Raw genomic sequence first — 112,041 nt, 5'->3', positions numbered from 1 at the left:
CCGCCCGGGCACGGCCATTCGTCGTAGGCGGGTTTGCCGGCGGCGTATCCGTAGGCCGCGGTCTGTCCGGCTTGCCGTCCGCTTTCGCCTCCCCCGCCTCCTGCCAGGTCCGCAGGAAGTTCCTCCACCAGGATGTCTTGTTGACGCGTCGCTTCGTGCGTCCCATTCGCAGCGCCTCCACGCCGTACGGCCTGCGGCAAGCCCGACTCAGGCCTACCTGCCCTTCTTCACCATACAGCGGTCGCCTGCCGGCAACTATCTGTGAAGGTGCCGAAAGGCAAACTTCGCCCCGGGGGCATTTCGTTCATTTCGCCGCAGCTCCACCACCGCCGAGGAATTCCACGGTCTTCTCAAGGATCTCGTCGGAGAGTTCCTTGTTGTCGACCGCCCGCGCCATGACCAGCGCGCCGACGAGACTCGACAGCTCGGCGATCGCTCTCGCCCGATCAGGCTTTTCCCCCTGCCGCTCCTGCAGGGCCTCCATCCGCGCGATACGCTCTTGCACATAGTCGGAAATCGTTCCGCGTTGTCCTTCGGGAAGCCGTGCGATCTCCGCGCCGAGCGCCGCCACGGCGCAGCCGTCCGCGGCATCGTCGCGTCCCTTCTTGGAGAGATAGGCCGCCGCAAAGTCCTTCACCGAACCATATTGCGGCTCCGCTTGAAGGGCTTCGTGCATGGCGTGGCTCACCGCCTCGGCGGTCAGGTCCGCCTTCGACTTGAAGTGACCGTAGAACCCTCCGTGGGTCAGCCCGGCACCCTTCATCACCGCATCGACGCCAACCGCGTGGATGCCCTGCTCGCGAAAGAGCCGCGAAGCCGCATGCAGGATGCGCTGCCGGTTTTCCCTTGCCTGGTCGCGTGTTGGGCGCATGAGAACTTCCTAATCAAAATAGCACTTGACAAAATATATGACGATCGTCATTTAATTGCAACAGATGACGATCGTCATTTAAATTTCTCATGGGCAACAAAGGACTATGAATCATGGGCATGCGTTACAGGATCTTCGGCCGCACCGGCCTTCGTGTTTCCACGCTGGCACTCGGTGCCGGCAATTTCGGCACGGGTTGGGGCTACGGCGCCGAGCGTGAGCAGGCGAAGACGATCTTCGATCTCTATCGCAATGCCGGCGGCAACTTCATCGACACGGCCGACCAGTATCAGTTCGGCCAGTCCGAGACGATGGTTGGCGAGTTCGTCGCCAGCGACCGCGACGACATCGTGTTGGCCACGAAGTTTTCCCTCGGCGACAGCTACTCGGCCGGCCTGCAGCGTACCGGCAACAGCCGCAAGGCGATGATCCAGTCGGTCGAGGCAAGCCTGAAACGCCTTGCAACAGACCGGATCGATCTTCTCTGGGTTCACATGCCCGATGCCGTCACCCCGGTCGACGAAATCGTCCGCGGGCTCGATGATCTCGTCCGGTCGGGCAAGATCCTCTATGCCGGGTTCTCGGACTTCCCGGCCTGGCGCGTCGCGACTGCCGCAACCCTGGCCGACATTCGCGGCTGGTCACCCGTCTCTGCGCTGCAGATCGAATATAGTCTCGTCGAGCGCACGCCCGAGCGCGATCTCCTGCCGATGGCGGACGCATTCGGCCTTGGAACGGTCTCCTGGTCCCCACTCGGCGGTGGGCTCCTCACCGGAAAGTATCGCAAGGGCGAGACCGGGCGCGCCCAGGGCCTCGGCGCCGTCATCCACGCAGAGAGCGACGAGCGCAAGACGCGAACTCTCGACACGCTCCTCGAAATCGCGGCGGAAACGGACATCCCTGCCGGCCGGATCGCGATCGCCTGGGTGCTGCACAAGGGCACACTCCCCATCATCGGGCCGCGCACGCGCGAACAGCTCGTGGACAACCTCGCCGCACTCGAGTTCAAACTGACCGACGAGCAGGTCGCCCGCCTCGACGAGGCCAGTGCGATCCCCCTCGGCTTCCCATACGACGTCGTTTCCGGCAGCCGCAATACGCTTGCCGGTGCCAGGGCCGATCTCGTCGACTGGCCGGCGCAAGCTGTCCGCTGAGGCAGAACCACGAAAAGGATGCCCGCAGGAGGCGACCGGTGGGCCCGGTTGCCTCAATGCGGCCGTACTGCGCGCATAGGCGACAGGTGATTTCGCATTCAGGCGGAAATCCCGCAAACATGCGAAAATGCGCTGATAAGAAAGTACTCAGGTAATCGATATCGACGAAAAATCGCGTGTTCCGGCCCCATATCGGCGTTTCAGCAGCGCTTCGATAGGAGCTTCGGTGGATCTGCAAATAATAGTAAACTTGACCTTGCCCTGAGTCGGCACATACAAGGCCACCCGACTTTAAGCTGAAAACGAACGCCGTGGGTGAAATTGCAACTAGACGCACCGATAAGCAGAGAATGGACCTTTCGTCCTCGCATTGGCAGCGAGACGCTTAGCGCCTTAGTCGCTCTTTATCTCGTCCTGATCCTCAACGCCACTTTCTGGTCCAAGGTCCATAACTACCTCGGCGCCTATCCGGTCATGGTGTTTGCGCTGTACGCGGCGATTTTCACGCTGTTCGTCGCGCTGATGCTGCTCTTTTCCGCGAAGTATCTCACCAAGCCTGCATTCATCTTCTTCATTCTGTCAGCGGCGGTCGCGTCCTGGTTCACCGATACGTTCGGGGTGTATATCGACCGCGACATGATCCGCAACGCCGTCGAGACGACCCCGGCCGAGGCAGGACACCTGATCACCAGGGGCTTTGTGCTGCATATGCTGTTGTACGGGCTCGTTCCGGTGCTGCTGATCCTGTGGGTCAGGATCGTACACAAACCGATTTTGCAGAAGCTTCTGTACAATACCGTCCTCTTTGTGTGCTGCCTTGGGGTATTTGGAGCAACGGGATATACCTATTCCAGGATTGTTGTCGCGACCATCCGTCAGCACAGGGACGTGGTCAGGACCCTCAATCCCGTTACGCCTATCATCGAAACGACCAAATATTTCCTGCAGGCGAGCGCCGAGGCCAACATCGTCGTGCAGCCGCTCGGCGAGGACGCGAAGGTAGCGTCGCCGGTCGGCGGGACGCACAAGCCGCGTGTCGCAATCATCGTCGCCGGCGAAACGGCCCGTGCGGCGAATTTTTCTCTTGGCGGCTACAAGCGGGTCACGAACCCCGAGCTTGCCAGCCAGGATATCGTCTATTTTCCGAATGCCACGAGCTGCGGCACCGCCACCGGCACCTCGCTCCCATGCATGTTCTCCAACCTTACCCGCCGCGGCTACACACATAGCAAGGCGCGCGAAAACGAAACGCTGCTTGACGTGCTGGCTCACGCCGGCATCGATGTGGAATGGTGGGACAACAATACAGGGAGCAAGGGCATAGCCGATCGTGTGCGGTACGTGGACATGGCGAACTCGACCGATCCGCGTTTCTGCGCCGAGGGCGAGTGCCAGGACGGGCTGTTCTTGGACAAGCTCGACAAGTGGCTCGATGGGATCAACAAGGACAGCGTCCTTGTTCTGCATCAGCTTGGCAGCCACGGCCCTTCCTACTACAGACGCTACCCCGACGAGTTCAGGCGCTTCACGCCGGATTGCCGAACGTCTGAGCTCGGCAATTGCCATGACGAAGAGATCGTCAATGCCTACGACAATTCGATCCTCTACACCGACCATGTCCTGGCGACGATCATCACCAAGCTCAAGGCACGTTCGGATCATCTTGCGACAGGAATGATCTACGTGTCGGATCACGGTGAATCGCTTGGCGAAAATGGTCTCTATCTGCACGGCACGCCTTATGTGCTTGCGCCCACCGTGCAGACACATGTGCCGCTGCTGGTCTGGACCGATCCCGGCTTCGCCGCTTCGATGTGGCTGGACAAGGCCTGCCTTGCCTCCACGGCTGCCGAACCTCGCTCGCACGACAACCTGTTCCACAGCGTGCTCAGCATGATGAACGTGACCACGTCAGTCTACGATCACAACCTCGATCTCTTCGCCGAGTGCAAATCCGGAAAGACATCGTTCGTGGCGGACGGTAAGTAACGGCAAGCCCGGCCTTCGCGACTTTCTGCCGGTGCCGGAATGGCCCGAGGCATTTGCCTCCCAAACTCCCTTGAGCGAAAGCGCGGCCTCTCGACACTGCATCCGCAAATCCCGCGTTGCGCCAGGGACACACCCGCCAGAGAACCGCGTCCCGCGCCGATCGCGCAAGATTGACAACATTCTAATATTCAAACCAGCTTGATCATGCCTGTGAGCTTTGTGCGGGATGATCTCATGGTAGACGCGTTGCCAGTTGACCGTGCTTTGTGCGTTCTCAATGCTTGCCGTCGTGGGGATGCCGTCGGCGCGATTGGAATCCGCGGATCTTCCGCATCCCTGAGGCATCCTCCGGCCAACCCTGCCATCGTCGGTCGCGTTCGACGAATCGGCCCGGCAGCACGCTGCCTGCTCCTTCAGTCTGTCGCGTCTTTGGCACTCCTTTCCTTGAGCGATGCCCGAGCGCTTGCTGACTGCCTGCCGTCCGGACCGGGCACCGTCAGTTGCACAGGCGGCTCGCCTGGTTTTATCAGCGTCGGCTCATCCGTGACAGTCAACGTGCTTCCCGGCGCCAACGTGTATGCACCCATCGACATCACTGGACCGGGCAGCAGTGCCGTCAACAACAGCGGCGCAATCAATTCGAACGTGGTCGGAACTGCCAATGGCTCGTTCGGCGTCGTCAATGACTCCGTGATCACGTCAAACGTCCGGGCCGTGGACAACGGCACATTCAATCTCACCAACAACGGCACCATCTCGGGCAGCATTTTTCTCGACGGCGGCGGGGTCAACACTATCGTCAACAATAGCGGCGCCAATATTCAGAACGGCGTCGTTGCCTCCCGGTCATCAACCGATTTCCTGACGAATTTCGGGCTCATTGCGGTTTCGGTTTCCTTGGGAGCCGGCGACGACCGCTTCGATCTTCTGGGCGGCATCGTAAGCACCGGCGTTGACCTTGGCCCCGGCAACGACACCTTCAACTGGACTGCCGGGAATGTCACGCCCAGCATTACGCTTGGAGCGGGAAATGACCGGGCACTGCTGAAAAACCTCACATCCACCAATCTGACGCAGGGACTGCCGGTTGACGGCGGATTGGGCAGCGACGAACTCGTTTGGGACAATACCTCCAACGTCGATGCGTCCGCTCTGGGCGACGATGTCTCCAGATTTACAAACTGGGAGGCGATTTCCCTGACCAACGGCTCGCAGCTCACATTTACGTTCGTGAACAACACGCTAAGGCTGGGTGACTCGGGAACCGGTTCGGGAACGCTGTCTGTGGACGCAACCAGTACGGTGTTTGCCGGAAACAGGGATTATGCCATTGCGCCCTTCACCGCCGGGCAGCTGGTGACCGTCAGCAATGCGGGCCTGATCGACTTGACCAACAGCATGGTGACGACGAACGACAGGTTCGTTGTCAATGGCAACTATATCGGTCTCGGTGGGCGGCTCAACCTGCAGACCGTCCTCGCAAGCGATGGAGCGCCATCCGACCAACTGGTCATCAGTGGCGCTGGCGCGAGCGGTTCGGGAACCACGTCAATCTTCGTCGACAATATCAATGGTCCAGGAGACTTGACGGCCGCTGATGGCATCATGGTCATCGACGCTGCGAACGGAGCGACGACGAGCGCAAACGCATTCACGCTCGGTCGTCCCGTTGGGGCGGGCGTCTTCGAATATTCGCTCTATCAGGGCGGCGTATCGTCGGGATCCGAGAACGACTGGTTCCTCCGTTCCAACGCGCCGCCGACCGAACCACCGCCAACCGAAACCCCGCCCACGGAACCGCCGATCACCGAACCGCCGCCATCCCCAACGTCGCCCTCATCGCCGCCGCCCGCCGGACCAGCGAGCATCCGTCCCGAGATCCCCGCCTATACGATCGCCCCCGCCGTTGCGCGCCAGATGGGCCTGGCCACGCTCGGGACCTTCCATGAGCGGCAGGGCGATCAGTTTCTGCTGACGAACAAAGGCGAATTTTCTGCGGCCTGGGGGCGGGTCTTCGGAAAGTCTTATGACGAGCACTGGAATGCGACGGTTTCAGGCTTGAGCAACGAACTCGATCCGCAGTTCGATGGGTCGATCTGGGGCTTACAACTCGGTCTCGACGTCCTCGGGACGGAGCACGATGACGGCAGCCAGGACCGTGCCGGATTGTTCTATGCCCACACCGAGGCAAGTGGCGACGTCATCGGAAATACCCTTGGAAGGCTCGACCAGAATTCGGGCAATCTCGATCTGTCCGGCGACAGCATCGGTGGCTATTGGACCCATACCGGCGCCCAAGGCTGGTACATTGATGCGGTGGCCATGTACACGTGGCTCGGCGGGGATGCTATCTCCGACAGGGGCATTGGCGCCGATATGGACGGATCGGCCGCTTTGGCATCGCTGGAGGGCGGCTACCCTATTGTCCTGAGCGACAATTGGACGCTCGAGCCGCAAATCCAGGGCGTCTGGCAGAGGGTCGATCTTGACGATACGAACGATCCCTTCACGTCAATCGACTATGACGGGGAGAATGCATTCGCCGGGCGCATAGGCGCGCGGCTTGAGGGAAAATGGAAGGCCGGCACCGCCGTCCTGCAGCCGTTCGTGGATGCCAATCTCTGGCAGTTGTCCTCCGCCACCGACACGACGACTTTCAATCTCAGGTCGGTGAGCGTCAGCGGCGGTAGCACAGTCCTCGCCTTCGGTGCCGGGTTGAGCGCACAACTATCCACAAACGTCAGTCTTTATGGCGCTGCCATCTTCTCCACGAATGTCGGTGACGAAAAGGCGCAGACGTTTGGCGGCAATATCGGATTGCGTGTCCAGTGGTAGAATGCGCATCTGATCGGCATTCGCGGCGGCTTGGCGGTCACCATGCTTTGCAATATCCTGTTGCCCAACCCAATTCAGGTCCGAGGTTTCAATCTCCAAGCCAACCTTTCAGGACATCGCGCGATTGGCGGGCGTCGGCACCGCGACGGTCGAGCGTGTTCTCAATGGTCGCGGCGGCGTCCGGCCAGCACTTGCCGAGAAGGTCATCGCTGCGGCGCGGTCACTCGACTATCCCCGCCGCCTGCCGGAAGTCCATCGCGGCATCCTGCGCATCGACGTGATCCTGGTCAGGCCGGAAACGACCTTCTTCGCTCGCCTGTCCCGTGCCTTCGGGCGCATCGCCGCCACCCTCGACGCATCCGTCGCCGTGCACCGAACCTTCATGGACGAGCACGACCCGGCAGCGATCGCCGCGCTGATCGCAAACCCGCAGGCGAGACGGGCGGCCCTGATCCTCGCCGTTCCGGATCATCCCCTCATTCGGTCGGCTCTCGTCAAGGTGAAAGAGGAAGGTCTCCCCTTCCTGCAGATCGTTACGCGTGCCGAGGGCATGGAAGCGGATTACGTCGGCATCGACAACTATGCGGCAGGCCGGATGGCCGGGCTCCTTCTTGCGCGAATGCAGCCACGCAATGGTACGATCGCCGCACTCTGTCACAGCCAGATCTATCAGGTGCACCGCGACCGGATCCGCGGCTTTTCCGACTATCTTTTCGAAAAGCCCCGCGAGGGCCAGGCTTTCACCGTAGTGCTGTTTGGCTATGACGATACCGGCCAGAGCGCCGACCGGCTGTTCGAGGCCTTGCGCCTCTGGCCCGATCTCGTGGGCCTCTACAATGCCGGCGGCGCGAACGACTCCCTGACGGCTGTCCTGCGCAAGCATCCGCGCGGCCGGGACATCTTCTTCGTCGGTCACGAACTCACCGACGGCAGCGCCGCTGCCTTGCGGGATGGCATCATGTCGGTCGTGCTCGACCAGGCGCCTGAGGCGCAGGCGCGTCGCGCCATCGACCTCCTGCTCTCCCGGCTTGGCCTCGTCGTCGAACCTGTTTCGAACGATCCCATCCGCTTCGTCACCATCACGTCGGAAAATCTCTGAGGATCGCCGCGCTTGATCTGATTTGATCAGGAAACAAGCGGAACGTCTTTCCGCGCTCGCCTATGCTGTTTCTGCAAGTTGGGGGAGAGCGCCATGACGCGACGCGTGACGGTTTATGACCTGCAAAGTTCGAAGGGCCGGCGGAAATGGCTTCAGCTGCATGTCGACAATGCAGAGGAAGCGGCAGCGGCCGCCGCGTGCGACATCGCGATCCTCTCCTGCGAGCCTGACCACCATCTCGAGGGCATTCGCGCCGCAGCCCCATCCGCCTTTCTGTCCGTCGGCATGCCGCATGGCGCCGTTGCCTCGCCCGAGGAAGCGATCCGCCTGGGCTTCCAGATGCTGCGGCGCGGCGCGGACTCGATCTACTGTTCCCATTCGCCGCGCTTCATCGAAGCGATGGCGCGTGAAGGCATTCCGGTCACCGGCCATGTCGGGCTGGTGCCCAATCGCGCGGCATGGACGAGCTTTCGCGCCATCGGCAAGACGCCCGAGGAAGCGCTCGGCGTCCTTCGCGCCGTGAAGGACCTCGAGAATGCCGGCGCAGCCGCAGTCGAAGTGGAAGTGGTTCCGGTCAAGCTCGCCGAGTACATCACGCGCAACACGTCGATGATCACCATGGGAATGGGCTGCGGGTCCGTCTGTGACACGCAATATCTCTTCTCCTCCGATGTGCTCGGCACGCATGACGGCCATTATCCACGCCACGCGAAACGCTATGCGGATTTCGTTACGCTTATGGCCGAGCTCCAGACGAAACGCATCGAGGCCTTCCGGGCCTTCGCCGCCGACGTCGTCGGCGGCGGCTATCCCGAACCGAAGCATCAGGTGGATATGGACGACGCCTCCTTCGAGCGCTTCACGACCCTAACGCGATCGATCTGACAGAACTGCCAAAGGACGAGACGGCCTTTGGAAAACGCAACAAACGCGCCGATGCGGCGAGCCCCACGGAATAAGGAGGATGGACGTGACAAACTGGATCTCTGCCTGCCGCCTCGACGACATCGAGCAGGAAGGCGCGCGGCGCTTCGACCATTCGGGCAAGACTTATGCGCTGTATCGCTCCCCCGAGGACGAGGTGTTCTGCACCGACGGTCTCTGCACCCATGAGTCGATCCATCTCGCCGAGGGCCTGGTCATGGACTACGAGATCGAATGTCCCAAGCATTCCGGCGTATTCGATTATCGCACCGGCGAGGCCAAGCGCCTGCCTGCCTGCAAGAACCTGAACGTCTACGCCGCCCGAGTGGAAGACGGCGCGGTCATGGTCCAACTGCCCGGCTGAAATCGAAAGTGATCCGTTGCTGGCTGGATTGCAGGTTGTATGCGGTTGGTGCGGGGAGTATATTAGAGTCTATTAATATTTAGCGGAAATAGCGTGGCGCATAACCCCAGCTAAGCGTCATGCTATGCTGTGGCTCACACCGAACTCGGCCACAGCCGCAACAGAGAGCCTCCGCTCTGCCAAGGGTCGGAGGCTTTTCCACGCGCCTGGACAGGACGCGATCCCGGGCCAGCGATCACCTTTCCCGGACATGGCAATAAGATAATGTCGCATATCGCATGCGGTCGTGCATCTCACAGACAACCACAACTCAAGATTGTCATCGATAAACAATCTTGAGCTTGGCGTCACAAACAGCGCGGCATCAGGTAACGAGAAGGCAGCAGGAGCAACCCCTTCAACTCGGGCCACAAAAATCCTCCAGAAACCTTTCAAGCATCTTCAAACCATCGAGAGATTGGCTTCCCCTTCCCGACGCCGCCAAGTTGCAGCTCGACCGCTGACGCTTCGAGCCTTCGGGGGACTCAAATTGGATTCCTGTACACGAATGGCAATCCTCAAGACTTTCCAGAAACACAGGAAACGCCTCTGCCTGGACACGAGCCGAACGAAAAGGAGCCTCCCACAACGAGGCCCCGAAACATTGCTTGGCTCGCGAAAACATCGTTCCGGCATCACTCAACTTATCTGCGATTGCAAGTGCAAATCATTCGCAGTAGCATATGTTTATTGGGGGACCTGAAGCGAGGAACTCGGCAAGCGCAACGAGACGATTGGGCTTGCCGAGAGAGCCAAGCGGATACTCAAGACCTGATGGAGCTACAGGGGCGGACCATGGGAGCCAGCGAAGGTTTTTCGGAGATAGATTGGGATGCACTGGCGATTGCCAATGTGCGCTTCTCGGTGATCGTCGTCTCCCCGAATGCTCGAGATTGCTACGAGCTATTGTCCGGCTTTCCTCAACAGTGCGCAACGCTAATGGATAAAGCGGCCGGAGTCCCCCCAGCCGTCGCGCTCTCGAAGATGCTATGCGCCGTCATATCGGACGGCGGTTCCCACGAGTCTGATTTCGGAGGCAGCCTGATAAGAATAGCCTGCGTGGAATAGGTTTCCCGATGTTGTTTGACACTGGAAACCGGGAAACGTGGGAACCCGCTCGTCTGGTGATCAAACGCCGCCAAGAGGCGCAAAAAAGCAGTTCATATGGTATCGTCCGCTTCGCCCTATCCCATCCGTCTGATTGGGTTCGTCCGTTGGGTGAAGGCAGATGTGAAAATCACCGTCTCCGGATGGCAACTCATCTCCATATGGGATCAGGAACGACTGGTTTCTCGTCACCAGGCGATGGTCTCCGGGATGAAGGATAACGGAGAACCCGAGGGGCCCTTCCTCACCTGGGATCGAGGTATGGCCTCACAGTCTCCACCGAAATCTTTGTCGTTGCAGCACGATGGCGGGTAGCTTCAGAGGCGAGGAGCCAGAAGGACTTCTGCGCGGCGGTTGGCCAGCGAACGATGCTGATTTCCATGCTCGTCTGAAAGGTCTGGTCGAAGCTGCGGCCGGCGCAGTTCGAAGCATTCCGGTTGCTCTGCGCGTTGTGCTCGGCGATCTCTTCGGAGCAGTGGGTGCGGAAACCGACGAGATCGACGGCGCGGGAACCGCAGTTCTCGGGCTTCACGGTCGGCTTGTTGCCGGTATAGCCAAGCACTCCGAGAAAGAAATCGGGGGCAGGCGTCGAGCGAGGGGTGATTCAAGCTCTTCGCCGGGCGCCACTCGTCTGCTCACAAAATCTCTACTTACTTGGCAACACAACGATTTAGTCAGCGAGGATCGATTCGCCACATACGTGTATTTGCTGTAAACTAATGGAGGGGGATCAATACAATGACTGACCATTCCATTCTGTTCGTCGCATTGTTGGCGGCTTATTTGGTTTTAATCCTGCTGCTTTTCTTACTTGGAATTAGGATTTTTCTTCTTCCACTTCGACTGCTGAGCCGGCTCGTCACACGTAGCATGCGAGGATTGCCAACAGGGGTCCAAGTGCTGATCATGCTTTGGACAATCGTCTTATCCCCAGGACCGTTTGTTTACTTTTGGGACTGGATGGTTGGCCTCGCAAAAAGCGTTTGGCGAATTGTGGCAGGCCTTCCAGGACTAAATGATGTTTTAGCATGCGGGCGCGAATCTGCCGCTGCCTGCGTTAACAAATTGGGTACGATTGCAGGCGCATCGCTAGACACCATTTATAGTTCCGCCCTCGACACTTTCGCACTGCCCGAGGGCTTGGGGACAGCCGGGGTAATTTTTGCAACAAGCGCGACAGTTTGCCTACTGTTCGCAAACAGCGAGTCGATCTGGAGGAGCTACGTTCCGACTCGGGTGAATGCCGGAGCTGTTGCCACACTTGCAGCCCTGACAATATCCTTTGCCGCAGCGCTGTACTTGGCGATCCTAGCAATCATTGCGGTTCCGGTCTTCAGTCAGAAGCAGGCTGATGTGACTTCCCTAGCGAAACAGCTGAATACAGAACTGGAACCCATTCGGGTTAAATTTTCGCTCTATGGGCCAACGGCCAGGGAACTGGGAAGGGATGAATTCAAGAGCGAGGCCGAGAATGCCAAGAAGTTTGATACGCTGTGGACATATCAGCTAAGCGAGTGGGACAGAAACATGGCCTCGCTCGAGAATGCGCTAAAGTCCGCGCAGTATGAAGCTACCAGCTATCAGACAAACGCAGTCATTTTTTTCCAGCTCTCCAATGAGGGGCGAGTTGGAGAGACTGTCAGCCAGGTCCACGTCAAGCGCATAGCGAACTCCTTCAACGAGTGGGAAAACACCTATCGCAGCAACGTCCAGTCCTGCATTGGCGCGTTGAAGATAGACATTGACATGATTAAGAACCTGAAGGCTGCATTGACATCCTTTAGTATCGAAAACTTTGGTTCCGCAACGCAGCCGGTGCGCATCGAAAGACTCACAAGCACGACTTCATGCTCAACGACTGCCCCGAAGGCCAGCGAATTCCTCCCTCCAAGGGCAGGACTTGCGGATTCATTAGGCCCATTTGGGGCGGCAGCGGCCTGGCTGCTAAAGACCGAGAACTCCGAACTTGCGCTTATTACCGGACTTTTGGGCTTTGGGTTCTTTGGCGCACTCGCCACAAGCTTTATTAAGGAATTTGCGGGAACGCCCGGTCCCGAATTTCCAAAACTCGGCTTTATCGTTCCGGCCTTCATTCGTGGAATAAGCGCAGCAGTACTTGTCTTTTTGCTCGCCAAAGGCGGCACTGCGGTCCTCACCACAGACGATGTGACCCTCAATGCCTACGCGATTTTCTTTGCTTGTTTCGTCGCCGCCGTGTTCAGCGAAGACGTTTGGGACTGGGCACGCAAGAAACAGGCCGAAAGATTGGGGAATGGCAACGAACCCGCCGACAATACGTCGACGCCTCAAACGCCACCCGTGTGACAAATTCTGAAAAACCGCATACCCGGCTAGCGCCGCATCCAGAAAACCTAACGTTTGATTGATGGTAGCGGAGGAGGGATTTGAACCCCCGACACAAGGATTATGATTCCTCTGCTCTGACCTACTGAGCTACTCCGCCACTGGTCAAACGAAGCCGTTCGCGAAGCGGGCGGCCCGTGGGATGAGCGGCTTATAAAGGGCGGCTTGGCTTTGTGTCAAGCGCGCGAACGAGAAAAAGGCCGTGTTGCACAATGCCTTTCTCCAGCGTCGTTTCAGGCGGCGACGGGGCTTGAAAGCAGCGCCTTCAGCGAGGCTTCCGCCTCGGCGCCGCGCTCGGAGCGTTCGATGAAGCCACCGCCCCAGACGCGGGCGTCGTCGCCCGGTGCCGAGTAGAGCGCGCAGGCCTGTCCCGGCGCTACACCCGCCTCGCCGATCGTCAGGTCCACATAGATGCCTGTCTCGTCCGCATGGAGGACGGCGGGTGCAGGGGCACGGGTCGAGCGCACCTTGACGTAGCACGCGAAGCCTTCACCGGAAGCAGCCTCCGCAAGCGGCGCGTCGCCGAGCCAGTTGACGTCGCGCAGATAGACGCGGTGGGTCTCCAGCGCCTCCTTCGGCCCGACGATGACGCGGCGCGAACGCGCGTCGAGATAGACGACGTAGAGCGGCTCGCCGGTCGCGATGCCGATGCCGCGGCGCTGGCCGATGGTGTAATGCAGGATGCCCTCGTGGCTTCCGAGCACGCGGCCATCCAGATGGACGATATCGCCTGCCAGCGACGAGTTCGGCTTCAGCTTGTTGATGATGTCGGAATACTTGCCCTGCGGCACGAAGCAGATGTCCTGGCTATCGGCCTTCTTGGCGACGACGAGGCCCATTTCCTCGGCAAGCCGCCGGGTTTCCGCCTTCGGCAGGCCTCCAAGGGGAAAGCGCAGATAGTCGATCTGCTCCTGCGTCGTCGCGAAGAGGAAATAGCTCTGGTCGCGGTCGGCATCGGCCGGCCGATAGAGCGCGCGGCGGTACGGGTCCTGCGGTGACGGATTGCGCCGCGAGCGGATGTAGTGGCCGGTTGCCAGCGCATCGGCGCCGAGTTCCTTGGCGGTCGCCAGCAGATCGGCAAACTTGACGGTCTGATTGCAGGAAACGCACGGGATCGGCGTCTCGCCGGCGACATAGCTCTCCATGAAGGGATTGATCACGGTGTCGCGGAAGCGCTTCTCGTAGTCGAGGACGTAATGCGGAATGCCAAGCGTCTCGCAGACGCGGCGCGCATCGTCGATATCCTGGCCCGCACAGCAGGAGCCGGCGCGGTGGACGGCGGCGCCATGGTCGTAAAGCTGCAGCGTGATGCCGAGGACATCATAGCCCTCGCGCTTCAGGATGCCGGCGACGACGGAACTGTCGACGCCACCTGACATGGCGACGACGACGCGCGTATCTTCCGGCCTCTTGTCAAAATCCAGCGTGTTCACGGTTTCCTGCCGCCAGTCTTTCTGCGTACGGTGGTATTTTCAGATCCGCCAGTGCCATTCGAATGCGGCGGATTTCCATGCACGGCAGCGCCCTTGCCACCCGCGGCAGGCCGAGCCCAATTCCTGAGGGATATAGAAAGGAATACCCGGCCGCGCAAGGGCCGCGAATCAATGGGCGCGCCGCATCCTTCACGCGGCCTTTCGGCCCGTGGCTTGAAAAGGTTTCGGCCGGAGCACGTCGAGTGCCTGGCAAGTGAATAAAACAGTGACACCCTGACGTGCCCCGCTTCGGCTGTTTGTGACCGCGACTTCGGTCCTTCTGCGGCGGCAGGCCGTCCGGCTGTTTTGCCGTCGGCACCCCGAGATCCGGTCGGACATGCGATCCGACGCAGCCTTGGAGCCTGCCACCTTGCGTCGCCACACAGGCGCGCCTGGCACGCTGTTACGGGCAGCCGCAGGCAGGGGTCGGTCCGACGCCCTTTTCGCCTGCGCCCCGTGTCGCCAGGCGAAGACCATGTTCCGCGAACCCCGCCGGCCGGCTCTTGCGTCCGTCCCCGACCTGCGGCACCGGCCCCACCTCGCCGGAACGCCTTCCGGTGCATCCGATGACGGGACGAGCCAAGTGTAGCCACGGTCCTGCCGGGCGGGGACGAAGGGGGACGGGAATTCGCCCAAGCGATTGAGATTGTTGGGGGTGGCTCGCGGGATTGTCCCCGCAGAGCAAGGGTCGAGAAGCTAGAGGCAAAGCCGGGTGTGCCGCGGAGGCCTCGCCCCGCGACGCTATGGCCTGGCTTGAGCCGGGCATCCGGGGCTCTTCTTCGGACCTACGGTTTAAGCACGGCGACGATAGCGGGCGACGCCGACGTAGAAGGGAGGCGACGACCGCAACGGAACACTGGCCTACAACTGGCGACCAACCTGCCGGAATGCTATGAAATTCTCCTGTCGGGGGACATTGCGATGATTTCGATTTCACGCGCTGAGGATCAGGAGGACTTCGAGGTCGCCGAACGCTTTTGCCGCGCGCTGGCAGAGTGGGATGCGATCGAGGTCCAGGCCTATGGCGTTGCACCGGAGGTCGTGCTCGGCATCTTCCACGGGGAGACTACCGAAGGCCTGCGGCAGAAATTCACCGCGGACGATGCCTGCATGCTGATCGCCAGATGGGACGGCCATCCTGCGGGCTGCATCGCATTCAGCCCGTTCGACGAGACGGCTGTCGAGATCCACAAGTTCTATGTCGATCCCGAATTTCGCGGCAGAAAGATCGGTCAGGCGTTGATGCGCGCCCTGCTCGCGGAAATCGAAAAGGGCAAAAGTGGCAAGATCGTACTTCAGACCACCATCTACATGAGCCACGCGATCTCCCTCTACGAAGCATTCGACTTCAGGCGCTGCGAGCAGTTTCGGCCCATTCCCGACGAGATCAGGCATACCGAGGTCTTCATGTCACGCCTGCTCTGAGCGAGAGCCCTTCCCGAAAAGAAAGACCCGGTACGGCTTTCGCCGCACCGGGTCCGGTTACTCCTTGGGAGGAGAGATCAATCGACGTTGAAGACGAGCGGTTTCGCCTGGCGGATGGCCTGGTGGGCGGTGAGCTTGCCGAGTACGTCGTCGCCAACCGGTCCATCGACATAGAGAAGAGCGATCGCATCACCGCCCTGCTTGTCGCGGCCGAGCTGGAAGTTGGCGATGTTGACGCCAGCTTCGCCAAGTGTGGTGCCGATGAAGCCGATCATGCCGGGCACGTCCGTGTTGGTCAGGTAGACCATGTGGTTGCCGACATCGGCATCGAGATTGATGCCCTTGATCTGGATGAAGCGCGGCTTGCCGTCCGAGAACACGGTGCCGGCGACCGAACGCGTCTGGTTGGCCGTCGTCACGGTCAGCTTGATGTAGCCGTCGAACACGCCGGACTTGTCGCGCTTGACCTCGGAGAGGATGACGCCCTTTTCCTTGATCATGACCGGTGCGGAGACCATGTTGACGTCCGCTACCTGCGGCCGGATGAGGCCGGCGAGCACGGCGCTCGTCAACGCCTTGGTGTTCATGTTCGCGGTCGAGCCGTCATAGAGGATCTCGATCTCCTTGATCGCGCTTTCGGTGACCTGGCCGACAAAGGCGCCGAGCACGTCGGCGAGCCTGATGAAGGGCTTCAGGATCGGCGCCTCCTCCGCCGTGATCGACGGCATGTTGATGGCGTTCGAAACCGCGCCCTTGACCAGATAGTCCGACATCTGCTCGGCCACCTGCAGGGCGACATTCTCCTGCGCTTCCGTGGTCGAGGCACCGAGATGCGGCGTGCAGACGACATTCGGCAGGCCGAAGAGCGGGCTTTCCTTGGCGGGCTCCACCTCGAAGACGTCGAAGGCAGCGCCGGCGACATGGCCGGACTTGATGGCATCGGCCAGTGCCGCTTCATCGACGAGGCCGCCACGGGCGCAGTTGATGATGCGCACGCCGGGCTTGGTCTTGGCGAGCGCCTCGCGGTTCAGGATGCCGCGCGTCCTGTCCGTCATCGGCACGTGCAGGGTGATGAAATCAGCCCGGGCGAGGAGTTCGTCGATCTCGACCTTGGTGACGCCCATCTCCTCGGCACGCTCCTTGGAAAGGAACGGGTCATAGGCGATGACGTGCATCTTCAGGCCGATGGCACGGGCGCAGACAATGGAGCCGATATTGCCGGCGCCGATGACGCCGAGCGTCTTGCCGGTGATTTCGACACCCATGAACTTCGACTTTTCCCACTTGCCGGCCTGGGTGGAGATATCTGCGGCTGGAAGCTGGCGAGCGACGGCAAACATCAGCGCAATTGCGTGCTCGGCGGTCGTGATCGAATTGCCGAAGGGCGTGTTCATGACGATGATACCGCGGCGCGAGGCGGCGGGGATATCGACATTGTCGACGCCGATGCCGGCGCGGCCGACGACCTTGAGGTTCTTTGCAGCCTCGATGATCTTTTCCGTGACCTTGGTGGCAGACCGGATGGCAAGACCATCATAATTGCCGATGATTTCGAGGAGCTTGTCCTTGTCCTTGCCGACCTGCGGCTGGAAATCGACTTCGACGCCGCGATCGCGGAAGATCTGGACGGCGGTTTCCGACAGTTCGTCGGATACGAGAACGCGAGGTGCCATTGTGGCCTCCTTCAAAGAGTTCAACGATAATATGGAATTCGGAATGCTGGGCTCCGCCCTGTGGCGGAGCCGGATGCGATCACATCAGGCAGCAGCCTGGGAAAGCGCTGCCTTCTGCGTTTCGAAGGCCCAGGAAAGCCAGGGCATCAGCTTCTGCATGTCGGCAGTTTCGATCGTGGCACCGGCCCAGATGCGCAGGCCCGACGGCGCGTCGCGATAGTGGCCGACGTCGTAGGCCACGCCTTCCTTCTCCAGAAGGGCGACGACGCCCTTGGCGAAATTCGCCTGGCCGTCAGCATCGAGAGCGGCGACATCCTTGTCGACGATCTTCAGGCAGACGGAGGTGTTGGATTCGATCTCCGGCCTGACCGCGAGATTGGCGATCCAGTCGTTCTTTACGACGAAATCGGCGATGACCTTGGCATTGGCATCGGCCCGGGCGATCAGCGCCTTCAGGCCACCGAGCTGCTCTGCCCAGAGGAGCGCATCGATATAGTCCTCGACGCAAAGCATGGACGGCGTGTTGATCGTCTCGCCCTGGAAGATGCCCTCGATGAGCTTGCCGCCCGAGGTGAGGCGGAAGATCTTCGGCAGCGGCCAGGCCGGCTGATAGGAGACGAGGCGCTCGACGGCGCGCGGCGAAAGAATGAGGATGCCATGTGCGCCCTCCCCGCCCAGCACCTTCTGCCAGGAGAAGGTGACGACATCGAGCTTGGCGAAATCGAGCGCCTGCGCAAAGGCGGCGGAGGTCGCGTCACAGATCGTCAGCCCCTTGCGGTCAGCCGGGATGAAATCGGCGTTGGGGACGCGTACGCCTGACGTCGTGCCGTTCCAGGTGAAGACCACGTCGCGGTCGAAATCGGCGGCGGAAAGGTCGGGAAGCTCGCCGTAAGGCGCCTCGATCTTGCGGACGTCTTTCAGCTTCAGCTGCTTGACGACATCGGTGACCCAGCCTGCGCCGAAGCTTTCCCAGGCGACCATGTCGACGCCGCGCTCGCCGAGGAGCGACCAGAGCGCCATTTCGACGGCGCCGGTATCGGAGGCCGGAACGATGCCGATGCGGTAATCCGCCGGCACTTCAAGAATATCACGGGTGAGATCGATGGCCTGCTTGAGCTTGGCCTTGCCGACCTTCGCGCGGTGCGAACGGCCGAGGGCCGCGTCGGAAAGGGCTTCGAGCGTCCAACCGGGGCGCTTCGAGCAGGGGCCAGAAGAAAAATGGGTATTTGCCGGACGCACGTCCGGCTTGGCGAGCTTCGTCATAGTGCTATCCTTCCAGATAGAAAGCCCTTCGTTGGGGAAGGGTGTCCCGCCGTCGTGAGTATAGAGTCGCCCCGGCATAGTCAAGGAGGGAGTGTCGCAGCCGGAAGATTTTTTGGCGCAGCCGGGACTGATGTCGCGCGGCGTGATTGCACTCAGCGCAACGAAAAAGCCGCCCGCGATGCGGACGGCCTGATGATTGGATATCGCGGCTTTCTGGGGCGCGTTACTTGTAGAGCGGAGGCGCCGGCGGGGGCTCGTAGGCGACCGGCTGCGGGCAACCGCCGAAGAGATAGCGGGCGCCGAGGCGGGCTTCGTGGATGTTGAAGCCGTCATCCGTGCCTGGACCGCCATTTTCGGCAAAGCCGAACATGTCGCCGCCGTCGACGTGGCGATAGCGGTAGCCGATATCAGCCTTCACGTTGCACGAGACGTCGATCGAGGCGCCTGCCATGAGGGCGTAGGTGAAGCGCCAGCTATCGCGACCGCCGTGGGAGACGGTATCGTCACAGCTGCTGCCGTCGTCGGCGCAGGAGGTGTTGTTGAGGTCGTTCCACTTGACGTGGGTGCCACCGATACCGGCGCCGACATAAGGCGTCACATAGCCATAGGTGCCGAGATCGACATAGGCGTTGGCGAGCAGGCTGTAGGCCGTGAGCGAAGAGATGTCGCGCGAGGTGCAGGGACCGACGCAAGCGCCGAAGGCCGCGCCGCCGCCCGAGGTAGAGCCGCGGAAATCGGAATCGAACAGATAGTCGAAGGTCAGGTCCGTGCGCAGGTAGCTGTTGATCTGGTAGCCGACACCGCCGCCGAGCGTCCAGGAATCATCCAGGTCCGTCGAGTCGAAATAGCCGACATCCGCGTTCGAGCCCTGGAAGAAGTGGGCGCCGCGCATGTCGTTGAAGGCGTAGCCGACGTCTCCGCGCAGGTACCAGCCGCTCGTCTCCGCAATGGCGACTTCCGGCGGCTGCTCGGGCACCGGCTGAGGCTGGTAGAGATCGGCCGAGAATGCGGACGAGGCAAAGAGAATACCGGCGACTGCACCGGCCAGGCTACGTTTCATGGTTCCAGCTCCAAGATCACTTGCATTGGCACGACAGAACATCGGCCGAGGTGAGATTCCTGTTATGGATAATGCACGGGAAAGCTTAAAACCTGATTAACTACGAATATTTACCCTCTTTGGTAGCAAAAGGCCTCCCCGTTGCCGGGAGGCGCAATTTGAAGAGGACAGGGGAGAGAGCGCATCCTGCGCCTTGAATTGATGCTGCACCGCACCAAAAGAAAGTATCTCGGCGATTTTGATAAATTTCGCATTAATGGGCGAATGTAGATCAGCCCGGGATAGAGTTTCTCCCGACCGCAGGCGGAGGTATTACCGAGACCTGTCCATGAATTGGCAAGACCATCAGGGTGATTGAATGGTGAGTGATCGCGGGAGCCCGGCCGACAACATTCCCGATCTTTATGAAAGGCATGCGCGCATCTGGGACGAGAGCCGCGGAAGGACACTCTTCGAACGAGCGTGGATGGACCGTTTCATGGCGCTCGTTCCGCCGGGCGGCGCGATCCTCGATATCGGATGCGGTTCCGGCGAGCCCCTCGCCCGGCACCTCATCGCAAGCGGCTATGCTCTGATCGGGGTCGATTCCTCGCCGACACTGATCGGCATGTGCCGGGCGCGCTTTCCCGATCACGACTGGCTGGTCGCGGATATGCGCGGCCTTTCTCTCGGACGCAGATTTGCGGGGCTCCTCGCCTGGGACAGCTTCTTTCACCTGACACCCGAGGACCAGCGCGGCATGTTCGAGCTGTTTGCAAACCATGCCGCGGAGGGTGCGGCCCTGATGTTCACCAGCGGGCCCGCCCATGGCGAGGCGATCGGCACCTTCGCCGGCGAGCCGCTCTATCACGGCAGCCTCGCGCCCGAGGAATATCGCCGGCTTCTCGGACGGCATGGCTTCGAGATCGTCGCCCATGTTGCGGAAGACGCATCGTGCGGCGGCCACACCATCTGGCTCGCGCGGCACGGCTGAGAGGCACCAGACAAGACAAAGCCGGCGCGAAGGCGCGCCGGCTCAGCCCAGAAGGATCGGATGATCAGGCGGCGGCGGTTCTGACGTTCGAGATCACACCGATGAGATCGTTGACGATACGCTCGATCTGGCCGCGGTCGTCACCTTCCGCCATGACGCGGATCAAGGGCTCGGTTCCGGACGGGCGGATGACGAGGCGCCCGTTGCGCGCAAGCTCTGCTTCGGCATCGGCAATCGCCTGCTTGACCTGAATGTCCTCGAGCGGCCGGCCGCCGGTGGTGCGCACGTTGCGCAGAAGCTGGGGCACCGGCTCGAAGCGCCGGCAAACCTCGCTGACCGTCTTGCCCGTCCGCTTGACGGCGGCGAGGATCTGCAGCGCCGCAACGAGACCATCACCCGTCGTGCCGTAGTCCGAAAGCACGATATGGCCCGACTGTTCGCCGCCGACATTGAAATTGTGCTGGCGCATGTGCTCGACGACATAACGGTCGCCGACGCGGGTGCGCTCCAGCACCATGCCCTTTTCGCCGAGGAAGCGTTCGAGGCCCAGGTTCGACATCACGGTGGCAACGATTCCGTTGCCCTTGAGCGTCTGGTTTTCCGCCCAGCTTTCCGCGATGACGGCCATCAGCTGGTCGCCGTCCACGATCGAACCAGTCTCGTCGATGATGATGACGCGGTCTGCATCGCCGTCGAGCGCAATGCCGATGTCGGCGCGCACCTCGTCCACTTTCTTCTGGAGGGCGACGGGGCTGGTCGAGCCGCAATTGAGGTTGATGTTGGTGCCGTTCGGTTCGTTGCCGATGGTGACAACCTCGGCGCCAAGTTCCCACAGCACGGCAGGAGCGACCTTGTAGGCGGCGCCGTTGGCGCAGTCGATGGCGATGCGCAAGCCCTGAAGGGTGACGTCGCGCGGCAGCGTGCGCTTGGCATGCTCGATATAGCGGTCATGCACGCCATCGATGCGCTTGGCGCGGCCGATATCGTCCGACTGAGCGAGCTGCGAATAGAGGTCCTTTTCAAGCAGCTCCTCGATCTGCGTCTCGATGTCATCAGACAGCTTGTAGCCATCAGGGCCGAAGAGCTTGATGCCGTTGTCTTCGTAAGGGTTGTGAGAGGCGGAGATCATGACGCCGATATCGGCGCGCAGCGACCGCGTCAGCATGGCGACGGCGGGTGTCGGAATTGGGCCGAGAACGAAGGCGTCGAGGCCGGCGGCCGTAAAGCCCGCCACCATGGCGTTTTCCAGCATGTAGCCGGAAAGACGCGTGTCCTTGCCGATGACCACCCGGTGGCGATGATTGCCACGCCTGAAGATCATGCCGGCGGCAATGCCGACGCGCATGGCAAGATCCGGTGTCATGGGGAAAACGTTCGACTGACCTCTGATGCCGTCAGTACCGAAATAGCGTCGCTTCATATGCACTCCCACGATTCCCGCGCGCCAAAAAGGGCTGCGCAATTCCATCAGATGGACGCCCTACCCGAGGCGTCCACAAAGAGACTTCATGTCCCGGCATGCTAGCGGCATGCCATAGATTGCGGCAATCTTCACGTAAATTACCAACAAAATTGCTTATATCCCGTTACCAAAACTATAAGGCCAGCTTTCGAGGCTCGAAAGCTGGCCTTTTTGATAATGGATCCGTTTAAAGGGTCAGCGAGGCTGAGGCTCGAAACCACCTTCCGGTTCCTCACCCTTTGCACTGACCGAGCCGTCCTTCTTGGCGCCCGTCTTCGGCACCGCGGAACCGCGGCTCGGCGGCGTATCGTCGCCAAGATCACGGGCGGGCTTCTCGCCGCGGATCAGAGCCTTGATCTCATCGCCGGTCAGCGTCTCGTATTCCAGAAGCCCTTCGGCAAGCGCGACGAACTCGTCATGCTTGTCCGTCAGGATGTCGCGCGCCTGCGTATAGGCCTGGTCGATGAGGCGGCGCACTTCGTTGTCGATCTTCTGGGCGGTCGCTTCGGAGACGTTCTTCGTCTGCGACACTGAATGCCCGAGGAAGACTTCCTGCTGGTTCTCGCCGTAGGACACCTGGCCGAGCTCATCGGAGAAGCCCCACTGCGTGACCATGGCACGGGCAAGCTTGGTCGCCTGCTCGATGTCCGAGGATGCGCCGGAGGTAATGTTCTCCTTGCCGAAGGTGAGCTCCTCGGCGACACGTCCACCCATCATGATGCAGAGGCGCGAAACCATCCACTTGTAGCTCATCGAGTAGCGGTCGCCCTCGGGAAGCTGCATGACCATGCCGAGGGCACGGCCGCGCGGAATTATCGTCGCCTTGTGCAGCGGATCGGCCACGGCGACATTGAGTGCCGTGATCGCGTGACCGGCTTCGTGATAGGCGGTGAGCTTCTTTTCCGCCTCGGTCATAGCCGAGGAGCGGCGCTCCGCACCCATCATGATCTTGTCCTTGGCGTCCTCGAATTCCTGCATGGTGACGAGGCGCTTGTTGCGGCGCGCGGCCATCAGGGCAGCTTCGTTGACGAGGTTCATCAGGTCCGCGCCAGAGAAGCCGGGCGTACCGCGAGCCAGAACCTTGAGGTCGACGTTCGGTGCCAGCGGAACGTTGCGGGCATGAACCTTCAGGATACGCTCGCGACCGACGATGTCGGGGTTCGGGACGACGACCTGGCGGTCGAAACGGCCCGGACGCAGAAGTGCCGGGTCGAGAACGTCGGGACGGTTGGTGGCGGCGATCAGGATGATGCCTTCATTGGCTTCGAAGCCATCCATCTCGACCAGCAGCTGGTTGAGCGTCTGTTCGCGTTCGTCGTTACCACCGCCGAGGCCAGCGCCACGATGGCGGCCGACGGCGTCGATTTCGTCGATGAAGATGATGCAAGGCGCATTCTTCTTGGCCTGCTCGAACATGTCGCGGACGCGCGAAGCACCGACACCAACGAACATTTCAACGAAGTCGGAGCCCGAGATCGTGAAGAAGGGCACATTTGCCTCGCCTGCGATGGCGCGGGCAAGCAGTGTCTTACCGGTACCGGGAGGGCCTACGAGCAGGACGCCGCGCGGAATGCGGCCGCCGAGGCGCTGGAACTTCTGCGGGTCGCGCAGGAATTCGACGATTTCCTCGAGGTCCTGCTTGGCTTCGTCGACGCCGGCGACATCGTCAAAGGTGACGCGGCCATGCGCTTCCGTCAGGAGCTTTGCCTTGGACTTGCCGAAGCCCATCGCACCACGAGAGCCACCCTGCATCTGCCGCATGAAGAACAGCCAGACACCGAGGATGAGCAACATCGGAAGCAGCGTCCCGAGATAGCTCAGGAAACCGGAAGAACCGTCTGTTTCGGGGCGGCCTACGATCGTCACGTTCTTGGTCTGCAGGCGATCCAGCAGGCTCTGATCGACAAGCGGGGCATAGGTCTGGAAGGTCGTGCCGTTTTCAACATAGTTTCCGACCAGGCGGTTGCCGGTAACAGTTACGTCACGTACCCGGCCCGAATCCACTTCACGCAGAAACTGCGAATAGGGAATTTCCCGGGAACCAGTCTGTGCCGGAGCGGTCTGGAACATGCTGAACAGGGCAATCAACAGCAAAGCGATGATGGCCCAAAGCGCGAAATTGCGTAAATTAGGGTTCATTGAACTCCCCGGTAGTGGGACGACGACCTTCTGGCCGCCGCTATACTTGGCCCTTAACATAGGGTTGCGTGGCGTCCTTGCCAAGGCAAACCAAGCGGCAGGATGCGTTTTCCGTCAACAACACCTAAAACGGAAGCCCTGGATAAGTCTTTCTTCCAAAAGCTGCGGCAAGACTATCAGCGAAGGTGAGATCGAATCTTGTCAAAAAACGGTCAAAAGGTGCGAGAACCGCTGCAATGGCGACCAGTCGAGCCTGCTCCCCTGCAAGCAATTCGCCGCTTTCGTCCATGATACGGGGACGTACTGCAGCGGCGCGACGAACGGCTGCCTTCGGAAGGAACGGCGGCCACGCGCCAATATCCCCACCGCCTTCGACGCGGATCGCCCCGCTGCCGGCATTGGCGATCTCGAAGCGCCCATCCCATATGCCGCGTTCTCCCGGCCCGAGCGAGAGCGGCAATATCCCCCTGCCCTCCCGCACCAGGTACAGTCCGTCGCGCCTGAGATCGAAGACTACCCTGCCTACCGTCCGCCGGCCCGGTTCGCCCGATGCAAGAAAGTCGATCACACGCTGCAGGGCCTCCCGACCCGGAGGGAATGCCTGGCCGCCCAGGGTGGCGGCGAGATAGCCGAGCCCATAGGAGAGCACTGCAGGATCGGCCGCGAGCGCAGCCCGGTCGAGCCGGCCCAGCACGCCGCCTTCCAGCGAGAAATGCGTCGTCAGCCAATCCGCAGCGGCCGCTGAAAGGCCAAGGCGGCGTGCGGCGGCTTCCTTCGCCGGGCTGCCGGCTTGATCGCCCGCCCCACCCAGCCGCTTGCGGGTGCGCACACGCTCATAGTGCTCGTCCTCGTTACTCGGATCATCGATCCAGGAGAGACCCCGCGCGGTGAGAAAAGAACGGATATCGGCGCGGCGGCAGGCGAGGATCGGCCGCACGACCCATAGCCGATGGTCAAAGAGGACGGCATCGGCAATACCGGACAGCCCGGCCGCATCCGCCTGGCCACCGCGGGAATTGCGCATGGCGAGCGTTTCGTGTTGATCATCCAGCGTGTGAGCCGTCACGATCACATTGGCGTGAAGTTCAGCCGTCGCATCGGCGAGCAGGTCGTAGCGCGCCTCGCGGGCTGCCGCCATCACCCCGGCTGCGGGCCGCGGGCCGCGCCAGAGGCGCGTGACATGCGGGATGCCGAGACTGCCGCAGAGTGCTGCGACCTGCAGTGCCTCCGCCGCAGATTCGGCGCGCAGGCCATGGTCGACGGTTGCCGCAACGAGTGAGATTTCTGAAAGGGGATTGGCCTTCAACCAGTCGGAAAGGGCGATCAGGAGGCCGGTAGAATCGCTGCCGCCGGAAATGGCGACGAGAATGCGGGCAGGCTTGCGAAGCGAGTTGAGGAAAAGGTCGGCTGCCTCGATAGGAGAAACTGTGTCGGCTTCGGCGGACAATCGCGACGGCTCAGCAGGCCAGGCGCTTCTGTTCGCTGGCGACCTTCGTCACGACCGCACGGGAGGCCTTGGGGTAGCGCTTCGGCACTTCGCGCAGCGTGGCGCAGGCCGTGTCCTTGTTGTCGAGCGCGGCAAGCGACATGCCGAGCTTCAGCAGCATTTCGGGCGCCTTTTCCGAGGAGGCGTATTTCTGGTGGGCATTGAGGAAGGTCTTGGCCGCCTCGTTGTACTTGCCCTGCGAATAGAGCGCTTCGCCGAGCCAGAAATTGGCGTCCGCCGCCCGCGCGCTGTTTGGATAACGCGAGATGAACTGGCCGAATTCCTCCTCGGCGAGGCCGTAGTCGCCGGAGAGAACATGGCCGTAGGCGGCCTTGTAGATGTCTCCCTCGCTGCCGAGGGAAGCCGTCTGCTGCGGTGCGCCGGCGTCGCCGCGCGGAAGTGGCGCGCTGGCGTTCGACTGGCTGTTGCGCGTCGTGCCGATCGGCTGGCCGTTCTGGTCGAGCTCAAGCGATCCGAGCTGCGAAGGCGGCTGGCCGAGGCCGGTGTTGTCCGGCACGGAGGTGGAGGGAGCGGTTTCCGCCCCCTGTGGTGCCTCGATGATCTTCGCGACGTCGTCGCTCTGTCCGCCAACAGGCTTTTCGAGAGATCCGCTCTTCTTGGTGCCGCCCTTTTCGAGCTGCTGGAAGCGGAATTCGTTGTCTTCCTGTGCCTTGCGGATCTGCTCCTGCATCTGCAGGAGCTGGAAGCTCATTTCCTCGATGCGGCCGTTCAACTGACGCATCTGTTCCTCGAGCTGCTGCAGCCGGACTTCCGAATCGCTGCTCTGCACCCTGACCACCGGCTGGTCGGGTGTGCGGCTCTCGGCGGCCTTGTCGCCGAGATGAAGGCCGAAGATCGACATGGAGTATGCCGCCCGTTCCGTGCCCGCCACAGCTGCCAGGCAGAGCAAGCCTGCCACGACAAATTTCTTCATAGGTATCGTCCTGTCCCAGTGATTCTTCGCGCCCCGCGGCACGAACAGGAGATTTTGCCAATTGCTTTCAAAAAGCAACGGAGTTCGGCCAAAGTGTGGTCGAAAAAGAAAGGCGGCCTTTTGGCCGCCTTTTCGCTTTCCCGACGTATGGGATTCTATCAGGAACCGGCGCCGCCGAGAACCGTGACTGCGCGGCGGTTCTGCGACCAGCAGGAGATGTCGTCGCAGACAGCAACCGGGCGTTCCTTGCCGTAGGAGATGGTCTTCATGCGGCTGGCCGGGACGCCACGCGAAGCGAGGTAGTCCTTGGCGGCGGCAGCACGGCGTGCGCCGAGCGCGAGGTTGTATTCGCGCGTGCCGCGCTCGTCGGCATGGCCTTCGACGGTGATGGCGTAGTTCGGATAGCGGGCGAGCCACTGGGCCTGACGATCGAGCGTCTGGCCGGCATCGGCGCGGATCGACGAGGAGTCGGTGTCGAAGAAGATGCGGTCGCCGACATTGACCGTGAAGTCCTGCGCCGAGCCGGGCGTAGCAGCGCCGGCGCCGAGGCCGAGATCGCCCGCGCTGTTCGGCAGGTTCTTCTTGTTGGCGCAGCCGGCGAGCGCCAGACCGACCACCATAGCGATCATGACGGGATTGCGGGCAAGATTCTGCATGCGGCCCATGGCCGGAGTCTGGATGTGGCTCAAGGCCGGTCTCCTTGCAAACTTAATGAGGGTTGCTGGACAGTAACCGTGTTCGGTTAATCCGCTTACAATGGTTATGGTTAAGGAATTCTTATTGCGTCCCTTGATCGGTCAATCTTCGGCACTTTGCGGCTACTGAGTAGCATGGCGCCGCCCTACTGGAGGAGCGGCGACCAGGCAGGGTCGGATGCATAGGTCGGTGTCTTGACGGCCTGCTCGTTGTAGCCCGACAGATCGATGGAATAGAGCTGCGGTCCGCCAGAGCCTGCCGCCTGTCGGAAGAACATGAGCACGCGGCCGTTCGGCGCCCAGGTCGGGCCCTCGTTGTGGAAGCCCGTCGTCAGAATGCGCTCGCCCGAACCGTCCGGCTTCATGACGCCGATCGAGAACTTGCCGCCCGACTGCTTGGTGAAAGCGATGAGATCGCCACGCGGCGACCAGACCGGCGTCGAATAGGAACCGTCGCCGAAGGAGATGCGTGTCTGGCCGGAGCCATCGGAATTCATCACGTAGAGCTGCTGCTTTCCGCCACGGTCGCTTTCGAAGACGATCCGGTTGCCCTCAGGCGAATAGGAGGGCGAAGTGTCGATTGCCGCCGTCGACGTCAGACGCGTCGTGGTGCGCGAGCGCAGGTCCATCGTGTAGATGTTGGAATTGCCTTCCTGCTGCAGGCTCATGATGACCTTCTGGCCGTCCGGAGAGAAGCGCGGAGAAAAGGTCATGCCGGGGAAATTGCCGACGACTTCACGCTGTCCAGTGTCCAGTTGCAGCAGGTAGACCCGCGGCTGCTGGTTCTCGAACGACATGTAGGTGACTTCCTGCTGGTTGGGCGAGAAGCGCGGCGTCAGCACGAGGTCGCTGCCGTTCGTGAGCGTGCGGACGTTGAAGCCGTCCTGGTCCATGATGGCGAGCTGGCGCTTGCGCTCCGTTTTCGGACCGCTTTCCGAGACGAAAACGACACGGGTATCGAAATAGCCATCCTCGCCGGTGATCTGCTTGTAGATCGCGTCGGCGATGATGTGGGCGACGCGACGCCAGTTTTCGGGCTGGGTGTAGAACTGCTGCCCCGTCATCTGCTGGCCCGCGAAGGTGTCCCACAGGCGGAACTCGGCGCGAAGACGGCCGTCGGCCTCCTTGGTGACACGGCCGGTGACCAGAGCCTGTGCGTTGATGACCTTCCAGTCCTCAAATCGCGGCGCGACATCCGGATTGGCGATCTTCTCGATGAAGGCGGTCTTGTTGATGGGCGCGAACAGGCCCGAACGCTGCAGGTCGTCGGCGATGACCTGGGAGACCTGTGCGCCGAGATCACCCTGTAGGAAGTCGGTGACTGCGATCGGCAGCGGCTGGACGTTGCCCTTGTTGATGTTGATTTCCACGAGCGCGTTGGCCGGCGTCGTGAACGCCGCCGCAGTCATCAGACCCGCGGCGACCATAAGAGCGCGGATAAGGGAACACTTGGTCATAGAGGAAAGGCCTTTCAGCATTTAGATTCCCAGATCGCTCGGATCGAAGTTGACGACGACTTCGTTCCAGGCATCGTATTTGTCCTTCGGAAGGGACGCGAAGGGCGCGGATTTCATGATGGCGCGGTAGGCACCCCCGGCGAGCGCGCGTCGGGTGGACTCGTTCTCGCCACCGGTCGCCTCGACTTCGGGATCGCCGATGATGTTGCCCTCCGGATCGAGCTTCATGTGGACGCGGATACGCACTTCGCTCATGCCTTCCATGCCGGGAACGATCGACCAGTTGCCGGCAATCGCGCTCTTCAAGGCGTCCATTTCGCTGAGCGACAGCTTCGAGCCGTTCGTGCTCTTCTTCGCGCCGAGCGAGGCTTCCTGCGTCGAGCGCTTGGCGCCGCCGGCAGAGGGATCGGTCTTGTTCAGGAGGGCCGAGATCTCGTCGGCGTTGAAGTCGCTCTTCATCGACGAGGCGGATTTCGCCGTCTCTCGCTTCTGATCGTCCTTCTTCTTGTCGGTCGGCTTTTCGGCGGTTTTCGGCTGGTCCGGCTTCTTCTCCGGCGGCTTTTCGGCGGCCTTAGGTTCGGGTGGCTTCACCTGCGGCTTGGCGGCCGGCGTCGGCACATTGTCGGGCAATGCCTCGGCATCCGGCTTCGGCGGCTCTTCCGGCTTGGCCTCTTCCTGCGGCTTCGGCTCCTCGGGCTTCGGCGGCACGATTTCCTCCGGCTTCGGCGGAGAAATGGAGGCGACCTCCTTCGGCTCGACGTCGGTCTCTTCCTTGTTGACTTCCTTCACGTCGTTCGGGACGGGATCGACCTGCGGCAGCGGCTTGTCGCTCGAATTGGCGGCGGCCGCCTCGCTGGTGCTCGGCTTGGAATTCGGAACAGGGGGTGTTTTCAGGTCGACATTGTTGTCGCCGGCGTTCTCGGCAGCCTCTGCGATCGGCGGACGGGTCGTCGGCACCGGCGCCGAAACCTCCTTCATCGGCGCCTTCTTGTCGCCCTGCTGCATCTGGGTGATCGACTCGACGGGCACCAGGTCCACCGGCATCGCCTCGAAATCCTCCACCTTGAAGGATTCCGGCGTTCCGATGGAGACCAGCGCCCAGGTGAGCACCATGCCATGCAGAACCACAGATGTGACGACGCTGGCCTTCATCGCTTGCGCTACGAGTCCTTCTTCTGCTGGGTAACGAGGCCGATATTCTTGTAGCCGGCACCCTGGATACGGGCCATCACGTCGGCGATGACGCCATAAGGCGCCGTCGCATCGCCGCGCACGAAGATGCGCTCGCTATAGCCGGTCGTGGCAATCGCCTCGAGCTTGGCCGCGATCTCGGCAACCGGGATCGGTGTTTCCTGCAGATAGACCTCGCCATCCGCCTTGACGGAGATGGTGATCGGCTGGGTCTCGGAATTGAGAGCCTTCGCCTCGGTATTGGGGAGATCGATCGGCACGCCGACCGTCATCATCGGCGCCGCCACCATGAAGATGATCAACAGCACGAGCATGACGTCGACGAGCGGCGTCACGTTGATTTCGGAAACCAGGGCTCTCCGGCTCCCGCCGCGACGACGGCGACCACCGCCTCCGCCGCTATTGCCTCCAACAGCCATACCCATGTCGGTGCACTCCGTTTCCGTCGGTTATTGAGCGGCAGCGCGAGGCTGCAGCTTCTCGTCGATCTGGCGCGAAAGGATGGCGGAGAATTCGTCCGCGAAACCTTCCATGCGGGCGGAAAGCTTGCCGGCATCGGCGGAAAACTTGTTGTAGGCGATGACCGCCGGGATAGCGGCAACGAGGCCGATCGCGGTCGCAAGCAGCGCTTCGGCGATACCGGGAGCGACGACCGCGAGGTTCGTCGACTTGGAGCCGGCGATTGCCTGGAAGGAGGTCATGATACCGACGACCGTACCGAAGAGGCCGATGAAGGGAGCGGCCGAACCGATGGTCGCGAGCGAGCCGAGGCGGGCGCTCAGATATTCCGATTCGCGCGCCAGAGTAACGTCCATTGCCCGGTCGATACGCATCTGCAGGCCGATCGGCGAACGGGCGCCGCGCTCGAACGACTTCTTCCACTCGCGCATCGCGGCGACGAAGATGGCGCTGAGGCCGGTGTTGCTTCGCTCCGAAAGCGTGCGATAGAGCTCTTCGAGCGACTGACCCGACCAGAACACCTGTTCGAAATGATCGAACTGGCGCCGTGCCCGGCCATAGTTGAGATACTTGTCGATGACGATCGCCCACGTCCATACGGACGCGCCGAGCAAACCGAGCATGACGAGCTTGACGACCAGTCCTGCCTGCATGAACAGCGACCAGAGCGATACGTCTGCCGTTGCTGCTGCCAATCCAACTTGTTCCATTGATCCAAAATCCCCGAATCCGAACGCCCGGCGCTGGACCGGGCGGCACAAAGTGATTTCGCAAGAAATGTCCGGCTGCCGCCGAGAACGCCCTGGTCAAGCCTCCAAGCTCTTCATCGCCTTCTTGCCGTCAAATTTGGTCAAAGGAAGGCGTGCACCGCACAATCTATGACTTTTACAGTAAGACACTATTATCGTTAACAGATGGTTAGCGTCCCGATATGACGGTTATTGGGTCAAGGTCGACGAATCTATCTCGTAACTTGCCCGACAGGGCCTCCATTGCGGAGGAGCGCGGATAATCCCTTGCAGCGCGGGAATTCCTTCACATAAAAATCATGTTTTAACAAGGTGGCTCCGTCCTCTTATTTTTCGGGGGTCTCGCGGGAGGTTCTCCGGCGCCGAGATGCACGCCTCCGGGAAATCGGCATTCGACCTCCATGATCGGCAAAAACTCGTCTATAGTGCAGGCGACCTGACGCCGAGGCGGGCGCATCGGGCGTGCGGAGCAAGCGAGGGGAAAGCTTGGCACTGGTAGCCCGGGTTCTGATCTTGATCGTCCTTGGCCTGATCGTCGCGCTTGCGGCGGCCTGGGCGGGGCTTGCCGTTTGGTACAAGCTGCCGACCCCCGAGATCGCGAGGGCCACAGCCGGTGGCCTGGTCGTCCTGCTGGGCCTCGCGACCATCATCGCCCTCTTCACTCGGCTGCGTTTCCGTGCCCTGATCCTCTTTGCCCTGGTGCTTGCGGCGGTGGCTGTCTGGTGGAGCACGATCAAGCCGCCGGCGGAGGCTGATTGGTCGCCCGACGTCGCTCGCCAGGTAAGCGGAACGCTGAACGGCGACATACTGACGCTGACGAATGTTCGGGACTTCGAATGGGACGACAGCGGCAAGGCCAACGAGCGCTGGACCACGCGGACCTACGATCTCAGCAAGCTGCGCACGCTCGATCTCTTCATGTCCTACTGGTCGGGCCCGAGCATTGCCCATGTCATCCTGAGCTTCGGTTTCGAAGGTGACGAGTATCTGGCCTGGTCAATCGAAGTGAAACGGCCACTCGGAGGCAAATTTTCACCGGTCGCCGACGCCTTCAAGAGCACGCCCCTCGTTATCATCGCCGCCGACGAACGCGATGTGGTGCGGCTGAGGTCGAACATCCGCAAGGAGGATGTCCAGATCTATCGCCTGCGGGTGGGGCCGGCCGGAGCCCGTGCACTGCTGCTGGAATATGTCGAGGACGCGAACTCGCTCTCCTCCAATCCCCAATTCTACAACTCGATCACCACCAACTGCACGACGACGGTGGTCAAGCTAATGCGCGCGGTCGGAGCAACGGTTCCGTTCGACTGGCGGCTCATCGTCAACGGCTATCTGCCCGAATACGCCTACGAGCGCGGCGCACTCGACACCAACCTGCCGCTCGCTGAGCTTAAGGCCGCAGCGCACATCGACGAACGCGCGCAGGCTGCCGGCCTTTCGCCGGACTTTTCCCGACTGATCCGGGTTGGCGTGCCCTCACCCTCGCTGGCCGCGAACTAAAGCCCGCTTTCCGCCTTCGAGGCTGGCAGATCAGGCCGGCGCCTTGGCAAGAAACTGGGCCGCAAGCGATTCCGGCAACCGTCTGGGCCTGCCCTTCGCATTGATGACCGCGATAATGACCTTTGCCGCGATCAGCAGGGTCTCGCCGCGGCGGATCTCCTGGTTGAGCACCATCTTGGCGCCACCAGCCTTTTCGGTGATCGTCGTGATCGTCAGCACCTCGTCCATGCGCGCAGGAGCCTTGAAGTCGATCTCCATGCGGTGGACGACGAAGACCAGGCCTTCCTCATCGGTCGTCAGCAGCGCGCTCTGCTCGCAGCCGAGACAGCGCAGATAGTCGGTGCGGCCGCGCTCCAGAAAATGCAGATAGCGGGCGTGATAGACGAGGCCGGAGAAATCCGTGTCCTCGTAGTAGACGCGCTGCATCAGCCGATGACCGCCGTCGATCAGTTCTCCCGAGATCAGAAAAGGGCTGCTGTTCATTTCAACTCTCCAGACATGCGGCCCTCTTTGACCCAAGTCGCTTTGACGCGCAAGCATTGAACAAATGTCATAATTCTTAACTATGCCCGGTGGAATGCGACCGAACAGGAGGCGACTCATGAAGATTGCGGTTATGGGCGGGGACGGGTTCATCGGCTGGCCGACTTCCCTCCATCTTTCGGACGCGGGCCACGAGGTCCATATCCTCGACAATCTCTCGCGCCGCTGGATCGATACCGAACTCGGTGTCCAGTCTCTCACCCCGATGGATTCCATCCAGGAGCGCACGCGAATATGGCATGCCGAGACCGGCCGCCGCATCCACTTCAACCTGATCGACCTCGCCAAGGACTACGAGCTGCTCAAGACGTGGCTCGGCGAGCACCGCCCCGACGCGATCATCCACTTCGCCGAGCAGCGCGCCGCGCCCTATTCGATGAAGAGCGACCGGCACAAGAACTACACCGTCAACAACAATGTCAGCGCGACGCATAACCTCCTGAACGCGCTCGTGGAACTCAATCTCGACGCCCATCTCGTCCATCTCGGCACCATGGGCGTCTATGGCTATTCGACGGTCGGCGCGGCCATTCCCGAGGGCTACCTGCCGGTGGGCATCGAGACGCCGGATGGTCACTCGGTCAGTCAGGAGATCCTCTATCCCGCCAATCCGGGCTCGATCTACCACATGACCAAGTGCCTGGATCAGCTGCTTTTCCAGTTCTACGCGAAGAACGATCTGCTGAGGATCACCGACCTGCACCAGGGCATCGTCTGGGGAACGCACACCGAGCAGACGCGCCGGCACACGCAGATCATCAACCGCTTCGACTATGACGGCGACTACGGCACGGTGCTGAACCGCTTCCTGATCCAGGCGGCGATCGGCTACCCGCTGACCGTGCACGGCACCGGCGGCCAGACCCGCGCCTTCATCCATATCCAGGATTCCGTGCGCTGCATCGAGTTGGCATTGATGAACCCGCCGGCGCGCGGAAGCCGCGTCGAAATCTTCAACCAGATAACGGAAACCCATCGGGTGCGCGATCTCGCCGAGATGATCGCGAAGATCTCCGGATCGGAGATCGCCTGGCTGCCGAACCCGCGCAAGGAGGCTGCCGAAAACGAGCTCGTCGTGAAGAACGACAAGTTCCTCGATCTCGGCCTGAAGCCGATCACGCTGGAAAGCGGGCTGCTCTCGGAGATCGTCGATGTCGCCAGGAAATACGCCTATCGCGTCGACCGTTCGCGTGTGCCGGCCGTCTCCGCCTGGACCAAGGACCTTGCCGCGACCGTCAATCACGATCCCGAAGGCAAGCGGCTGAAATCCGTCTCATGATGATCGGGAGCGAAATGCTGCAGGGGCTGCGCCCGCGCACCAGCCCGCAATCCCGCCAGGCCTATGTGACGCTGGTGACGAATGCCGATTACGCCATGGGCGCGCTGGCGCTGGCGCGCTCGATATTCTGGTCGAAGACCGCGGCGGATGTCGTCGTCATGCATACCGGCAGTGTCGCCGACGAGGTGCTCGTACCGCTCGAGGCGCTCGGCTGCCGGCTGATCGGGGTCGAGCATCTGCCGCTTTCCGACGACTTCAACGAACGCCACGGCCGCAGCGCGCTGCACGCCGCCGCTCCCTTTACCAAAGGTCGCAAGCCGGCCTTCCACTCTCCGCTCGACAATTTCTGCAAGCTGCGGCTCTGGCAGCTCATCGACTATGATTCCTGCATCTTCATCGACGCCGACGCGCTGGTGCTGAGAAACGTCGACAGGCTCTTCGACTATCCGGAATTCTCCGCGGCGCCGAACGTCTATGAAGGGCTTGCGGATTTCCACCGGCTGAATTCCGGCGTCTTTGTCGCCAAGCCGTCGCTCTCGACCTTTGGCAGCATGCTGAAGCTGCTCGATCGGCAGGGCATCTTCTGGCCGCGCACCGACCAGACCTTCTTGCAGGAATTCTTCCCCGATTGGCACGGCCTGCCCGTCTTCATGAACATGCTGCAATATGTGTGGTTCACCATGCCCGAACTCTGGGACTGGAAGAGCATCTCGATCCTGCACTATCAGTACGAGAAGCCTTGGGAGAAGGACCATCCCAAGGCGGAAAAGCTGAGGCCGCTGATCGAGCTCTGGCATTGTTTCCATGAAGGTCGCGCCCTGCCCGAGATAGCCACGCTTGCCAATCCGAGAGAGGCTGCATGAAGGTACTGGTGTCGGGCGGGACGGGGCTCGTCGGTCGCTACATCGTCGAGGAACTGCTCGCGGCCGGTTATTCCGTGACAGTCGGCGGGCGGCAGGCGCCGGCACCCGACCTCTTCTCCCGCTCCGTCGAGTTCCTGCCACTCTCGCTCGATCCCGACCGGGACCAGATCGAGGCTTTCGACGATGCCTATTTCTTCGTGCATGCCGCCTTCGACCACGTGCCGGGCAAATATCGCGGCGGGGAAGGCAACAATCCGGAAGGATTCCGGCGACGCAATCTGGATGGAAGCGTCAGGCTCTTCGAGGCCGCGAGGCGCGCCGGCACCCGCCGCTGCGTGTTCCTGTCGAGCCGGGCCGTCTATGGGGAACTGCCGGCCGGAACGGTGCTCGAAGAAACCATGCTGCCGCAACCGGAAACCCTCTATGGCGAGGTGAAGCTGCTCGCCGAACGCAGCCTCGCCGCGCTTGCCGCACCGGGATTTGCGACAGCGAGCCTGAGACTAACCGGCGTCTATGGCAACCTTCGGCCGAACAAGTGGGATGGGATGATTGCCGACTACCTTGCTGGCCAGCCGATCACCGCCCGCGCCGGAACAGAGGTCCATGGCAGCGACGTCGGCCGTGCCGTGCGGCTGATGCTGGAGACGGAGGCGGCGCGCATCAGCGGCGAGGTCTTCAACGTCTCCGGTATCCTTACCGAGACGCGCGAGATTCTGGGCATCGTGAGGCAGGTGACCGGCTGTCCTCATCCGCTTCCGGAACCGGCTGACCGCGGCAGTATCAACGCCATGTCGACGGAAAAGATCCGCAGGCTTGGCTGGCGCGGTGGCGGCCTCGATGCGCTGGAGCGAACCCTGCGAGAGCTTGCCTCGACGGCAAACGGCACCACACGCTCAGCTTCGTAAGGCCGGGCTTTCCTATCGCATCAGGCGATCTTCGCTGAGACCAAGCGCGGAAACCTCGTCTCCCCTGAAACGGGCATCGTCTGCGACGATGAACTCGTCGAGTTGCGGTGGGGGAACGCTGGAGCCCGCCAGCATCGCATGGGCCTGGCCGCGATGATGCGTCTGGTGCTGGAAGAGGTGGCTCAGCACATCCTCCGCGCGTTCCGGCTGAATGCGGTTGGCGCGGTGCAGGTTGACAGTCGAAACGAGGCTCATCGGCGTCAGGGCGTTGCAGAGGTTCACCAACCGCGCATCGACCTTCGCCTGTTCAGCGGCAAGCTCCGCAGCACTCTCAAAGGGTTCGTCAACCTCAAACGCCTTGACGCCCAGCGTGCCGCCCTCGAGCGCGTCGACATAAAACCAGTCGACGGTGAGAATGTGGTTCAGCGTCGACCTGATGGACGGGAAGAAGCTTGTCCGCGTCGCCTCGAATTCTCCCGGCTTCAGCTCAGCGCAGGCGCGGTGCAGGCGCAGGTTCGCAAGCGCATTGTTGTAAGCGAGCTTGCGGAAAACTCGAACGGGATCGAATTCTGTCATGGTTGCTCCTCCCTTGCTCCCCGAGGCCACTAGCGCAAAACACGTCCTAAGTCAGGGTTTGGTGCTTTCGGCGAAGCTTAAGTTTCGAAACCAGATCGGCAGCGAGTTCATCGACGCCCATCTTGGCGGTGTCGACAACAAGAGGTCGCTCGCCCCAATCTTCATAAACACGACGGGTGATCTCATCCCAGATCGGCTTCACCAGCCCTTCAACATCTGTCTCCCGTGTCTCTGCTCTTCGCCGATGCTCAGCCTTGTCCGAGCAAATGACCTCTACTTCGACGGCTTGCACGACCGATCGTTTTGCGACCGAAAGCCAGGCGTCTCTGGTTACGTGTAGGCAGTTTACGGAATCCGCGACTACGGTATTGCCCAGAGCGAGGTTGTCTCGAGCGATACCATAGGCAACCACGTAACCTGCCGGACCGACGTCGAAACTCGGCGCAATTGAAGCCCGGATATTTTGTTCGATGGTATCGACCCGAACGTGCACGGCCCCTAGCTGTTTCGCCAAAGCGCACGCAATTGTTGTTTTTCCAGCGCCGGGCAGGCCACCAAGGATTACAAGCATGCAGCGCGCCTCCAGATTGTTTTCCGCTGAATTCTAGATGGAATTCTTAATCACGGAATGACACGGTAGGTCTGATCATGGCACATTTATCCGGATGAGATTGCTGACAGATCCTGCCCTTGGCGGAAACAGTTGAACACCATGCCGCGGGAGCGCAACGCACGAAGAACAATGCTCACCTAGTTGCTCCGGTCAAGATCGCCGTCGTTCCAGACGAGATGGCGCGGCGATTGCGGCAGGTTTTCGATCTCTTCCGCAATGAAATAGGGCGGTATGTCGAGCGCGGCCAAGGCCTCACGTGTCGCCTTCGCCCATTTGAACTCGAGCGCGTTCTTTCCGTCCTGTATCCGATGAACGATCTTTTCTGGGTGGAAGGGAAAGCTCTCGGGGATCGTCATGAGATAGTAGAAGCCCATCTCGTGCCAGTCCCGCTTCTCGTAGTGAAAGAAATTCTCGACAACCCAAAGCAAGCGCCCGACGGAGACCTCGGCGCCGATCTCTTCGAGCATCTCGCGCTTCAGCGTTTCCTCGGAAGCTTCGCCGATCTCCGCGCGGCCGCCCGGAAAGGTCCAGAACGGTTCCTGCGCGGCGCGATGGACAAGCACATGGCCGTCGCGAAACCCGAGGCCGGCGACCCGCACCTGGAACCGCCACTTCGGCTTTGCCTTGATCTTTATGCGCGTGCGGCCGCCCATGACGCCAGCTCGACCATCAGTCATCCTCCAGACTCATGCGGAACTGCGCCGCCTCCATATCCTTGGGCGGCTGCATGCCGAGATGCTTCCACGCGGTCGCCGTCAGCACGCGGCCGCGCGGCGTGCGCTGGATGAAGCCCTGCTGGATCATGTAGGGCTCGATGATGTCCTCGATGGCGTCGCGCGGCTCGGAGAGGCCGGCAGCGATCGTCTCGATGCCGACCGGACCACCGCCGAAATTGACGGCGATCATGTTGAGGTAACGCTTGTCGAGCTGGTCGAGGCCCATATTGTCGACGAGCAGCCGCGTCAGCGCCTCGTCGGCGATCTGCCGGGTGACAGCCTCCGCGCGGGCGACCTCCGCGAAATCGCGCACGCGACGCAAGAGCCGGCCAGCGATGCGCGGTGTGCCTCGAGCACGCCGTGCGATCTCGAGCGCCCCCTCGTCCGTCATCGGCAGCCCCATGAGACGGGCGCCGCGGCGAACGATCAGTTCGAGCTCTTCCACGGTATAGAAGTTGAGTCGGACCGGAATGCCGAAGCGATCCCTGAGCGGCGTGGTGAGAAGGCCGAGCCGCGTGGTTGCCGCAACGAGCGTGAACTTCGCAAGGTCGATCTTGACGGATCGCGCCGCCGGACCCTCGCCGATGATGAGATCGAGCTGGAAATCCTCCATGGCCGGATAGAGGATTTCCTCGACGGCGGGATTGAGCCGGTGGATCTCGTCGATGAAGAGCACGTCACGCTCTTCGAGATTGGTGAGAAGAGCCGCGAGGTCTCCCGCCTTGGCGATGACGGGGCCTGAGGTGGAGCGGAAGTTGACCCCGAGCTCCTTGGCCATGATCTGGGCGAGCGTCGTCTTGCCGAGGCCGGGCGGACCGACGAAGAGCACGTGGTCCAGCGCCTCGCCGCGGTTCTTCGCTGCCTCGATGAAGACCTTCAGGTTGGCGCGGGCCTCGGCCTGGCCGGTGAATTCATCCAGAGATTGGGGACGCAGCGTCGCGTCGAGGTCTTCTCCGCGCTTTTCCGACGATATCAGGCGGGCGGCTTCACTCATGTCTATTTCCGTTCCAACAGCTCTGACACCAATACACCAAATTGCGGCGCTTTCGACATCACGGGGAGGTTTTCTCTCCGCTCACCGCGACAGCTCCTTCAATCCGAAACGGATGAGCTTTGCGCTGTCGGCGCCCTCGCCCGCGGACTTCAGTGCGGCGGCAACGGCGTTGGCCGCCTGGTCGCGAGAATAGCCGAGATTGGTCAGCGCCGAGACCGCATCGGCGACGGGAGCGGCCGCAACACCCTCTCCCAGTTCCTGCTTGAGACCAATATTGACCGCCTCACCAGCGAAGGATGGCGCCTTGTTCTTGAGTTCAGTGACGATGCGCATCGCGACTTTCGGCCCGACGCCCGGCGCACGCGAGACCGATGTACGGTCCTGCAGCGCGATCGCATTGGCAATCTCGGCCGGCGTCAGCGTGGAAAGCACGCCAAGCGCGACCTTGGCGCCGACGCCCTGCACGCTCTGCAGCAGGTTGAACCACTCGCGCTCCAGCGCCGTCATGAAGCCGAAGAGCTTCAGCTGGTCCTCGCGCACATACGTCTCGATGAAGAGCACGCAGGCCTCTCCGACCGAGCCTATCTTCGAAAGCGTGCGCGCCGAACAGAAGGCCACGTAGCAGACGCCGTGGACATCGACCAGCACATGGTCGTCGCCGATCTCGTCGATAGTGCCTTTAAGCTTGCCGATCATGAGAAATGTCCGTCAGGGGTGCGTTTCGGGTGAAATGATGTCGAGCGAGGGGAAGTACGAGCGGAAGCCCTTGGGGTCGCGCGTCAGAACCGTATAGCCGCGGATCATCGCATGAGCGCCGATCATGAAATCCGGCAATATGCGATCGCGTCCGCCGCTGGCCAATCGGTACTGCCGGAAAGCCGCAGCCGCCGCGAAGGCAGCCGGCCACGGCAGGTTCTCGCGACGAAACTCCTCTTCGGGCAAGAGACGATCGACCTCGTCCATATCCTGGTAGCGAACGGAAAATTCCGCATAGATGATCGGATTGATCGCAACCGGCCCGCCCCTGAAGGCAAGATAGACCCTCTGGCGTGACCACTGATGCCAATCGGAGGTCGGCACGGCGAGGTCCACAAGCACATTCGTATCGACAAGCGTCGTCATCGAATCAGCGATCACGCGTCATGTTCATCAACGCCTCGGCGTCGATAGACTGATCACCGGTGTCCTTCATGCGTTCGAGCGCCGCCATGAAACGATCCAGCCTTTCACGGTCCTCGATCTGCTGCTTGCCGCCCTTCGGCGAAATCACAAGCTTCCCGCCCTCGATCGAGAAGATCACCTCGCTATTCGGCTCGATGCCAGCAAGCTCACGCAGGTCGCGCGGAATGGTGACCTGCCCCTTCGAAGTAACACGCATGACCGGCTCCTCATTTGCGGTAATAATTATCATTACCGGCGGAACAAGTCAAGAACACATCAGCCTGCGATGGCCTGGCGCATGCGGTTTCCACCGCGATGATGAGCATGGCAGATGGCGATGGCGAGCGCGTCGGCGGCGTCGTTGCCCTTGAACTCCGCCTTTGGCATCAGGATCTTCAGCATCATGTGGATCTGCTGCTTTTCGCCGTGGCCGACGCCGATGACCGTCTTCTTGACGGCGTTCGGCGCATATTCGGAGACAGGCAGCCCGGCGCGCGCCGGTACAAGCATGGCGATGCCGCGGGCCTGGCCGAGCTTAAGCGTAGCGACGGCATCCTTGTTGACGAAGGTCTGCTCGACCGCCGCCTCGTGTGGCTGGTAGCTGTGAACCACCTCGGCAAGACCGTCATGCAGCTGGCAGAGCCTGGAGGCAAGATCCATGTCGCCATCCGACGTTACCGTTCCGGAGGCAACGAAGCGCAGCGAATTGCCGAGCGTCTCGATGATACCCCAGCCGGTACGCCGGAGACCGGGATCGATGCCGATGATGCGAATCGTGCTGCTCATGCTGAACCCTACCTTTCGCGAAAGGCATCTGCCAGCCAAATGTGAACAAAGCGAAAACAAACTTCCCGCACAGTTCCATTTACGTGAATTAAACGCATTGCGGGAATTCTGATCCCTTAAATGCAGGGGGCGCCCGCTGCGGCCGGATGCGGGCCGGCGCACCACCGGCTGAATATATTCGGAAGAGGGGTTTCCGGTTCATGGCTCAGAGATTTCAATCGCTGTCCTTCAAGGTCATCGCGACCTTCGTGCTGCTCACGCTTGTTTCGATTAGCGCCATCGACATGCTCGCCTATTACACCAGCAGCCGCATCTCCGGCGAGCAGGCCCAGAAGGCCAAGGAGAGTGTCCTGACCTTCCGGGGCGACATGCTGCGCGACCGGCTGGAGCAACTCGAGAACCAGGCCAATTCGATGGCACGCATCGAGGCGCTCCAGATGGCGATCACCAGCCTGAAGAGCGGCTGGAAGACGATCGAGAAGAACTCCGGCAACGCGCGTGCAGAGCTCAAGGACGTCTTCATCACCAAGAACCCGAACCCCGCCGACCAGCGCGAGAAGCTCCTGAAGCCGGAAGGCCCGAGCGGCTTCTACTATTCGAACCACGAAAAGGTGCAGGGCGACGTCGCCAAGACCCTCGGGGGCACGGACTTCAGCGACCTCCTGATCGCCGATCTAGAGGGCAACGTTCTCTACTCCTACAAGAAGGGCGATGCCTTTGCCGAGGACATGAAGTCCGATGCCTGGAAGGACACGGGCCTCGGCCTCGCCTATGCCCGCGCGATCGCCAACGCGGCACAGGCTACGGAGGATTCCGCGCCAACGGCATTCTCCGGGCTGCGCGTCGATGCCGCAAGCGGAAAGCCCGCGATCTTCTATGCCGTGCCGGTGGTCAAGATGGGCGCGCCGAAGGGCGTGATCCTCTTCAAGGTGCGCGACGACATCATCGCCGCGATCCTCGCCAAGGGCAATGCGGCCGGAAGCTCGGCCATGTCGGCCATCGTTTCCGATGACGGCACGGCAATCGGCCTCGATGCGGCGGGCCAGCTCGTCAACCTCGATGCCTCCAAGTTCGCCTTCGCGAAGGACGCGCTGACAAATAGCGGCATGATGGTCGCCGATTTCGAGCGTGCAGATGGCGCCGCGCGCGCCTATGTCCGTAGCGTCGACTATCACGGCTCCCGCTTCCTTGTGGTCGAGAGCCTGCTGCTGAGCGAGCTGAACGCGGGATCGATCGAGATCGCGACCATCCTTACCCTGCTTGGCCTCGGCGTGCTCGCGGTCACGTTGACTGCGACCACCATCGTCATGAAGATGCTGTTCTCGCCACTTGCACGCCTCGCCGCGATCACACGCGACGTAGCCGACGGCAAGCTCGACGGCGAGATCGGCAGCCAGGGCCGCAAGGATGAGATCGGCGTCATGGCAAGGGCGCTGATGAGCTTCCGCACGTCCCTCACAGAGCAGCGCCGGCTCGAGGCCGCAAGTGCCGACGAGCGCGCTGCCGCAGATCAGGAACGCCGCCAGCGCCTTGCCGAACGCGACGCCGAGGCACGTTCGCTGCAGGACGTCGTCGAGGCGCTCGACGAGGGCCTGACGCATCTCGCGGAAGGAGACCTCGCCTACCGGATCGGCCGGACCTTCCCGAGCGAACTGGAGGCACTGCGCCACAACTTCAACGAGGCGCTGGCGACCCTGAACGAGACCATGGCCGCCATCGGCGGAAACTCGCAGGCCGTCCGCTCCGGCTCGAACGAAATGCGTACCGGCGCCGATGAACTGGCAAACCGCACCGAGCGCCAGGCCTCCTCGATCAGCGAGACGGCGAGCGCGATCAACGCGATCACACAGTCGGTTCGTGCGCAGATCGAGCGAGCCGAGCAGGCAGCCAAGATCGCCCGCAACGCCCAGAGCGAGACGCTCGGGTCCGGCGAGATCATGCACGAGACGATCGCCGCGATGGAGGCGATCCAGGGATCTTCGCGTCAGATCAACCAGATCATCAGCGTGATCGACGAGATCGCCTTCCAAACGAACCTGCTGGCTCTCAATGCCGGCGTGGAAGCGGCGCGCGCCGGCGAATCCGGCAAGGGCTTCGCCGTCGTGGCCCAGGAGGTTCGGGAACTCGCGCAACGCTCCTCGAGCGCCGCCAAGGAGATTGCCGGCCTTCTGCAGAAATCGACCCGTGAAGTCGAAACCGGCGTCTCGCTTGTCGAGAAGGCAGGTGTCGCGCTCAAGGGCATCGGCCAGCATGTCGAAGCCATCAATGGCCAGATCGAAGGAATGAAGGACGCGACACGCGAAGAAGCCGATGCGTTGCGCCAGATCAACGTCGCCGTCTCCGAACTCGATGGCATGACCCAGCAGAACGCCGCCATGGTGGAGGAGACGACGACGGCGATCCGCCGCCTTGCGACAGAGGCCGAAGAGATGGACCGCCGCCTCGGCAACTTCCGCCTCTCGGCCTCCTCGACCGGCCGCACGACGGAAGTCGAATACCTCCGCGCCGTCGGCTGAACCGACAGCATTGCCGGATTTCGGAGGGCCGCCTGCGGCCCTCAGACTACTGACAAAGCCGCCAACCCGATTGGCAGCTTATAGAGCGGAAAAATGCCTACCGCCGTCATACCGGCCTCGTGCCGGTATCCAGCGCGATCAAGTCCTTGATCGCGAAAGACTCTTTCGCAGCGCAGACGCCCGGCGGGCTGAATTCCGGCTCAAGCTCGGAATGACGGCGAACCAAGGTGTGTCGAACCGCAAGAGGTTGTCAGCAGTCTGGGGCCGCCTGCGGCGCCTCTTCCGTGCCTGGACCGCGGAGAAATCGTCGCGAGCCTTTGGAATAACGACAACGCGAACCTACATGGATGGTTATCGTTTCAGATCGCCTCAATCCCCTTGAAGGTTTTCCATGGTTCCCTTTTCCATTCTCGATCTTTCCCCCGTTTCCGAAGGCACCACCATCCGCCAATCCTTCGAAGGCTCGGCGCGCATGGCGCAGAAGGCGGAGGAATACGGCTACAAGCGCTTCTGGCTGGCGGAGCACCACGGCATGCCCGGCGTAGCGAGCGCAGCGACCGCCGTCGTCATCGGCCATGTCGGCGCAGCGACGAAACGCATCCGCATCGGCTCGGGCGGCGTTATGTTGCCAAACCACTCGCCGCTCGTCATCGCCGAGCAGTTCGGCACGCTGGAGGCCCTCTTTCCGGGCCGCGTCGATCTGGGTCTCGGCCGCGCTCCGGGCACCGACATGCGCACCGCTCAGGCGCTGAGGCGCAACCTCGATGCCGGCGCCAACTCATTCCCCAATGACGTCGTGGAGTTGCAGCAACTGCTCGACTCGCCGGTCGAGAACCAGGCGATCCTCGCGGTCCCGGGCAACAGCTCGCATATCCCGATCTGGCTACTGGGCTCGAGCCTCTACAGCGCCCAGCTCGCCGCCATGCTCGGCCTCCCCTATGCCTTCGCCTCGCACTTCGCACCTGACATGCTGCTCGATGCGCTGGCGATCTACCATGATCGCTTCGAACCTTCCGCAACGCTGGATAAGCCCTATGCGATGGTGGGCGTCATGGGTTCGGTGGCAGAGACAGACGAAGAGGCACAGTACCACTTCACCTCGGCGCAGCAGCAGTTCGTCAACCTGCGCCGCAACGTGCGCGGGCCCTTCCCGCGTCCCGTGAAGGATATGGAGAGCTTCTGGACGCCGATGGAAAAGATCAATGTGGAGCACACGCTGCGCTACGCCGTCGTTGGCTCGCCGAAGACTGCCGAGGCAAAGCTGGACGGCTTCCTGAAGGAGACCGGCGCCGACGAGCTCATTATCTCCATGCCGATCCACGATATCGAGGCGCGGCTGAAGTCGGTCGAGCTGTTTGCGGGATTGGATGCATTCGAGAAAACGGCAGCCTGATCCAGGCAAGAGGCTTTCACTGTCATTCGAAGCAAGGCGAGGCAGGCGGTTTCCCGCCTGCCTCGGGTCGTCTCAGCTAGCCCCCTTGGCTGCTATGGCCTTTCGCAAATCGTCCAGTTCTTCGCAGCCATCAGGGCAAAGCTTCGCCAGTGTTGCCAACTGTTCGTTGGCTTTGGCCATGTCGCCGGTCTCGACATAGAGCTCTCCGAGATATTCCCGGGCCGCCCTGTGGTCGGGCTGCAGTTCCAGCGCCTTGGTGTAGTAGGTGAGCGACGTCCGGTAGTCGCCAGTCTTGCGAAGCGTGAAGCCCATCAGATTGTAGACATCAGCCTGCTGCGTGGTCTGGGCAATGCCTTGAAGCTCCTTCAACGCGCCCGAATAGTCCTTCGCCGCGATCTTGGCCTGCACGGAGGTCAGATCGGGAGCATCGGACGACTCAATATTGTCGACGGCGAGCGCCGGGGTCGCAGCCGCGATGCTGATGACAAGGGCAGCGACCAGCCGCCCGTTGAGCATAAACGGTCTCATGATCGTTCTCCTTTGCCGATCAGGCTTGAATTACAGGCGTGAACCCGTAGGAATTTCCGTCTTTCACGAAGGTGCCCGTTCCGGGGAACGGGAAGTGGGAACCGCAGATCTTGATGTTGTCTGCGATCACCCGGTCGATCAGTTTGCGGCGGGTGTCGACCGCCATCGGTCCGTCCTGGTCATAGGCGCCCTGCCATTCCGGATGCGGTGCAAGCAGGGCCGGCACGTACATGATGTCCGCCGAAACCATGAACTGATCGCTCCCCGCATCCACGAGATAGACGGAATGACCGGGCGTATGGCCGGGCGCCGATATCAGCCGGATGCCCGGGGCGACTTCGGCCCCGTCATCCACGAGCTTCCAGTTCTTCCATTTCGGGAAGACCTCGGCGATGCGCTTGCCGGCGGGCTTCCGATCGGGAGCCAGCTTGTCGAGGCGGCCCGGATCGGTCCACCAGTTGAATTCGGCGGCATTGACGATCAGCTCGGCATTCGGAAATACCGGATCGTTCGTTCCTTTCTCCATCAGCCCCCAGACATGATCCGGGTGGAAGTGCGAGATCATGATTGTGTCGATCTTCTTGTAGTCGATGCCTGCGGCCGCCATGTTGGCCGGCAGATGCTTGGCGTTCGCCTGCCACTGCCCCACGCCGGAGCCGGCATCCATCATGATCAGCCGGTCGTCGACCTTCAAAACGACGACGGTCAGCGGGATCGGCATGAAGTCCGTGGTCTGGCCGGCCTTGGCAAGCGCTTCCTTCGTGTCTTCGACGGACGCATTGCGGATGAATTTCGGATCGTGCGGCTTGCGCCATATGCCGTCATAGATCGCAGTCACTTCGACCGATCCCACCTTGTAGCGATAGAAGCCGACGCGCGGCTCAAGCGGCGTTTGGGCAAAGACGGGAGCGACGAACTCCAGCTTCGATGACAGGCCGAACGCAGCCGCGGCTGCTGCAGAGCCCAGAACGGCGCGACGTGTCATGTTGAACATGGTGATATCTCCTCGGGTTATTTCGGTATCTGCGTCGTGGAGCAACCTATCGGCCCCACTGCCAAAACCAGATCGCGGGCCTTGATGGTTTATTCCGAAGAAGCTCGGGAATTTTCGCAAGTTATTGAAATAAAACTTAAATTTTTGCGGAGCGACTTCGGAGCGTGCGTCCGCTGAAAAAAATCGTTGGTCGTGGGAATAAAACGGCCGCCCGCCCGATCTATTCAAAGAACCGCACATTGGACCTTCTTTGATCCGAGGCTTAAATTCGCCCTCTGCACAGCTCGGGAAACAGAATGACAGACGCCTCTACCGCGTATCCGGCATCATTCGGCCACCGCCCTCCCCTCGCCCTCGTCGCCAACCTATGGGTGGCGGGAATGAGGGCTGCGCACTCCCTTCTTGGTGACGGCCGGCGCCCAAGCGCCCACCCGATTGCCGCAGCAATCGCCTTTGTCTTGCCGAGCACCACAGCCGAAGCAGGGGTCAAAGGAAGTGCTGTCGAGTTGACAGGCGATGCCCGCGACACACCGGGAGACGCCGATGTCATGCAGCGCTTCCACCGCACGATCATGCCGCACATGGACGCCGCCTATAATTTCGCGCGCTACTTGAGCCGCGACCAGGATGCCGCCCAGGATATATTGCAGGATGCTTTCCTGCGCGCCTGCCGCGGCTTCGGGGGCTATCGCGGAGGAGATCCGCGCGCTTGGATCTTCAGTATTGTGCGCAACTGCTACCACGCCTGGCTGATCGAAAAGCGGCGCAAGTCTCGCCTGGAGGTACCAATGCCGGGGCGGGCGGATGACGACGGCAAGCGATCGACTGACTATGACATCGCCTCGGATGAGGACACGCCCGAGATGGCTGTCATCCACGCGACGGAGTCGCTACGCGTTCGCAAGGTGATCGGCGCCCTGCCCGAAGCCATGCGCGAGGTGCTGGTGCTGCGCGAACTCGAAGACCTCTCCTATCGCCAGATCGCGGAAATTGTCGATGTGCCCATCGGCACTGTCATGTCGCGGTTGGCAAGGGCGCGCCAGGAATTTGCCGATGCATGGCGCCTTCTCGAAGACGGTGGAAAGACGAAATGAGCGAAGAGAATGCGGACAAGGAAGGCTGCCGGGAATGGCGCGTCATGCTGCACGGGTTCGTCGATGATGAACTGGATTCCGTGCACACCGCGCAATTCGAAAGCCACCTTGAATCCTGCCCCGATTGCATCGCCGAACTGGAAAGACTTCAAACCATGAGACGGCTGATGAGACAGGATGGAGTGAAATGGCCGGTGCCTTCAGCCGTTCGCTCCTCCGTGCTCGATGCCCTTGCTCAGGAAGAGCGGTCGAGAATAGCGGCCCGGCGGACGGCGTCGCAGCAGACATGGTGGGCGCGCGGCCTGCGCTATGTGAAGGAATGGAGCTTTATCCCATCGCTCGGCGTGCTCGCGGCAAGCGCCTTCCTCTTCTTCAATGCGCCGAGATCCGACCTTCCCATCCAGGACGAAGTCCTGGCGAGCCACCTCCGCTCGCTGCTTGCCAACCATCTGACCGACGTGCTGACCTCGGATCAGCATACCGTCAAGCCATGGTTCGACGGCAAGATCGATTTCTCGCCGCCTGTCGTCGATCTGGCGCCGCAGGGCTTTCCGCTGGTCGGCGGCCGCGTCGACTACATCGACGGCAGGGTTGTCGCCGCGCTGATCTATCGCCGCCATGCGCACATCATCAATGTCTTTGTCTGGCCGGACAAAGCCGGAGCGGAAACGGCAAGCGCCCACGAAGGCTATAACGTCGTGAAGTGGTCGAGCGGCGGTCTCGTCTTCTGGGCAGTGTCGGATGTGGCGGCATCCGATCTCGCAACCTTCCGTGACGATTTCATGCGACAGGCCGGATCGTAACGGGCCTGAAAAAGAAAAAGCCCGGCATGAAGGCCGGGCCTTTCGATTAAATGGGAACGGTATCAGGCCGAAAGCTTGGCGAGAACCTCGTCGGAAACCTCGAAGTTCGAATAGACGTTCTGGACGTCGTCGTCGTCTTCCAGGCTGTCGATGAGCTTCAGCAGCGACTGTGCCTTTTCCTCGTCGACCGGCACGTTGTTCTGGGCGCGCCAGACGGCCTTGACGGTTTCGGCTTCGCCGAGCAACTCCTCGAGCGCCTTGGCGACTTCGCCCAGGCTTTCGAAGGCGGTTGTGATGTAGTGACCTTCCTCGTCGGTCTCGACATCGTCGGCACCGGCTTCGATCGCCGCTTCCATCACCTTGTCGGCATCGCCGGCGGAAAGCTTGTAGGTGATCTCGCCGACATGGTCGAAGGAGAAGGACACCGAACCGGTTTCGCCGAGCGCGCCGCCAGCCTTCGTGAAGATTGAGCGGACGTTGGAAGCGGTGCGGTTGCGGTTGTCGGTCAGGGCCTCGACGATGATCGCCGTGCCGCCCGGGCCGTAGCCCTCGTAGCGGACTTCGTCGTAGTTCTCGCCATCGTTGCCGGCGGCCTTCTTGATGGCGCGGTCGATGTTGTCCTTCGGCATCGACTGTGCCTTGGCGTTCTGGATCGCGAGGCGCAGGCGCGCATTCATGGAAGGATCCGGCAGGCCCGCCTTGGCGGCAACGGTGATTTCGCGCGCGAGCTTGGAGAACATCTTCGACCGCACGGAATCCTGTTTTCCCTTGCGGTGCATGATGTTTTTAAACTGTGAATGGCCAGCCATGGCACCCCTGTTCACGTCTCATTGTTCGGATTGGGCCGCCTTATAAGAGCGAAACGGCCGCCATTCAAGGGGCAAGCAATTGCCAGGCCGTCGCTACGGGGTATGCCGCGGCGCGGAACAAAGCCGTTTCCATGGCGTTTCGACCGGACATCTGCAAAAGGGAAAGGAACCGCCATGGCAAGCTTCAGCGAGGCCCGGGAACAGCCGGCGCGTCAGTTGTGGGACCAGGTCAACGACGTTCACGCCGGCATGCTCGGCATCGACGGCGTCGACATGCACATGCAGCCGATGGCGCCACATGCCGACCCGGCGACGAACACGATCTGGTTCTATGCCAAGACTGAGGCCGATATCGTACGTTCCGTAAAGCCCGGCACGCGCGCGCATTTCTGCCTCATCGGCAAGCACCACGACTATCACGCCTGCCTTGCGGGGATGATCGAGGTGCGCCCGGACCCGACCAGGATCGATGAGTTCTGGAATTCGGTCGTGGCGGCCTGGTACGAGAACGGGAAGAAGGACCCGCAGCTCACCATGCTCGCAATGCATGTGGACGACGCGGAAATCTGGATTTCGACCGGCAGTACCCTCAAGTTCGGCTGGGAGATCGCCAAGGCGAACCTCGAGGACGACAAGACGCCCGATGTCGGGCTCAAGCGCCACCTGCACTTCGCCTGACGGCGAGAATGCCCGGGCGTAGGGAGAGGGCCGCCCGGGCATCTGGTCCGAACGGCCTCAGAGGCCCTTCAGAACATAGATCAGCGGTTTCTTCGGCAGGCTCCGCATTGACACGGTAATGCTGTCGGTCGGCGCGTAGCCGACGTCGAAATCGCTTCCAAACATGCCGACGAACGCGCGCACCGGCGGCCCCGGGCGATGCATCGGCAGGATGAGGGCCGAGCGCAGGCGCTTGATGACCCTGCTCATGCTGTCGGCACCCATCGTAAGTCCGCCATCCACCGGCACCATCACGATGTCGAGGCGACCGATCTCGGCATAGTGGCTGTCGGTCAGCTCGTAGTGCAGGTGGCCGAGATGGCCGATGCAGAGCCCCGCCACCTCGAAGATGAAGATGGAATTGCCGTCCTCGCTCGAACCGCCGATGCCGTAGCTGAAGCGGATATCGGTGGTCACGTTGCGAATGTAGGTATCGCCGATGACGAGATCGATGTCGGCCTTTTCGCCGGGAACATCGCTCCACCCGTGGAGCACATGCTTGATCCCCGGGTCCGGCGTCAGCGTGAAATGGGTCTGATGCGCCTTGTTCATCGTCACGACGTCGGGCGTCGTCGCCGGCCTGTACCAGCCGTTGTAGTCCGTCGCAATGGAAACGCCCAGCGGTGTGACGATGTTGAAGGTCGAATGACCGAGATAGGTGATCGTGACGTCCTCCTCCTCGGAGGTGGCGGCCAGCAGGGGAGCGGGACCCGAGAAGCTTGCATATGTCGCGTGCGGGATGTTCTCTGCGACCAGCTGGCACTGGCTGACGGGCGGACGTACTTCCTGCGCCCATGACAGGCCGGGTGAGACCACAAGGCATGAGATGGCGAGGAAAAGATATCGCGGCGTCATGCCACCCCTCCCGGCGCTTCACGTTTGCGCGAGGATGCGGCACGGTCCCCAGCAGGTCTAGGGCGAAACTTTCGCCATCCGCTCACATTTCCGTCATTGCCTGACACTGCCTACAAGGCAGGCAATGGCTGTCAGCGCCAGAACTCCGGAATGGTTTCCGAAAGGCGCGGACCGAGCCGCAGCGGAGCGACCTTTTCGGCAAGACCGGTCGCATCGGATATCTCGACGCCGACGCCGCAGATCGTCGCCGGTCCTGTGGAAGCCTCCATGCGTCCCTTGGGTACCTTGGAAATGAACCGGTTGAGCGGCTCCTCCTTGTCCATGCCGAGCGAGCTGTCGTAGTCGCCGCACATGCCGGCATCCGACATGTAGGCCGTGCCGCCGTTCAGGATCTGGCAATCGGCCGTCGGCACATGGGTATGCGTACCGACGACGAAGCTTGCCCTGCCATCCACGAAATGACCGAAGCACTGCTTCTCGCTGGTGGCTTCCGCATGGAAATCGAAGACGATGGCGTCGGCCTCGGTCTTCAGCGGGCAGGCGTCGAGAATGGCCTCCGCCGACTTGAACGGATCATCAAGTTCGGGATGCATGAAGACGCGCCCCATGATGTTCGCGACCAGGATGCGTGCACCGTTTCGCGCATAGTAGAGCCCGGAGCCACGTCCGGGCGTTCCCGCCGGATAGTTTGCCGGTCGCAGGAACTGGTCGTGGCGGCCAGCGAATGCAACGGCGTCCTTCTGGTCCCAGACATGATTGCCGGTGGTGACGACATCGGCACCGGCGTTGATCGTCTCGAGGAAGATATCCTCGGTGATGCCAAAACCGCCGGCGGCATTCTCGCCGTTGACGATGACGAAATCGAGCTTCAGGTCAGAAACCAAGCCCGGGAGCCGGTCCCAGACCGCCGTCCGTCCTGTCTTGCCGACCATGTCACCCAGAAAAAGCAGACGCATTCACTATCCAATCCACGAGGCAAAGTAACGCAGGCCGCTTTCCGTGAGGACGGCATCGACGCTGACATCGTGCGGCTCAGCGGGCACATGTGCCACTTCCTGGCAGTCGAAGGCAATGCCAATCAGCCGCGGATGCAGCCCTTTTTGGCGCAAGCGGTCGATCGCGCGGTCGTAGTGGCCGGCGCCGTAGCCGATGCGGTGGCCCCTCGCGTCGAAGGCGGAAAGCGGAACCAGCATGAGTTCGGGATCGAGCACGGCCGCATCCGGACCCGGCCCGGCAGTGCCGAAACCGGTGTTCACCAGCGGCACGCCCGGCACCAGCTCGCGGAAGACGATCCTCTCCTTATCGAGGATCGCCGGGACGCAAAGGCGTGCGCCGCGAGCGCGCAGCCGCGCCATCAGGGGCCTTATGTCGGCTTCCGACCGGATCGGCAGGAAGCCCGAGACGATCGTGCCCGGCTCGAATGCAACGGTCTCACCTGCATGGTCGGCCATCGCCATGCTCTTCTCGATCCGCTCTTCCGGCGAAAGGGCGTCGCGTAGCGCGAGACGCTCATTGCGGTATTGGGCTTTCAGTTCCTTCGGCGTCATGGCGGCTTTCGAGTTCATTCCACAATCGTGTGAACATAAGGGTCCCGTCCTCGCCAGCGCAAGCCACCGCACGGAAATGCCGCATCGCCATCCATTAGTGATCGCTTGTTAATGAATAACGACAGGAGCAAAATGCCGCGGCGGCGGGACAGGACCCTGCCGGGGAGGAGAGCGATCATGGACAATCTGAACCTCACGACCTTGCAGCAGGGGCAGGCTGCTATAGCAGGCTCGGCGATCGAGGCGCTGGCCGCGGGCTTGCGTGGCAGTCTTCTGACCGGCAGCGACGCCGGATACGACGAAACGCGCGCCATCTGGAACGGCATGATTGATCGGCGTCCCGGCCTTATCGTGCGCTGCGCGGGCGCGGCCGACGTCATCGCCGCAGTGCGCTTCGCAAGAGACAACAGCCTGCTCGTTTCAGTGCGCGGCGGCGGACACGGGATCGCCGGCAACGCTATCTGCAACGGCGGCGTCACCATCGACCTTTCAGCGATGAAGTCAGTCAGGGTCGACCACCATACCCGCAGGGCGCGGGTGGAACCCGGCGCGACACTCGCCGACGTCGACAAGGAGACGCAGGCATTCGGGCTGGTACTGCCCACGGGCATCAATTCGACGACGGGGATCGCAGGCCTCACGCTCGGTGGCGGCTTCGGCTGGACCACGCGCAAGTTCGGGCTGACGATCGACAACCTGATATCAGTTGATGTCGTCACCGCCGATGGTGAGCTGGTGCGCGCAAGCGAGACGGAAAGGCCCGATCTCTTCTGGGCGCTGCGCGGCGGCGGCGGCAATTTCGGTGTCGTCACCTCCTTCGAATTCCGCCTCCACGAGCTCAATCACGACGTTCTCGCCGGCCTCGTCGTGCATCCCTTCGCGGATGCCGAAAAGGTGCTCAAGGAATATCGGCAGGCGCTCGAAAATGCGCCCGACGAACTGACCTGCTGGGTGGTCATGCGACAGGCGCCGCCCCTGCCCTTCCTTCCGGCCGAATGGCACGGCCGCGAAATCCTGGTGCTGGCCATGTGCTATTGCGGTGATCTCGCGGCCGGCGAGAAGGCGACAGCTGCATTGCGCGGCATAGGAAGGCCCATCGCCGATGTCGTCGCCCCGGCGCCTTTTGCTGCCTGGCAGCAGGCATTCGATCCGCTGCTGACGCCCGGTGCGCGCAACTACTGGAAGAGCCAGGACTTTTCGGCACTGACGGATGCGGCGATCGGCGTGCTCACCGATTCGATCCGCAAGCTTCCTGGTCCGGAATGCGAGGTCTTCATCGGCCATGTCGGCGGCGCGGCCGGCCGGGTGCCGACCGAGGCGACTGCATTTCCGCAACGCAGTTCGCATTTCGTCATGAACGTGCACGCCCGCTGGCGCGAGGCCTCGATGGACAGCACCTGCATAGGCTGGGCGCGTGATCTCTTCGAAAAGACGAAGCCGCACGCGATCGGTACGGCCTACATCAACTTCATGCCGGAGGACGAAACAGACCGCGTCGAAAGCGCCTATGGCGCCAACTACAAGCGGCTCACGGAGGTCAAGCTGCGCTATGACCCGAAGAACCTCTTCCGGATGAACCAGAACGTGAAGCCGCTCGCAGAAGTGCGCGCGGCATAGCCTTCCCGGCGAGAGCTCCGGGCGTCGGTTCGACCAGGCGCCCGGACATTTGTCCTCAGCTCTTCAGCCGTGCCTTCAATCCGTCGACGATCTGCTTCGTGAGCCCTTCGTAGTTCTCGTCGAAGTGGTGGTCGCCGTCGAGCGCGATGACATCGGCACCGGTCCCCTGCAGCGCCGGGCAGGCGCTCTCCTCGTCGTCGTCCTTGCCATAGATGCACTGGACGAGCTTCGGATCGATGGTCTTGAGATCCTTCACCGGATCGCCGCCTTCGCCGGATGTCTTTGCGCCCAGCCAGCCGGCGACCGAAATCTCGTAGTCGACCTCATGGGAAAGCGAAAGCAGCGATATTTGCATGACCGCGTCGCGGGCGTTCGGCTTCAGCAGGTTGTAGGTGGCGGGCAGGACATCGGCGCCGAAGGAGTAACCGATGAGAAGCACGTGTCGAACCTTCCATTGCTTGCGGTAGAAATCGATGATCTTCGTGAGGTCGTCAGCTGTCTCCTGCGGCTTGCGCTCCGACCAGAAATAGTGGAGCGAATCCACCCCGATGACCGGGATTCCCTGGGCCTGCAGGGCTGCACCTACCTCCTTGTCGATGTCGCGCCAGCCGCCGTCACCCGAATAGACCACGGCCATGGTGTCGAAGGCAGGCGTCGCTTCCAGGATGGAAAGAGGCAGGCCTAGCGGATTGTCCGAACTTGCGGACGCCGAGATCATGTCGTCGAGCGTGTCGGAAAGCGTGGTCTGCGCATCGTCGCTGGAATCGCGGATATCGATGTCCGGATGGGCCTTGTTCAGGGCCTCGACATGGTCGCGGGCATCCTTGGCAGCATCCGAGGTGAAGACCACGACGATCGGGTCCGGCAAGGCGCCATCCGTCAGGCCGTAGACCATGCGATCGCCGACAGCCTGCTTGGCGGCGGGCGTGCAGAGCTGCTTGGTGAGCGGAATCCCCACGGCGGGATTGACGGCGAGCGTCTGCCCGATCGTGGCGTCTGGCGTCTGGGCCGCGATGGCGAGTGCCAGCGCACCGCCCTCGCCGATGCCGGCGATGATCGGCAGGTGGTAGGCGCTGTTGCCTGCAGCGCGCTGCACCTGCTGGCTCAGCGATTCGATGTCGGAGACGAGATAGATGCAGCCGTCATTCTGGCTGACGTCATAGTTCCTGAGGGCTGTCAGATAGGATGGGAGATCGATCCCCACAACGACGGAGCCCTCGGAAACGAGATGCTTTGCCTCTTCATCGTCCTGCGCGCCCCAGCCGGCAGCGTCGGAAATGAGAAATACCGCAGCCTTGACATCGCCCTCAGGCAGCAGGATGTGCGGAGACGGGATCAGGCCCGTATCGAACTTCGGGGCATCCTGCCCCGCAGCGGTGACGAAGAACCCGGACAGGCCCAGCAGACACGCTGACGCCAAGGCAATATTTCTGATCATTTCCTGACCACTCCTCTCAATCCTCCCCCGATGAGCAGCGTCGCATCCATCAACGCGATCATCGGATTTCCGCCTCCTGACACCGCAAGATAGCGCGGCTGCCAATGGGGGTGGAACTTTGACTTGAAGGCCCTGAGGCCCTTGAAATTGTAGAAGCGCTCGCCGTGCTCGAAGACCGTACCACCGATCTGGTCCCACACCGGAGCGGATTCACGCTTTGACATGCCCGAGAGTGGCGCCATACCGAGGTTGAACTGTGCAAAGCCGGCGGCCCGCAGATATTCCATGATCTGGACGAACAGGAAGTCCATCGAGCCCTTAGGCGCATTCGGCGAGAAGCGCATGAGGTCGACCGACCCCTCCTCCTTCGTCTCGGTGATGAGGATGTTGGCGAAGGCGACGATCTCCCCATCCTTGCGCAGCACCGCGACCGGCTGCGAGGCGATATAGTCCGGATCGAAGGCCCCGAGGGAAAAACCCTTCTCCTTGGCATTGTGATCGGCCAGCCATGCGTTGGAAACGGTGGCGAGGTCATCCATGAACCGCGGCACGTCGGCGGGCTCGATCACCGAGAACTCCAGCCCGTCGCGCTGGGCCCGGCTCGCCGTCTGGCGCAGATTGGCCCACTTGCCGCCCTTGAGTTCGAAATGCTTGAGGTCAACGATCGCGAGTTCGCCGAGCCTGAAGGCCCTGAGCCCCGCATCGGCGCAATGGGAAAGCAGCGCCGGCGAAATCTGGTAGAAGACCGCCCGGCAGCCGGCAGCGCGTGCGGCTTCCACGAAGCGCCAGACGAGCTCGGGCACCGAATGGCGGGCGCCGACCGGGTCGAAGAGCGCGATCCAGGAGCGGCCCTGCTTGCCGTACATGATGTAGGCCTCGCCATCCTCCGAGAACATGACGCGCTTGTCGCCCATCCGCACGAGATTTGCGTCGGCCACACCCTGCTTCTCGGCGATCGCGACAGCGCGATCCAGGGACTCGTCCGTGAGCGGTGCCGGCGTGATCGACGCAGGACGCAGCAGACTGAAGGCGGCAATGGCCGAGGACAGGATGGCAATGCCAAGAATGGCGCGCAGGCCGCGAGGCGCCTCGGCAGCGAATTCGAACTGCCACCACAGCTCGCTGCTGTACTCGACGTCACGATAGACGAACAGCAGGATGACCACGGCGCCGACGCAGATCACCGCGATCGCCATCAGCCAAGACGTGGTCAGTTGCTGGTTGAGAAGCGAGGCCGGACGCTTGAAGAGGCGACGACTGACGAGCAGGCCGAAGACGAGGAATGCGAGGAAGGCGGCCTCGACGAGGGCAACGGCCTTGAGCAGCGAGAGTGCAAGTGCGGCGATCGTCGATACGACCGCTACCCACCAGGCGCCGTCGAGCCTCTGGCCAAGGCCGCGCGCGGCGACGACGAGAACGAGGCCGGAAAGGCTTGCAAGAAAATGGGCGCCCTCGACGATCGGCAGCGGCAGATAGTCGGCAAGGAACTGCAGGTTCTCGTCCGGCGTGGGGGTGACGCTCGAAAAGATCAGCATCACGCCGAGAAGGAGCGCAAGCGTGGACAGGAGCTGCGGTGTCAGCCTCGCGCCGATCCGCCGCACGCTGGAGGCGGCCGGATGGTCCACGAAGCGGCGGAGTTCCGCTCCCGACACAATGAGGACCGCGAGAAGCAGCGGCAGCACGTGATAGATGACGCGGTAGAGGACCAGCGAGCCGAGGACCGCATCGATGTTCACCGCGTTGCCGAGCGAGGCGATTATCACCGTCTCGAATACGCCGAGGCCGGCCGGGACATGACTGAGCACGCCGAGACCGACCGCGATGGCATAGACCGCGAGAAAGGCCGGCCAGCCGATCGACGTCTGCGGCAGGAGCACGTATAGCACCGAGGCCGACGCGGCGATGTCGAAGGCCGTCACCAGGAACTGGCGCGACCAGGTCTTGGAATCCGGCATACGCAGCGCCACCGGCCCGATCGCGATGCTGCGACCGTCACGACCGAGGACCATAACGATCGCCAGCCCCGCAAGGATCGCGATCGCGACGATGCGCAGCAGGAGCGCGCTGACGCCGACGAGCGGGCCGATCTCGTCGGCAATGATGACGAGCGCAATGGACGCGACGACGGCAAGCCCGAGGCCAAAGGCAAGGGTGACGAAGGCGATGACGCGGGTGATGTCCTCTGGCGAGAGCCCGAGGCGCGAATAGGCCCTGTAGCGAATCGCGCCGCCGCTCAGCGCCCCGAAGCCCGCCGTATTGCCGACCGCATAGGCACTGAAGGCCGTGAGCGCCACATGCGGGAACGGCAGCTTCTTGCCGATGAACTCAAGGGCATTGAGATCGTAGAAAATCAGCGCGGCGAAGCTCAGGCCCGTGAAGACCAGTGCGAGCAATATGGCTGACAGCCGCGTGCTGGCGAGCGCCGCCACCACGTCGTCGTAGCGTACCTCCGTCGTCATATGGAATATCGCCAGCGCAACCAGGCAGAAGACCACAAGACTGACAAGGGCGAACAGCTGGGTCTTGTAGCGGTCAAACAGCCCGCGCACAGAGGAATCCTCCGCGAGTTCTTCGACACTCTCTTCCACGTTTGTGGGAACCGACATCTTTTACCTGTTGCAACTGTGACTGACCACTCACGGGCGGCACTCTGCGATAAACTGGACAACTCAATATTGTGAAATCATATGCATTTATGTTGATCAGCGGCCCGACGAAGCCTGCATCATTCCCAATTTGGGCATTTTTAGCAGCGCTCGCGCATCGCGAATTTAGCCGAGCATTTTGCAACGTCGATGATAGGATCGCGCCGCGTCGTCCGGCCTCGGACCTCAGCCGCTACGAGAGGTATTCATGTTTCCGCTCTCCCACATGATGAAATCCTTTATCCGCAAGGGCAGCCTGATCGTAATCGACGCCGACGGGAAGCGGCATGTATTTTCCGGCGAGCCCGGTCCACAGGTCACGATGCGGCTGACGGACAAGAGACTCTACCGGACCCTGGTCTTCAATGCGGAGCTCGCCGCTGGCGAGGCCTATATGGATGGAACGATGCGCTTCGAGGAAGGTTCGACGCTGCGCGACTTCCTGACGCTCTTCTCGATCAACCGGCTTTCGCTTGGCTCCTACCCTATCCAGAAAATACTGCGCGCCGTGAAGATGCGTTTCCGCAAGAGCCAGCAATCCAATCGCAAGGGCCAGGCCCAGCAGAACGTCGCCCATCACTATGACCTCGGCAACGACTTCTACAAACTCTTTCTCGACGACAACATGCTCTATTCCTGCGCCTATTTTCGTGATGCGGGCGACACGCTGGAGCAGGCACAGCGCAACAAGCTGAGGCTTCTGGCGGCCAAGCTGTGCCTGGAGCCTTCCATGCGGATACTGGATATCGGCTGCGGCTGGGGCGATCTCGCGCTTTATCTCGCCGGGCTCGAGAAAGTCGAGGTCGTGGGCGTCACCTTGTCGAAGGAGCAGCAGGCACTCGCGACGAAACGGGCCGAGGAAGCGGGCCTTTCCAATCGCGTCCGCTTCGAGCTGAAGGACTATCGCGATGTCGAGGGCAGCTTTGACCGAATCGTTTCCGTCGGCATGTTCGAGCATGTCGGCGTGCATCACTACGACGAGTTCTTCAAGAAGCTGAATGCGCTGATGCCCGACGACGGGATCGCGGTGCTGCATTCGATCGGCCATATGAGCCCGCCCGGCATGGCGAGTGCCTGGCTGCGGAAGTACATCTTCCCCGGCGCTTATTCGCCGGCGCTGTCCGAAGTCTTTTCGGTGGTCGAACAGAACAGCCTGTGGGTGATGGACCTGGAGTTCCTGCGCGTTCACTACGCGACCACGCTTGCCCATTGGGGCGAGCGCTTCGAGAAGAACCGCGACAAGGTGATCGCCATGTACGACGAGCGCTTCGCGCGGATGTGGGAATTCTATCTCATCAGCGCCGAGATGATGTTCCGCACCGGGAGCCAGCTCGTCTTCCACATGCAGCTTTCCCGCAAGCGCGACGCAGCACCCATCGTGCGCGATTACATCACCGATCGCCAGCGGGCCTATATCGCTCGCGAGCAGACGCTCAATCTGTAGAAGTCGGGATAAACACACCGGCATTGCCGGAGGGGAAGGCGACGTCAGGCCTTGACGCCGAAGGCGGTGAGGGCCGCTTCACAGGCACGGGCGAACTGGGTGGAAGGTCCTTCCGAGCCGATGGCCTGACGGCTGACGCGTGCGCCTTCGAGCAGAAGTGAAAGCGTGTCGGCAAGCAGGTCGGGCTGGGCAATGCCGGCCTCGCGACAGAGCTTTGCAAGGTGGTCACGCTGGGAGATCTTGAAGCCCTCGATGACGCCGTGGGCCGGATGGTCGTGCTCCTTGAGTTCGACCGCCGCATTGGCAATGTCGCAGCCGGAGGGTTCGTTGTCGATGCATTTCGCCCGCCCCTCGACCCAGCCTCGCAACTGACGGGCCGGATCACCCGGATAAAGCCTTTCGAGATCGTCCCACATTTCCGCGACCTTGTCCGAGACATAGCGCAGAGTCTCGCAGACGAGATCGTCCTTCGATCCGAAATGACGGTAGAGCGTCATCTTGTTGGTATCGGCCGCCACGGCGATCGCATCCACGCCCACGCCGCGAATACCGTGCTGGCGGAAAAGCTCCGAAGCTGTCGACACGATCCTGTCCCTCGGCCGCATTCGCACCTCGTCTCCCACCTCGCCCCCGCGGGGGACTGCGCGGGAAACGGAAATTTTATCGGCAGAGGTTCTTGACATAGGTGTGACCGGTCGGTAACTATTCAGACGTTACTTACCGGTAACACCACGTCATCAGCTTGTCAAGTTTCGCGTCCATAGTACGGACACGGGAAGAAAACACCGGCCGTGAGCCCCGATACACTGCCGAGAAAGGAGACCGTCGTGCAAAGAAAATACGTCGATATGACCATGTCCGAGGTTCTGTCCGACCCGCTGATCCTTTCGGTAGCGCGTGCGGACGGCTTCACGCCCAATGAATTCAAAGGCCTCCTCTCTGCGGCAGCAAACAAGCTGGAACAGTCCAGGGCCTCCCGGGTCGAGCCCGCCAAACGCGGCCTCCTTGCCAAGATGATCGCCCCGGAAAACCGGATCTGCTTTCAATCCTGATGAGGGCAAGCCGAGACGGGCAAGGAAACCTCGTGATCGTTGACGGGCGCCAAACGGCGCCCGTTTTGCTGCTGACAAACCTCCTGTGGTTCGACACACCTTGATACGCCGTCATTCCGGCCTTGAGCCGGAATGACGGCGGTGGGTATTTTGCCGCTTTCTAAGCAATCAATCGAGTTGAGAGCCTTCTCATCAGTCAGATCGGCGCCCTTGGCGCCCGATCTTTTTTGCCGCCGTGCGTTTGCTTCTTCCCTTGGCAGCCGATAGTGAGGAGGCCCGAGCCGCCGAAGTCGGTGCGGCAGACCGCCCACCGCTCGCCCGAAAGGAAGCAGCAAGTTGCACTCATCACTGCCCAAGCCCTTCGCCAGGACCTACTCCGCATTCCTCTTCGACATGGACGGCACCGTGCTGAACTCCATCGCCGCCGCCGAGCGCGTCTGGGGTGCATGGGCCCTCCGCCACGGGCTCGACCCCGTCACCTTCCTGCCGACCATGCATGGCAAGCGCGGCATCGACACCATCTCGCAGCTCGGCCTGCCCGGCGTCGATCCGGCGCGTGAGGCTGCCGGTATCCTGCAGGGCGAGATCGATGACGTGGAAGGCGTGGTCCCGATTGCCGGTGCAGTCGAGTTTCTCCTGTCCCTGCCCGCCGACCGGTGGGCGATCGTGACCTCCTCCCCGATCGAGCTCGCCAAGCGCCGCATTGCCGCAGCCGGCATTCCGCAGCCCCGCATCATGGTGACGGCGGAAGACGTGACCGCCGGCAAGCCCGACCCGCAGGGCTATCTGCTCGGCGCAAGAAAGCTGGGCTTCAGCGCGGCCGATTGCCTCGTCTTCGAGGATGTCCCCGCGGGCATCCTGGCCGGCGAGGCGGCCGGCGCGGACGTGATGGTCGTTACCGCTACCCATACGCATGCGGTCGACACGGCCCACGCGACGATCACGGCATATGAAGAGATAAAGGCGCTTGTCGGCCAGGGGTCCCTCTCGCTCGCCAGAACGAGAGAATAACAGAGCGCTGCGGGGTCCTCAGAGAAGAGGGAAAGTGCGATCCACGGCAACCGATGGAGATTTACGATCCTGGGTGCCTACAAACGTAGGTGGGCACCGTGTGTCCAGGCCCACGGGCCTGGTCAGGGACAGCTCCCTTTGGATCGAGTATGGCCCCAGGGATTGTGGTTCCTGTCGAGAGGCGCAGACCGCAAGGAGGAGATATAGGGCTATTCCCGACGCCACGCCAGAGGCGGCGAGCGCCGATCTTCTAATAAATTGGTGAGCGGAAGCGGTCTCAGTGCGTGCCGGGCTTGGCGCCAAGCTTCTCGGTGATGCCGTAAATGCGCGCCGTCACTTCGACAAGTGCTGCCGCAAGCGTCTCCTCGGTACGGGCATTGACGGCAACCGCCGCGTCGCGGTTCTTCTTCAGGGTCTCCAACTCGCCTTCCAGCGAAGCCATTCGCCGCTGCACCTCGGACAGTTCGTCCATGACCATGATCCCGGACATGACGGTAAGACGCAGGTCACCGATCTCGCCGAACTGCGCCTTGAGATGGCTGACATACTGGTCGAAGCGGGTCGCGAGGTTGGTCAGGTGGTTTTCCTGCCCCTCCTCACAGGCCATCCGATAGGCCTTGCCGTCGATCATCACCGTTACCTGGGACATTCTTCCACCCCCGCCTGCGGCCTATCGGTCGAGTACTGCCCGGATCGTCTCCATCGCCGTCACCAGCCGGCGGGAGACCTCGCGGTTGACTTCCTCGAGACGATTGGCCCTGAACTCGGCCTGGTCCAGCTCCTGCGCCAGACGCGAGCGATCCTCGTGTATCCGGCGAACCTCGCCGTCGACCTCACCCTGCTCCCGCTCACGCTCGAAGCGTACGTCGAGCGCGTTTTCCAGCGCCGCGACAGCTTGGCGCAACTCGTTGAGGACGACATCCATCGTTTTGCCTGTAGGCATCATGTGTTTCCGGTTCTCCGCGCAAGACTGCGAATCGTCACGTCCGGCCACCTGTTTGATTTGAAACGATATGCAGCTACGCGAGAGCACGTCAACAAAGACGGAGTTGAAAGACCCGGCCTAAGCTGTGGATGACGCACCTTTCCTTACGATCCACCCCCATTCGTCTTTTGTAAAGCCACACAGACAAATGTCAAAAAAAGGCTTCCCGGAGGCCCGGAACTGCCGCCGGATTTATTGACTTGCTCGCCCCAACTGCTATGTCTCACCCGCTTTAGTCGATGGCCCTGGAACCTCGGGGCCATTCCCCGACACACGGAACCATCGGAACAGCCATGACCTCTCGCGAAAAACATGATCGGATGGCGAATGCGATCCGTTTTCTTGCCATGGATGCGGTTGAAAAGGCCAATTCCGGCCATCCCGGTCTCCCGATGGGGATGGCAGACGTCGCAACGGTCCTTTTCACCAAGTATCTGAACTTCGACCCCAAGAAGCCCCATTGGCCGAACCGCGACCGCTTCGTGCTGTCTGCCGGCCACGGCTCGATGCTGCTCTACTCGCTGCTCTATCTGACGGGCTACGAGGACATGTCCATCGAGGACCTGAAGCAGTTCCGCCAGCTGGGTTCCAAGACCGCCGGCCACCCGGAATACGGCCACGCCACGGGCATCGAGACGACCACCGGTCCGCTCGGCCAGGGCATCGGCAACTCCGTCGGCATGGCGATCGCCGAGCGCAAGCTGCGCGAGGAGTTCGGCTCAGATCTGGTCGATCACCATACCTATGTGATCTGCGGCGACGGCTGCCTCATGGAAGGTATCAGCCAGGAGGCGATCGCGCTTGCGGGCCATCTGAAGCTCAACAAGCTCATTCTTTTCTGGGACAACAACTCGATCACCATCGACGGCGCCGTTTCGCTGGCGGATTCGACCGACCAGGTCGCCCGCTTCAAGGCCGTTCACTGGAACACGATCGAGATCGACGGTCATGAGCCGGACCAGATCTCGGCCGCCATCGAGGCTGCCCAGAAATCCGACCGCCCGACGATGATCGCCTGCAAGACGATCATCGGCTTTGGCGCACCGAACAAGCAGGGCACCCACAAGGTGCACGGCAACGCGCTCGGCGCTGAAGAGGTTGCCGCCACGCGCAAGAACCTGAACTGGGAATACGAGCCCTTCGTCATCCCTTCCGACATTCTCGATCCCTGGCGCGAAGCCGGCAAGCGCTCCCTGCAGACCGAAAAGGACTGGGAAGGCCGCCTCGCCTCCTCCGACAAGAAGGCGGAATTCAGCCGCCGCTTCGCCGGTGAACTGCCGCAAGGCTTCGACGCGGCAATCAGCGAGTACAAGAAGAAGCTCGCAGAGACCAAGCCGACGGTCGCGACCCGCAAGGCGTCGGAAGACGCGCTGGAGGTCATCAACGGCTTCCTGCCCGAGACGCTTGGCGGATCGGCAGACCTGACGCCGTCGAACAACACCAAGACCAGCCAGATGAAGTCGATCACGCCGACCGACTTCTCCGGGCGCTACATGCACTACGGCATCCGCGAGCACGGCATGGCAGCTGCCATGAACGGCATTTCGCTGCACGGCGGCCTGATCCCCTATGGCGGCGGCTTCCTGATCTTCTCGGACTATTGCCGTCCGCCGATCCGCCTTGCCTCGCTGATGGGCATCCGCGTCATCCACGTGCTGACGCATGACTCGATCGGTCTCGGCGAAGACGGGCCGACGCACCAGCCGGTCGAGCAGCTCGCTGCTCTGCGAGCCGTTCCGAACCTGATGATCTTCCGCCCGGCGGATGCGACCGAAACGGCTGAATGCTGGCAGATCGCCATCAAGACGCCCAACCGTCCCTCCGGCCTGGCGCTGACCCGCCAGAACCTCTCGGCGGTGCGCACGGAATACAGCGAGAAGAACCTCTCCGCTCAGGGCGCCTATACGCTCCAGGGCTCCGACAATGCCAAGGTGACGATCTTCGCCTCGGGTTCGGAAGTCGAGATCGCAGTCGCCGCCCGCGCGACGCTCGAAGGCAAGGGCATTTCCACCCGCGTCGTCTCCGTGCCCTCGACCGAGCTCTTCTTCGAGCAGCCGGAGGCTTACCAGAAGTCGGTGCTCGGCAACTCGCCGGTCAAGATCGCCGTGGAAGCCGCCGTTCGTGAGGGCTGGGATGCCTTCATCGGGCCGGAAGGCACCTTCATCGGCATGAAGGGCTTCGGCGCCTCCGGCAAGTACCAGGATCTCTACAAGCACTTCGGCATCACCGCTGACGCCGTCGTTGCTGCGGCGGAAGCCAAGCTTTGACGGGAGCGCCTCCGGGCGCTCGCCACCCCATAATTACAAGCCCCACCTCTAGGGAGTGAATGCACATGACAGTAAAGGTTGCCATCAACGGTTTCGGCCGCATCGGCCGCAACGTCCTTCGCGCCATCGTCGAATCCGGCCGCAAGGACATCGAAGTCGTGGCCATCAACGACCTCGGCCCGGTCGAGACCAACGCACATCTGCTGCGCTATGACTCGATCCACGGCCGCTTCCCGGCAGAGGTCAAGGTCGAAGGCGATACGATCACTGTCGGCGGCGGCAAGCCGATCAAGGTGACCGCGATCAAGGATCCGGCAACGCTTCCGCACCGCGACCTCGGCGTCGACATCGCGATGGAATGCACCGGCATCTTCACCGCACGCGACAAGGCCGCAGCCCACCTGACGGCCGGCGCCAAGCGCGTCATCGTCTCGGCTCCTGCCGACGGCGCCGACCTGACCGTCGTTTTCGGCGTCAACCACGACCAGCTGACCAAGGACCACCTCGTCATCTCCAACGCTTCCTGCACGACGAACTGCCTCGTGCCGGTCGTGAAGGTTCTCGATGACGCCGTCGGCATCGATCACGGCTTCATGACCACAATCCACTCCTACACCGGCGACCAGCCGACACTCGACACCATGCACAAGGACCTGTACCGCGCCCGCGCCGCAGCCCTGTCCATGATCCCGACGTCGACCGGCGCCGCCAAGGCAGTCGGCCTCGTCATGCCGCATCTGAAGGGCAAGCTGGACGGCACGTCGATCCGCGTTCCGACCCCGAACGTCTCGGTCGTCGACTTCAAGTTCGTCGCCAAGAAGGCAACGAGCGTCGGCGAAATCAACGAGGCGATCAAGGCTGCCGCCAACGGCAAGCTCAAGGGCATTCTCGGCTATACCGACGAGCCGCTCGTTTCCCGCGACTTCAACCACGACAGCCACTCCTCGATCTTCGCAACGGATCAGACGAAGGTCATGGAAGGCAACTTCGTGCGCGTCCTTTCCTGGTACGACAACGAATGGGGCTTCTCCAGCCGCATGTCCGACACGGCCGTTGCCTTCGCCAAGCTCATCTAAGCTTCGCGACATTGGTGGATATCCAGGCGGCCCGGGAAACCGGGCCGCTTTTCCTTTGCGCAATGCCTTGGAGTAAAATGTCGCCGTCTACCCGAACAAGGGAACCCTCCGGATTGGGCGAGTGGCGCGAACTTTCGTCTAGAGCGTCGTCCGCAAATATAGGTGGCTTATCTTTCCCCGATGGGTGAGCGCGAAGCCCCATTCCATCTTCATATGCTCGAACTCGGCGTCATAGACATCGAGGCCGTCACATGAGACGCCTTTGAACGTAAGGGCCTTCAGCGCGCCTGCCTTTTCGAGCGTGCTTTTGACGAAAGGCTTGTCCTCTTCAACCAGGATTGCCAGGGGATGCGACATCTCATCGAGATTTGGCTCACCACGAGCGTGTTCCTCAATCATACGCCTCAGGACGCGATCGCCCTCTGATCGTGGCTTCTTCTCCCTAATGCGCCGCTGAACCTCGTCCTCGACACTGCGGACATACTCCAGGTCAGTTCTGACAGCGCGATCCTCCGATCCATTCTGATGGTGCATGAGACTGTGTGCCTTGCCATCCGGATCGCGTACGAACTTTATCTGCACAGGCAATACCTTCATGAAGAATTCGCTGTCGGTCTCGGGAAAAATTTCAAGGTCGGACTGGCCGACTATCCGATAAAGAAGCTGGCCATCCCCCTGAGACACGACAGCAAGGGTTCCGTCAGCGAACTCATACGCTCCCACATAGTTTTCATAGAGGGCGGCATCCATGGCGACCTCGGCCCGTGGCCGCATTTGCTCATAGCGACGCCATGCCGCTGTATCCTTCGATAGGTCGGCCAAATTCGTCTCCTTTGCCAGCTTTAGAAGATCCTCAATGGATGCGGCGGCTCCGGTTCTGATTTTCGACAGCAAAGATTCGATGACGCGAAGCCCTCGTTCGGCGCGACTTCTGGTGTCTGTCAAAGCGTCCTTCTGTAGTGCAAGCATTTGAACCACGTCCGTTGAATGGCCCCGCAGCAGCTTCGAGATATCCCGCAGGCTGAAGCCCAGGGTTTTGAGAGCTGATATCTCGTTGAGCCGGGCAATTTCATTGCTGCCATAGACCCGCCATTGCTTGGACGTGCGACGGGGCGAAATCAGCCCGTATTGTTCATAGAGTCGCAGCGCACGAACGCTGAGGCCAATTCGCCCGGCGCATTCCTGTGCGGTGAGAAGAACCTCGTCCTGCATTCGGCCATCCATCGAAAACCTGTACGCGAATCTATTTACGGTATTACGCAGGGTCCGGCTCAAGCGAATTTTTGGCCCGTCACGACCATTACGATCGCGACGCGTCTCGACCGGCTCCGTGTCTTTGGCACGCGACAAGGCGCCCGCTTTGGCACGAAACCGCGCCCCTCTTTGCGACGCGACGCCGCGGTCTCGCCTGCTTCCCCTATTCTCCGCCGAGCCTAGCTAAATCCTGATCAAGAGGAGATGCCGGAATGAAGAAGCCGCGCAAGCAGGATTTCCCCGTCTACAAGGCCAGGCGCTACCTGGAGCCCGGTCCCGTCGTGCTCGTCTCTTCGAAGTGGCGTGACCGGACCAACATCATGACGATGGGCTGGCACAACATCATGGAGTTTTCGCCATCGCTGTTCGGCTGCCTGATTTCCAGCGGCAACCACAGCTACCACATGATCAGGAACAGCCGCGAATGCGTCATCAATCTGCCGACGACGGCCTTGACCGATACCGTCGCCCGCATCGGTAATTGCACAGGCAGCGAGATCGACAAATTCGCCGAGTTTCACCTGACGGCCGAGGAGGCCACGGAAGTCCAGGCGCCCCTGATCGCCGAATGCCACGCGAATTTCGAATGCCGGCTCCATGACGACATCCTCGTCGACAAATACAACTACTTCATCTTCGAGATCGTGAAGGCGCATGTAGCCCCCACACCGGCCCATCCCGAGACCCTTCACTACCTCGGCGACGGCGCCTTCATGACCGCCGGGGCCATCGTCGACCGCCGCGAACTCTTCACCAAGGTGTCCTAGGTCCACGCCGCCATTCCGATCGATGACCCGGCCTGTTCGATAAAGAGCAATCTTTCTTCGTCCGCCCCGTTGTCGCCCCATTCGCCGATACATTCTTTACGGAGTTTCCTTCCGTAGCATTTCCCTGCCGGCTCACCGTCCGGCGGTGGTCCCGCAGCATAATGCAGCATCGCAGCCGAGGTTAAGCCGCCGGGCCTACCCTTCCGTCCTGTTTTGCCGTTTACTGGTGGATCACCGCGCGAGGAGAGCTTGTGACAGGGCCGGAAGGCTGGATCGAAAGGGAAGGGCAATGGAAGCGTTCTATATCGTCGTACTGGTTTCGACGGCGCTTGTGCTCCTTGCGGCCTTTTCCAGCGTGCTGGCCTTCCGTTTCGGCGCCCCTCTCCTGCTCCTGTTCCTGATGATTGGGCTCGCCGCCGGCGTCGACGGCCTCGGCATCGAATTCAGCAATAACTACCTCGCCTATATCCTTGGCTCGCTGGCGCTTGCCGTCATTCTCTTCGATTCCGGCTACGGCACGCCGATGCAGTCCTTCCGCCTGGCGGCGCTGCCCTCGCTCACGCTCGCTTCCGTCGGCGTCTTGCTGACGGCAGGGCTCTTTGCCTTCGCGGCGATGTGGCTGCTTCATTTCACCTGGCTGGAAGGCATGCTGCTGGGTTCCATCGTCGCGTCGACGGATGCGGCCGCCGTCTTCTTCCTCCTGCGCATCGGCGGCATAAACATCCGCGACAAGGTGCGCTCGACGCTGGAGGTGGAATCAGGGACCAACGACCCGATGGCGATCTTCCTCACCATCGCGCTGGTGGAGGTCCTGGCGAGTGGCGAACACTACAGCGGCATCGACCTCACCATGCTTGCGATGTTCGTCAAGCAGATGGGGCTCGGCGTGACGCTCGGCCTGCTCGGCGGCATGATGATCGTTCTGATCGTCAGCAAGCTGGATACTGATCGCGGCCTGACTCCGATCTTCGTGCTGGCACTCGCCATGCTCGTGTTCTCCTTTACCGGCGCGGTGGGCGGCAGCGGCTTCCTCGCCGTCTATGTCGCCGGAATCTATGCCGGCAACAGGAAGATGCATGCCTCCGCCACGATCAAGCGCTTCCAGGATGGCATGACCTGGCTCGCCCAGATCATCATGTTCCTGGTACTCGGCCTGCTCGCGACGCCATCGCAATTTCCGGCGATCATCGTTCCGGCCGTCCTTCTGGCGCTGTTCCTGACTTTCGTTGCACGGCCGCTCGCCGTCTGGCTTTCGCTGCTGCCCTTCGACTATACGCAGCGCGAGACCTCCTTCGTCGCCTGGGTGGGTTTGCGCGGCGCAGTCTCCATCCTGCTGGCGATCATGCCGATCCTTGGCGGCCTGGAGAACGGCCAGCTCTATTTCAACACGGCCTTCATCGTCGTGCTGGTGTCGCTGCTTCTCCAGGGCTGGACGATCAAGCCCTTGGCGCGCAGGCTCGGCCTCATCATCCCGCCCCGCATGGGCGCCGTCGACAAGGTGGAGGTGGACCTGCCCGGTGCAGTGAACCACGAGCTTCTGTCATACCGTGTCGTAAGGGACAGCCCCGTTCTGCGCGGCGAGCGCATCCCACGCTGGGCGACACCCTCGCTCATCATCCGTGACGGGAAGTCGATGCGCTACCAGTATGCTGGCCGCCTCAAGGAAAACGACCTCGTCTACCTCTTCATCACGCCGACCTATTCACGCCTGCTCGACCGGCTCTTTGCCAGTCGCGCGGCCGTGGATCCAGAGGATGCGGAATTCTTCGGCGCCTTCTCGCTGTCGCCCACCCGTCCCGCTGCCGATCTCGATGCGGCCTACGGCCCCGGCCTGCTGGCCGAACACGAGAAGAGCCTCACCATCGCCGAGCTGATCAAGCAGCGTCTCGGCGGCAAGGCCGATTATGCCGATCGCGTGCGTCTCGGCTCGATCATCCTGATCGTCCGCGACCTCGACGAGAACGATCACATCAGCGCCGTCGGCATGTCGCTGGAGGCCGTCGAACCGGCTACGAATTTCCCGATCTTCATCAATCTCAGGGATATGATCGATCGCTGCCACAGCTTGTTCCGCAGGCATCGGCGTCATGGAAATGACACGAGCGCAAGTGTGGCAGCCGCCCCGATGGGGCAAGAGGAAGAGGCTCGGGGAAACGGCCGCTGAGCGCCTTGCGTCTTGCATCATCCGTAGTATGGTCGGCGCGATCTTCGGCCATAACAACATCGGATGCTACAATGCCCGCTTTCAAGACCCTCGACACCCTCCCCGACATCAAGGGCAAGCGCGTGCTCGTACGTGTCGACCTCAATGTCCCTGTCAAGGACGGCAAGGTCAGCGACGCAACACGCATCGAGCGCGTCGCGCCAACCATTCTCGAGCTTTCCCGCAAGGGCGCGAAGGTCATCCTTCTGGCCCATTTCGGCCGCCCCAAGGACGGCCCCTCGCCGGACCTCTCGCTCGCATTGATCGTGCCCGCCGTCGAGGAGATCCTGGACCACGCGGTGCTCTTTGCTTCCGATTGCATAGGCGCGCCCGCCGCTGCCGCTGTCACGAAGATGAATGACGGCGATATCCTCCTCCTCGAGAACACCCGCTTCCACAAGGGCGAAGAGAAGAACGGTTCGGAATTCACCAAGGCGCTCGCCGCAAACGGCGATCTCTACGTGAACGATGCCTTCTCAGCCGCCCACCGCGCGCACACCTCGACCGAGGGTCTCGCGCAGCTGCTGCCGGCCTATGCCGGTCGCACCATGCAGGCCGAACTCGAGGCACTGGAAAGAGGCCTCGGCAATCCCGCCCGGCCGGTCGTCGCGATCGTCGGCGGCGCGAAGGTCTCGTCCAAGATCGACCTGCTCATGAACCTTGTGAAGAAGGTCGACGCGCTGGTGATCGGCGGCGGCATGGCCAACACGTTCCTCGCCGCGCGCGGAACGAATGTCGGCAAGTCGCTTTGCGAGCACGACCTCGCCGACACTGCCAACCAGATCATGATCGAGGCGGCGACGGCAGGCTGCGCAATCATCCTCCCCGAGGACGGCGTCGTGGCGCGCGAATTCAAGGCGGGCGCGGCAAACGAGATCGTGGACATCAACGCAATTCCGGCCGACGGCATGGTGCTCGACGTCGGCCCGAAGTCCGTCGAGGCGGTCAAGGCCTGGATATCCCGCGCGGAGACCCTGGTCTGGAACGGTCCGCTCGGCGCCTTCGAGATCGCGCCCTTCGATACCGCCACCGTGGCTGCGGCAAGATACGCCGCCGAACGCACCAAGGCAGGCAAGCTGATATCGGTGGCCGGCGGCGGCGACACCGTTGCGGCGCTGAATCATGCAGGCGTCGCCGACGAATTCACCTATGTATCGACGGCCGGCGGCGCCTTCCTGGAATGGATGGAAGGCAAGGAACTGCCCGGCGTTGCAATCCTCGGTAAGCACAAATAGCGCGCTTGCACATCCCAGACACTTTGCCGGAGGCCGCGGGAATTGACACTTCCGCGGTCTTTTGCGTGGTGCTAAGATACAAGCAACAAGTTTCAAACGATTGAAATCATTTCAATCGTTTCAATGACTTAGCGTACCATTTCCGTCTCTATAAACTTCTGTTATCGGCGATCTGTAAGTTTGTTGCGGTGAACCGTGTTGTCCCGGGAGAACGAAATGATCGAAAGACTTGAAGATATCGCAGTGCGTATGGTGAACGAAGGAAGGGGCCTTCTCGCCGCTGACGAGTCGACCTCGACCATCAAGAAACGCTTCGACACTATCGACCTCGTTTCGACAGAGACGAGCCGCCGCGATTACCGCGAAATGCTTTTCCGGGCTGATGAGGCGATGAGGAAGTACATCTCCGGCGTCATTCTGTACGAGGAAACCCTCTTCCAGAAGGCGGCCGATGGCACTCCCTTCGTCGATATCATCAAGGCCGCCGGCAGCATCCCCGGCATCAAGGTCGATATCGGCGCCAAGCCGATGGCCTACTACCCCGGCGAAACCATCACCGAAGGCCTCGATGGCCTCGCCGATCGCCTTGCAAAGTATTACGAGGCCGGAGCCCGCTTCGCCAAGTGGCGCGGCGTGATCGCGATCTCCGGCGCCCTGCCGACGCTGGGCAGCGTCCGCGCCAATGCCCATGCGCTCGCCCGCTATGCAGCTCTCTGCCAGCAGGCGAATATCGTGCCGATCGTCGAGCCGGAATGCCTCATGGACGGCAAGCCCGGCGATCATACGATCGAGCGCTGTGCCGAGGTAACCGAGAACGTGCTGCGCATCGTCTTCGACGAACTCTACGACGCCCGCGTCAACCTCGAAGGCATGATCCTGAAGCCGAACATGGTGATCGACGGCAAGAACGCCCGCAAGGCATCCGTCGAGCAGGTGGCCGCACAGACCGTCAAGGTCCTGAAGGCGACCGTTCCTTCAGCGGTACCCGGCATCGCCTTCCTGTCCGGCGGCCAGTCCACCGAGGAAGCGACCGCCCACCTTTCCGCGATCAACTCCGGCTACGACCTGCCCTGGAAGGTCACCTTCTCCTATGGCCGCGCCCTGCAGGACAGCGCACTGAAGGCATGGAACGGCAAGCAGGAAAACGTTGCCGCCGGCCAGCGGGAATTCACCCATCGCGCCGAGATGAACAGTCTCGCTGCCAAGGGACGCTGGAAGAAGGACCTGGAAAAGGCGGCCTGATTCGGCTCTTCTCCAATCCGAAAGCGACAAGCCCGGCCAACCAGCCGGGCTTTCCTTTTGCGTCGTCAGCAGATCGAGCTAGAAGAATTCGCGGCCGAGGAGAGCGATCGTCCAGATCGCGAAGGCCGCAATCGAAATCTTCCAGAAATCCATGCGCCGCCGCAGGCCGAAAATACCGAGCGGCTTGATGATCTGGATCGCCATGGCGAGGATCAAGAACGCCGCTATGAACTTTGTCATGGCTTTTCCTTCAGTTTGCGGCAATGTCATAGGACGGACATCTTTTCACGCCAAACGACAAATATTCCAAGCCGATAACGGCAATCCAAGACGCAATCAACATCGAAAGTCCGGCGGAGATGCCATCCCGCCCAGGCCATCTTTAAGCCCAAACAGCTGAGACCGGGGAAATGAGAAGAAATCTGCTGTCCGTCCTTGCCCTCCTCTTCGGTACGCTTTTCCTCTTCATGGGCAACGGTCTGCACGGCCTGCTTCTCCCGGTGCGCGGCACTGCCGAGGGATACGACACGACGACGCTCGGCCTCCTCGGTACGTCGTGGGCGACGGGTTTCGTCATCGGCTGCCTGATGGCGCCCAAGCTCGTGCGGCGCATCGGCCATGTGCGGGCCTTCAGCGGCTTCATTTCCATCATTGCGATCATCGCGCTTTTGACCGGAATTATCGTCGACCCATTCTGGTGGGTGCTGTTGCGCGCTGTCACCGGCTTCTCCACGGCAGGCACCTCGATGATCATCGAGAGCTGGCTGAACGAGCGCGCCACGAACGAAAGCCGAGGGGCGATCTTCTCCCTCTATATCGGCATTACCCTGCTTGGCGTCGTCGCCGGCCAGATGACGGTGCCGCTCGCCGACATACACACCCCACTGCTCTTCATGATCTGCGGCATATTCTATTGCGTGGCGATGCTGCCTACGACGCTATCGACCGCCGCCTCACCCCAGCCGCTCAAGGCGGTCCGGCTTGACCTGCCGGCTCTCTATCGCAATTCGCCCGTCTCGTGCCTCGGCATCCTTCTCGTCGGCATCGCTAACGGCGCCTACGGCACGCTGGGTGCCGTCTTCGGGGCCGGCGCTGGCCTCTCCGAGACCAATATCGCTATCATGATGAGTGCCACGATCTTTGCGGGCGCCGTCATGCAGCTTCCCGCCGGCCGCCTTTCGGACCGAATCGACCGCCGCCACGTGCTCGCGGGCCTTTCCGGCGTCGCGGCGTTCGCCGGCCTGCTGATTTTCCTGCTTCACCCGTCGTCGCCGCCTTACCTGATCGGGCTCGTCATCCTCTATGGCGCCGTTGCCAACACGCTCTACCCGATCACCGTGGCGCATGCGAACGACTTCGCGTCCGCCGAAGACTTCGTGAAGGTATCGGGCGGGCTGCTGCTGCTCTACGGCATAGGCACGATCATCGGGCCGACGCTCAGCGGTCCGATCATGACCCTGACCGGCCCGCATTCCCTCTTCTTCGTCACAGCCGTCGCGCATCTGTTGATCACGGCCTACGCTATATTCCGCAGCCGCCAGCGTGCCGCCATCCCTGTCGGGGACCGCGACGCCTACACCACGATCCCGACTACAAATACCCAGATGATCACCCCGGAAAGCATGTCGCTCGCCTCGCGGACGGGCACTCTTCCGGAAACGGGCGATCCTGCTGTAAAATATAGCTGACGCGCCCGTCACCCCGGCGGCGCCTGAGAGCCACGCGGAGGATGACGGATGAGTTTCGTTGAAGACGATCAACCGAAAAAACCTGCTGCCCATGAACTGGGCAGCGACCTGACGCTGCTGTCGATCGAGGAATTGAAGGACAGGATCGCGCTCCTTCAGGACGAAATCTCGCGCCTTGAAGCTGAGTGCGAACGAAAGGCTTCGGGGCGGCAGGCGGCGGAGAAGCTCTTCCGGTTCTGACTGCGGCAAGACGGGAATAGTGTAGCGGCAGGCCTGCCGGGCGTGCGGCAGCGAGACAGTATTAACGGAACGTTAAGCTTTATAAGATATTACCTAACCCATCCAGAGCTCCTCTGGACTCAGACAGCTTCTCCTAGCGGTGAATTGGTCTGATTTTCTCCCTGTTTTACCTTGAGAGCCGCCTCTGCGGCTCTTCTTTTTTCTTGCCTTTGCAAGGATTTCACGAAACTGTGGAGATTAACCCTTTCTTAAGAAAGGGCTTGTGCGTTTCAGGTAATGATACGATCTTCGAGAGATAAGAACGGGCGCTGGAAACATCCTGCAGACCCGGGCGTTACCTGCCAAAGTGATGCGTAAAACAGGGATATCTGCATGTCGGAACTTGGATTGAATACGATCAGTTTTGCGGGACGGGCGGCCGCCTCCTCGCAGTTCAAGGCGTTGTATTCCGAGGGCATGTCGCTTGTGGAGGAAACGGCGAGCTACCTCGACGGCCAGGGCCGCGCAGCCTCGAAAGTGCTGCCGCGCATGGCCTCGGTGCTCTATGCCGCCGAATCCATGCGACTGACGACTCGTCTCATGCAGATGGCCTCGTGGCTGCTGCTGCAGCGAGCCGTCAACAATGGCGAAATGTCCCGCGACCAGGTGCTCGCCGAAAAGACCAAGGTGCGCCTCGACGGGTTCAACGTCGACCGCAATGCGCCCGGCTGGAACGACCTGCCGGAATCCTTCCGCGATCTGATCGAGCGCTCGCTGCGCCTGCAGAACCGCGTCGCGCTGCTCGACCGCGAGATCTACCGTCCTTCCGAAGCGCCGATCGTGCCGGACAACCAGAACAGCGTCCAGGCGCAGCTGAGCCTGCTGCAGACGGCCTTCAGCAATAACTGATTTTTAAACCGTGATCTTGAAAGCCGGTCGCGCAAGCTGCGCGGCCGGCTTTTGTTTTTGGGGGGGCGGTAAAGCGTGCCCTGCCCTATCGTGCTCGCGCCCGGTCGGCCGTATCCCATCTTGAACGAGAGTTCAGGCGCCTTTCAAGGCAACAAAAAAGCCCGGCCAAAGCCGGGCTTTTGCAAATCCTGCCGAAGTGCAGAGCGATTAGAGGCCGAGGCCGCCGAAACGCTTGTTGAACTTGGAGAGACGGCCGCCGCGGTCCATGAGCTGCTGGTTGCCGCCGGTCCAGGCCGGATGGGACTTGGAATCGATTTCGAGGTTCATGACTGCGCCTTCGGAACCCCAGGTCGAGCGGGTTTCGTATTCGGTGCCATCGGTCATGACCACCTTGATCATGTGATATTCGGGATGGATGCCTGCCTTCATAACAATCTTCCTGCGGTGCCCGGGCTCGTTTTGTCGCAAGCCATTGCGAGAAACGGAGCGATTTAATAAATGAAGCCGCAGTCCGCTTAAGGCTACGGCTTCCCATTAGGATGCGGTGCCTATACATGAAGGTCGCAAGGATAACAAGAGCCAACAGGCCGCGCACAAGCAGGCCTGCAGGGATTGGAGACGATTTGTCAGAGACGGTACAGGCCGGCGCGGAGAGAAGAAACTCCATAAGACCGCTGGCAAGACTTACCCCCTATATCGGACGATACAAGGGGATGGTAACGGGGGCGCTGATTTCGCTTGCCCTGGCCGCCATCACCTCCCTTGCCCTGCCGCTCGCCGTCCGTCGCATGATCGATCACGGCTTCAGCCGTGCCGACAGCGGCTTCATCAATAGCTACTTCGTCATGTTGCTGATCATGGCCGTCGTCCTCGCGGTCGCGAGCGCACTTCGCTACTACTTCGTCATCACGCTCGGCGAGCGCATCGTCGCCGACCTCCGGCGCGACGTCTTTGCGCATGTGACTCGGCTTTCCCCCTCCTTCTTCGACGTCAACCAGTCGGGCGAGATCCTCTCCCGCCTGACGGCGGACACGACGCAGATCAAGTCGGCGGTTGGCGCCACTGCGTCCGTGGCGCTGCGCAACCTCATTCTCTGTCTGGGTGCCGTCGGTATGATGGTCGTCACCAGCCCCAAGCTTTCAAGCATCGCGCTCGGGGCGATCCCGCTGATCGTCTTTCCGCTCGTCGCCTTCGGCCGCTCGGTTCGCCGGCGTTCGCGGGCGGCGCAGGATACGCTCGCCGAGGCTTCGGCATTTGCCAACGAGACGATTGCCGCGACGCGCACGGTACAGTCCTTCAACGGCGAGGCTGCGGCCGCAGCGCGCTACAGCGGCGCTGTCGAGGAAGCCTATGGCGCCGCACGCGCGGCCACCCGCTCGCGCTCGCTGCTGACCGGCCTTGCGATCACGCTCATCTTCGGCAGCGTCGTCCTCGTCCTGTGGGTCGGCGCCCAGAACGTTCTTGCGGGAACGCTTTCGGCCGGCACGCTCGGCCAGTTCCTGCTCTATTCGGTGATCGCCGCGGGCTCGCTGGGAGCGCTCTCTGAGGTCTGGGGCGAGCTTTCGCAGGCCGCCGGTGCCGCCGAGAGGCTGACCGAGCTCTTGAACGAAACGTCTCCCGTCGCCGCTCCCGCTGCACCGGTCTCGATGCCGAAGCCGGCACGGGGCAGCGTCGAGTTTTCCGACGTGCACTTCGCCTATCCCTCGCGGCCCGACAGGTCCGCCCTGCACGGGCTTTCCTTCGCCATTTCGCCGGGCGAGACGGTGGCGATCGTCGGCCCGTCCGGCGCCGGCAAGAGCACCGTTTTCTCCCTGCTCCTGCGCTTCTACGATCCCCAGAAGGGCACAGTGCGGATCGATGGCGTGGACGCAAAGGCGACGACACCCGACGAACTGCGCGCGCACACGGCCATCGTGCCACAGGATGTGACCATCTTCGCCGCTTCCATTCACGACAACATCGCCTTCGGCAGGCCCGGCGCATCGCGCGAGGACGTTCGGGCCGCGGCCGTGGCCGCACAGGCCGACGAATTCATCGCGCGGCTGGAAAAGGGCTACGATACCCAGGTCGGGGAGCGCGGAGTGACGCTTTCGGGCGGGCAACGGCAGCGGATCGCTATCGCACGCGCGATCCTGAAGAATGCACCGATCCTCCTCCTCGACGAGGCGACCTCCGCGCTCGACGCCGAGAGCGAGACGCTGGTGCAGAAAGCCCTGGACGGGCTGATGGCCGAACGCACGACAATCGTCATTGCCCATCGCCTGGCGACCGTGCTGAAGGCCGACCGTATCCTCGTCCTCGATCACGGCCGTGTTGTCGAGGAAGGCACGCACCAGAACCTCGTCCGCCACGGCGGCCTCTACGCCAAGCTGGCAAGGCTGCAGTTCGAGACGGGCGTGCCGGAAAACTTGCATATAGTTCGTTAGTCGCCAGCGAGCTGCAAACCGAGAGCCCTCCTGAGGCAGTCACACTTGCCATTGGCGCCATGTCGGCGGATGGGATATATTTCACCCGAAAGTCCGGGGGAACTAACGTGTGGCATCGTGTTCTGCCACTCATGCTTGGGATATCTTTTGCCGCCGCGGCCGAAGTAAACGCGGAAGGCCTGCTGGACCATTGGTTCGATGATATGCTCAAGAATTTCGGCGACACGCTCGCCACGATCGATGGTGCCTCGCCCGATATATTTGGCGAACAGGAAAAGGCGACTCGCATCTTTGCTGCGCCCAACCAATATCCACCGAAGGACTACGCCGCATATGGAATCCTGGCGTTTCGCGCCAACGCGAGCGAAGCCGATGTGGCGTGGCATCTCGACATATGCAAGGCCTATGTTAGCGCCCTCCCCCTGAGCACGCCGAAGTCTGACAAGAGCAAACAGATGGTGACGGTCTGGCCAGTAAAGACAACCGTGACGGCAAACGCCCTCAACAAGCCGGCAGCAACCGACGTCTGCAAGAGCGCCGTGGAAAACTACGACCTCGATCTCGCTCAGAAGGCCATCCGCTCGGCGAGATTGCAAGGCAGGGAAATCGACGGCCGTGGACCGTTCCTGCTGGCCTGGTCGCCGACAGACAAGATCGGCTCCGATCAGGCGGTCATATTGATCGGAGATTTTTCGGATGCCACGACCTATGAGGAGAATCTGGCAATCATGACCCGATGGGCGGTCGACATCGAATCCGACCCTTCAATTTGGGACCCGCAGGGCTTTACGGCGGAGAAACTGCGACACAAGATAAAATCCATCGTCGACAGGTACGGAAGCTATATCGAGAAGGCATTCAAGGTGAAGGCGTCGTGATAGAAGCCCTTCTCAAGCTTGGCCTTCCTGTCGCCATCGCGGCCTTGCTCACCACCGTGGCCGTAGTCTGGATCGAGCCCGCAAGCTGGGGCGGGATGACGTTGATATTCTTTGTCCTGCTGGCTGCCTCCTACATTCTTATCAAGATCTTCGCCTGGGTCGCCGGCGCCTTCCGCTAGCGGCGTGACGACTAAAGTCTGAGCCAGCGCGCTGCCTCCTGCGGTTGCCTTCGGCGAGAACCGCCCTACCATCCAATGACGGCGCGGGAGGCGCCTGATGGGTTCTGTGGGAGGAAATACGAATGGCATTCTTGCATGTCACGAGGCGTGCCAGCCTCGCACTGGGGTTGGGTCTCTTCTCGGCGCTCGCTATTGGCGCGCCCGTGCTCGCGGCGGATTTTCCGGAACGACCGGTTACCCTCGTCGTACCCTTTGCCGCCGGCGGCTCGACCGACGTCGTCGCCCGCATCATTGCGCAGAAGATGTCGGAAGATCTCGGCCAGCAGGTCGTGGTGCAGAATGTAGCCGGCGCAGGCGGTAACCTCGGCGCCGACAATGTCGCGCGCGCTGCCCCTGATGGCTATACGATATTGATGGGAACGGTCGCGACCCATGCGCTCAATCCGCTGATCCTCAAGTCGACACCCTATGATCCGGAAAAGGACTTTGCGCCGGTCTCGCTTCTCGTCGTCGTGCCGAATGTGCTCGTGGTCAATCCGGAATTGCCGGCCAAGAACGTCGAGGAACTCCTTGCGCTTCTGAAGGCCTCGCCCGACCAGTACAGCTACGCCTCTTCCGGCAACGGCACGCCGCTTCACCTTTCCGGCGAACTCTTCAAGAGCATGGCCGGCGTCAGCATGCAGCACATTCCCTACAAGGGTGCCGGGCCGGCGCTCAACGATGTCATCGGCAATCAGGTGCCGATCATGTTCGACAACCTGCCCTCCTCCTCGGCTCACATCAAGGCAGGGACCCTGCGCGCCCTGGCGGTAACGACAAAGGAGCGGGCGCCCTCGTTCCCGGATGTTCCGACCATAGCAGAATCCGGCATTCCGGGCTACGAGACCTACACTTGGAACGCGCTCTTCGCTCCCGCCGGAACGCCGCCGGAAGTCGTCGCGCGGTTGAACGAATCGGCAAACAAAGCGCTGAAGGACCCGGCGGTGGCCGAGCGCATGAAGGAATTCAGCGCCACGATCGTCGGATCGACGCCAGAGGAATTGGGTGCGCATGTGAAGGCCGAGATCGTCAAATGGACGCCCGTGGTCCAGGGTGCAAACATCCAGATGGAATGAGCGGACGGCCGCTGCCACGGCGCTTGGCGAAGGCGGCGCAGACGTCCGCCGCCGCAGCTTTCGCCATGCATGCTCCTCGAAACCCGGAATATGAGCAACAATGGAAATATTGCACGCTTTGCTTTAGATTGTCGGCGCGGCTCAACGCGTTTTGATATCTGGGAGAAGGCAGATGTACAAATTCGAGATATACAAGGACAAGGCTGGCGAATTCCGCTTCCGCTTCAAAGCCTCGAACGGCGAGACCATGTTCTCGTCGGAAGGCTACAAGGCGAAGGCCTCGGCGGTGAGCGCCATAGAATCGATCAAGAAGAACGCTCCCGGCGCCACGACCGACGACCAGACGAAAGCCATCGCCTAGCCTCACAGGCAGGACAGTGGCAGGCCCAAACTCTCTGGATCACCTCACCCCCGCGACGGCAACCGCGCGCAGGACTTAAATTTCTTGCCGGGCGGTGTCGAAACCGCTCCCCTCCGGGACTCATTGTCATCGGAGCGGCTGCAATGCTGCCCACCGGGGCCGACTTGCTTGCCGCTTGCTGCGGCGTCAAGATGCGACGACGCGTCCGGGCAGACTTAACGATATCGGCAGGAGCTGACACATGGAATACGCCATTCTCGTCCGCGAATCCTCGGAGGATTTCGCAAGGCGCAACGACCCCGAATACAAGAACGGATGGGTCGCCTATACGCAGGCACTCATCCAGGCAGGTATCATGACCGGCGGAGCCGGATTGACCGCGCCCGAAACCGGCACCATCGTGCGCCGGCGCGGCGACGACCATGAGGTACAGGACGGCCCGTTTCCCGAAGGCAAGGAACAGCTCGGCGGGTTCTACCTGATCGAAGTGCCCGATCTCGACACCGCGCTCGAATGGGCGACGCGAGTGCCGATCTCCCGACAAGGCTCCGTCGAGGTCCGACCTCGCCTCGCCATGTGAGAGGGCACGTTGAACGATGACGCACGCCGTGCCGCTCAACGGGTGGCGCGGCAGTCCTACGGCAAGCTGATCGCCTTTCTTGCTGCCCGATGCCGCGACGTGCCGGCAGCCGAGGATGCATTGTCGGACGCCCTCGCGACCGCCCTGCGAGTCTGGCCGGAAAGAGGCATTCCCAACAATCCGGAAGCCTGGCTTCTCGTCGCTGCCCGGCGCAACCTTGGTCGCGAGATGCGGCGGCGAAGCGTCCGCACTGCAGCTCGCCAAACGATCATCCTGGCCATGGAAGAGGCGGAGGATCGCATGAACGAACCCGGCGGCGATGTCTTTCCCGATGAGCGGATCAAGCTGCTCTTCGCCTGCACCCATCCCGCCATCGCGAAATCTGCTCATACGCCGCTGATGCTCCAGACCGTATTGGGGCTCGATGCGCGCGCGATCGCTCGAGCCTTCGTCGTTTCGCCGGAAGCAATGAGCCAGCGACTGGTGCGCGCCAAGACAAAGATTCGCGAAGCCGGCATCCCTTTCAGCATTCCGGAGAGGCATGCACTGCTGGATCGCCTTGCGGGCGTGCTCTCCGCCATTTACGCCGCCTACGGTCTCGGTTGGGACGGGTTGGACGGCGAGGACAGCAAGCACAATGCCCTCTCCGAAGAAGCGATCTGGCTCAATCGCGCGCTGCTGGCGACCCTGCCCCAAGAGCCGGAGGCGGTCGGCCTTCTCTCGCTGATGCTCTATTGCGAGGCCCGGCGGATGAGCCGCCGGGATGGCGCGGGCAGCTATGTCCCTCTCGACGAACAGGATACGCGCCTCTGGAATGCCTTCATGATTGCCGAGGCCGACGGCCTGCTGCGCAAGGCCGGCACGTTCGATCGCTTCGGCCCGTTCCAGTGCCAGGCTGCCATCCAGGCCGTCCATTCGGAACGGCGAACCAGCGGGACGACCAATTGGGAGGCGCTCGTAACCCTCTACAATGCGCTTGTCATGATGAAGCCGACGGTCGGTGCGCTGACAAGCCAAGCCGCCGTCATCGGCCGGGCGCACGGCGCGGCCGCCGGGCTCAGCTGTCTGGACCGGATCGATGAAAGGGAGATCGTAAGCTACCAGCCCTACTGGGCAGTCCGCGCCCACCTCCTTGCCGGGACCGGTGATCGCCAGGCAGTGGAAACGGCCTACAGGACGGCGATCGGGCTCAGCGAGAGCCCGCCCGTGCGGCGTTTTCTCTACGCCCGCATGCTCGGAGCGCGGCAGCCGGCCGCAACGTGATCACTTTTCAGTCAGCTTCAGCTCGATGCGCCGGTTGGCCGCGCGCGCTTCCGGCGTGTCTCCGGGGGCGAGCGGCTGATATTCACCGAAACCGGCCGCCACCAGCCGGTCGGCCGGTACGCCCTGGGAAATCAGAAACTTGACCACGGAAATCGCGCGCGCCGCGGAAAGCTGCCAATTGTCGGCGTAGCGGCCGGTGCCGGCGAGCGGCACGTTATCCGTATGTCCGTCAACGCGCAGGACCCAGTTGATCTCCGAGGGAATCTCCTTCGAAAGGTCGAGAAGCGCTGCTGCAAGCTTTGCCATCTCGGCCTGGCCTTGTGGATTGAGATCTGCCGCGCCGGAGGAGAAAAGCACTTCCGACTGGAAGACGAAACGATCGCCGACGATGCGAATATTGTCGCGATCGGAAAGAATCTCCCGCAGGCGGCCGAAGAAATCTGACCTGTAGCGGTTGAGCTCCTGCACCCGCTGCGCCAGTGCGACGTTGAGCCGTCGGCCGAGATCGGCGATCTTGGTCTGGGACGACTGGTCCTTTGCCTCGGAGGCCTGCAGGGCGTCCTCGACGGCAGCGATCTGGTTTCGCAGAGCCGCGATCTGCTGGTTCAGCAGTTCCACCTGGCTGAGCGCCCGCGTGCTGATGTCCTTCTGCTCGTCGAGTTCCTGCGTCAGAGTGCCGACACGCTGTTGCGCGGCCTGGGAATTGCCCGCGCCCGAATCCAGCAGCGCCTGCAGGCGCGACCTCTCGTTTTCGGAGGTCGCGAGCGACGCCTGCAGGTTGGCAAGCGAATCCTCCATGTCCTGATTTGAGCCCTTCTCGAGCGCGAGAAGCTGCGTCAGCTCGTTGATCTGGCCGTTGAGGCGGGTCAGCACATCATCCCGGCCTGAAATCTCGCGGCTGAGGATGAATTGCCCGACGACGAAGACCGTAAGCAGGAACATGATGGCCATCAGCAGCGTCGACAGCGCGTCGACGAAGCCTGGCCAATAGTCTACCGTGCGCTGGCTACGGCGATTGCGTGCAAGCGCCATATCTACATGTCCCCGCCTCTGTCACTGCCCGCCTTCTCATGCGCGTTTCCGCGCTCGTGCCCGCCGATCCTCTCGCTGAGCCGATCAAGCGTGCGACGCATGGCCTTTGCTTCGTCCTGCTGGGCCTCGATCCAGTCGCGCAGCATCTGCTGCTCGTTGCGCATGTTCTTGACAAGTCCCTGGATGCCTTCGGCAAGGCTCGCCATGGCCGCGACAGAGCGCTGGCTGCTGCCGTCTTCCGTCGCCCTGCGCAGATAGTCGCTGAGTGTACGCATATCCTCGGAAGAAGCCCCGTTGACCGCCTCGATCGGCGAAGCAACCTCGGATCCCACGTCCGTCACGGAAGAAAGCCAGTTCTCGAGCTCGGTATAGAAGCGGTTCTGCGCACGGCCGGCCTGCAGGTCCAGGAAGCCGAGGATCAGCGACCCGGAAAGGCCGAGCAGCGAAGACGAGAACGCCGTGCCCATGCCGGCAAGCGGCCCGGAAAGACCTTCCTTGAGGGCCCCGAGCACGTCCGCGCTGTTGCCTGAACTGACATCGAGCGACTGGATGACGGCATTGATGGAGCCGATCGTTCCGATCAGGCCCCAGAAGGTGCCGAGCAGGCCGAGGAAAACGAGCAGGCCGATCAGATAGCGCGAAGTGTCACGGGATTCGTCAAGGCGGGTCGCAATCGAATCAAGGATCGAACGCAGCGCAGTGGTCGAAAGCGCCTTCGAGCGGCGGCTGCCGAGGAGTGCACGCATCGGTGCAAGCAGCCGGGGATCGCGGCCGACCTTCTCGGCGCTGCCCACGGCGCGGAAGGAATTGAACCAGCGCACCTCGGGGCGAAGAGCCAGCACATGATTGAAAACAAGGATGATGCCGACGCCGAGAACGCCGAGGATGAGGCCGTTGAGGCCAGGATTGTGCATGAAGGCCTGTTCGGCCTGCCGAAACAGAATGGCGGCAATGAAGGCGACGATGATCAGGAAGATAATCATCGTCCAGAGGAACGCCATCGGACTGGAAAGCTTGTAGTCGTAATTGCCAGGCGAACCGTCTGTCGATCCCAGATCCGCCAGCTTCACATTTTCCATAGGCTCCTCACCCTCCGGATCCGTTGCAGGCGGAGACTAGATCAACATTGTGCCGAATTGAAGTACGCCGCGGCACAAAACCGTGGCTTTACAACAGAGAGTTTCAGAACGCGGCCCGCTTGAGCGAAGACACGCGACCGGCTTACTTCCCCGGCACTGGCCGCTTTACCGTCTCCAGCAGCGCCTTGTGGATATGTTCGTTGCCGGCAACGACGGCACCAGTGTCAAGCATGGCGGTGCCACCGTCCCAATCGGTAACGAAGCCGCCAGCCTCGCGGATGAGGAGGATGCCGGCAGCGATATCCCATGCGGAGAGCGCCGTTTCCCAGAAACCGTCGAAGCGGCCTGCGGCCACATAGGCAAGGTCGAGCGCTGCGGCGCCCATGCGGCGGATGCCGGCGACCTCGCCCATGACATGGCGCAGCTCCACGAGGAACTTGCCGTGATTGCCGCGGCCGAGATGAGGCACGCCACAGCCGATGACCGAATCCGAGAGCACCTTTCGCGAGGCAACGCGCAGGCGGCGATCGTTCAGGAAGGCGCCGCCACCCCGCTCCGCCGTGTAGAGTTCGTCCGTCGCGGGATTGAAGATGACGGCGGCGACAATCTCGCCGTTGCGCTCCAATGCGATCGAAACGGCAAACTGCGGAATCCCGTGCAGGAAGTTGGTCGTGCCGTCGAGCGGATCGACGATCCAGCGGTGCGCACCGTCGGTTCCCTTGATCTCTTCGCTCTCCTCGCCGAGAAAGCCATAGGTCGGGCGGGCCTTCAAAAGCTCATCCTTGACGATCTTCTCGGCCTTGCGATCGGCCTGCGAGACGAAATCGCCAGGTCCCTTGACCGAAACCTGCAGGTTCTGGACTTCCCCGAAATCGCGCGAAAGCGACTTGCCTGCCTTGAGGGCAGCCTGAACCATGACGTTGAGAAGGGCAGAACGGGCCATGTGGCGGTTTCCTTGGGTAAGTCGCGATGCGCTCTCAGGGCTAAATGCGTCCCTGAACGCCTCAAAGGGCAGCGCTCTTTGGATTGGCGGCCTCAAGACCACAAAATCGCGGAAATTTCAAGCGTAACACGACATGGCTGCTTTGCAGGAGCGCATGCCTGAAAATTATTCTGGACAGATTAGTCCGGAATATGTATATGGGTGGCCATGGCAAGACCAAAGGAATTCGACCGCGATACCGCGTTGCAGGCAGCCATCGAGCTGTTCTGCGAACATGGCTACGAAGGCACGTCGACAGAGCAACTGCTCTCGGCCATGAAGATCAGCCGGCAGAGCATGTACGACACGTTCGGCGACAAGCGCAGCCTCTATCTGGCGGCACTCGACCGTTACAACACGGAAAGCGTCTCTCGGCTGGTTGCCGACCTGAAGCGGGCTGCGCCGCCGCTGAAGGCGCTCGAGGAAACCTTGCTTGCCTTTGCCGACCGGCCCGAAACGGCAGCCGGTAAGGGCTGCCTCGGGGTCAGTGCGGTCTGCGAGTTCGGCCGCGCCGACGGCGAGGTCGCCGGGCTGACGGACAAAGCCGGGCGCATACTTGCCTCTGCACTCGAGTCGATCCTCGAAGCAGGCAGGAAAAGCGGCGACATCGGCGCAGACGTCGATATTGCCGAGGCGGTCCAATTCCTGGGCTCCAGCCTCTCAGGGATGAAGGTGAGCGCGCGCGGCGGCACGCCCCATGAAACCCTTCGCGGCATCGCCCGAATGGCAATCCGCAGCCTTCGCTGAAGACAACCATTCGAATGCGGCTTTCGCTTGCACAATTCTAGACTAATCGATCCAAAAACAAAGAAGGAATTCCCCATGTCTGAACGTCTTTCCGGCAAGGTCGCGCTAGTGACCGGTGGCTCCCGCGGCATCGGTGCCGCGATCGTGCGCCGCTTCAGTGCCGAGGGTGCCGCAGTCGCCTTCACTTATTCGGCCTCTGCTCAGAAGGCAGAGGAGATCACGGCCGAAATAAAAGCGGCAGGCGGCCGGGCGCTTGCGATCAGGGCCGACAGCGGCAACGTTTCGGAAGTGCAGCAGGCGGTCGCAGAGACCATCGCCGCCTTCGGTCGGCTCGACATCCTCGTCAACAATGCCGGAATACAGATATACGGGGATGTGGCGGAGTTTCCGATCGAGGATTTCGACCGGATGTTCGCGGTCAATGTCCGGGCGGCTTTTGTCGCAGCCCAGTCGGCTGTTCGCCACATGGGCGACGGCGGCCGCATCATCACGATCGGCAGCGTCACCGGCGACCGCGCCGGCTTCCCGACCGCTTCGGTCTACAGCATGACGAAAGGTGCGGTCGCCGCCATGACCCGCGGACTTGCGCGTGACCTCGGTCCGCGCGGCATCACCGTCAACAACATCCAGCCGGGCCCGACCGCGACGGATATGAATGCCGGCCAGGAAAAGCAAGATTTCCTCAAAACGCTGTTGCCGGTCGGCCGCCTGGGTACCGACAGCGAAATCGCAGGCCTCGCCGCATATCTCGCGAGCCCCGAGGCGAGTTTCGTTACCGGCGCCAGCCTGACAATCGACGGCGGCTACCTGGCATAGCCGAGAATCTCAAGACCTTGCCTGCATGAGGAGGACCTCGCGCGCGATCTGGTCGAGCGGAAGAATTCGCTCGACGCCGCCGCGTGCGATTGCCTCTTTCGGCATGCCGAAGACGATCGAGCTCGCCTCGTCCTGTGCGACCGTATAGGCGCCGGCCTGCTTCATTTCCAGCATGCCGCGTGCGCCGTCGTCTCCCATTCCGGTCATGATGACGCCCATCGCATTGGCGCCGGCCGCGCGCGCGGCCGAACGGAAGAGCACATCGACGGACGGGCGGTGGCGCGACACGAGCGGACCTGTCTTTACCGAGACGTGATACCGCGCACCCTGCCTCTCGAGCAGCATGTGCCTGTCGCCTGGAGCGATCAGGACATGCCCGCGCAGCACCGGATCGCCGTCCGCGGCCTCCTTGACCTCTACCTCGCAAAGCCCGTTCAGACGCTTGGCGAAGGCGGCGGTGAACTTCTCCGGCATGTGCTGCACGATGACCATGCCGGGCGCATTGGCAGGCAGGGCCTCGAGCATCTCGCGGAGGGCTTCCGTGCCACCGGTCGATGCGCCGACGCAGACGACCATCTCGGTCGTCTTCGCCATGGCGCGGCCGCTGGGCGGCGGTAGCATTGCGTCCGCCGTCAGCTTCTTTGCGGGACCCGCTGCCGAGGCCGACCGTGCCTCGGAGCGCCGCACGCTTGGCAGCCGCGCATGCGAGGCGCTCTTGACGACCTCGCGAATCCGGATCGCGTCGTCCGCAAGACTGTCGGCGGCGCCGATCTTGGCCTTGAGGATGACGTCGACCGCGCCGGCTTCGAGCGCCTGCAGCAGGGTCTCGGAACCGGCCTCGGTCAGCGACGAGCACATGACGACGGGGATCGGCCGCTGCAGCATGAGCTTGCGCAGGAAGGTGATGCCATCCATGCGCGGCATCTCGACATCGAGCGTGATGACATCCGGAACCTCCTCCTGGATCTTGCGCGCCGCCATGAAGGGATCGGAGGCGGCACCCATCACCTCGATCTCCGGATCGGCCTCGAGTACCGCCGCCAGGGTCTGGCGGACGCTCGCCGAGTCGTCGATGATGAGGACGCGGATTTTCTTTGCCATGGCCTACCCCTCAGACGCGTCGGAAGACTGTGTTGGAAACCTGCTTCAGCGGCAGGTCGAAGCCGGTGATCGATTCCGAATGCCCGATGAAGATGAAGCCGCCCGGCAGCAGGCAATCGCACAGCCGCGACAGCACATTCGCCTGCGTGGGCTTGTCGAAATAGATGAGCACGTTGCGGCAGAAGATAAGGTGCATGGCATCACCGACGGGATATCGGTCGTCCATGAGGTTCAGCCTCGCAAAGCCGATCCTGGATCGCAGGCGCGGCGATATGCGCACGTCTCGCCGTCCGTGCTGTTTGGCCGCCATGACATATTTGTGCCTGAGATCCACCGGGACAGGGGCCACGAGATCGTCTGCGTAGATGCCGCGCCGGGCCGCCTGCAGGACGTCGGTGCTTAGGTCCGTGGCGAGGATCGAATACTGGACGTCACTCCGCTCCTCTACGAATTCCTCCAGCACCATCGCCATCGTGTAGGGCTCGGCTCCCGTCGAGCAGGCGGCACTCCACGCCCTTAGCCTGCGGTGGCCGGTCTCGACGAGATGGGGAAGTGCCGTCTCGCGCATGAAGTCGAAGTGCTTGGCCTCCCGGAAGAAGTCGGTCTTGTTCGTGGTGACCGCATCGATCAGGTGCACGACCTCCTGTTCCAGCCCATCCTCGTTGAACAGGAAGTTGCAGTAGGCATCGAAGGAGGGAATGCTGGTCGCCCGCAGGCGCCTGCGCAGGCGCCCTTCGAGCATGGTGAGCTTGGTCGGCGGCATCTTGATGCCGCTGTAGTCATAGATGAAGGCTGCAAGGCGATCGAAATTACGCTTGCTGATGCGGTCGTTGAGAGACTGGCTCTCCTGCAAACTCATGAGCGCACGTCCCGGATCATGCCGCCGCCGGCGATTGCAACATCGACGCATCCTCGCGCGAAAGCAGCCGCGCGAGATCGACGATCACCACGAAGCCATCCTCGCGCCGGACGACGCCGGCTATATAGTCCGAACGCCACCGCACCCCGATGTCCGGCGCGGCCTCGATCTGGTCGTGGCGGAACGGCGTGACCTCGAAGACGCGGTCCGCGACGAGGCCAAGCGTGAGCACGCGGTTCTCCATCGGAATGTCGAGCACAAGCACCCGCGTATGCGGCGTGGGAACGGTCTTTGAAAGACCGAGCTTCAGCCGCAGGTCGATCGTGGGAACACCCTGGCCGCGAACATTGCGGAGGCCGAGAAGGTAATCGGGGCCGTTCGGGATCTTGAAGGCCTCGGCATAATCCAGGATTTCCCGGACCACCTCGACCGACACCGCAAAGATCTCTTCGCCCAGGCTGAAGGTGACGAACTGGGATTCGTGGGAGATTGCCGCCATGATCAAGCGCTTTCCTTGAAGTCGATGTCTCCGTCATCGGGACCACCCATCGAGAGATCGAGGGCAAAACCTCGAACCCTTGACTGCTGCGCGGCGACGGCATGCTGCGGCGCCTTCGTCTCCTGTTTGCGATCCGTCGCAGCCGGTCCGCGGGCCGCGGGCTTTGCCGGGGTGCGGCCTGCGCGCCGTGACGCCATCTCCACCTTGAAGAATGCGATGGATGCCTGGAGTTCCTCGGCCTGTGCGGCAAGCTCCTCTGAGGTCGCCGACATCTCCTCGGAGGCGCCGGCATTCTGCTGCGTCACCTTGTCGAGCTGCTGGATCGCCTCGTTGATCTGGGCGGCACCGATATCCTGCTCGCGGCAGGCGGCACTGATCTCGGAGACGAGCTCGGCGGTCTTGCGGATGTCCGGCACCAGCCGGCCCAGCATCTCGCCGGCTTCCTGTGCAGCCTTGACCGTATCGCCCGACATGGCGCCGATCTCGGCTGCGGCCGACTGGCTGCGCTCGGCAAGCTTGCGCACTTCCGAGGCGACCACCGCAAAGCCCTTGCCGTGCTCGCCGGCGCGCGCCGCTTCGACCGCGGCATTGAGTGCCAGGAGGTCCGTCTGGCGGGCGATCTCCTGGACGATGCCGATCTTCTCGGCAATCGTGCGCATGGCGTTGACGGCGCGCGAGACCGCATCGCCCGAGGCTTCCGCATCCTTGGCGGACTGGCGGGCGATCTTTTCCGTCTGGGCGGCATTGTCGGCGTTCTGCTTGATGTTGGCGGCCATCTGCTCCATCGAGGCCGAGGCCTCTTCGGCCGATGCGGCCTGCTCGGTCGCGCCCTGCGACACCTGCTCCGAGCTCGCCGACAGTTCCTGGCTCCCCGACGAGACGTTGTCGGCCGCCATCAAGGCATCGCCAACGACACCGCGAAGACGTTCCACCATGCGCTCCAGCGCCAGGCCCAGCGTGTCCTTGTCCGAAAGCGGCTTCGGCTTCACCGTGAGGTCACCGTTGGCGATCTGGTTGCCCATATCCGCGGTCGCGCGAAGGTTCTCCATCATGCGCTGCATCGCCTTGACGAGATCGCCGATTTCGTCGTCGCCCTTGTGCACGATCTCCTGGCCGAGGTCGCCAAGGCTGACGGCATTGGCGAGGTTGACGGAGCGGGCCAGCGAACGCGAGATATAGAGAAGCACCCAGACGGCGAAGGCGGCGGAGAGCACGGCAACCGAGGCGGCGATGATCACCAGCACGTTGCGCGAATGGGCATATTGCTCGTCGGCCGCGGCATCGGTCTTTGCGACGTCGGCCGCGATGATCTCGTTGAGCTCCTTGAGCGTCGACAGCATGCGCGTGACGAGCTGCTGGCCCTCCATCGAAAGGACGCCTGCCCGCGCGCTTGCCTCCGGCATGTTCTGCCGGGCAAGGGAGAGGATCTCGTCCTGCTCGGGCACCCACTGCTCGTAGAGGTCGGAGAAGCTTGCCATCTTGGCGGCAAACTCGGTGTCGGAGACATTGCCGAGCTCGGCCTGCAGCGACTTGATGGCGGTGCGCTCTTCGGCGACCGCTTCGAAGTAATGCGACTTGCGCGAGGCGTCCGTGGAGATGATCGCGTCCTTCTCGGCCTCGATCGAGCGCAGCACGGCGTCGGACAATTCACTGGTGTTCCGCAGGTTCGCGACGGGTCCCGTAACCATGAGGGAGATCTCGTCGTTGAGCGACGACAGATCGTAGATCGACAGGCCCGCCATCGCGCAGCTCAGCGCGACAATGAGGCTGAAAACGAGGCTGAGCTTAAGTTTGATAGTAAAACGCATATCACCATCTCCTTCGGAGATTGAGCAATCCGGACAACATGGGAGGCGTCCCTGGACCGGGGCGTCATCGCATCAGGGTGCAAAAAGGGCAGGACGAGATCATCCGTCTTCCCTGCACACGGCCCTTCAGACCGCATAAAAGCCAGCCCTGCATGCGCTGGTGATGCCCGGGCCGGAAACCGGCCTGGGCGTTGTCGATCGGAAAACCGCTCAGGCGCTTTCCCGGAAATCCTCATCGCCGGCGTCCGGACCACCCATCGAGAGGTCGAGGGCGAAGCCCTTGGCGCGAGCCTGCTGCGCGGCAATGCTGTTGTTCGCCTGAGCAGCGGGTGCGGGCTTGCGGGCCACGGCAGGCGCCACGACCTTCGTCGAAGCCTTGACCGATACCTTCTTGGCGGCGACCTGGCGACGATTGCCGGTATCCACCTTGAAGAATGCGATGGATGCCTGGAGTTCCTCGGCCTGTGCGGCAAGCTCCTCTGAGGTCGCCGACATCTCCTCGGAGGCGCCGGCATTCTGCTGCGTCACCTTGTCGAGCTGCTGGATCGCCTCGTTGATCTGGGCGGCACCGATATCCTGCTCGCGGCAGGCGGCACTGATCTCGGAGACGAGCTCGGCGGTCTTGCGGATGTCCGGCACCAGCCGGCCCAGCATCTCGCCGGCTTCCTGTGCAGCCTTGACCGTATCGCCCGACATGGCGCCGATCTCGGCTGCGGCCGACTGGCTGCGCTCGGCAAGCTTGCGCACTTCCGAGGCGACCACCGCAAAGCCCTTGCCGTGCTCGCCGGCGCGCGCCGCTTCGACCGCGGCATTGAGTGCCAGGAGGTCCGTCTGGCGGGCGATCTCCTGGACGATGCCGATCTTCTCGGCAATCGTGCGCATGGCGTTGACGGCGCGCGAGACCGCATCGCCCGAGGCTTCCGCGTCCTTGGCGGACTGGCGGGCGATCTTCTCCGTCTGGGCGGCATTGTCGGCGTTCTGCTTGATGTTGGCGGCCATCTGCTCCATCGAGGCGGAGGCCTCTTCGGCGGATGCGGCCTGCTCGGTCGCGCCCTGCGACACCTGCTCCGAGCTCGCCGACAGTTCCTGGCTGCCCGACGAGACGTTGTCGGCCGCCATCAAGGCATCGCCAACGACACCGCGAAGGCGTTCGATCATGACATTGACGTTGCCAAGAAGCTCACCGATTTCGTCGCGGTTGGTGATCTCGGCCGTCTTGGTAAGGTCACCCTCGGCGACTTCCCGAACCACGGTGTTGGCGCGTGCGAGGCCCTTGCTGATCGTGCTGGAGATCCAGAAGGCGGTCAGAGCGGCGATGAGCAGCGCAACACCGGCAACACCGACCATCATGGTGCGGGTCGTCGCATATTGCTGTTCGGCGCTGGCATCGGCATCGCTCATGCGCTGCTTTTCAAGCACGAGGATGTCGTCCAGCTGGTCGTCGAGATCGTTGGCTGCCTGACGAGCGTCGGTCACCGAAACGGTATTGGCGCCCTCGCTGTTGCCCGACTTCAGGAGTTCGCGGATATGGTCATCCGCCGCGATGAAACGCTTCTGTGCGTCGCGGATCTGCAGCCAGCTCGACCGGCCTTCCTCGGTCGCAATCTTCTCGACCGAGACGAGCGAGTTCTCGAGGTCCTGGCGGGCGGCATCGCCCTTCTCGGTTGCAGACTTGATGTCATCGGCATTCCGGGCGGTCAGCAGGTTCTTCTGCTGGCGGATGATTTCGAGCTGATCGATGTTGATCTGCTGCGTGAGTTCAAGCCGTGCAGCCGGACCAGTCAGCACACTGCCGATCGTATCGTTCAGCGAGCTGAGGCTCATGACAGCATAGCCCGCTGTTCCCACGAGCATAAGGATGATGAGGGCAAATGCCGACACCAGTTTGGTTTTGATGGTTAGACGCATATTCTTGCCCCTCATGGCCGGTCGGCCGGTTGGCACTTAGTGCGCGGTCCCCGCCGCATCGTGCCGTGACGAAAAGATCGCCTGAAGATTCGGGAGGATGATGAACTCGCCCCCACGCTTGACCAGGCAGTTGATGTAGTCGGGCCGCCAGCGCATCCCTACGCTCGGCGGTGCTTCGCTTGCGCTTTTTGCAAGCGTGGTGACTTCATTCACCTTGTCGGTGCGCAAACCGACCAGCGTCGGCTCGCCCTGGAGATCGAGTTCGATCACGATGATGCGGCTGTCGATCGTCGCCTCGACGGCCTCCATGCCGAACGCGAGGCGAAGATCGGCAAGGGGAATGACCTTGCCGCGGAAATTGATGACGCTGCCGACGAAGGCCTGGCTGCCCGGCACAATCGTTTCCGGCAGCAGGTCCAGGATCTCCTGGACTGAGGACGCTTCGAGCGCGAAGGTCTCTCCGTTCAGATTGAACGTCAGGACCTCGATCTCTTCGGCTACATTCCAGTGGGTGGCGAAGTTTTCGGCCGCTGTGTTCATCCCGCTGCGCGCAATTGCGCCTCCTGTTGCTGGCCGGCTGCCACCAGATGCGCGACATCGAGGATAAGGGCGACGCTGCCGTCGCCGAGGATCGTGGCGCCCGAAAAATGGGTGACGTCCTGGTGGAGCTTGGACATGGACTTGATGACCGTCTGGTGGTCGCCGATGATCTGGTCGACCACGAGACCGACGCGCTCCGTGCCGGTGGAGACCACGACGACCTTCTGGTAGACGTCCGGCCGGGTGCCGGTGCGGAAGACCTCCCTCAGCCGCAAGAACGGCACGAGGCTGTCGCGCAGCGAGATGAAGCTCCGACCGCGCGAGCGCAGGTCCTCCTCCAGCGACAGTTCGAGGCATTCCTCGACCGCAGAGAGCGGAATGACATAGCTGCCGGTGCCGACGCGCACGAGGAGGCCGTCGATGATGGCGAGCGTCAGCGGGATGCGCAGCGAAACCTCGGAGCCCTCCCCCGGCCGGCTCTCGATATCGATCGCGCCGCGAAGCGCCTCGACCGTCTTCTTGACCACGTCCATGCCGACACCTCGGCCGGAAAGATTGGTGATCTGTGCTGCGGTCGAGAAGCCCGGTGCGAAGATGAGCTGGAGCAGCTCGGCATCGGAGAGCGCCTGCCCCGGCTGGATGAGCCCGGAGGATTCCGCCTTGGCGCGCACGCGCTCCCGGTTGATGCCGCGGCCGTCGTCCTTGATCGAGATGATGACCTCGCCGCCGGCCTGCCGTGCCGAGAGCGTTACCGTTCCCGCTTCGACCTTGCCGGCCTCCACGCGTTCCTCGGGCTTTTCAAGGCCATGGTCGATCGAATTGCGGACAAGATGGACGAGCGGATCGGCAAGACGCTCGATGACGGTCTTGTCGACCTCGGTGCTTTCGCCCTCCGTCACCAGCTCGATGACCTTTCCGGTCTCCCGGGCAAGATCATGGACGAGCCGGCGGAAGCGACCGAACAAGGTTGCGACCGGCACCATGCGCAGCACCATCATCGTGTCGCGCAGTTCGCCTGAAAGGCGCTCGATCTCCTCGGAAACGGAGCGGAGCGAGATGTCGGCGCTTGCGCTTGCAAGCCGGCTGAGACGCGACTGGGCGATGACGAGTTCGCCGACGCGATCCATGAGCTCGTCGAGACGCTCGGCGGGAACACGCACGTTTTCGGTCGCCTTGGCCTGCCGGCTATCGGCCACCGCGGGAGCCGTCTCGCGCCGTGCGGGCGCAGGCTCGACCGATGCCGTCGCAGCCGCAACGACTGGCGGCACGAAGACCGGGACTGCTTCCGGCGCCTTTTCGACGGCGGGCATGGCCGGCACCGCCGCCATCTTGGCAGGAGCCGCAGTATCTGTGATCTCCTCCACGTCCAACTGCATGTCGTCCATGACGAAGATGAAAACGTCGTCGATTGCCGAACGCGGCTGCTCGGTGGTGAGCGTCACATTCCAGGAAAGATAGAGCTCGGTCGGCACAAGGTTTTCGAGTGACGGAAGCGTCGCCTTGTTCACGATGATCGAGCATTCGCCGAGTTCACGCAGCTCATCGAGCAGGCCGAGCGGATTGGTGCCGTTTGCCATCGCGTTTTCGGGGAGGCTGAAGCGCACTCGCCAGGTTCTGGCGGCTGTCGATTGCGGTACAGCAGCCGGTGCTGCGACTGCCGCGGCCGGTGCAACCTCGCGCCTGCCGCCGACGGCGCTCTGCAATTGTGCCAGCAGGCGTTGGCCCGTTGCCCCATGATCGCCGTCCGGATCGTCGACGAGCGCGCGCATGTGATCCTGCGCTGCAAGGACTGCCGCGACCAGCTCGCTCGTGGCCGGCACCTCGCCCTTGCGAACGCGGTCGAATGCCGTCTCGCAATGATGGGTGAAGGCGGCGAGCGCATCGAAGCCGAACATCGCGCCCGAACCCTTCAACGTATGAAGGCCGCGGAAGACCGCGTCGATCAGATCCTTGTCGTCAAGGCGATGCGTCATGTCGAGAAGGCCGGCCTCGATCTGTTCCAGGCATTCGGCGGCTTCGATGCGGAAGACTGCAACAGGATCCGGCGAGCTCATCGGCCGAGCACCTTTCTGGCGATCTTGACGAGATTTTCGGGATCGAACGGCTTCGTGAGCCAGCCGGTAGCGCCGGCGGCCTTGGCGCGTGCCTTGAGGTCGTTGTCGGATTCGGTGGTGAGGAAGATGATCGGCACGCCCATGTGGGCCGGCGACTTGCGCAGTTCCTCGATCATCGTCAGACCGTCCATGATCGGCATGTTGAGGTCGGTGACGATCAGGTCGAAGTGGCCGGACTTTGCCTTGTCCAGGCCTTCCGCACCGTTGACGGCTTCCGTGACCTCATAGCCGGCGTTCGAAAGCGCCACATTGGTCGTCAGGCGGATGCTTGCGGAATCGTCGACAGTCAGAATTCTCGTGCTCATTGCTAAACCTCTCGATGGAGCCAGAACTGGGCGTCTTCTGCCGACATCGCTTCGACGAAGCCACCACGCTCCAGAACCTTGAGCACGGAGCCTGTAGCCGGAGAGGCGAGACGGAGCGATTTTCCCGAAGCCTTGGCATGGATACGCGCGGATTCGACGAGCTGGACGAAGCTCAGGTCTGCTTCCGCATCTGCAGGTATCTCGAATACGACGGAAATATTGTCTCGAAATTTCTCAGTAATACTTAGATGTAAATCTGAGGAGTTTCTAATATTCAGCGATACGGGAAAAGATATGACGGTGTGATAAACTTTATTCGCTTCCAACACAGCCCCCTGGAACGGCGAATTACTTGTAGATAACCCATGGAATCTCATGGCAGCATTAACAGGCCGTAAATGGAAGTTGCATGAAGGCGCAATTTTCGCGAGTCCGGAGACTCCCATTTTTCATCCGGAAGAAATCACAGGCGGCGAAGAGAGAAGTCAGGAAAATATCGTTTTTTCAATAATGTAAGCGTCACCAGGCATTGCCGGCCAAACCACTGTAGAGCTTTGGTTAACTCTGCTCGCTAAAGTAGACGCTACAACGCCTGCGAGTCCCGCAAGTTTACCGGACGTTTGCTTGGACCGTTTAGGGTCAGAGTCAAACAGGCCCATCGCCAAGTAAAAAAGGTAACAGCGTGAAAAACGGGACAGCTTTGGCACATGCCTATCCGCAGGCACACGGGATGGAAATCAGCGCGACCCTGGAATCGGCTCGCGCCACGATCGAGAAGCGCTTTCTCGACGGCGGCGCGGTGCTTCTCTCCGTCATGGAGGTACTGAACCGACTGCTGAACTCCCTCGACCAGCTCACCAAGGCCCTCGACCACGAAGGCAAGGGTGATGCCGGGGCGGAGCTGCGCACGACGGTCCAAGCCCTAACGGAGTTGCCCGCCCAGCAAGATGAGCGGCTCGACAATCTGAGCGCGCTTGCCGGGGCCGGCGCGAAGCTGCGCGTCCATGTCAGCGACATGCAGGAGACGATGCGCTACCTGCGGACCTTTGCCGTCACCGTCAAGATCACCGGCGCCGGCATCGCTGAATTCGCCGGGTTCGCCGAGGAGATCCTCGAGCGCATCCATTCCGGAACCGCCGAGGTTAACAGCTTCGCCGATGAGCTCAACGAGCTTGAAAAGAGCGTCAAGGTGGCCTCGACTTTCGGTGCAGGCGTTTCCCAGGAATATGCCGCAACCGTGCCGCAGGTGGCGCGTGCACTCCAGGACGACGCGCAGAAGATCATGGCGCACCGAAAGGGGCTTGCCGAAATCGCTGCCCAGGTCCGTGCGATTGCGCGCGGCGTACAGTCCAAGGTCGCAACCACGCTTTCTGCGCTGCAGATCGGCGACATTACCCGCCAGCGCATCGAGCACGTGCAGGCGACCCTTTCGCTCCTCGATGAATTCGGGATGGCCGACGAAAACCGGGAGATGGACGCCCGATCGCATGCGCGTATCCAGAACGTCTTCCATCATCTGGCAGCAGCGCAGATGAACGAGATCTGCAGCGACTTCCAGCGCGAGTCCGGCAATGTCGTGCAGACGATTTCGAGTTTCGGCGGCGACACCCAGCAGATCCTGGATCTGCGCGACGCCATGCAGGGCCCTGACGGCAGCGGCGACAACTCCATGCGGGCGCTGGAAGAGAGCATCTCGGCCGCACAAGGCATCGTCCGGCAGGTGGAGAGCGTAAGCCGCGAGGCGGACAGGATCAGCCAGTCGACGCTCGGAACGGCCGCGAAACTCCTGCGGAGCATCGAGATCATCCGTGCAGTCAAGACCGACATCCACTACATGGCGCTGAACACCAACCTGCGTTGCAGCCGCATGGGCGAGGAAGGTCGCTCCATCAATGTCGTAACCGCTGAGTTACGAATATTCGCGGCGAAGCTCGATGAATCGGCCGACGAGATCGTCAACGGTCTTACCGGCCTGGAACAGGCCGCCGGCCGTATAGCCCCGACACAACAGGCCGCCGGCGACAGCCTCGACAGCCGCCTGACCGACACGGTCGACAGCATCCGCTCGGCGGCCGAGACCATGGAAAAGGAACTGGCGGTGCTTTCCGAGCACGGCCGGGAAGTTGCCGGCAAGATCGGCCTTTCGATTGCAAAGCTCGACTTCCAGCACGATCTCGGCGAGGTACTGACCCACTGCGCCGACTACCTGAACGACATGGCCGGAGCGGAGATGGCCGACATCTCGGATCTCGCGGAAGCAGTCGCGCCGCTCGACCAGAAGGTCTTCAAGCTCTACACGATGATGCAGGAGCGGACTGTCCATCGGAGCATTCTCCCAGCAGGCGAAGCCGTGGCTTCGGCACCGGTCGAAACGCCCAAGGCGAACGACGACGAGGATCTCTTCGCCGACGCGCTGTTCTAGACCGGGTCGACAGCTGCAAGAAAGCGGTCCTGTCGCCTATTTGCGCCTGAACTTGTTGGCGGCATCGATGGCCGCCTTCTGCTGATCGTCGTTGATGCCAAGGTAGAAGTCCTCGAGCGCGGGATCGGCAAGGCCGGCGCGCCGCGAGAGCACGTACCATTTCGCCGCCTCGACGGGGTCAGGCCCGGTGCCGATGGCGTTGATGTAAAGATGGGCGAGCTTGTTCTGCGCGACGATATTGCCGCGATTGGCGGCGAACTGCAGCCACTCGAAGCCCTTCTTGTAGTCCGGCTTGCCGCCGACGCCATTGATGAGCCACACGCCCATGTCGACTTCCGCCGTGTCATAGCCGGCGTGCGCGGCCCTAGCCAGCCATTCACGTGCGAGGTTCTTCTTCTGCGGCGGGACATCGAGACTGATGTAGAGCTGGGCGACCGCATATTGCGCGTCGGCGATCCCCTGTTCGGCCGACTTTTCGAAATATGGCAAGGCGAGTTCGAGCCCCTTCTTGCCGGGATTGTCGGCGGTCAGGGTCTGGGCCCAGTTGAACTGCGCCGAGGCCTGACCGGCGTCGGCGGCCTTGTGCATGAATGCGTCGGCCTTCGCCCGGTCCCGCTGCACATCCTTCCCTTCCATCAGGATGACTGCGTATTTGAACATCGCGGTGGGATCGCCACCTTCAGCTGCCTTGCCGTACCAGAAGGCCGCATCCTTGGTGTCGCGCTTCACGCCGAGCCCTTCGGACATCAGCTCTGCGACGAGGGTCTGCGCGGCCGGATCGCCGAGCTGGGCCCGGGGCAACGCCTTGTCCATGGCGGTAAGGTAATAGCCGCGCTGAAAGGCGCCGTAGGCCTCGTCGACCTGTCCCTTGTAGTCCTTCTCGGGCGGGAGATCGGGCAGGCTCGCGCCCATTCGGTCAAAGACGCCGACGCCCTCCGACGGCTTCGGGTTTTCCCCGGCAGGTGCCGCGGGGTCGGGTTTTGCAGCGCCCTCGCCTGTGGCGTCTTTCGGTCTTTCAGCCTTGAACGAGGAGGGAGCAGTCTCCGCCGGACGCGTGACGACGCTCTCCTGCGCCTGCGCGACAGGCGGCAGGCACGCCAGCGCAACCGCCAGGAGCGTTAGCCTTCGATATCTGCGATGTGACCGACCGGATGACATAGATTGGACTTCAATCCCCAAACCGTGGCGCTTTTTCGTCAAGCAACGCGTTGACGCGTGCGACCACCGAGGCTGCCGCGGCCGGCTCCGCAAAGACGGCAAGCCGAAGTGCCGCAAATTCGGCGCCGGTTTCGGCGATCGCCAGTGTCGATTCCGGATCTGTGCCGCCCATGATGATGCAGGGGATCTCGATCATCGAGGCCCACCATTCGCCGAGCGCCAGGTTCTTCGGATGCGCCTCCGGCTTGATATCCCCTTCGAGCTTGCCGAAGAAAACATAGTCGGGTCGCGCCTCGCCGATCTGCAGCGCGTTGTGCCGGTCGGATGCATTTCCCCCACCGACGATGAGCTTCGGCGAAAACTTCTCGACCGCCTCGGCGAGCTCCGCTGCCGGCGCATCGAGATGCAGCCCGTCGGCCTTGGCGCGGCCGGCGATGCGACTGTCGCCGGCAATCAGCGCCGCGGCCCCGGCGGCCTGGATGACCGGCACGAGACGTTCGGCGTGCTTCTGGAAGATCGTGTCGTCGAGCCCGTAGCGCGGCACGATCACGGAGGCAACGTCCCCGCCCCTCAGCGCGTCGCCGACAATCTGGCTTCTCTCTTCCGCGTCAGCGATATCAGGGGCGATCAGCACGAGACGGCAGCGGTTTTCTGGTTCGGTCATCGCAGGATATTCCTTTTCGGCGGATATCCCTTCCTGTGGAAAATCCGCGCTCGTTTTGTGTGAGTAATTCCGATAGAGGGGACTGACAAGAGGAGGAACCGTCAAAAGCCATGCTGCCGGACTATTCGTTCTATGCCGCGGCGATCCCCGCGGTCGTTCTGGTCGGCTTGACCAAGGGAGGAATGGGCGATGCGCTTTCGCTGATGGGCGTGCCGATCCTCGCCCTCGTCGTCTCGCCGGTCCAGGCCGCCGCCATCCTGCTGCCCATCCTCATCTTCATGGACCTGATCTCGCTCTGGATATGGCGCCAGCACGGCGATACCCCGACGCTGAAGATCCTGCTGCCCGGCGGCATCTTCGGCATCGCGCTCGGCTGGGCGACATCGGCGATCGTGCCCGGCTACGTCCTGCGGCTGGTGATCGGCCTCGTCACCATTCTGTTCGTACTGCGTTACTTCTACAACAACTTCGGTCCCGGGCGTCATCGCGTATTGCCGCCGGCCGGCCAGCGTCCAGTTCGCGCGGCCCTATGGGGAACACTGTCCGGCTATGGCAGTTTCGTCGCGCATGCCGGGGGCGCTCCCTTTCAGATCTACGCGCTGCCGCTGAAGCTGCACCCGCGCGAATATACCGGAACGAGCGTGCGCTTCTTCGCAATCATGAATGCGATCAAGCTCATACCATATTTCGCGCTCGGACAGCTCGACACTACCAACCTCATGGCATCAGCCACGCTCCTGCCCTTTGCGCCGCTCGCGACGATTGCCGGCGCATGGGTGATCCGCCGCATGAAGCCGGATATTTTCTACCCCTTCATGTACGGCATGGCTTTCATTGCAGCGCTTCTGATCGTGAGGGAAGGACTGGGATTCTAGGCGTTCGCTTACCGCCCGGAACTCATCTTCAGCAGCCGGGATGAGTAGCGCTGACGCCCCTTCCAATGAATTGCGTCCAATATATCGAGATTTATGCTTGGCACCGCAGCAGTTTCATTGCGGTGCACAATTATTGACTTGCCGCGTGCGAAGCTTTGACGTAGCTTTTTCTTATGTCGACCATGGACCCCTTCGCTGCGATCTCTGATCCAAACCGGCGGTTTCTGCTGGAGGAGTTGCGGCGCGCCCCGAGGACGGTAAATGAGCTTGCACAGGGGCTGCCGATCAGCCGTCCGGCTGTGTCGCAGCACCTGAAAGCGCTTCTCGACAGCAACCTCGTCTCCGTCACCTCGGAAGGTACGAAGCGCATCTACGCGGTGAATAACAGGGGATTTGACAAGCTCAATCTGTGGCTGGATCAGTTCTGGGCTTGAAACGGGCTGTCCGCAGGACCTTGCCGAAGGCTGCGCCAACTTCCACTCTCATACTTTGCGAAGCTGGCGCATGTCTATGATGATTGGGCGTCATCTGATCTTGTGAAGGGGGTCTCCTGAATCTTGGGTTCGATACCTCTTATGAACACAAGACGATCGCCCGGCGATCTTTGAGAGCGTGGTTAGTTAGTGGACGGATGACCTAAGACGTTCCATTTCGTCTTTGATGCGCAGCTTTCTCCGCTTTATTTCAGCAATTTCGGAATCATCACGAGAGGGAGACGTTCTTGCGAGGTGCAGTTCCTCCTCAAGAGCGACATGCTTTTTCTGAAGCGATTCAAGATGGGCTTGAATTGTCATTTGAGCCTTCCTTCCTCTTGCCTTCCCCAGCTATCCAGTCGCCGGGGTTCTAGGCTTCAACAGCGGAAGTGTGACACAATTTTGAAGGCTTGTCGAAGGCCAAAACATGGTTTGAGAAGGGCAAAATCGTGGTCACGGATAACTTCCCGTTGCAGCCATTTGGTGATAGGAGCTTGCGGAAATCATTGGCGGAGCGGACAACGGTGCGCCGGCTATAATGGGGATTTGAAATGGCCGATCAGGAACAGGCGGAAATCAGGCTGCAGGTCGCGCGTCTGCGTCAGGAGCACGAAGATTTCGACGTCGCGATCAACGCCATGATAGAAACGGGCTGCGATGCCCTGCGCGTCCAGCGCATGAAGAAGAAGAAGCTTGCGATCAAGGACAAGCTGACGAAGCTGGAAGACCAGATCATTCCGGATATCATTGCCTGAGCTCGAGGAACCATTGCCGCGATGACAGACAGACCACCCGTTGCCATCATCATGGGCAGCCAGTCCGACTGGGAGACCATGAAGAACGCCGCCGATACGCTCGAAGTCCTCGAGATAAGCTATGATGCACGCATCATTTCGGCGCATCGCACGCCCGACAGGCTCGCCGCCTTTGCGAAGAGCGCCCGGGACGAGGGTTTCAAGGTAATCATCGCGGGTGCGGGCGGGGCAGCGCATCTGCCGGGAATGGCCGCCTCAATGACTCCGCTGCCGGTCTTCGGCGTGCCGGTGCAGTCGAAGGCTCTCTCGGGCCAGGACAGCCTCCTCTCCATCGTGCAGATGCCGGCCGGCATTCCCGTAGGCACGCTTGCGATCGGCAAGGCCGGCGCGATCAATGCCGCCCTGCTTGCCGCGGCCGTGCTTGCTCTTTCCGATGAAGAGATCGCCGACAGGCTCGATGAATGGCGTGCCCGCCAGAGCGCGGCGGTCGCGGAATACCCGATGGACGACCTATGACGATCAGGGCGATCGGTATCATCGGCGGCGGCCAGCTTGGCCGCATGCTTGCCATGGCGGCGGCCCGTCTGGGTTTCCGCACAGTCATATTGGAGCCCGAGGCTGACTGTCCGGCAGCGCAGGTCGCAAACCTCCAGATTCCTGCCGCGTATGACGACCCGGCTGCCTTGGCCGAGCTCGCCCGCCTCTGCGATGTCGTTACCTACGAATTCGAGAACGTCCCCGTCGCAGCCGCTGAGACCCTTGCCCGCGAGGTTCCCGTCTACCCGCCGCCAAAGGCGCTCGCGGTCTCGCAGGACCGGCTGGTCGAGAAGCGCTTCATCAATGACTGCGGCATAGCAACGGCCAAATTCCATGCCGTAGACGGCCAGGCGGATCTCGAGGCTGCCCTTGCGGATTTTTCCGGCCAGGGCGTACTGAAGACACGCCGGCTCGGCTATGACGGCAAGGGTCAGAAGGTCTATCGCTCGACCGCCGACGGCATCGAAGGCGGCTACGCGGCCCTGGGTGGCGTGCCGCTCATTCTTGAGAGCTTCGTCGCCTTCGAGCGCGAAGTCTCGATCATCGCGGCACGCTCCGCCGATGGCGACATCGTCTGCTATGATCCGGCCGAGAACGTCCATCGCGACGGCATTCTTCACACCTCGACCGTCCCCGCCCGTATCCTGCCGGAGACGGCAGCTGTCGCTCGCGACGCCGCGGCCAGAATCCTTTCCGCGCTCGGCTATGTCGGCGTCATCGGAATCGAGTTCTTCGTCCTGGCGGACGGAAGCCTGATCGCAAACGAGATGGCGCCCCGTGTCCACAACTCGGGCCACTGGACCGAGGCGGCCTGCGTCGTCTCGCAGTTCGAGCAGCATATCCGCGCCGTTGCCGGGCTGCCGCTAGGAAAGGCCGACCGGCATTCCGACTGCATCATGCAGAACCTGATCGGCAACGACATCGTTTCACTGCCGGAATGGCTCAGGCGCGACGACACCCTCGTCCATCTCTACGGCAAGGCCGAGGCCCGTCCTGGCCGAAAGATGGGGCACGTCACGACACTGACCTCCACGCGCGCGGAGCCCGATGTCCCCGGAAAAAAGGCCCGAGACCGTTGACACGGCAAAGGCGGCGGGTTATTTGCCTGCCCAACCTAAACGGCGCGCCCTGCGGCGCGCTTTTGATTGTTAAGAAGCGGGCGAATGTGACATTCCCCCATAAACCTCGCGGATCAGAAAAATGAAGATCAAGAATTCGCTCAAGTCGCTCAAGGCGCGCCATCGCGACAACCGTCTGGTCCGCCGCAAGGGCCGTATCTACATCATCAACAAGCTGAACCCGCGCTACAAGGCCCGTCAGGGCTGATTGCGCGCGGGGCGCTTTTCGCCGGCCTTTTTCAGGCTGCTGCGGAAAGAGCCTGATCGCGGTGCTTTCGCGATCACGTCAAATTTGCTTTGATCTTCGGCGCTGGCGGGCTACCATGCCCGCCATGCGCTTTTTTCGTCTGTCCTGCGCGGCGGTGCCGCTCCTCTCGTCCATCCTCCTGGCAGCGCCCTTTGCCGCGGCCGCCGACGGTTCGGTCATCATCGAACAGAAGGACGTCAACACTTCCCCCCAGCAGCGGCTGGACAACCTCTTCGCCGAACTGAGGCGCACGAGCGATCCTGAAAAGGCGCAGACGATTGCCAACCAGATCCGCATGGAATGGAACGATTCCGGCAGCGCGACGGTCAATCTTCTCATGCAGTGGGCGAACCAGGCGATCGAGGAGAAGCGCAACCCGGCCGCTCTCGATTTCCTCGATCAGGCTATCGCCCTCAAGCCGGACTATGTCGAGGGCTGGAACCGGCGAGCAACGCTGAACTACGCGATGGGCAACTATCGCAAGTCGATGGCCGATATCAACCAGGTGCTGACGCTCGAGCCGCGCCATTTCGGGGCCCTCGCCGGCATGGCCGCGATCCTGAGCGAATCGGGCAACGATCAGATCACGCTCAAGGCCTGGGAGCGCTTCCTCGAGGTCTACCCCGCCGACAAGACGGCGCAGGAGCAGGTGAACCGGCTTTCGGAAAAGCTGGCCGGCAGCCGCACCTGATATTGACGCGCGGCACGCGCGCCATAATTGCATGAGGGGGCCTCGTCGCCCGACACGCAACTCTATCGATCGTCAAGACATGTCATGATCGCCGAACTATTCGCCGCCGCGTTGCCGCTTGCTGCTGCTCTCGCCTATTCCTCCTACAAAGCGAGAAGCTTCGAACAGGCATATCCCAATATCGGCGAACTCAAGGATGTCGGCGGCTTCAGGATGAATGCGCTCCACGTCCCTGCGTCGCCGGATGCCGATCTTCCGGCACTCGTCTTCATCCATGGCGCAAGCGGCAATCTCCGCGACCAGGCCGGCGCCTTTCGGGAACAGCTGGAGGGCAAGGCGGAACTGCTTTTCGTCGACAGGCCCGGCCACGGCTATTCCGAACGCGGCGGCCCTGAAAACGCCCTCCCCTCCGGCCAGGCGGACACGATCGCCCGCCTTATGGACGCCCATAGAATCAAGCGGGCGATCATCGTCGGCCATTCCTTCGGCGGCGCCATCGCGGCCGCCTTCGGGGTGCGGCACCCTGAAAAAACCGCCGGGCTCGTCTTCCTTGCCCCAGCAACCCACCCCTGGGAAGGGGGCATCGATTGGTACTATCACGTCGCCACCGTGCCGCTTCTCGGCTGGCTCTTCAATCGCGTCTTCGTCGTGCCGCTCGGTCTGCGTCGGGTGGAGCTCGGCACGCTGAACATCTTCCACCCCAATCCGCGGCCCAAGGACTATGTAGCGACGACCGGTCCGGAACTTGCCCTGCGACCCGGAACATTCCGCAGCAACGCGGCCGAGCTGGCCCGGTTCCGCGACTATCTCGGGGTGAACGCACCTCTTTACCGAAACATAAAGTCGCCGGCGATCATCATCACCGGCGACAGCGACAGGATTGTCTGGGAACATCTTCATTCCCGCGGCCTCGCTCGCGATATTCCCGGCGCCCAGCTGATCGCCGTCAAGGGATTGGGCCATAAGCCGGACTATGTCGCGACCGACCTCGCTATCGCGGCGATGGAGAGCATCGCCGGCCGGCCGCGCGACCTGCAGGCGATTGCCCGTGCCGTGGAAGAACGCATCGCGCTCCTGCGGGTCGACCGGGAGGATCAGACCGTGGGAACGGTTCCCCCGTCGATGGTATATTCAGCACCGTGAATGGACGCCGCGCGATCGGACGCCAGGAATGCAGCGAGTTCTGCAACCTCCTCGGGTCGCGCCGGGCGGCCGATCGGGATGCTGCCGAGCGAATCCATCAGTTGCTGCCGCGCCGCCTGCATGTCGGTTCCGGCTTTGTCGGCAAGCCGCCTGATGAGCGCTGTCGCGGCAGTCGTCTCCGTAAAGCCGGGTGCGATCCTGTTCACCCGCACGCCCTTCGGTCCCACCTCCTTGGAGAGCCCCTTGCTATAGGTGGAAAGGCCCGCCTTCGCAGCCGCATAGGCAAGCGTCGCCTCGTAGAGCGGCAGGCGTGCCTGGATCGACGTGACATGGATGATCACACCTTCGCCGCGCTCGATCATACCGGGCAGGAAGGCGCGGTCGAGCCTGGCTGGCGCCAAGAGATTGGCGTTTATGTCCGCCTGCCAAAGCTCGTCGGTAAGTGCCGCAAAGCCGCCGCTCGGTGCCGAGGAGCCACCGACGTTGTTGATCAGGATGTCGATGCCGCCGAAGACCTCCATGACCCGGCGCGCCACGCCTTCAACGCCTTCCGCGGTGCTGATATCTGCCTGGACGAAGAGTTCCTCCGGCTGGTCGCTCGCAGACCGGGGCGAACGGGCAGTCGTGGCGACGCGGCCGCCGCCCGCCGAAAGCCGGCGAACCATGGCCTCGCCAACGCCCTTGGTTCCGCCGGTGACGAGAATGCGCTTGCCGGCGAACTCGTTCGGATCACATGAGAATGTTGCTGCGATGGTCATCAGCCAATCTCCAGCCGCTTGACTGCATCGCCTTCGAGCGTGAAATTGTAATGCAGCGTGGCGGGGCTGCCTGGAAAAGTTCCGGAGACCAGAGCGGCGACTCTCAGCTTTTCTCCGTCCTTCGCAAGCTCCGTGACGTCGGCGGTCACGGCATATTTTCTGGTCGTCTCTTCCATCCAGCTGCGGATGGCGGCCCTTCCGTGATGATCCTCGCCTTCGTCGTGTACGATCGCATCCGCGGCAAAGGCCGAAAGCATGCCGTCTATGTCTTTTCTGTTTTTGGCGGCGAAATAGGCGGCCAGGGGTTTCGGGAGTTCTATGCCCATGGATCAGGTCCTTTCTGTTGTCTGCCCCAGAAGATGCGAGTACACTGGAAATTTCGCAAGAACTGACAAAAAAGTATGGTACTTACAAAAAAGTAAGGTATGGCAATGAAACCCCATTCCGCCGCAGCAGGCGTTGAAAATGTTCTGAAAATTCTCGAAGGTCGATGGAAGCTGGTGATCCTGTTCCAGCTCTTCGGCGGCAAGGTGCGGCGCTTCTCCGATCTCGAACGCGCCATACCGGCAATCTCGCAGAAGATGCTGATCCAGCAGTTGCGCCAGATGGAGATCGACGGCATCGTCCGGCGCATCGTGCATCATCAGGTGCCGCCCAAGGTCGAATATTGCCTGACCGAATGGGGCCAGTCGCTTTGTCCGGCGCTCGACGCATTGTTGAGATGGGCCGCAGCCAGGCCCGATGACGGAATACGAGAGGATCCGGATATCCCCTCACCGGCCGAGCTTGTCGCGGCTCATGAGCGGGCGAAGCATACGTGACGTGCATAACCCGGCGCCCGGGTTGAAGGACGCGCCTTCATTATAACAGTCGGGGGGAACCGGCATGCGCAGCAATTTCAGAGTGATCTCTTTCGTCCTTGCCCTGGCTTTGTCGGTCGTACCGCTGCACGGTTCGCTCGCGGCATCCCCGGCGCCGGTCATGGCCGAGCATGGCATGGTAGTGACGGCGCATCGCCTTGCCTCCGATGTCGGGGTCGGGGTTCTCAAAGACGGCGGCAATGCGGTGGATGCGGCGGTCGCCGTCGGCTATGCATTGGCTGTGGTCTATCCGACGGCGGGCAACCTCGGTGGCGGCGGCTTCATGACCATCCGGCTGAAGGACGGGAAGACGACCTTCCTGGATTTCCGCGAGCGCGCGCCGCTTGCTGCCACGAAAACGATGTATCAGGACGACAAGGGCGAGATCGTTCCGCGGGCAAGCCTCGACGGCTATCTCGCCGTCGGCGTGCCGGGATCCGTACTCGGCCTGGAAACGGCGCGGCAACGATACGGCACCAAGTCGCGCGAGGAACTGATCGCGCCCGCGATCCGCTACGCCCGCGAGGGTTTCGTGCTTGGCCAGGGTGATGCAACCGCCCTTGCCACCGCCGCCAAGCGGCTCGCCAAGGACGAGGCGGCGGCAAAGATCTTCCTGAAAGCCGACGGCAAGCCCTATGGCGCAGGCGAAACGCTTGTCCAGAACGACCTCGCCGGAACGCTCTCGGCAATCTCCGAAAAAGGTCCGGACGCCTTCTACAAAGGCGCGCCGGCAGAGGCAATCGTGAAGGCAAGCGCGGAAAAGGGCGGCATCCTCGCGAAGGGCGATTTCGATCAGTATGCGGTCCGTGAACTGAAGCCGGTAGAATGCAGCTACCGTGGCTACGACATCATTTCATCGCCGCCTCCCTCTTCCGGCGGCGTCATCATCTGCGAAATCCTGAACGTACTCGAGGGCTATCCGCTCTCCTATCTCGGCTTCGGCTCATCGGAGGCGGTGCATATCATGGTCGAGGCCATGCGCTATGCCTATGTCGACCGCAATGCCGCGCTTGGCGATCCCGATTTCGTCGACAATCCGGTTTCGACGTTGCTCGACAGGAGCTACGCAGCTGCGATCCGCAAGAAGATAGATCCCTACAAGGCGGGCACCTCGAAAGATCTGAAACCCCTCGGCGGCAAGGAAAGCACCGAGACGACGCATTATTCGATCATCGATGACGAGGGGAATGCCGTCGCGGTTACCTATACGCTGAACGGCTCCTTCGGCGCCGGTGTCGTCGCCCCCGGAACCGGTGTGTTGCTCAACAACGAGATGGACGACTTCACCTCCAAGCCCGGCGTTCCCAATCTTTATGGGCTCGTGCAGGGCGAGGCCAACGCCATCGAACCGAAGAAGACACCCCTCTCCTCGATGAGCCCGACGATCGTGACGAAGGACGGCAAGCCATTCATGGTGATCGGCAGCCCCGGCGGCTCGCGTATCATCACCATCACGCTGGAAGCGATCCTGAACGTCGTCGACTTCGGCATGGATATCAGCCAGGCCGTCAACGCGCCGCGTATCCATCACCAGTGGCAGCCCGACAAGATCTATCTGGAGCCCTACGCCCTTTCTCCCGATACAGAGAAGGCGCTCGCCGCCATGGGCTACAGCTTCGAAGGCGGCATAGGAGGGCCGGTCTGGGGCCAGGCCGCGGGCATTCTCGTCGGCGGCAAGAGCGTGGCTGACATTCAAAAGGGCGGCGGCGCCAGATTCAACGGCGCGATGGACAGCCGCGCCGCGGAAGGGGCAGCGAGGGGCTACTGAGCCTTCAGCAAGCCGTCGAGGCCCTTTCGGATAGTCTCGGCCTTGAGCTCGCCCAGGATTGCCGATTGCGCCACATATCCCATGACAAGAGAAAGCAGCGTCTTTGCGAAGGCGCTGCCGTCGGCAGCCGCATTGATGACGCCCTGGCTGCGCCAGCGCTCGGCGAGCGTCTCGAACCGGGCGAGAAAACCTAGGTAGTGGCCGTGCATGGCCTCCAGGACGGCGGCACTGCGCTGCGATTCCGCCCATCCCAGCAACGCAATCCGCTTCAGATCGTAGCCGCTGCGCGCCGAGAACCTGTCCACTACCGCTAGGATATTCTCGATGAGTTGAGCCGGCGGCGGGGCTGGCTCGCTCTCGAAGACAGGCGCCAACGCAACCCCGAGCGCCGAAAGCGAGGTCACGACAGCTTCCAGGATCAACTCGTCCTTGTTCTTGAAATAGCCGTAGACCGCGCCAGCGGAGAGCCCGCATTCGCGGATGATGTCGTCCATCGTCGTCAGGTGCAGTCCCTGCCGGTGGAAACAGCGCCAGGCGGCCTCCAATATTTCAAGGCGTCGGGCCGCACGTCTCTCTTCAGTGATTCTTGGCATGCCTTTAAATAAAACGAACGCTCGTTCTTTACAAGTCATCCAATTAGCGCTAGTAGAACGACCGTTCTTTTTGGAGACGCCACGATGATCAGGATCACACCCATCGAAACCGGCAAGGCCCGGATGAAGACCGCGCAAAAGACGGGGCGCGACGGCCGCGGTGCCTTCGGCCGCAAGGTTGATATCTTCCGCGATCGCAACTGGGTCGATCCGCTGCCGATCTTCTGCTTCCTGATCGAGCATCCCGAGGGACGCTTCCTTGTCGATACGGGCGACACCTGGCGCAATTCCGTGCCCGGCTACCTGCCGCGCTGGAATCCCTTTTTCACCAGGGAAGTCGTCATCAAGGTTGCGCCGCTGGAGGAGATCGGTCCCCGCCTTGCCGCCATGGGCCTCGACCCGGCGCGTGACATCGAGGTGGTGATCCTCACCCATTTCCACCACGACCATACCGGCGGCCTCGATCATTTCCCTCACAACCGCATCATAGCGCCCCGGGAGAACTACGAGGTCTCGCGAGGCCTGATGGGCATGATGATGGGATGCCTGCCGCAGCGCTGGCCGGTCTGGCTGAAGCCGGAGCTCGTGGACATGGACGGCCCGCCGGTTGGCCCCTTCCCCGCATCGCACCCGATCACCCGTGACGGCAGCATCTTCCTGGTGCCGACGCCGGGCCACGCGAAAGGCCACGTCTCCGTCGTCGTCCGCGATGCGGGCATCACCTATTTCCTCGCCGGCGACGCCACCTACACGGAGGCCAATCTCGCCAACGGGAAGGCCGATGGCGTGACCTACGATCCGACCATCTCGGAGGCGACGCTGCGCGCCATCAGGCAGTTCGCCACCAGCGAGCCGACCATCATCCTGCCTGCACACGATCCCGACGGGCCGGCAAGGCTCGCAGCCGGCAGGACCTTTACCGGATCCTGACGCGAACGAAATCACCGCGGATGTTGACCAGCGGCCGGCTGCCGGGAACGCTCGGCACGAGGCTGTCGACATAGGAAGCCTTCGCGGTGACCGTATAATCGACTGGCACATCCTTGCCGAAGCCGACAAAGGCATCGAGCGACTGCGCCGTTATCGCGACCTTTTCGTCGCGCAGGACGCGCGCATAGCTGAGGTTCGCCCGCACCGCGCTGCCGCTGATGTCGACGGCGGATGCGTGGCCGTTGAGCGTGATGTCGGCCGCGTTTGTCGTCGTCGCGAAACTCGAGAAATCGCCGTCGAGATCCGCCGAGAAGGCCTCCTGCTCGATACGGACGGCGACGCCGGCGGGAATATTGGCGGAGAGATGCGGGGCGCAATCGGCGATGTCGCTCCAGGCCGAAAGCGCGACATCGATGGTCAGCGTCGTTCCCTCGATGCCGAAGCGGCTGCGGTCGTTGCAGGAATTGTAGAACCAGCTCGAGTACCAGGAGGAGAACCAGCCGGACCGGCGTCCGCTGACGCTGGCGCGATATGGTTCCTCCGCCGAGGTGGTGATCTCGATGGCGCTTGCATCGCCGGTAATGACGATGCTGCGTATCGTCGAAAGATCGATCGTCTCGCCCGCGGGCGCTGGGCCGGCAAGCGCCGACATCAGGGTGAGTATGAAAATCGGGATGGAAAGGATGATCGTCATCGCGTGCTCCGTAGCTGCTCCGCAGGATTGCGGTCGGCTGCAGACTGGCGGTTCTCTTTTCATGCGAAGACCTCGATCATGATCCGGGTCGCCCGCGATTGCGATCGAGGCCAATGTGATGTTGGATAGTCACCAACCCTTGCCGGACATGCCCATGATCTTCGTGCCCTTGCCTTTCGTCGTTGCACTGCTGCTTGCGATCCTGCTGGTGCGCATGCTTCGGCAGGAGGACTGGCGCGCGAGGGAGAGGCAACCCTTCATGTTCCTCATCGGCGTCTATGCGTTGCAATCGGTGTTCATCGGGATTCGCTGGGGCTACGAGATCCTGGCGATCA

Annotated in this window: 112 protein-coding genes, 1 tRNA gene and 1 other RNA gene (2 of these 114 only partly in view); 54 read left to right on the top strand and 60 right to left on the bottom strand. The window is 61.9% G+C overall.

Features of this window, described 5'->3' with window-relative positions; genetic code table 11:
- Together EV286_RS32270 and EV286_RS22680 are read right to left on the bottom strand one after the other, a co-directional pair.
- Window positions 1-166, bottom strand: the 5' portion of a protein-coding gene (locus EV286_RS32270; protein WP_207909913.1) for a hypothetical protein. 5 nt of this gene lie to the left of the window's left edge; the window shows 166 of its 171 coding nt (coding positions 1-166); it begins with the start codon at window positions 164-166; its stop codon lies off the left edge, out of view.
- Window positions 167-304: 138 nt separating this feature from the next.
- On the bottom strand, window positions 305-871 hold the full coding sequence (locus EV286_RS22680; RefSeq protein WP_132959417.1) for a TetR family transcriptional regulator: 567 nt from the start codon (window positions 869-871) through the stop codon (window positions 305-307).
- Window positions 872-984: 113 nt separating this feature from the next.
- Here EV286_RS22680 and EV286_RS22675 point away from each other — a divergent pair, with 113 nt between their 5' ends.
- The 7 genes from EV286_RS22675 (at window position 985) to EV286_RS22645 (ending at window position 10,343) form a co-directional block, all read left to right on the top strand.
- Window positions 985-2,025, top strand: a complete 1,041-nt coding sequence (locus EV286_RS22675; RefSeq protein WP_245500794.1) for an aldo/keto reductase — start codon at window positions 985-987, stop codon at window positions 2,023-2,025.
- Between the two features lie 315 nt (window positions 2,026-2,340).
- A complete protein-coding gene (locus EV286_RS22670; RefSeq protein ID WP_245500793.1) occupies window positions 2,341-4,014 on the top strand; it encodes a phosphoethanolamine--lipid A transferase in 1,674 nt (557 codons plus the stop codon).
- A gap of 543 nt (window positions 4,015-4,557) precedes the next feature.
- Complete coding sequence (locus EV286_RS22665) at window positions 4,558-6,849, top strand: autotransporter domain-containing protein (RefSeq protein WP_132959416.1); 2,292 nt, start codon at window positions 4,558-4,560, stop codon at window positions 6,847-6,849.
- Between the two features lie 91 nt (window positions 6,850-6,940).
- Window positions 6,941-7,948 carry a LacI family DNA-binding transcriptional regulator gene (locus EV286_RS22660; RefSeq protein WP_132959415.1) on the top strand — a complete coding sequence of 336 codons (1,008 nt, stop codon included), beginning with the start codon at window positions 6,941-6,943 and terminating at the stop codon, window positions 7,946-7,948.
- 93 nt (window positions 7,949-8,041) lie between these two features.
- Window positions 8,042-8,833 (top strand): 3-methyl-2-oxobutanoate hydroxymethyltransferase, encoded by a 792-nt coding sequence (locus tag EV286_RS22655; RefSeq protein WP_132959414.1) that lies wholly within the window; start codon window positions 8,042-8,044, stop codon window positions 8,831-8,833.
- Between the two features lie 85 nt (window positions 8,834-8,918).
- Window positions 8,919-9,236, top strand: coding sequence for a MocE family 2Fe-2S type ferredoxin (locus tag EV286_RS22650; RefSeq protein ID WP_245500792.1), 318 nt, complete (start codon window positions 8,919-8,921; stop codon window positions 9,234-9,236).
- Between the two features lie 834 nt (window positions 9,237-10,070).
- Entirely contained in the window at window positions 10,071-10,343 is a 273-nt protein-coding gene (locus EV286_RS22645) for a hypothetical protein (protein WP_132959412.1), read from the top strand.
- A 283-nt stretch (window positions 10,344-10,626) separates the two neighbouring features.
- Here EV286_RS22645 and EV286_RS22640 read toward each other — a convergent pair whose 3' ends face one another.
- A complete protein-coding gene (locus EV286_RS22640; RefSeq protein WP_165932913.1) occupies window positions 10,627-10,944 on the bottom strand; it encodes a transposase domain-containing protein in 318 nt (105 codons plus the stop codon).
- 176 nt (window positions 10,945-11,120) lie between these two features.
- On the opposite strand from EV286_RS22640, the gene EV286_RS22635 reads away from it, so the two are divergent.
- Entirely contained in the window at window positions 11,121-12,707 is a 1,587-nt protein-coding gene (locus tag EV286_RS22635) for a hypothetical protein (protein WP_132959410.1), read from the top strand.
- A 62-nt stretch (window positions 12,708-12,769) separates the two neighbouring features.
- Here EV286_RS22635 and EV286_RS22630 read toward each other — a convergent pair.
- Both EV286_RS22630 and mnmA read right to left on the bottom strand, forming a co-directional pair.
- A tRNA-Met gene (locus EV286_RS22630) sits at window positions 12,770-12,846 on the bottom strand.
- Window positions 12,847-12,979: 133 nt separating this feature from the next.
- A complete protein-coding gene (mnmA, locus tag EV286_RS22625) occupies window positions 12,980-14,179 on the bottom strand; it encodes a tRNA 2-thiouridine(34) synthase MnmA (protein WP_132959409.1) in 1,200 nt (399 codons plus the stop codon).
- Between the two features lie 960 nt (window positions 14,180-15,139).
- Between mnmA and EV286_RS22620 the strand changes: the two genes are divergently transcribed.
- Complete coding sequence (locus EV286_RS22620) at window positions 15,140-15,643, top strand: GNAT family N-acetyltransferase (protein ID WP_132959408.1); 504 nt, start codon at window positions 15,140-15,142, stop codon at window positions 15,641-15,643.
- Window positions 15,644-15,720: 77 nt separating this feature from the next.
- Here the strand turns inward: EV286_RS22620 and serA are convergent, their stop codons facing one another.
- From serA to EV286_RS22605, 3 genes are all read right to left on the bottom strand, one after another.
- Entirely contained in the window at window positions 15,721-17,316 is a 1,596-nt protein-coding gene (gene serA / locus EV286_RS22615; protein WP_132959407.1) for a phosphoglycerate dehydrogenase, read from the bottom strand.
- Window positions 17,317-17,400: 84 nt separating this feature from the next.
- On the bottom strand, window positions 17,401-18,579 hold the full coding sequence (locus EV286_RS22610) for a phosphoserine transaminase (protein ID WP_132959406.1): 1,179 nt from the start codon (window positions 18,577-18,579) through the stop codon (window positions 17,401-17,403).
- 223 nt (window positions 18,580-18,802) lie between these two features.
- Window positions 18,803-19,639, bottom strand: coding sequence for an outer membrane protein (locus EV286_RS22605; RefSeq protein WP_132959405.1), 837 nt, complete (start codon window positions 19,637-19,639; stop codon window positions 18,803-18,805).
- Between the two features lie 358 nt (window positions 19,640-19,997).
- On the opposite strand from EV286_RS22605, the gene EV286_RS22600 reads away from it, so the two are divergent.
- Window positions 19,998-20,612, top strand: coding sequence for a class I SAM-dependent methyltransferase (locus tag EV286_RS22600; protein WP_132959404.1), 615 nt, complete (start codon window positions 19,998-20,000; stop codon window positions 20,610-20,612).
- Window positions 20,613-20,676: 64 nt separating this feature from the next.
- On the opposite strand, the gene glmM is transcribed toward EV286_RS22600, so the two are convergent.
- The 9 genes from glmM to tolQ form a co-directional block, all read right to left on the bottom strand.
- Window positions 20,677-22,032, bottom strand: coding sequence for a phosphoglucosamine mutase (glmM, locus tag EV286_RS22595; RefSeq protein ID WP_132959403.1), 1,356 nt, complete (start codon window positions 22,030-22,032; stop codon window positions 20,677-20,679).
- Between the two features lie 237 nt (window positions 22,033-22,269).
- Complete coding sequence (gene ftsH, locus EV286_RS22590; protein ID WP_132959402.1) at window positions 22,270-24,213, bottom strand: ATP-dependent zinc metalloprotease FtsH; 1,944 nt, start codon at window positions 24,211-24,213, stop codon at window positions 22,270-22,272.
- Between the two features lie 124 nt (window positions 24,214-24,337).
- Window positions 24,338-25,660: a tRNA lysidine(34) synthetase TilS gene (gene tilS, locus EV286_RS22585; protein WP_132959401.1), complete on the bottom strand. Its 1,323-nt coding sequence runs from the start codon at window positions 25,658-25,660 to the stop codon at window positions 24,338-24,340.
- Window positions 25,661-25,670: 10 nt separating this feature from the next.
- Entirely contained in the window at window positions 25,671-26,633 is a 963-nt protein-coding gene (gene ybgF, locus EV286_RS22580; protein WP_132959400.1) for a tol-pal system protein YbgF, read from the bottom strand.
- A 158-nt stretch (window positions 26,634-26,791) separates the two neighbouring features.
- A complete protein-coding gene (pal, locus tag EV286_RS22575) occupies window positions 26,792-27,322 on the bottom strand; it encodes a peptidoglycan-associated lipoprotein Pal (protein ID WP_132959399.1) in 531 nt (176 codons plus the stop codon).
- Between the two features lie 152 nt (window positions 27,323-27,474).
- Complete coding sequence (tolB, locus tag EV286_RS22570; protein WP_132959398.1) at window positions 27,475-28,785, bottom strand: Tol-Pal system beta propeller repeat protein TolB; 1,311 nt, start codon at window positions 28,783-28,785, stop codon at window positions 27,475-27,477.
- 21 nt (window positions 28,786-28,806) lie between these two features.
- Window positions 28,807-29,937, bottom strand: coding sequence for a hypothetical protein (locus tag EV286_RS22565; RefSeq protein WP_132959397.1), 1,131 nt, complete (start codon window positions 29,935-29,937; stop codon window positions 28,807-28,809).
- 8 nt (window positions 29,938-29,945) lie between these two features.
- Complete coding sequence (tolR, locus tag EV286_RS22560) at window positions 29,946-30,401, bottom strand: protein TolR (RefSeq protein WP_132959396.1); 456 nt, start codon at window positions 30,399-30,401, stop codon at window positions 29,946-29,948.
- Window positions 30,402-30,425: 24 nt separating this feature from the next.
- Window positions 30,426-31,145 carry a protein TolQ gene (gene tolQ / locus EV286_RS22555; RefSeq protein ID WP_132959395.1) on the bottom strand — a complete coding sequence of 240 codons (720 nt, stop codon included), beginning with the start codon at window positions 31,143-31,145 and terminating at the stop codon, window positions 30,426-30,428.
- Between the two features lie 525 nt (window positions 31,146-31,670).
- On the opposite strand from tolQ, the gene EV286_RS22550 reads away from it, so the two are divergent.
- Window positions 31,671-32,684, top strand: a complete 1,014-nt coding sequence (locus EV286_RS22550) for a DUF4105 domain-containing protein (RefSeq protein ID WP_132959394.1) — start codon at window positions 31,671-31,673, stop codon at window positions 32,682-32,684.
- Between the two features lie 30 nt (window positions 32,685-32,714).
- Here the strand turns inward: EV286_RS22550 and ybgC are convergent, their stop codons facing one another.
- Window positions 32,715-33,167: a tol-pal system-associated acyl-CoA thioesterase gene (gene ybgC, locus EV286_RS22545; protein WP_132959393.1), complete on the bottom strand. Its 453-nt coding sequence runs from the start codon at window positions 33,165-33,167 to the stop codon at window positions 32,715-32,717.
- A gap of 118 nt (window positions 33,168-33,285) precedes the next feature.
- Here ybgC and EV286_RS22540 point away from each other — a divergent pair, with 118 nt between their 5' ends.
- From EV286_RS22540 to EV286_RS22530, 3 genes are read left to right on the top strand one after another with little or no spacing between them, the layout of a single operon-like run.
- Window positions 33,286-34,506, top strand: a complete 1,221-nt coding sequence (locus EV286_RS22540) for an NAD-dependent epimerase/dehydratase family protein (RefSeq protein ID WP_132959392.1) — start codon at window positions 33,286-33,288, stop codon at window positions 34,504-34,506.
- Window positions 34,503-35,369, top strand: a complete 867-nt coding sequence (locus EV286_RS22535) for a glycosyltransferase (protein ID WP_132959391.1) — start codon at window positions 34,503-34,505, stop codon at window positions 35,367-35,369. Before EV286_RS22540 ends, EV286_RS22535 begins: the two co-directional genes overlap by 4 nt.
- Window positions 35,366-36,274: an NAD(P)-dependent oxidoreductase gene (locus EV286_RS22530; protein WP_132959390.1), complete on the top strand. Its 909-nt coding sequence runs from the start codon at window positions 35,366-35,368 to the stop codon at window positions 36,272-36,274. The genes EV286_RS22535 and EV286_RS22530 overlap by 4 nt, the downstream gene beginning before the upstream one ends.
- 12 nt (window positions 36,275-36,286) lie before the next feature.
- Here EV286_RS22530 and EV286_RS22525 read toward each other — a convergent pair whose 3' ends face one another.
- The 8 genes from EV286_RS22525 to ruvC form a co-directional block, all read right to left on the bottom strand.
- Entirely contained in the window at window positions 36,287-36,850 is a 564-nt protein-coding gene (locus EV286_RS22525; RefSeq protein WP_132959389.1) for a DinB family protein, read from the bottom strand.
- Between the two features lie 46 nt (window positions 36,851-36,896).
- Window positions 36,897-37,421 carry an AAA family ATPase gene (locus EV286_RS22520; RefSeq protein ID WP_132959388.1) on the bottom strand — a complete coding sequence of 175 codons (525 nt, stop codon included), beginning with the start codon at window positions 37,419-37,421 and terminating at the stop codon, window positions 36,897-36,899.
- 179 nt (window positions 37,422-37,600) lie between these two features.
- Entirely contained in the window at window positions 37,601-38,116 is a 516-nt protein-coding gene (locus EV286_RS22515; RefSeq protein WP_132959483.1) for an NUDIX hydrolase, read from the bottom strand.
- A gap of 16 nt (window positions 38,117-38,132) precedes the next feature.
- Window positions 38,133-39,173 carry a Holliday junction branch migration DNA helicase RuvB gene (gene ruvB, locus EV286_RS22510; protein WP_132959387.1) on the bottom strand — a complete coding sequence of 347 codons (1,041 nt, stop codon included), beginning with the start codon at window positions 39,171-39,173 and terminating at the stop codon, window positions 38,133-38,135.
- 81 nt (window positions 39,174-39,254) lie between these two features.
- The gene (gene ruvA / locus EV286_RS22505) at window positions 39,255-39,869 is read right to left on the bottom strand and encodes a Holliday junction branch migration protein RuvA (RefSeq protein WP_132959386.1); all 615 of its coding nucleotides are present in this window, start codon (window positions 39,867-39,869) and stop codon (window positions 39,255-39,257) included.
- A gap of 12 nt (window positions 39,870-39,881) precedes the next feature.
- Window positions 39,882-40,295 (bottom strand): type II toxin-antitoxin system VapC family toxin, encoded by a 414-nt coding sequence (locus EV286_RS22500; RefSeq protein ID WP_132959482.1) that lies wholly within the window; start codon window positions 40,293-40,295, stop codon window positions 39,882-39,884.
- Window positions 40,296-40,299: 4 nt separating this feature from the next.
- Entirely contained in the window at window positions 40,300-40,551 is a 252-nt protein-coding gene (locus EV286_RS22495; RefSeq protein ID WP_132959385.1) for an AbrB/MazE/SpoVT family DNA-binding domain-containing protein, read from the bottom strand.
- 59 nt (window positions 40,552-40,610) lie between these two features.
- Window positions 40,611-41,120, bottom strand: a complete 510-nt coding sequence (gene ruvC / locus EV286_RS22490) for a crossover junction endodeoxyribonuclease RuvC (protein ID WP_132959384.1) — start codon at window positions 41,118-41,120, stop codon at window positions 40,611-40,613.
- A gap of 200 nt (window positions 41,121-41,320) precedes the next feature.
- On the opposite strand from ruvC, the gene EV286_RS22485 reads away from it, so the two are divergent.
- Entirely contained in the window at window positions 41,321-43,636 is a 2,316-nt protein-coding gene (locus tag EV286_RS22485) for a methyl-accepting chemotaxis protein (RefSeq protein WP_132959383.1), read from the top strand.
- Window positions 43,637-44,027: 391 nt separating this feature from the next.
- Window positions 44,028-45,029: an LLM class flavin-dependent oxidoreductase gene (locus EV286_RS22480; protein WP_132959382.1), complete on the top strand. Its 1,002-nt coding sequence runs from the start codon at window positions 44,028-44,030 to the stop codon at window positions 45,027-45,029.
- A 72-nt stretch (window positions 45,030-45,101) separates the two neighbouring features.
- Here the strand turns inward: EV286_RS22480 and EV286_RS22475 are convergent, their stop codons facing one another.
- Both EV286_RS22475 and EV286_RS22470 read right to left on the bottom strand, forming a co-directional pair.
- On the bottom strand, window positions 45,102-45,545 hold the full coding sequence (locus EV286_RS22475) for a tetratricopeptide repeat protein (RefSeq protein ID WP_245500800.1): 444 nt from the start codon (window positions 45,543-45,545) through the stop codon (window positions 45,102-45,104).
- A gap of 31 nt (window positions 45,546-45,576) precedes the next feature.
- Complete coding sequence (locus tag EV286_RS22470; protein WP_132959380.1) at window positions 45,577-46,551, bottom strand: MBL fold metallo-hydrolase; 975 nt, start codon at window positions 46,549-46,551, stop codon at window positions 45,577-45,579.
- A 296-nt stretch (window positions 46,552-46,847) separates the two neighbouring features.
- Here EV286_RS22470 and EV286_RS22465 point away from each other — a divergent pair, with 296 nt between their 5' ends.
- Together EV286_RS22465 and EV286_RS22460 are read left to right on the top strand one after the other, a co-directional pair.
- Entirely contained in the window at window positions 46,848-47,645 is a 798-nt protein-coding gene (locus tag EV286_RS22465; protein ID WP_245500791.1) for a sigma-70 family RNA polymerase sigma factor, read from the top strand.
- On the top strand, window positions 47,642-48,448 hold the full coding sequence (locus tag EV286_RS22460) for an anti-sigma factor (protein WP_132959379.1): 807 nt from the start codon (window positions 47,642-47,644) through the stop codon (window positions 48,446-48,448). Before EV286_RS22465 ends, EV286_RS22460 begins: the two co-directional genes overlap by 4 nt.
- Before the next feature lie 62 nt (window positions 48,449-48,510).
- On the opposite strand, the gene EV286_RS22455 is transcribed toward EV286_RS22460, so the two are convergent.
- The gene (locus EV286_RS22455) at window positions 48,511-49,257 is read right to left on the bottom strand and encodes a YebC/PmpR family DNA-binding transcriptional regulator (protein WP_132959378.1); all 747 of its coding nucleotides are present in this window, start codon (window positions 49,255-49,257) and stop codon (window positions 48,511-48,513) included.
- Window positions 49,258-49,431: 174 nt separating this feature from the next.
- On the opposite strand from EV286_RS22455, the gene EV286_RS22450 reads away from it, so the two are divergent.
- On the top strand, window positions 49,432-49,935 hold the full coding sequence (locus EV286_RS22450; protein WP_132959377.1) for a pyridoxamine 5'-phosphate oxidase family protein: 504 nt from the start codon (window positions 49,432-49,434) through the stop codon (window positions 49,933-49,935).
- Between the two features lie 57 nt (window positions 49,936-49,992).
- Here the strand turns inward: EV286_RS22450 and EV286_RS22445 are convergent, their stop codons facing one another.
- The 3 genes from EV286_RS22445 to EV286_RS22435 all read right to left on the bottom strand — a co-directional run bounded on the left by EV286_RS22445 (window position 49,993) and on the right by EV286_RS22435 (window position 52,376).
- Window positions 49,993-50,829 carry an MBL fold metallo-hydrolase gene (locus EV286_RS22445; RefSeq protein WP_132959376.1) on the bottom strand — a complete coding sequence of 279 codons (837 nt, stop codon included), beginning with the start codon at window positions 50,827-50,829 and terminating at the stop codon, window positions 49,993-49,995.
- 131 nt (window positions 50,830-50,960) lie between these two features.
- Window positions 50,961-51,785 carry a YmdB family metallophosphoesterase gene (locus EV286_RS22440; protein WP_132959375.1) on the bottom strand — a complete coding sequence of 275 codons (825 nt, stop codon included), beginning with the start codon at window positions 51,783-51,785 and terminating at the stop codon, window positions 50,961-50,963.
- Window positions 51,786-51,788: 3 nt separating this feature from the next.
- Entirely contained in the window at window positions 51,789-52,376 is a 588-nt protein-coding gene (locus tag EV286_RS22435) for a 5-formyltetrahydrofolate cyclo-ligase (protein WP_132959480.1), read from the bottom strand.
- 177 nt (window positions 52,377-52,553) lie between these two features.
- Between EV286_RS22435 and EV286_RS22430 the strand changes: the two genes are divergently transcribed.
- On the top strand, window positions 52,554-53,993 hold the full coding sequence (locus tag EV286_RS22430) for an FAD-binding oxidoreductase (RefSeq protein ID WP_132959374.1): 1,440 nt from the start codon (window positions 52,554-52,556) through the stop codon (window positions 53,991-53,993).
- A 55-nt stretch (window positions 53,994-54,048) separates the two neighbouring features.
- Here EV286_RS22430 and EV286_RS22425 read toward each other — a convergent pair whose 3' ends face one another.
- Both EV286_RS22425 and mprF read right to left on the bottom strand, forming a co-directional pair.
- Entirely contained in the window at window positions 54,049-55,431 is a 1,383-nt protein-coding gene (locus EV286_RS22425) for an AcvB/VirJ family lysyl-phosphatidylglycerol hydrolase (protein WP_132959373.1), read from the bottom strand.
- Window positions 55,428-58,037 (bottom strand): bifunctional lysylphosphatidylglycerol flippase/synthetase MprF, encoded by a 2,610-nt coding sequence (gene mprF / locus EV286_RS22420; RefSeq protein WP_132959372.1) that lies wholly within the window; start codon window positions 58,035-58,037, stop codon window positions 55,428-55,430. Before mprF ends, EV286_RS22425 begins: the two co-directional genes overlap by 4 nt.
- Window positions 58,038-58,284: 247 nt before the next feature.
- On the opposite strand from mprF, the gene EV286_RS22415 reads away from it, so the two are divergent.
- Window positions 58,285-59,520: a cyclopropane-fatty-acyl-phospholipid synthase family protein gene (locus EV286_RS22415; protein WP_132959371.1), complete on the top strand. Its 1,236-nt coding sequence runs from the start codon at window positions 58,285-58,287 to the stop codon at window positions 59,518-59,520.
- Window positions 59,521-59,564: 44 nt separating this feature from the next.
- Here EV286_RS22415 and EV286_RS22410 read toward each other — a convergent pair whose 3' ends face one another.
- Window positions 59,565-60,125: a TetR/AcrR family transcriptional regulator gene (locus tag EV286_RS22410; protein ID WP_245500790.1), complete on the bottom strand. Its 561-nt coding sequence runs from the start codon at window positions 60,123-60,125 to the stop codon at window positions 59,565-59,567.
- A 222-nt stretch (window positions 60,126-60,347) separates the two neighbouring features.
- Here EV286_RS22410 and EV286_RS22405 point away from each other — a divergent pair, with 222 nt between their 5' ends.
- Together EV286_RS22405 and EV286_RS22400 are read left to right on the top strand one after the other, a co-directional pair.
- Window positions 60,348-60,572, top strand: coding sequence for a hypothetical protein (locus EV286_RS22405; protein WP_132959369.1), 225 nt, complete (start codon window positions 60,348-60,350; stop codon window positions 60,570-60,572).
- 336 nt (window positions 60,573-60,908) lie between these two features.
- Window positions 60,909-61,583 carry an HAD family hydrolase gene (locus EV286_RS22400; RefSeq protein WP_348633580.1) on the top strand — a complete coding sequence of 225 codons (675 nt, stop codon included), beginning with the start codon at window positions 60,909-60,911 and terminating at the stop codon, window positions 61,581-61,583.
- 34 nt (window positions 61,584-61,617) lie between these two features.
- Here the strand turns inward: EV286_RS22400 and ssrS are convergent.
- From ssrS to EV286_RS22385, 3 genes are all read right to left on the bottom strand, one after another.
- Window positions 61,618-61,776: non-coding RNA, 6S RNA (ssrS, locus tag EV286_RS22395), on the bottom strand.
- Between the two features lie 84 nt (window positions 61,777-61,860).
- Window positions 61,861-62,232, bottom strand: a complete 372-nt coding sequence (locus EV286_RS22390; RefSeq protein WP_132959368.1) for a cell division protein ZapA — start codon at window positions 62,230-62,232, stop codon at window positions 61,861-61,863.
- Between the two features lie 21 nt (window positions 62,233-62,253).
- Window positions 62,254-62,529 carry a DUF4164 domain-containing protein gene (locus EV286_RS22385; protein ID WP_132959367.1) on the bottom strand — a complete coding sequence of 92 codons (276 nt, stop codon included), beginning with the start codon at window positions 62,527-62,529 and terminating at the stop codon, window positions 62,254-62,256.
- Window positions 62,530-62,861: 332 nt separating this feature from the next.
- Here EV286_RS22385 and tkt point away from each other — a divergent pair, with 332 nt between their 5' ends.
- The gene (gene tkt, locus EV286_RS22380) at window positions 62,862-64,835 is read left to right on the top strand and encodes a transketolase (protein WP_132959366.1); all 1,974 of its coding nucleotides are present in this window, start codon (window positions 62,862-62,864) and stop codon (window positions 64,833-64,835) included.
- Between the two features lie 65 nt (window positions 64,836-64,900).
- Window positions 64,901-65,911, top strand: coding sequence for a type I glyceraldehyde-3-phosphate dehydrogenase (gene gap / locus EV286_RS22375; protein WP_132959365.1), 1,011 nt, complete (start codon window positions 64,901-64,903; stop codon window positions 65,909-65,911).
- Between the two features lie 138 nt (window positions 65,912-66,049).
- Here the strand turns inward: gap and EV286_RS22370 are convergent, their stop codons facing one another.
- Window positions 66,050-67,123 (bottom strand): MerR family transcriptional regulator, encoded by a 1,074-nt coding sequence (locus EV286_RS22370; protein ID WP_165932912.1) that lies wholly within the window; start codon window positions 67,121-67,123, stop codon window positions 66,050-66,052.
- A gap of 254 nt (window positions 67,124-67,377) precedes the next feature.
- Here EV286_RS22370 and EV286_RS22365 point away from each other — a divergent pair, with 254 nt between their 5' ends.
- From EV286_RS22365 to EV286_RS22350, 4 genes are all read left to right on the top strand, one after another.
- Window positions 67,378-67,932 carry a flavin reductase family protein gene (locus EV286_RS22365; protein ID WP_132959364.1) on the top strand — a complete coding sequence of 185 codons (555 nt, stop codon included), beginning with the start codon at window positions 67,378-67,380 and terminating at the stop codon, window positions 67,930-67,932.
- A gap of 289 nt (window positions 67,933-68,221) precedes the next feature.
- The gene (locus tag EV286_RS22360; RefSeq protein WP_132959363.1) at window positions 68,222-70,096 is read left to right on the top strand and encodes a potassium/proton antiporter; all 1,875 of its coding nucleotides are present in this window, start codon (window positions 68,222-68,224) and stop codon (window positions 70,094-70,096) included.
- A 71-nt stretch (window positions 70,097-70,167) separates the two neighbouring features.
- Window positions 70,168-71,370: a phosphoglycerate kinase gene (locus EV286_RS22355; RefSeq protein WP_132959362.1), complete on the top strand. Its 1,203-nt coding sequence runs from the start codon at window positions 70,168-70,170 to the stop codon at window positions 71,368-71,370.
- A 216-nt stretch (window positions 71,371-71,586) separates the two neighbouring features.
- A complete protein-coding gene (locus EV286_RS22350) occupies window positions 71,587-72,612 on the top strand; it encodes a class I fructose-bisphosphate aldolase (protein WP_132959361.1) in 1,026 nt (341 codons plus the stop codon).
- A gap of 78 nt (window positions 72,613-72,690) precedes the next feature.
- On the opposite strand, the gene EV286_RS32080 is transcribed toward EV286_RS22350, so the two are convergent.
- Window positions 72,691-72,852, bottom strand: a complete 162-nt coding sequence (locus tag EV286_RS32080) for a hypothetical protein (RefSeq protein WP_165932911.1) — start codon at window positions 72,850-72,852, stop codon at window positions 72,691-72,693.
- Between the two features lie 170 nt (window positions 72,853-73,022).
- On the opposite strand from EV286_RS32080, the gene EV286_RS22345 reads away from it, so the two are divergent.
- From EV286_RS22345 to EV286_RS22335, 3 genes are all read left to right on the top strand, one after another.
- Window positions 73,023-74,300, top strand: coding sequence for an MFS transporter (locus EV286_RS22345; RefSeq protein WP_132959360.1), 1,278 nt, complete (start codon window positions 73,023-73,025; stop codon window positions 74,298-74,300).
- A gap of 48 nt (window positions 74,301-74,348) precedes the next feature.
- A complete protein-coding gene (locus EV286_RS22340) occupies window positions 74,349-74,540 on the top strand; it encodes a DUF1192 domain-containing protein (RefSeq protein ID WP_132959359.1) in 192 nt (63 codons plus the stop codon).
- 372 nt (window positions 74,541-74,912) lie between these two features.
- Window positions 74,913-75,428, top strand: a complete 516-nt coding sequence (locus EV286_RS22335; RefSeq protein ID WP_132959358.1) for a DUF1465 family protein — start codon at window positions 74,913-74,915, stop codon at window positions 75,426-75,428.
- Window positions 75,429-75,635: 207 nt separating this feature from the next.
- Here the strand turns inward: EV286_RS22335 and rpmE are convergent, their stop codons facing one another.
- Entirely contained in the window at window positions 75,636-75,857 is a 222-nt protein-coding gene (rpmE, locus tag EV286_RS22330) for a 50S ribosomal protein L31 (protein ID WP_132959357.1), read from the bottom strand.
- 194 nt (window positions 75,858-76,051) lie between these two features.
- On the opposite strand from rpmE, the gene EV286_RS22325 reads away from it, so the two are divergent.
- From EV286_RS22325 to EV286_RS22295, 7 genes are all read left to right on the top strand, one after another.
- A complete protein-coding gene (locus EV286_RS22325; protein WP_132959356.1) occupies window positions 76,052-77,854 on the top strand; it encodes an ABC transporter transmembrane domain-containing protein in 1,803 nt (600 codons plus the stop codon).
- Between the two features lie 107 nt (window positions 77,855-77,961).
- Window positions 77,962-78,732: a hypothetical protein gene (locus EV286_RS22320; RefSeq protein ID WP_132959355.1), complete on the top strand. Its 771-nt coding sequence runs from the start codon at window positions 77,962-77,964 to the stop codon at window positions 78,730-78,732.
- Window positions 78,729-78,911: a hypothetical protein gene (locus EV286_RS22315; RefSeq protein ID WP_132959354.1), complete on the top strand. Its 183-nt coding sequence runs from the start codon at window positions 78,729-78,731 to the stop codon at window positions 78,909-78,911. Before EV286_RS22320 ends, EV286_RS22315 begins: the two co-directional genes overlap by 4 nt.
- Before the next feature lie 122 nt (window positions 78,912-79,033).
- The gene (locus EV286_RS22310) at window positions 79,034-80,026 is read left to right on the top strand and encodes a tripartite tricarboxylate transporter substrate binding protein (RefSeq protein ID WP_132959353.1); all 993 of its coding nucleotides are present in this window, start codon (window positions 79,034-79,036) and stop codon (window positions 80,024-80,026) included.
- Between the two features lie 172 nt (window positions 80,027-80,198).
- The gene (locus tag EV286_RS22305) at window positions 80,199-80,387 is read left to right on the top strand and encodes a YegP family protein (RefSeq protein WP_132959352.1); all 189 of its coding nucleotides are present in this window, start codon (window positions 80,199-80,201) and stop codon (window positions 80,385-80,387) included.
- Window positions 80,388-80,628: 241 nt separating this feature from the next.
- Window positions 80,629-80,967: a YciI family protein gene (locus EV286_RS22300; RefSeq protein ID WP_132959351.1), complete on the top strand. Its 339-nt coding sequence runs from the start codon at window positions 80,629-80,631 to the stop codon at window positions 80,965-80,967.
- Window positions 80,968-80,976: 9 nt separating this feature from the next.
- Window positions 80,977-82,230 (top strand): DUF6596 domain-containing protein, encoded by a 1,254-nt coding sequence (locus EV286_RS22295; RefSeq protein ID WP_132959350.1) that lies wholly within the window; start codon window positions 80,977-80,979, stop codon window positions 82,228-82,230.
- Here the strand turns inward: EV286_RS22295 and EV286_RS22290 are convergent, their stop codons facing one another.
- The 3 genes from EV286_RS22290 to EV286_RS22280 all read right to left on the bottom strand — a co-directional run bounded on the left by EV286_RS22290 (window position 82,231) and on the right by EV286_RS22280 (window position 85,284).
- Window positions 82,231-83,262: a peptidoglycan -binding protein gene (locus tag EV286_RS22290; RefSeq protein WP_132959349.1), complete on the bottom strand. Its 1,032-nt coding sequence runs from the start codon at window positions 83,260-83,262 to the stop codon at window positions 82,231-82,233. It lies immediately after the preceding gene.
- Between the two features lie 2 nt (window positions 83,263-83,264).
- Window positions 83,265-84,341: a MotA/TolQ/ExbB proton channel family protein gene (locus EV286_RS22285; protein ID WP_132959348.1), complete on the bottom strand. Its 1,077-nt coding sequence runs from the start codon at window positions 84,339-84,341 to the stop codon at window positions 83,265-83,267.
- Window positions 84,342-84,483: 142 nt separating this feature from the next.
- Window positions 84,484-85,284: an inositol monophosphatase family protein gene (locus EV286_RS22280; RefSeq protein ID WP_132959347.1), complete on the bottom strand. Its 801-nt coding sequence runs from the start codon at window positions 85,282-85,284 to the stop codon at window positions 84,484-84,486.
- A 207-nt stretch (window positions 85,285-85,491) separates the two neighbouring features.
- Here EV286_RS22280 and EV286_RS22275 point away from each other — a divergent pair, with 207 nt between their 5' ends.
- Window positions 85,492-86,070: a TetR/AcrR family transcriptional regulator gene (locus EV286_RS22275; protein ID WP_132959346.1), complete on the top strand. Its 579-nt coding sequence runs from the start codon at window positions 85,492-85,494 to the stop codon at window positions 86,068-86,070.
- Between the two features lie 75 nt (window positions 86,071-86,145).
- Complete coding sequence (locus tag EV286_RS22270) at window positions 86,146-86,886, top strand: 3-oxoacyl-ACP reductase family protein (protein WP_132959345.1); 741 nt, start codon at window positions 86,146-86,148, stop codon at window positions 86,884-86,886.
- Between the two features lie 9 nt (window positions 86,887-86,895).
- Here EV286_RS22270 and EV286_RS22265 read toward each other — a convergent pair whose 3' ends face one another.
- The 9 genes from EV286_RS22265 to EV286_RS22225 form a co-directional block, all read right to left on the bottom strand.
- Window positions 86,896-87,987 carry a chemotaxis response regulator protein-glutamate methylesterase gene (locus tag EV286_RS22265; protein ID WP_132959344.1) on the bottom strand — a complete coding sequence of 364 codons (1,092 nt, stop codon included), beginning with the start codon at window positions 87,985-87,987 and terminating at the stop codon, window positions 86,896-86,898.
- A gap of 10 nt (window positions 87,988-87,997) precedes the next feature.
- Complete coding sequence (locus EV286_RS22260; protein ID WP_132959343.1) at window positions 87,998-88,846, bottom strand: protein-glutamate O-methyltransferase CheR; 849 nt, start codon at window positions 88,844-88,846, stop codon at window positions 87,998-88,000.
- 16 nt (window positions 88,847-88,862) lie between these two features.
- Window positions 88,863-89,345 (bottom strand): chemotaxis protein CheW, encoded by a 483-nt coding sequence (locus EV286_RS22255; RefSeq protein WP_132959342.1) that lies wholly within the window; start codon window positions 89,343-89,345, stop codon window positions 88,863-88,865.
- A 2-nt stretch (window positions 89,346-89,347) separates the two neighbouring features.
- The gene (locus tag EV286_RS22250; RefSeq protein ID WP_132959341.1) at window positions 89,348-91,153 is read right to left on the bottom strand and encodes a methyl-accepting chemotaxis protein; all 1,806 of its coding nucleotides are present in this window, start codon (window positions 91,151-91,153) and stop codon (window positions 89,348-89,350) included.
- A 210-nt stretch (window positions 91,154-91,363) separates the two neighbouring features.
- Complete coding sequence (locus EV286_RS22245; RefSeq protein ID WP_132959340.1) at window positions 91,364-93,061, bottom strand: methyl-accepting chemotaxis protein; 1,698 nt, start codon at window positions 93,059-93,061, stop codon at window positions 91,364-91,366.
- A gap of 36 nt (window positions 93,062-93,097) precedes the next feature.
- Window positions 93,098-93,601, bottom strand: a complete 504-nt coding sequence (locus tag EV286_RS22240; protein WP_132959339.1) for a chemotaxis protein CheW — start codon at window positions 93,599-93,601, stop codon at window positions 93,098-93,100.
- On the bottom strand, window positions 93,598-95,655 hold the full coding sequence (locus EV286_RS22235) for a chemotaxis protein CheA (RefSeq protein WP_132959338.1): 2,058 nt from the start codon (window positions 95,653-95,655) through the stop codon (window positions 93,598-93,600). The genes EV286_RS22240 and EV286_RS22235 overlap by 4 nt, the downstream gene beginning before the upstream one ends.
- Window positions 95,652-96,020: a response regulator gene (locus EV286_RS22230; protein WP_132959337.1), complete on the bottom strand. Its 369-nt coding sequence runs from the start codon at window positions 96,018-96,020 to the stop codon at window positions 95,652-95,654. The genes EV286_RS22235 and EV286_RS22230 overlap by 4 nt, the downstream gene beginning before the upstream one ends.
- A gap of 2 nt (window positions 96,021-96,022) precedes the next feature.
- On the bottom strand, window positions 96,023-96,346 hold the full coding sequence (locus EV286_RS22225; protein WP_132959336.1) for a hypothetical protein: 324 nt from the start codon (window positions 96,344-96,346) through the stop codon (window positions 96,023-96,025).
- Window positions 96,347-96,750: 404 nt separating this feature from the next.
- Between EV286_RS22225 and EV286_RS22220 the strand changes: the two genes are divergently transcribed.
- On the top strand, window positions 96,751-98,442 hold the full coding sequence (locus EV286_RS22220) for a chemotaxis protein (RefSeq protein WP_132959477.1): 1,692 nt from the start codon (window positions 96,751-96,753) through the stop codon (window positions 98,440-98,442).
- A gap of 36 nt (window positions 98,443-98,478) precedes the next feature.
- Here the strand turns inward: EV286_RS22220 and EV286_RS22215 are convergent, their stop codons facing one another.
- On the bottom strand, window positions 98,479-99,600 hold the full coding sequence (locus EV286_RS22215; protein WP_132959335.1) for a tetratricopeptide repeat protein: 1,122 nt from the start codon (window positions 99,598-99,600) through the stop codon (window positions 98,479-98,481).
- A gap of 10 nt (window positions 99,601-99,610) precedes the next feature.
- Window positions 99,611-100,264 (bottom strand): thiamine phosphate synthase, encoded by a 654-nt coding sequence (locus EV286_RS22210; protein WP_132959334.1) that lies wholly within the window; start codon window positions 100,262-100,264, stop codon window positions 99,611-99,613.
- Between the two features lie 110 nt (window positions 100,265-100,374).
- On the opposite strand from EV286_RS22210, the gene EV286_RS22205 reads away from it, so the two are divergent.
- Window positions 100,375-101,139 (top strand): sulfite exporter TauE/SafE family protein, encoded by a 765-nt coding sequence (locus EV286_RS22205; protein ID WP_132959333.1) that lies wholly within the window; start codon window positions 100,375-100,377, stop codon window positions 101,137-101,139.
- Window positions 101,140-101,312: 173 nt separating this feature from the next.
- Window positions 101,313-101,573, top strand: a complete 261-nt coding sequence (locus EV286_RS22200) for a metalloregulator ArsR/SmtB family transcription factor (protein ID WP_132959332.1) — start codon at window positions 101,313-101,315, stop codon at window positions 101,571-101,573.
- A gap of 186 nt (window positions 101,574-101,759) precedes the next feature.
- Here the strand turns inward: EV286_RS22200 and EV286_RS22195 are convergent, their stop codons facing one another.
- Complete coding sequence (locus EV286_RS22195) at window positions 101,760-101,933, bottom strand: DUF465 domain-containing protein (protein ID WP_132959331.1); 174 nt, start codon at window positions 101,931-101,933, stop codon at window positions 101,760-101,762.
- 230 nt (window positions 101,934-102,163) lie between these two features.
- On the opposite strand from EV286_RS22195, the gene EV286_RS22190 reads away from it, so the two are divergent.
- From EV286_RS22190 to EV286_RS22165, 6 genes are all read left to right on the top strand, one after another.
- A complete protein-coding gene (locus EV286_RS22190; RefSeq protein WP_132959330.1) occupies window positions 102,164-102,367 on the top strand; it encodes a DUF465 domain-containing protein in 204 nt (67 codons plus the stop codon).
- Window positions 102,368-102,388: 21 nt separating this feature from the next.
- Window positions 102,389-102,883, top strand: coding sequence for a 5-(carboxyamino)imidazole ribonucleotide mutase (gene purE / locus EV286_RS22185; RefSeq protein WP_132959329.1), 495 nt, complete (start codon window positions 102,389-102,391; stop codon window positions 102,881-102,883).
- Window positions 102,880-103,983, top strand: coding sequence for a 5-(carboxyamino)imidazole ribonucleotide synthase (locus EV286_RS22180; RefSeq protein WP_132959328.1), 1,104 nt, complete (start codon window positions 102,880-102,882; stop codon window positions 103,981-103,983). The genes purE and EV286_RS22180 overlap by 4 nt, the downstream gene beginning before the upstream one ends.
- A 121-nt stretch (window positions 103,984-104,104) precedes the next feature.
- Entirely contained in the window at window positions 104,105-104,230 is a 126-nt protein-coding gene (gene ykgO, locus EV286_RS22175) for a type B 50S ribosomal protein L36 (RefSeq protein WP_003582204.1), read from the top strand.
- Window positions 104,231-104,345: 115 nt separating this feature from the next.
- Window positions 104,346-104,960 carry a hypothetical protein gene (locus tag EV286_RS22170; protein WP_132959327.1) on the top strand — a complete coding sequence of 205 codons (615 nt, stop codon included), beginning with the start codon at window positions 104,346-104,348 and terminating at the stop codon, window positions 104,958-104,960.
- An 84-nt stretch (window positions 104,961-105,044) separates the two neighbouring features.
- The gene (locus tag EV286_RS22165) at window positions 105,045-106,103 is read left to right on the top strand and encodes an alpha/beta hydrolase (RefSeq protein ID WP_132959326.1); all 1,059 of its coding nucleotides are present in this window, start codon (window positions 105,045-105,047) and stop codon (window positions 106,101-106,103) included.
- Here the strand turns inward: EV286_RS22165 and EV286_RS22160 are convergent.
- Window positions 106,055-106,861, bottom strand: a complete 807-nt coding sequence (locus EV286_RS22160; protein WP_132959325.1) for an SDR family oxidoreductase — start codon at window positions 106,859-106,861, stop codon at window positions 106,055-106,057. The genes EV286_RS22165 and EV286_RS22160 overlap by 49 nt on opposite strands.
- A complete protein-coding gene (locus EV286_RS22155) occupies window positions 106,861-107,187 on the bottom strand; it encodes a nuclear transport factor 2 family protein (protein WP_132959324.1) in 327 nt (108 codons plus the stop codon). The genes EV286_RS22160 and EV286_RS22155 overlap by 1 nt, the downstream gene beginning before the upstream one ends.
- A gap of 105 nt (window positions 107,188-107,292) precedes the next feature.
- On the opposite strand from EV286_RS22155, the gene EV286_RS22150 reads away from it, so the two are divergent.
- Together EV286_RS22150 and ggt are read left to right on the top strand one after the other, a co-directional pair.
- Window positions 107,293-107,682 (top strand): helix-turn-helix domain-containing protein, encoded by a 390-nt coding sequence (locus tag EV286_RS22150; RefSeq protein WP_245500789.1) that lies wholly within the window; start codon window positions 107,293-107,295, stop codon window positions 107,680-107,682.
- Window positions 107,683-107,746: 64 nt separating this feature from the next.
- Complete coding sequence (gene ggt, locus EV286_RS22145; RefSeq protein WP_132959323.1) at window positions 107,747-109,489, top strand: gamma-glutamyltransferase; 1,743 nt, start codon at window positions 107,747-107,749, stop codon at window positions 109,487-109,489.
- On the opposite strand, the gene EV286_RS22140 is transcribed toward ggt, so the two are convergent.
- Complete coding sequence (locus EV286_RS22140) at window positions 109,483-110,082, bottom strand: TetR/AcrR family transcriptional regulator (protein ID WP_132959322.1); 600 nt, start codon at window positions 110,080-110,082, stop codon at window positions 109,483-109,485. The two genes, ggt and EV286_RS22140, sit on opposite strands and share 7 nt — an antisense overlap.
- An 84-nt stretch (window positions 110,083-110,166) precedes the next feature.
- Here EV286_RS22140 and EV286_RS22135 point away from each other — a divergent pair, with 84 nt between their 5' ends.
- The gene (locus EV286_RS22135) at window positions 110,167-111,012 is read left to right on the top strand and encodes an N-acyl homoserine lactonase family protein (RefSeq protein WP_132959321.1); all 846 of its coding nucleotides are present in this window, start codon (window positions 110,167-110,169) and stop codon (window positions 111,010-111,012) included.
- Here the strand turns inward: EV286_RS22135 and EV286_RS22130 are convergent.
- Window positions 110,999-111,706: a hypothetical protein gene (locus EV286_RS22130; RefSeq protein WP_132959320.1), complete on the bottom strand. Its 708-nt coding sequence runs from the start codon at window positions 111,704-111,706 to the stop codon at window positions 110,999-111,001. The two genes, EV286_RS22135 and EV286_RS22130, sit on opposite strands and share 14 nt — an antisense overlap.
- A gap of 154 nt (window positions 111,707-111,860) precedes the next feature.
- On the opposite strand from EV286_RS22130, the gene EV286_RS22125 reads away from it, so the two are divergent.
- Window positions 111,861-112,041 carry the beginning of a helix-turn-helix domain-containing protein gene (locus tag EV286_RS22125; RefSeq protein WP_132959319.1) on the top strand. 884 nt of this gene lie beyond the right edge of the window, so only the first 181 of its 1,065 coding nucleotides appear in the window; it begins with the start codon at window positions 111,861-111,863; its stop codon lies off the right edge, out of view.

The sequence above is a fragment of the Rhizobium sp. BK251 genome, from assembly GCF_004345245.1.
Taxonomy (GTDB): domain Bacteria; phylum Pseudomonadota; class Alphaproteobacteria; order Rhizobiales; family Rhizobiaceae; genus Rhizobium.
Note: the sequence above shows the minus strand (reverse complement) of the source record. Positions and strands in the feature narration are given on the sequence as shown.

Excerpts from the sequence above, each read along its gene's own strand:
- EV286_RS22680 (WP_132959417.1), bottom strand. The coding sequence starts at position 871 with ATGCGCCCAACACGCGACCAGGCAAGGGAAAACCGGCAGCGCATCCTG.
- EV286_RS22675 (WP_245500794.1), top strand. The coding sequence starts at position 985 with ATGGGCATGCGTTACAGGATCTTCGGCCGCACCGGCCTTCGTGTTTCC.
- EV286_RS22655 (WP_132959414.1), top strand. The coding sequence starts at position 8,042 with ATGACGCGACGCGTGACGGTTTATGACCTGCAAAGTTCGAAGGGCCGG.
- EV286_RS22645 (WP_132959412.1), top strand. The coding sequence starts at position 10,071 with ATGGGAGCCAGCGAAGGTTTTTCGGAGATAGATTGGGATGCACTGGCG.
- EV286_RS22635 (WP_132959410.1), top strand. The coding sequence starts at position 11,121 with ATGACTGACCATTCCATTCTGTTCGTCGCATTGTTGGCGGCTTATTTG.
- EV286_RS22620 (WP_132959408.1), top strand. The coding sequence starts at position 15,140 with ATGATTTCGATTTCACGCGCTGAGGATCAGGAGGACTTCGAGGTCGCC.
- serA (WP_132959407.1), bottom strand. The coding sequence starts at position 17,316 with ATGGCACCTCGCGTTCTCGTATCCGACGAACTGTCGGAAACCGCCGTC.
- EV286_RS22610 (WP_132959406.1), bottom strand. The coding sequence starts at position 18,579 with ATGACGAAGCTCGCCAAGCCGGACGTGCGTCCGGCAAATACCCATTTT.
- EV286_RS22605 (WP_132959405.1), bottom strand. The coding sequence starts at position 19,639 with ATGAAACGTAGCCTGGCCGGTGCAGTCGCCGGTATTCTCTTTGCCTCG.
- EV286_RS22600 (WP_132959404.1), top strand. The coding sequence starts at position 19,998 with ATGGTGAGTGATCGCGGGAGCCCGGCCGACAACATTCCCGATCTTTAT.
- glmM (WP_132959403.1), bottom strand. The coding sequence starts at position 22,032 with ATGAAGCGACGCTATTTCGGTACTGACGGCATCAGAGGTCAGTCGAAC.
- ftsH (WP_132959402.1), bottom strand. The coding sequence starts at position 24,213 with ATGAACCCTAATTTACGCAATTTCGCGCTTTGGGCCATCATCGCTTTG.
- ybgF (WP_132959400.1), bottom strand. The coding sequence starts at position 26,633 with ATGAAGAAATTTGTCGTGGCAGGCTTGCTCTGCCTGGCAGCTGTGGCG.
- tolB (WP_132959398.1), bottom strand. The coding sequence starts at position 28,785 with ATGACCAAGTGTTCCCTTATCCGCGCTCTTATGGTCGCCGCGGGTCTG.
- EV286_RS22565 (WP_132959397.1), bottom strand. The coding sequence starts at position 29,937 with ATGAAGGCCAGCGTCGTCACATCTGTGGTTCTGCATGGCATGGTGCTC.
- tolR (WP_132959396.1), bottom strand. The coding sequence starts at position 30,401 with ATGGGTATGGCTGTTGGAGGCAATAGCGGCGGAGGCGGTGGTCGCCGT.
- tolQ (WP_132959395.1), bottom strand. The coding sequence starts at position 31,145 with ATGGAACAAGTTGGATTGGCAGCAGCAACGGCAGACGTATCGCTCTGG.
- ybgC (WP_132959393.1), bottom strand. The coding sequence starts at position 33,167 with ATGAACAGCAGCCCTTTTCTGATCTCGGGAGAACTGATCGACGGCGGT.
- EV286_RS22540 (WP_132959392.1), top strand. The coding sequence starts at position 33,286 with ATGAAGATTGCGGTTATGGGCGGGGACGGGTTCATCGGCTGGCCGACT.
- EV286_RS22535 (WP_132959391.1), top strand. The coding sequence starts at position 34,503 with ATGATGATCGGGAGCGAAATGCTGCAGGGGCTGCGCCCGCGCACCAGC.
- EV286_RS22530 (WP_132959390.1), top strand. The coding sequence starts at position 35,366 with ATGAAGGTACTGGTGTCGGGCGGGACGGGGCTCGTCGGTCGCTACATC.
- EV286_RS22525 (WP_132959389.1), bottom strand. The coding sequence starts at position 36,850 with ATGACAGAATTCGATCCCGTTCGAGTTTTCCGCAAGCTCGCTTACAAC.
- EV286_RS22520 (WP_132959388.1), bottom strand. The coding sequence starts at position 37,421 with ATGCTTGTAATCCTTGGTGGCCTGCCCGGCGCTGGAAAAACAACAATT.
- EV286_RS22515 (WP_132959483.1), bottom strand. The coding sequence starts at position 38,116 with ATGGGCGGCCGCACGCGCATAAAGATCAAGGCAAAGCCGAAGTGGCGG.
- ruvB (WP_132959387.1), bottom strand. The coding sequence starts at position 39,173 with ATGAGTGAAGCCGCCCGCCTGATATCGTCGGAAAAGCGCGGAGAAGAC.
- ruvA (WP_132959386.1), bottom strand. The coding sequence starts at position 39,869 with ATGATCGGCAAGCTTAAAGGCACTATCGACGAGATCGGCGACGACCAT.
- EV286_RS22500 (WP_132959482.1), bottom strand. The coding sequence starts at position 40,295 with ATGACGACGCTTGTCGATACGAATGTGCTTGTGGACCTCGCCGTGCCG.
- EV286_RS22495 (WP_132959385.1), bottom strand. The coding sequence starts at position 40,551 with ATGCGTGTTACTTCGAAGGGGCAGGTCACCATTCCGCGCGACCTGCGT.
- ruvC (WP_132959384.1), bottom strand. The coding sequence starts at position 41,120 with ATGAGCAGCACGATTCGCATCATCGGCATCGATCCCGGTCTCCGGCGT.
- EV286_RS22485 (WP_132959383.1), top strand. The coding sequence starts at position 41,321 with ATGGCTCAGAGATTTCAATCGCTGTCCTTCAAGGTCATCGCGACCTTC.
- EV286_RS22480 (WP_132959382.1), top strand. The coding sequence starts at position 44,028 with ATGGTTCCCTTTTCCATTCTCGATCTTTCCCCCGTTTCCGAAGGCACC.
- EV286_RS22475 (WP_245500800.1), bottom strand. The coding sequence starts at position 45,545 with ATGCTCAACGGGCGGCTGGTCGCTGCCCTTGTCATCAGCATCGCGGCT.
- EV286_RS22470 (WP_132959380.1), bottom strand. The coding sequence starts at position 46,551 with ATGTTCAACATGACACGTCGCGCCGTTCTGGGCTCTGCAGCAGCCGCG.
- EV286_RS22465 (WP_245500791.1), top strand. The coding sequence starts at position 46,848 with ATGACAGACGCCTCTACCGCGTATCCGGCATCATTCGGCCACCGCCCT.
- EV286_RS22460 (WP_132959379.1), top strand. The coding sequence starts at position 47,642 with ATGAGCGAAGAGAATGCGGACAAGGAAGGCTGCCGGGAATGGCGCGTC.
- EV286_RS22455 (WP_132959378.1), bottom strand. The coding sequence starts at position 49,257 with ATGGCTGGCCATTCACAGTTTAAAAACATCATGCACCGCAAGGGAAAA.
- EV286_RS22450 (WP_132959377.1), top strand. The coding sequence starts at position 49,432 with ATGGCAAGCTTCAGCGAGGCCCGGGAACAGCCGGCGCGTCAGTTGTGG.
- EV286_RS22445 (WP_132959376.1), bottom strand. The coding sequence starts at position 50,829 with ATGACGCCGCGATATCTTTTCCTCGCCATCTCATGCCTTGTGGTCTCA.
- EV286_RS22440 (WP_132959375.1), bottom strand. The coding sequence starts at position 51,785 with ATGCGTCTGCTTTTTCTGGGTGACATGGTCGGCAAGACAGGACGGACG.
- EV286_RS22435 (WP_132959480.1), bottom strand. The coding sequence starts at position 52,376 with ATGACGCCGAAGGAACTGAAAGCCCAATACCGCAATGAGCGTCTCGCG.
- EV286_RS22430 (WP_132959374.1), top strand. The coding sequence starts at position 52,554 with ATGGACAATCTGAACCTCACGACCTTGCAGCAGGGGCAGGCTGCTATA.
- EV286_RS22425 (WP_132959373.1), bottom strand. The coding sequence starts at position 55,431 with ATGATCAGAAATATTGCCTTGGCGTCAGCGTGTCTGCTGGGCCTGTCC.
- mprF (WP_132959372.1), bottom strand. The coding sequence starts at position 58,037 with ATGTCGGTTCCCACAAACGTGGAAGAGAGTGTCGAAGAACTCGCGGAG.
- EV286_RS22415 (WP_132959371.1), top strand. The coding sequence starts at position 58,285 with ATGTTTCCGCTCTCCCACATGATGAAATCCTTTATCCGCAAGGGCAGC.
- EV286_RS22410 (WP_245500790.1), bottom strand. The coding sequence starts at position 60,125 with ATGCGGCCGAGGGACAGGATCGTGTCGACAGCTTCGGAGCTTTTCCGC.
- EV286_RS22390 (WP_132959368.1), bottom strand. The coding sequence starts at position 62,232 with ATGTCCCAGGTAACGGTGATGATCGACGGCAAGGCCTATCGGATGGCC.
- EV286_RS22385 (WP_132959367.1), bottom strand. The coding sequence starts at position 62,529 with ATGATGCCTACAGGCAAAACGATGGATGTCGTCCTCAACGAGTTGCGC.
- tkt (WP_132959366.1), top strand. The coding sequence starts at position 62,862 with ATGACCTCTCGCGAAAAACATGATCGGATGGCGAATGCGATCCGTTTT.
- gap (WP_132959365.1), top strand. The coding sequence starts at position 64,901 with ATGACAGTAAAGGTTGCCATCAACGGTTTCGGCCGCATCGGCCGCAAC.
- EV286_RS22370 (WP_165932912.1), bottom strand. The coding sequence starts at position 67,123 with ATGCAGGACGAGGTTCTTCTCACCGCACAGGAATGCGCCGGGCGAATT.
- EV286_RS22365 (WP_132959364.1), top strand. The coding sequence starts at position 67,378 with ATGAAGAAGCCGCGCAAGCAGGATTTCCCCGTCTACAAGGCCAGGCGC.
- EV286_RS22360 (WP_132959363.1), top strand. The coding sequence starts at position 68,222 with ATGGAAGCGTTCTATATCGTCGTACTGGTTTCGACGGCGCTTGTGCTC.
- EV286_RS22355 (WP_132959362.1), top strand. The coding sequence starts at position 70,168 with ATGCCCGCTTTCAAGACCCTCGACACCCTCCCCGACATCAAGGGCAAG.
- EV286_RS22350 (WP_132959361.1), top strand. The coding sequence starts at position 71,587 with ATGATCGAAAGACTTGAAGATATCGCAGTGCGTATGGTGAACGAAGGA.
- EV286_RS32080 (WP_165932911.1), bottom strand. The coding sequence starts at position 72,852 with ATGACAAAGTTCATAGCGGCGTTCTTGATCCTCGCCATGGCGATCCAG.
- EV286_RS22345 (WP_132959360.1), top strand. The coding sequence starts at position 73,023 with ATGAGAAGAAATCTGCTGTCCGTCCTTGCCCTCCTCTTCGGTACGCTT.
- EV286_RS22340 (WP_132959359.1), top strand. The coding sequence starts at position 74,349 with ATGAGTTTCGTTGAAGACGATCAACCGAAAAAACCTGCTGCCCATGAA.
- EV286_RS22335 (WP_132959358.1), top strand. The coding sequence starts at position 74,913 with ATGTCGGAACTTGGATTGAATACGATCAGTTTTGCGGGACGGGCGGCC.
- rpmE (WP_132959357.1), bottom strand. The coding sequence starts at position 75,857 with ATGAAGGCAGGCATCCATCCCGAATATCACATGATCAAGGTGGTCATG.
- EV286_RS22310 (WP_132959353.1), top strand. The coding sequence starts at position 79,034 with ATGGCATTCTTGCATGTCACGAGGCGTGCCAGCCTCGCACTGGGGTTG.
- EV286_RS22305 (WP_132959352.1), top strand. The coding sequence starts at position 80,199 with ATGTACAAATTCGAGATATACAAGGACAAGGCTGGCGAATTCCGCTTC.
- EV286_RS22300 (WP_132959351.1), top strand. The coding sequence starts at position 80,629 with ATGGAATACGCCATTCTCGTCCGCGAATCCTCGGAGGATTTCGCAAGG.
- EV286_RS22290 (WP_132959349.1), bottom strand. The coding sequence starts at position 83,262 with ATGGCGCTTGCACGCAATCGCCGTAGCCAGCGCACGGTAGACTATTGG.
- EV286_RS22285 (WP_132959348.1), bottom strand. The coding sequence starts at position 84,341 with ATGGAAAATGTGAAGCTGGCGGATCTGGGATCGACAGACGGTTCGCCT.
- EV286_RS22280 (WP_132959347.1), bottom strand. The coding sequence starts at position 85,284 with ATGGCCCGTTCTGCCCTTCTCAACGTCATGGTTCAGGCTGCCCTCAAG.
- EV286_RS22275 (WP_132959346.1), top strand. The coding sequence starts at position 85,492 with ATGGCAAGACCAAAGGAATTCGACCGCGATACCGCGTTGCAGGCAGCC.
- EV286_RS22270 (WP_132959345.1), top strand. The coding sequence starts at position 86,146 with ATGTCTGAACGTCTTTCCGGCAAGGTCGCGCTAGTGACCGGTGGCTCC.
- EV286_RS22265 (WP_132959344.1), bottom strand. The coding sequence starts at position 87,987 with ATGGCAAAGAAAATCCGCGTCCTCATCATCGACGACTCGGCGAGCGTC.
- EV286_RS22260 (WP_132959343.1), bottom strand. The coding sequence starts at position 88,846 with ATGAGTTTGCAGGAGAGCCAGTCTCTCAACGACCGCATCAGCAAGCGT.
- EV286_RS22255 (WP_132959342.1), bottom strand. The coding sequence starts at position 89,345 with ATGGCGGCAATCTCCCACGAATCCCAGTTCGTCACCTTCAGCCTGGGC.
- EV286_RS22250 (WP_132959341.1), bottom strand. The coding sequence starts at position 91,153 with ATGCGTTTTACTATCAAACTTAAGCTCAGCCTCGTTTTCAGCCTCATT.
- EV286_RS22245 (WP_132959340.1), bottom strand. The coding sequence starts at position 93,061 with ATGCGTCTAACCATCAAAACCAAACTGGTGTCGGCATTTGCCCTCATC.
- EV286_RS22240 (WP_132959339.1), bottom strand. The coding sequence starts at position 93,601 with ATGAACACAGCGGCCGAAAACTTCGCCACCCACTGGAATGTAGCCGAA.
- EV286_RS22235 (WP_132959338.1), bottom strand. The coding sequence starts at position 95,655 with ATGAGCTCGCCGGATCCTGTTGCAGTCTTCCGCATCGAAGCCGCCGAA.
- EV286_RS22230 (WP_132959337.1), bottom strand. The coding sequence starts at position 96,020 with ATGAGCACGAGAATTCTGACTGTCGACGATTCCGCAAGCATCCGCCTG.
- EV286_RS22220 (WP_132959477.1), top strand. The coding sequence starts at position 96,751 with ATGGAAATCAGCGCGACCCTGGAATCGGCTCGCGCCACGATCGAGAAG.
- EV286_RS22215 (WP_132959335.1), bottom strand. The coding sequence starts at position 99,600 with ATGTCATCCGGTCGGTCACATCGCAGATATCGAAGGCTAACGCTCCTG.
- EV286_RS22210 (WP_132959334.1), bottom strand. The coding sequence starts at position 100,264 with ATGACCGAACCAGAAAACCGCTGCCGTCTCGTGCTGATCGCCCCTGAT.
- EV286_RS22205 (WP_132959333.1), top strand. The coding sequence starts at position 100,375 with ATGCTGCCGGACTATTCGTTCTATGCCGCGGCGATCCCCGCGGTCGTT.
- EV286_RS22200 (WP_132959332.1), top strand. The coding sequence starts at position 101,313 with ATGTCGACCATGGACCCCTTCGCTGCGATCTCTGATCCAAACCGGCGG.
- EV286_RS22195 (WP_132959331.1), bottom strand. The coding sequence starts at position 101,933 with ATGACAATTCAAGCCCATCTTGAATCGCTTCAGAAAAAGCATGTCGCT.
- EV286_RS22190 (WP_132959330.1), top strand. The coding sequence starts at position 102,164 with ATGGCCGATCAGGAACAGGCGGAAATCAGGCTGCAGGTCGCGCGTCTG.
- purE (WP_132959329.1), top strand. The coding sequence starts at position 102,389 with ATGACAGACAGACCACCCGTTGCCATCATCATGGGCAGCCAGTCCGAC.
- EV286_RS22180 (WP_132959328.1), top strand. The coding sequence starts at position 102,880 with ATGACGATCAGGGCGATCGGTATCATCGGCGGCGGCCAGCTTGGCCGC.
- ykgO (WP_003582204.1), top strand. The coding sequence starts at position 104,105 with ATGAAGATCAAGAATTCGCTCAAGTCGCTCAAGGCGCGCCATCGCGAC.
- EV286_RS22170 (WP_132959327.1), top strand. The coding sequence starts at position 104,346 with ATGCCCGCCATGCGCTTTTTTCGTCTGTCCTGCGCGGCGGTGCCGCTC.
- EV286_RS22165 (WP_132959326.1), top strand. The coding sequence starts at position 105,045 with ATGATCGCCGAACTATTCGCCGCCGCGTTGCCGCTTGCTGCTGCTCTC.
- EV286_RS22160 (WP_132959325.1), bottom strand. The coding sequence starts at position 106,861 with ATGACCATCGCAGCAACATTCTCATGTGATCCGAACGAGTTCGCCGGC.
- EV286_RS22155 (WP_132959324.1), bottom strand. The coding sequence starts at position 107,187 with ATGGGCATAGAACTCCCGAAACCCCTGGCCGCCTATTTCGCCGCCAAA.
- EV286_RS22150 (WP_245500789.1), top strand. The coding sequence starts at position 107,293 with ATGAAACCCCATTCCGCCGCAGCAGGCGTTGAAAATGTTCTGAAAATT.
- ggt (WP_132959323.1), top strand. The coding sequence starts at position 107,747 with ATGCGCAGCAATTTCAGAGTGATCTCTTTCGTCCTTGCCCTGGCTTTG.
- EV286_RS22140 (WP_132959322.1), bottom strand. The coding sequence starts at position 110,082 with ATGCCAAGAATCACTGAAGAGAGACGTGCGGCCCGACGCCTTGAAATA.
- EV286_RS22135 (WP_132959321.1), top strand. The coding sequence starts at position 110,167 with ATGATCAGGATCACACCCATCGAAACCGGCAAGGCCCGGATGAAGACC.
- EV286_RS22130 (WP_132959320.1), bottom strand. The coding sequence starts at position 111,706 with ATGACGATCATCCTTTCCATCCCGATTTTCATACTCACCCTGATGTCG.